The organism is Azospirillum canadense (assembly GCF_025961225.1).
GTDB lineage: Bacteria > Pseudomonadota > Alphaproteobacteria > Azospirillales > Azospirillaceae > Azospirillum > Azospirillum canadense.
Map to the genome: position 1 here is coordinate 388,832 of NZ_JAOQNG010000003.1, position 113,540 is coordinate 502,371.

The following is a 113,540-nucleotide window of genomic DNA, read 5'->3' on the forward strand; positions in this document are numbered from 1 at the left end:
CGGCCCGTTCAATGGCTTTTTGAAGGACGATCAGCGCCGCGGCCGACGAGGCGTGGACATAGTCCGGCTCTTCCCCAGTCTTCTTGAGCACCGCATCGTAGAAGGCCTTTGTCGTGCCGAAGACATCGTCGCCTTGATAGTTGGCCGAGTAGTGCCACCAGGTGGCGCTGGTCACATTCTCTGCCAGGGGACCCAGGTTGTCGACGAACTCCTTGTAGGCCGGCCCCGTGATCATGGTGACGATGGGGGCACTGACTCCCAGGTCGGCCATCTGCTTGCGGAAGAGAACCAAATCCTGGGTGTAGCCGGACACGAAGATCCAATCAGGCTTCAGTGGTTTGATGCTGGAAACTACAGAGGAATGGTCGAGCGTGCCAACGGGATAGGTGCCGCTGTAGACAACGTTGATGTTGTATTTTGGCGCGTTCTCGACCATCGCGGTGGCCATCAGCTTCGGAAAGACGTCGTCACGCCCCACCACGGCGATGGTCTTCAAGTCTGGTTTCGAGTTTTTGAACTGCGTGTACATAGTGTCGACCAGGCTGACGCTGGGCGCCAGCGTGCCGAACAGGTTCTTGAAGCCCTGATCGTGCACCGGCTCGGACGAGGCTACGGCGATGATCGGTACGCCGTACCGCTCGGCCACCGCGGCCACGATCTTCGTGTGGCCGGAGCCGAAGGGCGCCGTCATGAAATCCACCTTGTCGTCGGTGATCAGCTTTTCCGCAAGTTGCTGCGCGCGCTTGCCGTCGGTCTGGTAATCGTAGGTGACCAGATCGACCTTCATCTTCTTGCCGCCCACGTCAATGCCGCCGGCGGCGTTGATCCGCTCCAGCCACAGGTCGTAGGCGGCGGCCTGCTTCTTGCCCTCGTCGGCAAGCGCGCCGGTTAGGGCCAGCGGCGCGCCGATACGCACCGTCCGATCCTGTGCCGTCGCGGGACTCCAAGACAGCACGCCGCACGCCAACGCGGCGGCCGCCGCGATGGCCGTACCTGTTCCAACTCGCCTGTCCATGTCCGTCCTCCCTCTGCCTGTGCGCTGTGGGGCGGCGGGTGCGCTTTATCCGGCGGCGGCCGGAGCCGTTGACGCCCACACCCGTCTGGTGGGGCCATTCGTGACCGAAGGCGGACGACAGGGCCGGCGCTGCGGGGAACCGGCCGGTTGCTCCAGGCCTCCTGCCCGAAAGAGCGAATGGACCGCGGGAATATTGTGTGGGTACACTAATCATTGCACAAGCGGATCAATGGTGGTGTTCCCTGTCCTCGGCCGGTGCGAAGGTGGAGGGGCGATGTCCGAGCTGCAGATCCTCGTTAACGGCCTGGTCCTGGGTTCGCTCTACGCCTGCATGGCGGTGGGCTTCTCGCTCGTCTGGGGCGTGTTGAACGTCATCAACATGCTGCACGGTTCCTTCATCGTGCTCGGCGCCTACATCTCCTTCTTCCTCTACCGCCACGCCGGGGTGCACCCGTTCATCAGCGTGCCGATCGCGGCGGCGGCGCTGTTCGCGCTGGGCTACGCGTTGCAGCGCGGCGCCATCAACCGCGTGGTGGCGCGTCCGGTGCTGACCACGCTGACGCTCACCTTCGGGCTCGACATGCTGGCCTACAACCTGATGATCCTCGCCTTCTCGGCGACGCCGGTGCGGATCATCCTCGACCTCGGGCGGGTGGAGGCGGCGGGCGTGGTCGTCCCGGTGGACCGATTGGCGGCGATGCTTCTGGCACTGCTGTTGACCGCCGTCCTCTACGCGGTGATGCGCGGCTCGAAAATCGGGCGGGCCATCGTGGCCGTGCGCATGGACCGCGACGCCGCGACGCTCATGGGCATTCGGGTGGAGCGCATCTACGCCACCACCTTCGCGCTCGGCGCGCTGATGGCCGGGGCGGCGGGCGCCATGCTGGCGCTGATCTTCCCGATCAGCCCGACCATGTCCGGCCAGTACCTAGGCAAGGTCTTCATCGTCTGCGTGCTGGGCGGCCTCGGCAACGTGCCGGGGGCGCTCGCCGGTGGGTTCGTGCTGGGCCTTGTCGAGGCGTTCGCCGGCGTCTACCTCGGCCCGCAGAACGCGATGACCATGGGTTACCTGCTGATGCTCTTGCTGCTGCTCGTCCGTCCAACCGGCCTGATGGGCCGAAAGGGGTACGAATGAGGACGCGTTACGTACTGCTCGCGGTGGGGGTGGCGGTGCTGGTGCTGCTGCCTGCCTATGGCGGCAACTATCTGGTCCGCTTCGGCACCTTCCTGTGCATGTACGCGGCGCTGGCGCTCGGGTGGAACGTCATCGGCGGTGTCACCGGCTATCCCTCCTTCGCAACCGCGGCCTTCTTCGGGGCGGGGGCCTACGCCGGCGCACTCCTTCAGGTCGCCCACACGCCGATGCCGTTGGCCTGGGCCGGGGCGGTCGTGTTCGTGGCCGCGGCGTCCGCCGTTGTCGGCATCATGATCCTGCGGCTGCGCGGCCACTATTTTGCAGTCGGCTCCATCGCGCTGGTCGAGGTGGCTCGGTTGGTGGCAAGTTCGTGGAGCGACCTCACCGGTGGAGGCATGGGTCTCAACGTGCCGATTCTGCCAGGTGGTCCGGAGTATGCCGGCATGGTTTTCCTGTATTCCATGTTCGCGGTAGCCGCCGCAGCCTTCGCAGCGGGGCTGTGGATTGAGCACGGCAAATTGGGCTTCGCGCTGCGCTGCATCCAGCAAAACGAGGACGCTGCCGATATGGTCGGCGTCAACACCACCGCTTGCAAGATCGCGGCGTTCGTGCTGTCGGCCGTGTTCGCCGGGGCGACCGGGGCCGTCTACGCGAGCTGGACCGCCTATCTCGATCCCTCCGACGCCTTCAGCATCCTTCTCACCCTCAAGGTGCCGGTGATGGCGATGCTGGGCGGGGCGGGGACGGTGCTGGGACCGATCGTCGGTGTCGTGGTCTTCCAGGCCATGGAGGAGCTGCTGTGGTCGAACTTTTTGGAGATGCACCACGCGATCCTCGGTCTGATGATCGTCGGCCTGATCTTCTTCCTGCCGGGCGGGCTGCTCAGCCTGGGAGCGCACCGCCGCCGGGCGCCGGCCCGGGCCACGAGCCGGGAGGTCCCCGCGGAATGAGCAAAGCTCCCCTGCTGCGTGTCAGCGGCCTTGAGAAGTCGTTTGGCGGCGTGCGCGCGGTGCGCCAAGTGTCGTTCGAGGTCGGCCGGGGCGAGATCGTTGGTCTGATCGGCCCCAATGGTGCTGGCAAGACGACGCTGGTCAACCTGATCACCGGGGTGGTGCGCCCCGACGGGGGCCGCATTCTGTTCGACGGCGCCGACGTGACCACCCAGCGCCCGTTCCAGGCGGCGCGGCGCGGACTCGCCCGCACGTTCCAGATCGTGCAACCCTTTCCGCAGATGACGGTGCTGGAGAATGTGGCGGCGGGCGCACTGTTCGCTGGCAAGGCGACCAGCCGCCGCGAGGCGGAGCGGGTGGCCGCCGAGCAGATCGCCTTCGTCGGCCTCCAGCCCTTTGCCGACGCGCCGGCCGTCTCGCTGACGCTGCCGAACCGCAAGAGGTTGGAGTTCGCCAAGAGCCTCGCCATGGGGCCGCGGCTCCTCATGCTGGACGAGGTGAATGCCGGCCTCAACAGCGCCGAGCTGGACAACGCGCTCGACCTGATCCGCCGCATCGCAGCGCGCGGCATCACCATCATTCTGATCGAGCACCTGATGAAGGTGGTTCTCGGCCTCAGCACGCGGATCATGGTGCTGCATCATGGCGAGCTGATCCGCGCTGGCGCGCCGCGCGACGTCATCGCCGACCCACGGGTGGTCGAGGCTTATCTCGGCCAGAAATTTGCTAAGCGTTACGGGAGACTGGCGGATGCCTGAGCCGCTTCTGGAAGTCCGCGACCTGGCCGGTGGCTATGGTGATGTCCAGGTGCTCTGGGGGATTGACCTCGTGGTGGAGGAGAGAGAAATTGCCTGCGTCGTGGGCTCCAACGGGGCTGGCAAGACGACGTTGCTTCGCACGATCTCGGGCATGCTGCGGCCGACCGCGGGGATGATCCGCTTCGCCGGCCGCGACCTCGCCGGTGCCGCTCCCGACGCGGTGCTGGGCGCTGGCATCGCGCATGTGCCGGAAGGGCGGCGGCTGTTCCGTGGGCTCAGTGTTCGCGACAACCTCCTGCTGGGTGCTTACACGCGCTCCGACGGCCGGGCCGCCGTCGAACGGGATCTCGCCTTCGTCTACGACGTTTTCCCCATCCTGAAGGAACGGCGCAATCAGGACGCCACCACCCTGTCAGGCGGCGAGCAGCAGATGTGCGCCATCGGACGCGGGATCATGGCGCAGCCGAAGCTGCTGATGATCGACGAGATGTCACTCGGCTTGGCGCCGCGGGCCGTCGAAGTCCTCGGCGAGGCGTTGGCCGGCATCAACCGCCGGGGCTTGACCATCCTCCTGGTCGAACAGGACGTGATCACCGCATTCGACCTCGCCCGGCACGGCTTCGTGGTCGACATGGGCCGCATCACCATAAGCGGCAACACCGCCACGCTCTCCACCAGCGACGCCATGCGCGGCGCTTATCTCGGTTCTGTTGCAAAGTCGGAGGTTGGGTGAAAGTCGTTCCAGTTTGAGCAACTTCAGGCAGCAACCCCGAACAGGGTGGCGATGAGGGAAGCCTGGCGGCTCATGTCATCGGCGGGAATGGTGGCAATCTGTCCTTTGCGAACCATGGCCATGATCTCGTAGCCGGCAATCGTTCGGCGCGCGCTATGGAAGCTTTTGAAGCCGAGACCGGGACGGATCAACCGCTTGATCCGTCGGTGATCTTGTTCAACGATATTGTTGAGAGACTTGACTTGCCGCAGCTTGGCGAAGCGCCAGAGCTCGCCGTCCGTCTTCATCGCCGTGGTTGCGCTCGGATAGGCGGCATTCTTGTCCACGGTGAGGGTGCGCGGGTTCACGGTGTGCGCTTGTTTCAGCGCCTTGCGGAAGAAGCGCCGGGCAGCCGCGGCATCACGCTTGGCGCTGAGCAGGAAGTCGATGGTCTGGCCACGCGCATCGACGGCGCGGTGCAGATACATCCACCGCCCCTTCACCTTGACATACGTCTCGTCGACCCGCCAGGAGCCGGTCGTCATGCGCAGGTGCGGACGCAGACGCTTGTCGAGCTCCGGGGCGTCAGCCTGGATCCAGCGGTAGAGCGTGGTGTGGTCGACCGAAACGCCGCGGTCGGCCAGCATGTGCTCGAGATTACGATAGCTGATCGGAAACGGCAGGGACCAACGCACCGCCCACAGGATCACCTCGGCCGTGAACTGTCGACCCTTGAACGGGTTCTTCCCGCTGCGCATTACCCAGCAACCCCACCTGCCAAAGCGGCCCCGATCCTACACGATCCCGGATACGACCCCAAACTTGCAACGGAACCTCTATGCCCGGCGTCTGCTGGTGAGCGCAACCGGCAGCCGTGCGACATGAGTCCGCGCGCAGTTCCGGGTAGTGAATGCGCAGAGCAAGAAGAAATTTCTCGAATGCCTCCAGTACCTCACGATCGTGCCTCCAAACGCCTTGTATTCATCGCAAAATAAACTGCATGACCTCACGTGGATTTGTCTTCGAGACCACTGGGTGCAAACCGGGACAGAGCGCGGTCCAGCCAAGCCGGTGTCTGGTTGTGGGCTTCGGCGACTTCCTTGCGCCGCACGGCATTCCGCACCATGATCCCACCAAGATAGCGGGCCGGCTCCGGTGGGAAAGTCTTGATCTTACGGTTTACCAGACCGCAGCGGCTCCACTCATCATCCAACCCCAATGCCAGGCTTGCCAGGATGCGCCCGCCGAGGCGGCTGGGGCCAACCCCATTTCCACTCCAGCCAACGCCATAAAAAATATGCGGCGCGTTTGGCAAATGGCCGAAGACCGGCAAGCTGTCGTAGGACCGATCGACGGGACCGCTCCAACTGTGCTCGATGCGCACATCGGCGAGATGCGGATAGGTGGTGCGGAAGTCCGCCTCGGTCACCCGGTTCAGGGCGACGTCCTGATCGTAGCGCGGACCGATTTTGCTCGAAAAGCTGATCATCCCTGTGCCTTTTCCGAAGGCGATGCGGCCATCCCGGGTGGTCCGATAATAGTCCACCATGAGCTGCGAATCGGTGATCGCCTCGCCGCCGGTCCAGCCGATCGCCTGCAGGCGCTCCGGGATCGGCTCCGTGGCGACAATCGTGCTGGTGACGGGCAGGATGGTGCGCCGCAACTCGGGAATTTCCGCTGCCCACGCGTTGTGCGCCAGAACCACGCGTCGCGCTGTGACGCACCCTGCGGGTGCGCTGAGACGGGCGGGAACCCCGCGTTGGAACCGAATGACCGGTGTATTCTCGAAAATCTTAACGCCAGATTGGATGGCCACCCGACGCAACCCTCGGACCAAGCGCGCTGGTTGAACCGTGGCGTTGCTTGCTTCCATCACCCCTTCGAGATGTTTTGGCGAACCCGAGCGCCGCGCCAAGTCGTCCGTCGCGACAGTATTGAAGACGTCTTGGCCCATGCGGGCGCAGAGGGCTTTCACCCCTTTCCACGCGCCACGCTGGGCATCCGTCGTGGCGGTCCACAGCCAACCGCTTTGCCGGAAATGAGCGTCGATCCCATGTTCGGCACAGAAGGCTCCGAGCTCGGCAATGTTCGCTTGCGAGGCTTGAGCAAGACGGAGGGCTTCTGCGACGCCGCAGAGCGCGACCAGAGAGCTGATTTTCGGCCACCACGACATGACGAAGCCGCCGTTACGACCGGAGGCCCCGCCGCCGCAAACGTCCCGCTCCAAAATCACCACCGAGCAGCCCGGATCGAGTTCGCGAATGCGCAGCGCCGTCCAAAGTCCAACAAAGCCGCCGCCGACGATTGCGACGTCGCAGCTCACGTCACCGCTCAATGCAGTGATTTGCTTTAGATCATCCGAGACTTCCTTGAGCCACATCGAGCGATGCATGAAATCCGTCCGTTGAATTCGAGTTGCAGGCAGCGTGGTGCGTGAAAGGGAATGAGCTGGCCCTCTTCTCGATGGCCCTTCATGATGCGGCTACCGGTTGGGCGTGCCAAGCCGAACATTCAATTGAGCAGGTTGCTGGCCATCAAGACCTGGGCGCGGCGTGCTTCATCGTTGTGGGCGTGCAGACGATTGCTAATCATCGACTTGTAACGCGCGATCGTCACCTCCGTCATGGCGCGCGTTCAAGCCCGGTGTCCCTCGCCAGTCCATCCGCCCGAGACTATCGCTCGCCTGGATGTTACGGTCGCGAGCGCGTAGCCGACCTTTGAGTCGTCATCGACGTCGGGCGGAGCCAGCTCCGGCGCGACGAGCTCCTCGGTTCCGGCATTCACACCGATGTGGACCTTGCGCTGGTATCGGCGCTTCGTGGACCCACTCGTTTCATTCGACAGCTGTGGTGGCGGACATCGCCAAGGTCGCGTTCACGCCAACCCACAAGCCTCCGCCAATCCCACATCCCTGCATTACGGTGCCGATGCCGTCGATTGCTCGTCAACCGGCCTCAGGTGCCGCGACGCCTCCCGCCTTGGCCGAAACGATCGCGTCCCGGATCGGCCCCGCTGCTTCCAGGATATCGGCGCGAACCGCCGCGGATGCCTTTTCGGGATCGCCTTCCTTGATCGCTTCGATGACCTCCGCATGGCGGATGTGCCCCGTCCGGGATAGGACGCCGCTGAGGACGACGTTCATCAGCGGCCCGTAGCGCATCCAGAGCAGTTCAATCAGGTCAACCAGGTGGCTGTTCCCACAATTCTGATAGATGGTGAAATGGAACTGCTGGTTCAACCGCAAGTAGGACTTGATGTCCTCCGATGGCACCTTGGCGTACATCGCGTCATTGATCGCCGTGAGTTCGGCGGTCATGGATTGATTTCCCGACAGGACAGCGAGCCGCGTGGCCTCGCCCTCCAGCTGCAGGCGCAGGGGAAGAAGCGCGTCCAGCCGTTCCGTCGTCGCCTCAGGCACGCGGAGCGACCGGCGCGGCAGGGCCTCGATCGCGCGCGCCACGACGAGTCGGTTCGCCGCCTCGCGGATCGGCATCTGACTGGTCCCGAATGCCGCGGCCAAATCCGGCAGGGGTAAGCGCTGCCCCGGCGCGAATTCGCCGATCATGAAGGACTGTTTCAATTCGTTGTAGACATGTTCCAAATCCGACGTCGGACGCCGGGTTTGGAACTCTGGCAAATCGTTTCCGCGCGCTGCCACGTCGACTGTGCTCCCTCATGTTCCGTTTGCGCAGTTCCTGAGCGCGACATCTTGGTGACGGCGCCAGCCCGCCGCCTGATCTGACGCGAGACGCCGCACAGTGACCATGCGCCAGACCGCGCCACACCATTCATTAGTGACGTTCGGCGGTGAAATCAACGCTTGATCAGATATCAGATTGTTGGTAGCGTAAATGATCAGATATCGGTGATCAGGTTTTGGGAGTCGCAAGCCTTGTCCGACCACATCAACCCAGACGAAGACGTGAAGACGGTCGCGGTGATCGGTGCCGGCCTCATCGGCTGCAGTTGGGCAGCCTTGTTCGCCGCCTCCGACCGGACCGTTCATCTTTATGACAGCCGCGCCGACGCCGCTCAGGCAATGAGCGCGTTCTGGACCTCGGTGAAGCCAACGTTGATCGAACTGGGCTTGGCGCGGTCAGAAACGGTGCCAGACGTCCGGGTTTTCACTTCGCTCGCCGAAACCGTCGCCACGGCGGATTTCGTGCAGGAATGCATCCCGGAGCGGCTTGAGGCGAAGCTGGAGCTTTACCGGGCGATCGAGCCCAACCTGAAGCCGGGCGCCATCGTCGCCACCAGTTCCTCGGGGCTGAAGCTGTCGGACCTGCAGGCCGGATGGCGGGACCCGGGCCGGATCATCATCGCCCACCCGTTCAACCCGCCGCACCTGATCCCGTTGGTCGAACTCTATGCCGACGAGCGCGCCGCGCCCGGCGTGCTCAAGCGCGCGGCCGCGCTTTATGAAAGCTGCGGCAAGGTCACGATCACGCTCAAACGCGAAGTGCTGGCCCATGTCGCAAACCGTCTGCAGGCGGCGTTGTGGCGCGAAGCGATCCATTTGGTGGCCGAAGGTGTGGCAAGTCTTAAGGACATCGACACCGCGATCAGCGCCGGGCCGGGACTGCGTTGGGCTGTGATGGGCCCGCACCTGCTGCTCAACCTCGGCGGTGGCGAAGGAGGGCTGCGCGCCTACTGCGAACAGTTTCATGACAGCTATCATCTTTGGTGGGATGATCTCGGGAAGCCGCTGCTGACACCGGACACCGTCGACAAGCTTGTCGAGGGGCTGCGCGAAGAGATTGGCGCGAGGGAATACACCGCGCTTCGGCAGGAGCGTGACGCCAAGCTCGTCGCCATCTTGCGCGCCCTGAGAGACGTCGAGCCAGCCCACCGCATCGAGACGGCGGATGCCTGAACTCAATCATTCGAACGGCGCTTGATCCCTTCCATTCAGGTCACGCCAAGCACCCGGCAAGGCCGGATCGCCAGCAGAAGATTGGAATTGTTCAAGCGCCGCCGACAGCAAACTTTCATCCCGGAGGGAAAATGAAACGCAAAGTCGTGCTGACCTGCGCCGTGACCGGCGATGGGCCGATCCACCCGAAATACCCCGACTACCCGATCACACCCGCGCAAATCGCCCGCGCGTGCCTGGATGTCGCGGCGGCTGGCGCTTCGATCGTGCACATCCACGGACGTGACCCGGAAACGGGGCTGGGGAACCGATCACCCGCGATCTTCCGTGAAATCGTCGAACGCGTGCGGGCCGTGAACCGGGATGTCGTGATCAACCTGACCACCGGTATGGGCGGCACGTTCGTGCCCGACCCCGAGAACGAGGCGGTGGCGCACCCGACGACGGACGTGGCAAGCGCCGAAGACCGCGTTCGTCACGTGATCGAGAATCTGCCCGAGATCTGCACGCTCGACGCAACGACCATGAATCTTGAAGGCGGCATCGCCGGGGCGCCAGACTGCATCTTCATGAACACGCCCGGCACGCTGCGCCGCATGGCGGACCTGATTCGCACCGTCAAGTCCAAGCCGGAAATCGAGGTGTTCAACCCCGGCGACATCCTGCTGGCGCGCAAGCTGGTGGAGGATGGCCACATCGACGAACCGCCGCTGTTCCAGCTCTGCCTTGGCGTGAAATGGTCGGCGCCGGCCGACGTCAAGACGCTTGTCTACATGAAGGATCTCTTGCCGGAAAACGCGGTTTGGAGCGCCTTCGGCATCTCGCGCTTCCAAATGCAGATCGTAGCTTTGTCCACGATTCTGGGCGGCCATTGCCGCGTCGGGCTGGAGGACAACATCTACCTTGAACGCGGCGTGTTCGCAACCAACGCGCAGCTGGTCGAGCGTGCCGGTCGCATCATCACTGATCTCGGCTGTCAGGTGGCCACTCCGGACGAGGCGCGCGAAATCTTCGGGCTATCGACCGAAACCGTGTCACGGTCACTGGCATCCGGCGGTTGAGGGGGCGGATTCATCATGGCCGAGCCGCTTTTCCTCAATTCGATCGTCGCGCATCAATGGCATTGCGATCACTTCGGTCATCTGAACTCCCGCCACTACGCTGCCGCCTTCGACGATGCGCTTTTCCTCTTTTGGGGGCAGCTGGGTGCCATCATTCCGGGGCGTGACGAGGCCGGAACCATACCGGTCACCGCCGAGATGAGGACGACCTTCCAATCGGAAACATTGGTCGGGACGATTGCCAATCTCCGCGGTCGGGTTCTCCGCGTCGGCGGAAAGTCGGTGTCGCTGAGGCTGGAGATGGTCGAGGCACAATCGGATCGCCCGCTTGCGACCTGCGAGGTTGTCGAAGTCTTCTTCGACATGCAGGCCAGGGAAAGCCGGCCCATTCCGGACGCCCTGCGCGACCGCCTGCTGGCCGCGGTTGATGCAGCCCCCTGAACGGTGGGCTGGTCGTTCCCGGGTCTGGTTCGGTGTGGGCGACCACTGCGGTCTGCGCGACGTGAGGCCCAGCCCGGCCCCATGGTTCAAGATGCGGTCATGGGATCGGCACCTCCCTCGACCACCACTCCATGGCCTGGGAGCCGTTCGCCGGTCGTTTCAGCGATCGCCTTCCCGACACCGGGGGCGCCCCAGCCTCCCATACACCGTTGGCCACTGATTTGAACACTCAGCCGTGCTCGACCCGCTGGAACGAGAGGACACTATGGACGGCGGCATGGACATCAGAACGCAACGCCTGGTGCGGTTCGTCGGGGTTCAGAAGACCTACGACGGGGAACACCTTGTGGTGAAGAACCTCGACCTCGACATCCGCAAGGGTGAGTTCGTGACCCTGCTCGGCCCTTCGGGCTCGGGCAAGACGACGACGCTGATGATGCTGGCGGGGTTCGAGGTGCCGACGCACGGCGAGATCTTCATCGCCGACCGGCCGATTAAGAACATGCCGCCGCACAAGCGCGACATCGGCATGGTCTTCCAGAACTACGCCCTGTTCCCGCACCTGACCATCGAGGAGAACGTCGCCTTCCCGTTGACCGTCCGCGGCACCGCGAAGGCGGAGGTGACGGAGCGCGTGCGCAACGCCCTGCGCATGATCAAGCTGGAGAACTTGGCGCACCGCCGCCCCGGCCAGCTGTCCGGCGGCCAGCAGCAGCGCGTGGCGCTGGCCCGCGCCCTGGTCTTCAACCCGCAGATGGTCCTGATGGACGAACCGCTGGGTGCCTTGGACAAGCGCCTGCGCGAGCACATGCAGCTGGAGATCAAGCAGCTGCACGAGCAGATGGGCATCACCGTCGTCTACGTCACCCACGACCAGGGGGAGGCGCTGACCATGTCGGACCGCATCGCGGTGTTCAACGACGGCATCGTCCAGCAGATCGACAAGCCCGACGCGCTGTACGAGCGGCCGGTGAACAGCCTCGTTGCCAACTTCATCGGCGAGAACAACGTGCTGTCCGGCACCGTCGAGACTATTGAACAGGGCTTCTGCCGCGTGGCGCTGGCGTCGGGCGGCTCGGTCGTGGCCCAGGCGGTCAACGTGCAGGGGCCGGGGGCGGCCACCGCGCTGTCCGTCCGGCCGGAGCGCATCGTGATCGTGCCCGACGGCGCCGCGACCGACCTCGCCAACCGCCTGCCCGCCACGGTGCAGGACACCATCTATCTCGGCGACCACGCGCTGGCCGTGCTCAAGGTCGCCGGAAACGGGGAGTTCATGGTCAAGCTGCCGCCGGGCGCCCACGCGGGCCTCGGCCACGGCCAGGCCGTGTCCATCGCCTTCCGCCCGGAAGACTGCCGGGCGCTTGATCCCGTGTGATCGCGGTCCGTCAATTCGCGAATGTTTGATCGAGGTCGGGGCGCGCTTCTTCCACTCGCAACCATAGACATGAAGGAACGGGGATGATGTCGAAGCTTAAGGTGGCACTGGGACTCGCCGTGACGCTCACCGCCGGCGTTGCGCTGGCGACGTCCGTCCAAGCGCGTGAGTTGACCGTGGTGTCGTATGGCGGTGCGTATCAGGCCGCCCAGAAAATCGCCTTTTTCGAGCCTTTCAAGAAGGCGACTGGCGTGCCGATGAACGACGAGTCATGGGACGGCGGCATCGGCGTCCTGCGCGCCAAGGTCCAGGGTGGTGCGGCCACCTGGGACGTCGTCCAGATCGAGAGCGAGGAGCTCGCGCTCGGCTGCGAGGAAGGCCTGTTCGAGCACATCGACTTCTCGAGGATCGGCGGCGAGGAGCAGTACCTGCCGGCCACCGTCGATCCCTGTGGTGTCGGTGCCAACGTGTACGACTTCGTGCTCGGCTACGACAAGGACAAGATCAAGGACGCGCCGAAGAGCTGGGCGGACTTCTTCGACACCAAGAAGTATCCGGGCAAGCGCGGCCTGCGCCAGGGCGCCAAGACCACGCTGGAAATCGCCCTGATGGCCGACGGCGTCGCGCCGAAGGACGTCTACAAGGTGCTGGCGACCGAGGAAGGCATCGACCGCGCCTTCAAGAAGCTGGACACCATCAAGAACGACATCGTCTGGTGGAAAGCCGGCGCCCAGCCGCCGCAGCTGCTCGCCTCGGGCGAGGTGGCGATGACCTCGGTCTACAACGGCCGCATCGATGCCGCCAACAAGAACGAGAAGAAGAACTTCGGCCTGGTGTGGAACGGCGCGCTCTACACCATCGACAGCTGGGTCATCCTGAAGGGCAGCCCGAACAAGGACGCCGCCTACAAGTTCCTCGACTTCGCCGGCAAGCCGGAGAACCAGGCCAAGCTGTCGGAGAACATCGCCTACGGCACGTCCAACAAAAACGCCCCGGCCAAGCTGAGCCCAGCGGTCCTCCATGGCCTTCCGACCGCGCCGGAAAACATGAAGAACGCGGTGGAAATCAATGTTGCGTTCTGGCTGGAAAACCTGGATCGCCTGACTGAGCGCTTCAACAAGTGGGCGGCGAAGTAAGTCTCTGTTGCTGACCCTCTCCCGTCCCGGGAGAGAGGGACGCCGAAGGCGTCGGGTGAGGGTACGGCCAAGGATCAGCGCCTTGATCCTCGTCTGTACCCCCACCCCGACCCTCCCCCGGGGCGGGGGAGGGCGATTTGATCCAAGAGGTTTCGCCCATGACAGCCGCGTTCGTCGCCGGCGCCGACGCGCCGACCGAGGTGCCGCTCAAGCGCCGCCTGAAGCGGGCGGAACGGGCCCGCCAGTTCAAGGCGCTGGCCCTGGTCCTGCCGCTTCTCCTGTTCCTGCTCTTCACCTTTCTCGGCCCCATCGCCGGCATGCTCTGGCATTCGGTGGACGATTGGGAGGTTCCGAAGACCCTGCCCCACACCGTCGCGGCCCTGTCCGACTGGAACGGCAAGGATCTGCCGGACGAGAAGGCCTTTGCGGCGCTGGCCGGCGACCTCCAGGCCGCCCGCGCGGCCGGCACCGTCGCCATCGCGTCGAAGCGGCTGAACTACGTCATCAACGGCTTCCGCACCACGCTCGCCAGCACCGCGCGCAACCTGAAGACCGCGCCGGAGCCCGGCACGGCCAAGGACACGCTGATCGCCGTCAACCCGGCCTGGGGCGACCGCGCCACCTGGGCGGCGATCAAGAGCGCCAGCGGTCCGCTGACCAGCTTCTACATTCTAGGGGCGCTGGACCTGACGCGCAACGTGGACGGCGCCATCGTCGCCGCCCCGGCGGAGCAGGCCATCTACCGCGACGTCTTCGCCCGCACCTTCACCATCGGCTTCGGCGTCACGGCACTCTGCCTGATTCTGGGCTTCCCGGTCGCCTACCTGCTGGCGAACCTGCCCGCCGGCCGGTCGAACCTGCTGATGATCTTCGTGCTGCTGCCCTTCTGGACCTCGCTTCTGGTGCGCACCTGCGCCTGGATCGTGCTGTTGCAGAGCGAAGGCGTGGTCAACGACGGCTTGCGCTGGCTGGGCGTGATCGACGAGCCACTGCGGCTGATCTACAACCGCTTCGGCGTCTATGTGGCGATGACCCACGTGCTGCTGCCCTTCATGATCCTGCCGCTCTACAGCACCATGAAGGCGATCTCCCCGGCCTACATGCGCGCCGCCGCCTCGCTCGGCGCCTCGCCGGTCACCGCCTTCCGCCGCATCTACCTGCCGCAGACCCTGCCGGGCGTGGGTGCGGGCAGCCTGCTCGTCTTCATCCTGGCCATCGGCTACTACATCACGCCGGCCCTGGTGGGTGGTGCGGCCGACCAGATGATCAGCTACTTCATCGCCTTCTACACCACCGAAACGGTCAATTGGGGTCTGGCATCGGCGCTGGGCGCGGTCCTGCTGCTCGCCACGCTGCTGCTCGCCGTCGTCTATGGAAAGCTGGTCCATGGCCAGCAGGTCACGGGAGGGATGAAGAATTGAGCGCGAACCACGCCCCCCGCACCACCAGCCAGCGCGCCGCCTGGATCACCACGGTCGTCGCCTCCACGCTGGTCTTCATCTTCCTGATGGCGCCGATCCTGGCGATCATGCCGCTGTCCTTCAGCTCCGGCGCTTACCTGACCTACCCGTTGCCGGGCTTCAGCCTGCGCTGGTACCAGGACTTCCTCAACTCGCCGCGCTGGATGCTGTCGCTGAAGAACAGCATGATCATCGGCGTCGCCTCGACCATCCTGTCGATGGTCCTGGGCACGATGGCCTCGCTGGGGCTGGCGCAGTGGAAGAGCAAGTTCAAGCCGCTGGTGCTCGCGGTCGTGCTGTCGCCGGTCGTCGTGCCGGGCGTCATCACCGCGGTCGGCCTGTACTTCTTCTTCGCCCCCATCGGGCTGACCGGCAGCTACGCCGGCCTGATCCTGGCGCACACGGCGCTGGCGACCCCCTTCGTGGTGATCACGGTCAGCGCGACGCTGCAAAGCTTCGACATGAACCTTGCCCGCGCCGCGGCCTCGCTCGGCGCCTCGCCGCTCGTCGCCTTCCGCCGGGTGATCCTGCCGCTGATCCTGCCGGGCCTGGCGTCCGGCGCGCTGTTCGCCTTTGCGACCAGCTTCGACGAGGTGGTGGTCGTCCTGTTCATGGCCGGCCCGGAGCAGCGCACTCTGCCGCGTGAGATGTTCAGCGGCATCCGCGAGAACATCAGCCCGACCATCACGGCCGCGGCGGTGATCCTGACCACCGTGTCGGTCATCCTGCTCGCCACCATGGAGGCGCTGCGCCGCCGCAACGAGAAGCTGAAGGGCAACCTGCCGGGGTGATTTCCCCGGGTGTGCGTCTCGCGCTCCCCGGTCTTTTCGTCCCAGGCGGCCACCGCCGGCTTCGCGTCGGCGCGCAGGGCCGTCCCATACGCATCGCTCAAGCCCGTCGCGATGATCATGAGAACAGCGCGATAGGTGTCAGCTGGAGCAAATTCCTGTTGGGAACGAAGAACGGAAGTGAGGCTTGGCTGTTGGAGCGATTGCCTCTATTGTGGAGGGTGTCGCAACGAGCCGAGCCTATTCGAGAGATTTGCGGGAGCGCGTGCTGCGGGTGACGCGATCCTTTAAGAACTTCAATCACCCAACAGCGGCTTCAATTTTGACGTTGGTAACGGCACGAACTCCTCGTATTTCCATTCCATAACAATGGACTGCTGAATCGCGATGATCCTGTGGATCGGCGTGGGGTTTTGACGCCGATCGGCACGGGAACGCGTTGGAAATAACGGAAACTGTGGTGTCCCGACCGCGCCAGCAGTGGCCGAATTCGGGAATGAAGCCGTGTGGGGCTTCATGACGTACGGTCGGTGTGGATCGGCGTCCAAGACGGATGCCGGTCCACAATCGACAACGTCGACACATCCATACAGGCGTCAGATTTGTCCCACGCGGGCCACGAGCAGCTCGGCCGCATTTGAAAGCGGACGACGGAGGTGGATGCATACTCGTCGGCCGCTTCTTCAAGAGAAACCGTCTCAAACCTGGGGGGCCATCATGCCGCCCGCCAGAAAGGTCGGCGAGCGTGTGGCTCGTTGGCGGTGTGGTCCGAGGCGAGCGTGCCGTTCATCACGGCGGTGCGCACCGTCCGCATCCGATGGGCGCCACGGGGGGACCAGCGCATCTGTTGGTTGGCGCCCATGCGCCGGTGCAGCAGGCGCTGGACCGTGCTCTCGGTCGTCGCCGTGGAGATGGGCTCGCCCCGGCGCCGGGCGGCGGCGTAGTTGATGATCAGCTCGGCTCGTCCGGCGACATAGGTCTCCAGCGCGCGCAGCAGCGCCGCCACCTTCCGGGCCTGCCGATCATCGGCGGCTTCCAAGGCGGCGTCAAGGCTGGCCAGGGTGTCGCCAATAAGGGCCAGCGCCCGCTCGCTCTGGCCGTGCCAGAGCCGCCAGCGGATGCGGGACACGGCGTCGGCCAGCGGCCCGGTCCGTTCCGCGGCGGCCGGCACCGTGGTGGTCCAGCCCTGGACCGCTTGCGCCACGCGCTGGATCCGCATCGACAGATGGAACCAGTCCAATACGTTGTGGATCGGCCCGACACTGGCCGCTGCGCCCAAGGACCGTGGGCCTTCCGCGCCGTCGCTGAGGATGGTGACCGGCGTGCTCGCTGTCGCCCCCAGTCCGCGCAGGACGTGCTGGAGCTGCCGCACCTGCCGGTCGGCCTCAGCCGGCAGGCTGCTGAAGACGACCTCCTGGCCCTGATCGTTGCTCGCCCGCGCGATCATCACCGCGAACGAGCGCATCTGGTAGGTCCGCACCGATCGCACGTGGCCCCCGTCGATGGCCAGCGTGATCGCCTTCGCTGATGCCGGCGAAGTCTGGTCCGGCGGAACAAGCGCTGCCCGCTCAAGCCGGGCGCCGACCTGGAGCGTGCGCCGACGGATCGTTTCCACCTCCGGAACGGTGTCCACCGGCAGCAGGTCGGCCAACAACGCCCGCGCCCGCCGGTACGGCAGCGCGCTGCCCATCCCGGCCAGGACGCGTTCGTACTCCGGGGTGCAGCGGTCCGGCATGATCTCGGCGACCGGGGTCAGGCTGCGTCGGCTGGCCACACCGCAGCGGCAGGGGCCGAAGCGGGGCGCACGCACCGCCACCGTGCCGAACAGTGACACCAGCCGACGAGAGCGGTGGTCTTTGAGCGGGCGCGATGTCCCACAGTGGCTGCACCGGCGACGGCGGCGACAGTGCGCGTCGGCTTGGGCCGCGACCAGAACGCGCTGCAGGCCGGTCAGGGTCGCCTTGCTCTCGGCCAAGCTCAACCCGAGCGTCGCCGCCTGACCGGCCCCGGTGCGCTCACCCTCCGAGATCACGTGCTGCGTCACTGCGCCGTCCTCGCCCGTCACCTCCATCATGACCCGCCACTTCATCGCGCCCTCGGCTCGCTGACATCCGAGCGCGCCCTACCATCCTTGTATGTTGGAACAGCATTAGAGTGAAACCCGGCTGGCGCGCGGCCGCGCGCCAGCCGGGTTGACCGACCCCGTTACCAACCCGTCTTCAAAGCCGTGGGGGAGCTTGGGGCGGTCAACCTTCCTTGGAGACCGAACGGTTGCTTGGGGCGTGACCCCGCAGCACAAGGAAGGAGCGCAAGGATGACACACCTGATCCCGTCTGTCGGCCTCGATTGTGGCCGGGATTGGCTCGATGCCGCCCTGTTCCCCGGCCCGGCCCGCCTGCGCGTCGCCAACACCTCGGAGGGGCGGAGCGCGCTGGCGTCCTGGATCCGCGAGCGCGGTCTCGCCCGCGTCGGGGTCGAGGCCAGCGGCGGCTACGAGCGCCCGGTCCGCGACGACCTGGGCGCGGCCGGCTTGGCCGTTCACGTCCTCGATGCGGCCCGCGTGCGCCACTTTGCCAAGGCCAAGGGCCGGCGTGCCAAGTCGGACGCCATCGATGCTCCGCTGATCGCCGAGTTCACCGCCACCCTGATCGACGGCCCGCCCACGGCGCCCGACCACGGACGGGAGGCGTTGGCCGGCTTGCTGCGTCTGCGCCGGCGGTTGGTCGATCAGAGTGCCGATCTGCGCAAAGCGGCGGTCGGCCTGCCGAGGGAGGCCGAGGCCACCGTCGGCGGCGCGCTCGCGGCGTTGGACCAGGCGGTGGCCGCCGTGGAAGCGCTCATCACCCGGCGGGTGGCGGCCGACAGGGCGCTCGGAGAGCGCGTCGCCGCGCTTCAGAGCGCCCCGGGCATTGGGCCGGTGACGGCGACGACCCTGGCGGTTCGGCTGCCCGAATTGGGGGCACTGAGCGGCGCCAAAATCGCCGCGCTGGTGGGGGTGGCGCCCTATGCCGCCGACAGCGGCGAGCACCATGGCGAGCGCCACATCGCCGGCGGGCGCACCGATGTGCGCCGGGCGCTGTATATGGCGACGCTGACCAGCGCCGTCCGTGGCCGCGGCGTCCTGGCGCGGTTCTATGCTCGACTGATCGCCTGCGGCAAGAAGCCCAAGGTGGCGTTGGTCGCCTGCATGCGCAAACTGCTCGTCCGCCTCAACGCCATGCTCGCCCACCACCAAACTTGGCACGAGCAGACCGCCTAGAGGCCGACGGTCGGCGCTCGCCGCCGACCACATGCCCAGCCCAGCGAACCGGGGGCGCGGACCGGTCAAGGCCGCAGCCGCCCGCAGGGCGGGCGCGCGCCAGCGCGAGCCTTGACAGGGAGCACCCCCGGTTCACTCACCACCTCCCAGAAAACACGGTTGCTCCCCCCAGGTTTGCGACGGTATCGCCCTCATGCACGCTGTGGCGCGAGACCTGACGCAACCCCATGAGTTGCGCCAAGGCGGCACCGGTGCTGCCGTTATGACCACCGTCCCAGAACAGACGACGGTCCCAGATCGCGCAAAGCCGAGCCGAACGAACGTCGCGATGTCTTCCATCGAAGAACGGCGCCGTTGTTAGGCCTCCAGCCAGACGTGCTCCGCGAACGCGTAACCCTCCAGGTTGCCCAGCGGGCTTTTCCGCATGCCCTTCACCTTGTGAGAAAGGGCGTCGACATTGGAGATGTAGGCGGGAATGATCGTTCCGGCCTCGGTCGCAATCATGCCCTGCATCTCGGCATAGATCTGCTTTCGCCGCGCGTCGTCCAGACTGCCGCGCGCCTCGACCAGCATCCGGTCGAATTTCTCGGACCGGTAATGGCTTTCGTTCCAGGGCGCATCCGAGGCGTACAGCAGTGAGAACAGGATATCCGGTGTCGGGCGTGGATTGATGTTGCCGAAATGCACCGGCGCCTTGAGCCAGTAGTTCGCCCAATAGCCGTCCGATGGCACGCGGTTGATCTGGAAGTTCATGCCGACCTCGGCGCCGGCCTGCTGCACGATCGTCGCCATCTCGATCGAGCCGACCGCGGCGTCCGATGCAACAATCGGAATGACCTGCCCCAACATGCCCGCCTTCTTGAACAGGGCCTTCGCCTTCTCGGGGTCATAGACGGGGGCGGCCAGTTCCGCGTTGCGATACGGGCTGGACGGCGGCACGGGCTGATCGTTCCCCGGCTCGCAGATGCCGCGAAGGACGGACTTCTGGATCTGTGTGCGATTGACCAGCTGGCGCATGCCGGTGACGAAATCGGCACGATCGCCCGGTGCCATATCCAGCCGCATGTTCAGGTTGGTGTAGTTTCCGGCGATGCTGCGTTCCAGGACGACGCCCGGCTGGGTCTCCATCAGGCGAAGCTGCGCGGGTTTCATGTTCGCGGCGATGTGCACGTCCCCGCTCAGCAGCGCGTTGGCGCGGGCCGTGTCATCGGCCACCGCGAAGAATTCGAAGCTCTTCAGCGGCGCGGGCGCCCTGAAATACTCCTCGTTGCGCGACATGATCGAACGGGTGCCCGGCTCGAAGCGCTCCAGCCGGAACGCGCCGGTGCCGATGCCCTTGCTGAAATCGGTGGTGCCATCGGCTACGATCATGAAGTGATGCATGGCAAGGATCGTCGGCAGATCGGCGTTGGGCGCGGACAGCGTGATCTGGACGGTCGCCGGATCGAGCGCCTTGATCTCGGTCATCTGCTTGGCGATGGCCGCGACCTTCGAGGCCACCTGCGGATCGAGATGGCGCTTCAGCGAGAACACCACGTCGTCGGCGGTCAGCGTCTTGCCGTTGTGGAAGGTCACGCCGCGTTTCAGTTTGACGGTCCAGACCTTGGCATCGGCGGTTTCGATGCTGTCGGCCAGCTCCATCTGCACGGCACCCGCCTGATCCAGCACCGTCAGGCGGCTGTAGAGCGAACAGCAGCGGACGTAATCGGTCGACAGCGACGCCTTGGCCGGATCCAGCGTGTCGGCGGTCGAGGCGGACCAGCCCGCGGCGATCAGGTGGCCGCCCTTGACCGGCGTGTCCGCCAGCGCGGCGGCGGCCCGGCCGAGGATCGTGCCGCCCGCGGCAAGGCCGACCCCGCCCGCCATCACCATCTGCAAAAGCTCGCGGCGGCTTGCGCCGCGGCGCATGGCGTCTTCGACCCGGCGATCGTCGCGGGGGGTCCAGTTCGTGATCTTCGTCATTCTTGCGGCTCCCTGTTCTGTCGTGGCTAAAGCTGGCTGCACAGGCGGTAGGCATCGAAGATCGAGGCATGCAGATCGCGGCTGGCCACGGCATCGCCGATGCGATGCAGGGCGAAACGACCCGGCTGCAGATCCTGGGGCTGGCCTGCCAACAGGCGGTCGATGTCGGTGATCCCGTCGTTCAGAGATGCCGCGCGCAGATCGTGGAACAGCTCGTCCATCGGCAGCGTGCCGTGTTCGACGACGATCTGGGCGGTGACGATCACGCGCTCCTGGTCCGTCATTTCGTTGCGCAGGACGGCGGCGAGGCGGTTGTCCTCGCGGCGCACCCGGATCAGGCGGTGATCGACCAGGGGCGTGATGCCCTGCTGGTAAAGCCTTTTGCGGAAGCTGGAGGTGTCCTGATACGGCATCTCGACCGCCGCGGCGGCGTCGGGCGTGACGAAGGTCACCGTCTTTCCCGCCGCCGCCAGCGTCAGCGCGCATGAGGGTGCCGCCTGCCGGCCGGTGCCGTCATAGATCAGCACGTCGTCCTGCGCCGGGACGTGGCCGGACAGCACGTCCCAGACGTTGGTGCAGTGTTCGCCGCCGTCCAGCCAGTCCAGGTCGGGGACGCCGCCGGTGGCGAGGATGACGATGTCCGGGTTCTCGGCGGTGATCTCGGCGGATTCGGCAAAGACATTCAGGCGAACGTCCACCGCCAGCCGCTCAAGCTCGCTCCGGCGCCATTCGGTGATGCCCAGAAGGTCCTGCCGCCCTTCCGCGCTGGCCGCGATCAGGACCTGCCCGCCCAGCCGGCTCGCCGCCTCGAACAGGGTGACGCGATGGCCACGCTCGGCGAGAACGCGGGCGGCCTCCATCCCCGCGGGGCCGCCGCCGACCACCACCGCGCGGCGCGGCGCATCGGCGGGCGTGACGTCGTGGCCCAGCGTGGTTTCGCGGGTCGTGGCGGGGTTGTGGATGCAATGCGCCTTGCGATACAGGCAATAGGACGCCCCGACGCAGGGCCGGATGCGATCCTCCTCGCCGCGCTGGATCTTCGCGACCAGATGCGGGTCCGCGATGTGCGCGCGCGTCATGCCGACGAGATCGGCGATGCCTTCGCGCAGGACATGCCGCGCCGTCGCCACGTCCCGGATGCCCGCGGCGTGCATGACGGGCAGCGCAACCTCGGCCCGGAAGCGCCGCACCTCGGTCAGGAACGGCGCGCTGCGCTGGAACATGCCGGGCATGTTGTGTTCGGTCAGCAGCAGATCGCTGTCCATCCGGCCATAGATGCAGTTGAAGAAATCGATATGACCTTCGCGCTGCAGCATGTGAGCGATTTCAAGGCTTTCGTCCCTGCGCAGACCGTCCTCGCCCCCCTCGTCGATGACGTAGCGGATGCCGATGACGAAATCCGGTCCGACGGCCTTGCGCATCGCCTCATGCACCATCAGCACGAAGCGGGCGCGGTTTTCGGTCGAACCGCCGAAGGCGTCGGTGCGCCGATTGGTGCGGGGCGACAGGAACTGGCCCATCAGATGCCCGCCGGTCAGCGTTTCCACCCCGTCCAGCCCGGCCTGCCGGCAGCGCTTTGCGGCGGCGGCGTAATCGGCGATGACGCGGTCGATGTCGGCGCGGTCCATCTCCTTGGGAAAGCTGCGGGTCCGCGTCTCCCGCACGCGCGACGGCGCGATCGCCGGCAGCCAGCCGCTGCCGAGCGCGGTCGCCCGCCGTCCCAGATGCGACACTTGGCACATGATGGCGGCGCCATGGTCGTGGATGCGCCGCGCCATCGATTCCAGATGCGGCAGGATTGCGTCGCTCGACAGATTGAGCTGCCCGCCACCCCAGCTCGAGTCGCGCGAGGTCATGGCGGAGCCGCCGATCATCGTCATGGCGATGCCGCCCTTGGCCTTTTCCTCGTGGTACCGCTGGTACCGCTCGGTCGGCATGCCGCCGTCATCCAGCATCGAGGCATGGCTGGTGCTGATGATGCGGTTGCGCAGCAGCAGTCCGCCAAGCCGGAACGGTGACAGCAGGGGATCGGAGGTCCGGGAGCTGGGCAGGGCCGCGATGTGCATGGCTGGGAGGTCTCCTTGCGGGACGGGGCGTGGCAGGGCGGGCACCGGCCAAGGATGAGGCGGCACGGCACCGGCAGGAAGCTTGATAAAACGTGCAAGGGGTATACGCTGAGCGTATGACCCTGCGCAGCATCGCCCCCCTTGCCCGGACCCTGTTCATCTTCGAGGCCGCCGCCCGGACGGGCAGCTTTTCGGCGGCGGCGCGGGAATTCAACGTGACCCAGCCGTCCGTCAGCCGCAGCGTCGCGCAGTTGGAGGATCGGCTGGGCGTGCGGCTGTTCCAGCGCACCCCCACCGGCATCACCCTAACGCCGGAGGGGGACGAGATTTTCGCCGTCATGCGCGACAGTCTTGAGGCGATCGACCGCACGGTCGACGCCGTGCGTCAGCGCGCGGCAAAGACGCGGGTCACTCTGTCCTTTTCCAGCTCCTTCGCCACGCATTGGCTGGTGCCACGGCTGCGCACCTTCAAGGCGGCCTTTCCGACGGTCGAGTTGCGGCTGGATCTGGTGCAGGGGATGCTGGGCCAGCCCCCGTCCGATGTGGACATCGCCACCCGCGTCGTCGAGGCCGACGACCCGCGCTATCACATCTGGCCCTTCGCCCCGGAAATCATCATGCCGGTGTGCAGCCCCGCCTATCTGGTGGAGCGCGGCCCCTTGGACGCCGACCCGCACCGCCATGTCTTCCTGAACCTGAACGACGAACACAAGGGGCATTGGCACCGGCTTCTGAACCCAAGCGAGCGTCTGGAGGGCATCGGGACCTGGGATGTGTTCTCCGACTACTCAGTCGCGCTGCAGGCCGCGCAGAATGGCGAGGGGATCGCGCTTGGCTGGGTCAGCGTCGCCTCCCGCGCGCTTTGCGAAGGGCTTCTGGTTCGCGCCAGCGCCGGCGAGATCCGCACCGGGCGTTGGCATTCGCTCATCGCTCCGAAAGCCCGTCCGCTGCAACCCGTGGTGCCCGCGATCTGCGAATGGCTGGTCGCCGTGATGCGCGACGATCTCGACCGTCTCGATGTCGCCCGGCTCGCGTGAGCGTCGAACGATGAGACGATGCGCCCCGCCGTCGCTCACCCCTCCTCCAACCACGCGCGGACCGGCGTCGGTCGGACCGGGGCTTGCGCGCGCAGGCGCCCCACGTCCCCGGCCTGCGCAAGCCCGCCGCTGGCGGCGATGAGGTCGGCCGCCGCCAGCTGGCAATAGCGGCCCTGGCAGCGCCCCATCCCGGCACGGCCCAGGGACTTCACCCGGTTGGCCTCCGCCCCGCCGTAGGCCGCCGTCTCACGCACCGCGCCGGCGGTGATGCCCTCGCAGCGGCACAGGACGGTGTCGTCGGGCAGGGCCCGCACCTGATCGGCCGGCCAGGGGAAGGCGCGGGCGATGCCGCGCGCGAAACGTTCCAGCCGGTCGAGCCGCTTCAGGTCGGCCGCAACGTCCGGCCCCGGCAAGCCCAGGTCGGACAGGCAAGCGGCCGCGGCGAGGCGGCCGGCGACCTCCGCCCCGTCGGCCCCCAGCAGGCGCAGGCCGTCGCCGGCCAGATAGACACCGTCCCCGGCGCGGCCCATGCGGTCGGCGCAGGGCAACCATTGCGCCCAGGTCGCGTCATAGGCGAACCGGCAGCCGGCGAGATCGGCAAGCTGCGTTTCCGCCTTCAGATGCCAGCCCAGCCCGACCGCGTCGCAGTCCGTCCGCCGCTCTTGCCCGCCGGCATCCGTCCAGCGGACCGCCGTCACCCCGCTGTCCGTCGCCTCGATCCCCTCCAGAACGACCCCGGCATGGTAGCGCCGCCCCAGCCGCGCCCGCATCGCCAGCGCTTGCAGGGCGAAGGACGGGCGGACGGCAAGGTCGGCGAAGGCGGCGATCTGGCCGCGCAGGCCGGCGGTGTCGAGAACCGCCGCGATCTGCGCGCCCGCCTTCAGCAGCTGGGTCGCCAGCAGGGTCAGCAACGGCCCCGACCCGGCCAGCACGATCCGCCGCCCCATCGCGACGCCCTGGGCCTTGAGCGCGATCTGCATCGCGCCGAGGCTGTAGACGCCGGGCGCCTGCCAGTTCGGCACCGGGGCGAGGCGGTCGGTCGCCCCGGTCGCCAGGATCAGCCGGTCGTAGCCGATCCGGTGGCCGCCGCCGTCGCCGACGGCGTGCAGAACCCCATCGGCCAACGCGACGACCGAATGGCGCGGCACATGGACGATGCGGCCGGCCGCCACCAGCACGTCGAAGGCGGTGTGCAGCGCCACCGCCTTGCCGGCCTGCGACCCATAGAGCGTCGCGGGCGGGCGGGTGAAGCCGTCGGGCGGGCGGCGGTAGATCTGCCCGCCGGCCCTGGCACCCTCGTCGATCACCGTCGGGCGCAGCCCGGCCGTCACCAGCGTCTCCGCCGCACGGATCCCGGCGGGGCCGGCCCCGACGATCACGACACGAGGTTCGGTCATGGCCAATCCTCCCGCGTCCGGGTCAGCAGCCGCATGCCATCGGCCACCGGGGTGGAACAAGCGCGCAGGCGCGGACCCTGTTCCTGCCAGATCCAGCAATCCTGGCAGGCCCCCATCAGGCAGAAGCCGGCGCGCCGCTCCGGCCCGAATTCCGCCTGCCGCAGCGCCGGGGCGTTGGCGAGGATCGCCGTCAGCACCGTATCGCCCGCCAGGGCCATGCGCTCCACACCGTCCAGCACGAAGCGGACCGGCTCCCGCCCCGTCTCGACCAGCCGGACCAGCCGGCCGCTGGTTTCCGGCGGAGCGGCGAACACCGTCCCGCTCATTCCGCCGCCTCCCGGATCAGGGCCTTGGAGCGGGGCATCTCGGGGAAGCGGGTGTGGACCTCGGCCAGCGCGGCCTCCACCCCGTCGGCGCCGGTACGGCCGGCCATGCGGCTGAAGATCTCCGTCTTGGCGAAGAAGCGCCAATGGATCGGCAGCCCGTCGAGAACCCGCGTCAGGACATCATAGGCGGCCGGGGTCCACTGCCGCTCGTACCCCTCGCGTTCGGGTCCGAAATGGAAATGCGCGGTGGGCGATGGCCGGCCGGCCCGGAGCCGGTCGGTGGCCTCAGTGTCGAGCACGCCGTCGCGGATGACGACACCATACTCCCGCTCCGCAGCATCCGCGGAGACGTAGCCGCGCGCCACGTCCCGGGCCACCCGCCACGCCTCGCGCGCGAAGGGGTCGCCCCGGCCGCCGCCGCCGGCCGAGCGGATGTCCAGCACGTCGCCCGGCTGCAGCACCGCGGTGTCGATGTTGCCCAGCCGCCGTTCCCCCGGCGTGCCGGGATTGACCACCATGTCCGACAGCCCGGCCGCCTGGCCGCCCAGCACGCCCCAGGGGCGGAAGAAGCCGCGGTCGCGGTTGCGCGCGGTGATCCGGGTGTCGGGGGAGAAGACGCGGAAGGCCATGTGGGTGGCCAGCCCGCCGCGCCAGCGCCCGGCCCCGCCGCTGTCGGTCGCCAGGCCGTAGCGGACGAACTCCACCGGGGTTTCCATCTCGGTGATCTCGATCGGCGTGTTCTTCAGATAGGCCGCGTCGGCCCCCGACCCGTTGGTGCCGTCGCGGTGCGGCATGCCGCCGCCGCCGCCGACCACCGGGTTCACCGCGGCGATGATGCGGTTGCCCGTCCGCTCGTCGGTGGTCATCACGTTGACGATGCAATTGTTGCCGGCCGGGGCCGCCGGAAGACGCTCCGGCACCGCCTGGGAGAAGGCGCCGAAGATCACCGAGCGCAGCCGCGCGCAGGTCAGCGACCGCATCCCCACCGCCGCCGGGAAGGTCGGGTTCAGGACCGACCCTTCCGGCGTGATGCAGGTGAAGGGCCGGGTCAGGCCGGTGTTGAGCAGGATTTTCGGGTTGAGGGTGTAGAGGACGTAATAGACGCCGACCAGCAGCATGGTGTGTCGGGGATCGCCGCCCGACGGCACGTTGAGCGAGGAGGCGAGCTGCGGGTCCGACCCGGTGAAGTCCAGGATCGCCTCGTCACCCCTGATCGTCAGGGTCAGCTTCAGGCGGCAGGGGTTGGCGGCCACCGAATCCTCGTCGGCGTAGTCGGCGAACACCCACTGCCCGTCGGGCATGGCGCGCAGGATGTCGCGGGCCTGCGCCTCGGCATGGTCCAGCAGCGCCTCGACGCCGTCGAGGAAGGCGGTCTTACCGAACTTCTCGACCATGGCGAGGATCTTGCGTTCGCCGGTGTTGAGCGCGCCGACCAGCGCCTTGATGTCGCCGATGTTCAGGTCAGGCTTGCGGACGTTGGCGGTCATGATCCGCAGGATCTGCTCGTCGAACACCCCTTCGCGGACCAGCTTCATCGGCGGGAAGCGGATGCCTTCCTGGTGGATTTCGGTCAGCGCCCGCGACAGCGAGGCCGGCACCGCGCCGCCCATGTCGGTGTTGTGGATGTGCCCGCCGGTCCAGGCGATGATCTCGTCCTCAAAGAAGACCGGCTTCCACAGGTGGGTGTCGGGGGCGTGGGTCGCCACGAAGCCGGAATAGGGATCGTTGGTGAAGGCGACGTCGCCGGGCCGGTAATCCTCGATCATGTCGATGGCGCGGCCATAGGTCAGGCCCGGATACCAGGTCGCCCCCAGCTCCATCGGCACGCCGAAGGTCTCGCCCCGGCGGTTCAGCAGCATGACGGTGAAGTCCTCCGTCTCCTTGACGAAGGCGGAATGGGCGGTGCGCTGGAGCGTGTGGGCCATGTTCTCGGCCGCCGAACGCGCGTGGTTCGCCAGAACCTGAAGCTTCATCCTATCGAACACGGCGGTCACTCCGCAAAGGTCAGGTGGAGGTTGAGGTGCGCGTCGACGCGGGCGCCGGTCCCGGCCGGAATGGCGAAGGTGGTGTCCTCCTGGGCGACGATGGCCGGCCCCTGGAAACGCGCCCCGGCCTGCAAATCCGCGCGGCGGTACAGCCCGACCGGGGTCACGGCGCCGCCGGTGTAGACCGGTACCGTCCGCTCCGCCGAGGCGCCGCGGTCGTCCTCCTGCGCGGTGGGGAAGTGCAGCGCCGGGCCGTTGCCGATGGCCGACAGGCGCAGATTGACGATCTCGATCCGCCCATCCGGGTCGTCGAAATCGTAGAGCCGGGCGTGCGCCGCGTGGAAGGCGGCGGCGATGGCGCCGGGGTCGTCGCCGTCCAGCCAGGAGGGGTCCAGCGGCGTCTCGATTTCATAACTCTGGCCGGCGTAGCGCATGTCGGCGACGATCATCAGTTCGGCCGCACTGGAATGGCCCTGGGCGGTGAGCCAGTCGCGCCCTTCCGCGGCCATCGCGGCGAACGCCTCGCGCAGCGTCGGCATCAGGCCGGGGGACAGCTCCGCGAACAAGGTGCGGACGAAATCGCCGCGCAGGTCGGCGACCAATCCGCCCAGCGCCGACACCACGCCCGGCCAGCGCGGAGCGACGACGCGCGGCATTCCCAATTCGCGCGCCAGGAACACACCCAGCATCGGCCCGCCGCCGCCGAAGGGCATCAGCGCGAAGTCCCGCACGTCGACGCCGGCGCGCGCGGCCATCTTCTCGACCTCCGCGAACATCTCAGACACGGCGACGTCGAGGATGGCCTGGGCGGTGGCCTCCAGCGAACGGCCCAGCCGGTCGGCCAGCCGCTTAACGGCGGCGCGGGCGAGGTCGGCGTCCATCCGCAGCTGCCCGTAGGCCATCTGGCTGTGGCCGAGCCAGCCGCACACCACCATGGCGTCGGTCACCGTCGCCCATTCGCCGCCGCGGCCGTAGCAGGCCGGACCGGGCGTCGATCCGGCGGATTCCGGCCCGACGCGCAGCACCCCCTGCCCGTCGACGCTGGCGATCGACCCGCCGCCGATGCCGATGGAGCTGACCGACACCGACGGGATGTGCAGCGGAAACTCGCCGATCATCTCGCCGACGCCGAACTGGGCCTGACCGTCGATGATCAGGGCGAAATCGGCCGAGGTGCCGCCGATGTCGAGCGTCAGGATGCGGGGCTCCCCCGCCTGCCGGGCCAGCCACGCCGCCCCGTTCACGCCGGAGGCGGCGCCGGACAGCAGCATGTGGACGCAGGCCCGCTTGCCCTCCGCCGCGTTCATCACGCCGCCGTTGGATTTGGTCAGCAGCGGGCGGGCGGGCACGTCGCGGCCGGCCAGCCGCTCCTCCAGAGCCGACAGGTAGCCGGAGATCCGGGGATGGACATAGGCGTTCAGGATCGCGGTCGTCGTCCGCTCATACTCGCGGATCACCGGCCAGACCTCGGCGGAGGTGAAGACGAACAGGTCCGGGGCCAGCCGGGCAATCTCCTCCTTCACCACGGTCTCATGGCCGCCATCGCGCCAGGAATGGAGGAAGGAGACGACGACGCCCACCGCCCCCTTGGCCCGGAGGGCGGCGACGGCGTCGGCGACGGCCGTCATGTCGGGGGCCTGCCGCTCCGTCCCGTCCGACCGCAGGCGGGCGGGAATGCCGAAGACCATGTCGCGTGCCACGAGCTGGTCGGGACGCGAGCAGAACAGGGAATAGGTGTCCGGCATGCGCAGCCGGGCGAGTTCGATCACATCCTCGAACCCTGCGTTGGTCAGCAGCGCCAGCGGCGCGCCTTTGCGCTGGATGACCGTGTTCATCCCCACCGTCGTGCCGTGCACGAAGCGAGTGACGGCGCGCGGGTCCAGCCCCTCGCGCTCGGCCAGCAGGGTCAGGCCGGTCATCAGCTCCGCACCGGGATCGTCCGGCGTCGTCAGCACCTTCAGCGACGTCACCCGGCCCGACCGGGTGTCCAACGCGCAGAAGTCGATGAAGGTGCCGCCGATGTCGACGCCGACCTTCCAATCGGCCTCCGGAACCGCCGCGCCCCGGTCCATGCCCCCGTCCATCTCCGCTCCCTTTAGCAAGTCAGCCTGTGCTTGTTCCGGGCAAAAAGCTGACATGGCCGACCTAGGACGGTCTAAGACCCAATGCAAGCAAGCTCATAAGGCGGACTTATGCAATCTGACTCCTATAGCCCGGCCTTATGGGATTATGCCCAACCCGTCTTTGACCTGCCCGCCGGGTGTGGGCAGCCTGACCGATGGGGCGGAGCCGCGTCCGCCCGCATGTGGGAGAGGTCGATGAGGGTTATCGTTCTGGGCGGCGGGTTGATGGGATCGGCCGCCGCCTTCTTTCTGGCCCGGCGCGGCCAGCGCGTCACTCTGCTGGAACGCAACCGCGTCGGCTCGGGCGCCACGGTCGCGTCCTTCGGCAACATCCGCCGCACCGGGCGCTATCTGCCGCAACTGCCGCTCGCCCACCGGTCGCGGGCGCTCTGGAGCGAGGCGGAGCGGCTGCTGGGCCGGGACGTGGAGTTCCGCGCCACCGGGCATCTGCGGCTGGTGTTCGACGAGGATGGACTGGCCGACATGCGCCGCTACATCGTCGACGCGCGGCCCTGGGGGCTGGAGCTCGACGAACTGTCGCCACCGGAGATCCGCCGCCGCTTTCCGGGTCTGGGGCCGGCGGCCATCGCCGCCTCCTTCTCTCCGTTGGACGGCAGCGGCAACCCGCGCCTGATCGCACCCGCCTTCGCCGACGCCGCCCGCCGCTTGGGTGCCGAGATCGTCGAGGAGTGCGGGCCGGTGGAGGTGTCGGCGACCGGCTCAGGGTTTGAAGCCGTGACGCCGCGGGGCCGTTTCGCCGCGGACTGCCTGCTGAACGCCGCCGGCGCCTGGGGTGCGCGCGTCGCCGCCGGCTTCGGGGAGAGCGTGCCGATGTCGGCGCACGGGCCGCAGATGGGCGTCACCGAACCCCTGCCGCACCGGATCCTGCCGGTGGTGGGCATGTGGTCGCGAGCGGGCGGGGATGGCTATTTCCGTCAGGTGGAGCGCGGCAACATCGTCTTCGGTGGTGCGGCCGAGCGTGTCCCGGTGGCGCTCGATCCCGGCCACGCCAAGGCGGACCCGGCGCGGCTGCCCGGTCAATTGCGGGGCCTGGTCCGGCTGCTGCCCGCCATTGCCGATGTTACGGTGATCCGCACCTGGTCGGGCTGCGAGGGTTATGTCGCCGACAAGCTGCCGGTGATGGGGCCGTCGGCGACGACGCCGGGGCTGTTCCACGCCTTCGGCTTCAGCGGCCACGGCTTCCAGCTCGGCCCCGGCGTCGGCGACGTGATGGCGGAGATCATCGCCACCGGGCGCACCGACACGCCGCTGCATGATTTCCGCATCGACCGCTTCCAGACCGCCGGCCAGCCGGTCGGCCTGCAAGCCGGCCTGTCCTGACCGCGCCGCCGCGGCCCGCCGTTTAGCGGGCGGGCCGCAGGGCTTCGGACCGGGCGGTGAACCGGCCGGCCAGGGGGACCACCAACGCCGAGGCGGCGATCACGAAGGCGCCGGCCAGACTGACGGGGGACGGCAGCAGGCCGAAGATCAACGCGTCGAGGATCAGCGCCCATACCATGGCGGTGTAGTCGAACGGCGCCTGGGTCGAGACCGGCGCGCGGGCCATCGCCTCGGTCATAGCGATGTGCGCCAAGCCGCCGGAGATGCCGGCGCCGACGAGATAGGCCAGCGAAAGGCCCGTCGGGGTGATCCAGCCGAACGGCCAGCTCGCAAGGCCGCCGCACGCACCGAGGACGGCGAAGTAGAAGGCGATGGTCCCCGGCGCTTCGGTCGCGGTCAGCGTCTTGATCTGGACCCGTCCGGCGGCGGTCGCGACGGCCATGGCCAGCCCGGCCGCCACCCCGATGATGGTGTCGCGATCCAGCGTCGGCCCTTCGAAGGCGGGGGCGAGCATCAGGACAACCCCGACGAAGCCGCTCAGCGCCGCGCCGATCGCGACGCCGCCCGGCCGCTCCCGCAGGAACAGCATGGCGGCCGGCACCGCGAGCAGCGGAGCCAGGAAGCCCAGCGCCGTCGCCAGCGCCAGCGGCAGATAGGCCAGCGAAATGAAGGACAGCACCATCGCCACGCCGCCATACAGGTTGCGCTTCAGATGGCCGACCGGCTGCTGCGTCTTCAGAGCCGAGGGGAATTGCCGGCGCCACATCAAATAGGCGACGATCGGCGGCAGGGCGAAGGCGCTGCGGTAGAAGACAATCTGCCCGATCGGCGCCTCGACGGTCGCCAGCCGAACGAACAGCGACATCACCACGAACAGCCCGGCCGACACCAGCCGAAGCAGCATTCCACCGCGGCTGCCGGAGGGAGATGGAGGGGGAGATGGTTCGGGCACGCGTGCGGCGTGAGAGCCGGCGGAGGAGTCCGGCGTCTGTCCCGGCATGATCGGCGCATCCTTCTCAAGAAGCCGGCGACGGCTCAACCCAGAGCTTGGGTGGCGAGTGCGAAGGTGACGGGGCGGTCCGGCCCGCGCGTCGCCGGATCGGTCAGGGGCGCGCCCAGCGACATGGTCAGGACCGTGTCGTGGATCCGCAGGCCCGAGCGGGCGACGAACAGCGGGAAGATGCCCTCGTCCAAATGGGTGTCCAGACGCAGGAAGCGGCCGTCATGCTCGTCCACATGGGGCCGGAGCACGGCGACGGCGTCCTCGTCCAGCCCGGCGACCACAGGGCCGACGACATGGCCGCGGCCGAAGGGACGGCAGAGGGCGAAGGCGGCCAGCGTGCCGTCCCGCTCCAGGCCATAGCCGACCGATTGTTCGAACAGCCGCGCGATCAGCCCGGCGCGCGAGGTGCCGAAGGCGCGTTCGTCCAGCGCCGTCACCGCCGCAAGGTCCGCCGCCTCCAGCCGCCGCACCGGCTCCGCGGAGGGGGGCTGGTCGCTGCGCCGCGCCTCGCCCTGGAACTGGAACACGGTCCGATGGCCGATGAAGCCGAGCGAGCGGTACAGCGCCAACGCCGCACGGGTGGCGTTGAGCCGGTAGGTCCGCCCCGCCGACGCCAACAGCACCCGCTTCATCAGCCATTCGCCGACCCCCAGCGATTGCAGCCGGGGCGAGGTCATGACCATGCCGATGGTCGCGAAATCGTCGCCGTGGGGAAACCACATCGCCGACGCCAGGACGCGGTCGATTTCGTCGAGGGCGACGAAGCCGTGGCCGACCTCCCGCGCGAACTGCCAGTCCTCCGCCCGGTGCGGCCAGCCGACCGAGATCGACAGCGCCTGCAAGCGTTCCAGGTCGATGTCGGCAACGTCGGCCATCCGCACGTCGAAGGCGTCGACCGTCAGGGACGGCGGTAACGCACCGTCCGCCGATCCTCCTCCCCCCGATCCATCATCAAGACCGCGTTCGCTCAAAGCTTCCTCCTCCCCGGAGTTTCCATAGCGTAAGGCGATGCTCCTATGAGTCAACCGACACGCCTGAGCCACCAACCGCGCCCCCGAGACTACCGGGGCGACCACCGCACAAATCACCGCAAAGCGTCGGACTGGCACAACAATCATCCAAATCGCCCATGCATTCAGCATGGAATGGAGCGAGCACCGGCTAAGATCGTGACTGTGGTAGCCGCCGACGCCGCCGCCCCTCTTCGCACACAGCAGCGAACTCAAAACGACTCCCCGCGCCCATGGCGCGCAGCATGGGACAAGGTGAGGCTGTCATGACCGTGATCGACATCCTGAAGGATCTGATCGCCGTTCCGTCCGTCGTCGGAACCCCCAACGGCGCCATCGTCGATGGGATTCGCGGCATTCTGGAAGGTGCCGGGGTGCGCGTCCAGGTTCTGCCGGGGCCGGAGGGCGACCGGTTCAACCTGTTCGCCACCATCGGTCCGGCGATGGTTCCGGGGTATGTCCTGTCCGGCCACATGGACGTGGTGCCGGCCAGCGAACCCGAATGGACCAGCGACCCGTTCCGGCTGCGCGCCGACGGCAGCCGGCTTTACGGGCGCGGCACATCGGACATGAAGGGCTTCATCGCGGCGGCGCTGGCGGCGCTGCCCGCCCTGACCGCCGCACCGCTCGCCCGGCCGATCCATCTGGCCTTCACCTATGACGAGGAGGCCGGCTGCCAAGGCGCGCCACATCTTCTGCCGCATCTGCCCACCCTGTGCGCGCCGCCGCTGGGCGTCATCGTCGGGGAGCCGAGCGGCCTGCGCGCCATCCGCGCCCACAAGGGCAAGGCTGCGGCCCGGCTGACGGTGCGCGGCCGGTCCGGCCATTCCTCCCGCCCCGACCAGGGGCTGAACGCCATCCACGCTCTGGCCGACGCGCTGACCGCCGCCGTCGCCCAGTCCGACCGCCTGACCCAGGGGCCGCTGAATTCAGTCTTCGAGCCGCCCTATTCCTCGCTGCAGGTCGGCACCATCCAGGGCGGGCTGGCGGTGAACATCATCCCCGACGCCTGCACCGCCGAGTTCGAAGCCCGCGCCATCGCCGGGGTCGACCCCGTCACCCTGCTGGAGCCGGTGCGCGAGGCGGCGGAGCGGCTGGAGGAGCGCGGGTTCGCCGTGGAGTGGACGCAGACCGGCGCCTATCCGGCCCTGTCCCTGGCCGCTCGCTCGCCGCTGGCCCGCCTGCTGGAGGAGCTGACCGGACAGGAGCCGCTGGCCGCCGTGAGCTATGGCACGGAGGCCGGCCTGTACCAGACCGCCGGGATCGACGCGATCATCTGCGGCCCCGGCGACATCGCACGGGCGCACCGCCCCAACGAACACATCCTCGTCGAGGAGCTGCAGGCCTGCCAGTCGATGATCGAGGCGCTGGGCCAGCGCTGCCGCCTCTGACATCCGCCCCCTGCTCCCCCGCACCAGCCGCGCATCGCCAAAGGGACACCCATGACCTTTCTATTCAATTCGGACGCCGCGCGCGGCGCTGTCTTCGCCAAGGTTTTCGCCAGCGAGCTGCCCGACCTCCCCTTTTCGATGGACCCGGCCACCGTCGATCCCGACGCGGTCCGTTACCTGATCAGCTGGACCATCCCGGACAGCATTGCCCGCTACCACAATCTGGAGATCGTCTTTTCCATCGGGGCCGGGGTGGACCAGTTCACCATGGCCGCCCTGCCCCCGTCCGTGAAGGTGGTGCGCATGGTGGAGGACAGCATCATCCGCATGATGCAGGAATACGTCACGCTGGCCGTGCTGACCCTGCATCGCCAGATGCCGGCCTATCGCGCCCAGCAGGCGGCGCGCGTCTGGCGCGCCCTGCCCCAGCCGCAAGCGGCACAGCGGCGGGTCGGCGTGCTGGGGCTGGGCGTGGTGGGTCAGGCGGTGCTGGAGCGGCTGAAGCCCTTCGGCTTCCCGCTGTCGGCCTGGAGCCGCTCGCCCCGCCAGCTTGACGGCGTGACCTGTCACCATGGCGCGGACGGCCTCGACGCGATGCTGGCCGACACCGACATCCTGATCGTCCTGTTGCCGCTGACGCCTGACACCCGCGGAATCCTCGATGCCCGGTTGCTCGCCAAGCTGCCCCGGGGTGCCGGGCTGGTCCACACCGGGCGCGGGCCGCAGCTGGACCACGCCGCACTGCTGGACGCGCTCGACGGCGGCCAGTTGTCGGGAGCGGTGGTCGATGTGACCGATCCGGAGCCGCTGCCGGCCGACCATCCCTTCTGGACCCACCCGAGCATCGTGCTGACCCCGCACATCGGCAGCGTGGCCGAGCCGGATAGCGCGGCGCGGGTCGTCATCGCCAACCTTCGCCGGCATTTCGCCGGGCAGGACCCGGTCGGGCTGGTCGACCGGCAACGCGGCTACTGACGCCGACGCTCAACCTTTTCCCTGTGGCCTTCTCCCCGCGGCACAGCCGCTCACCAACAAGGGTTTCCCTCATGTCGCTGCTCAAGACCATCGATCGCGCCCCGACCTTCGCCCCGCGGGAATCGACTCCGACGCCGGACCGGCTGATCGCCGGGTCGCCCGCCTTCAAAACCTGGGCGCAGGATGCCGCCAAGGACGACACCGTCCGGACCGGCGTGTGGGAGGCCACGCCGGGCGAAACCCGCTCGATCAAGGGCGAGACCTTCGAGTTCTGCCACATCCTGTCCGGCGTCGTCGAAATCACCCCGGACGGCGGAGAACCGGTGGTCTACCGCGCGGGCGACAGCTTCATCATGAAGCCGGGCTTCACCGGCGTGTGGAAGACCATTGAGACGGTCCGCAAGATCTACCTCATCATCGACTGAGGGTGCGTCATGAGCCTGTCCTTCGACCCGGACCGCCTGCCGCTGCCGGTTGGCCATTTCATCGGCGACCGCCTGATTCCGGCAGAGGCCGGGCTGCCCATGCATCGCCCATCGGACGGCCGGGCCTATGCCGACTGCCCGGTGGCCTCGTCCGACCTCGTCGATGAAGCGGTCGCCACCGCGCAGGCCGCCCTGAAGTCCAGCAACTGGGGCGGCGTGCGCCCGCGGGAACGCACCGCCGTGCTGCAACGCTGGGCCGCCCTGATCGAGGAGGAGGCGGAAACCCTGGCGAAGGTGGAGGCACTGTCGTCCACCCGCCCGGTCGGCCAGTTGGTCGCCGGCGACGTCGCGGTGACGGCCGAGCAGATCCGCTTCTTCGCCGAATTCGCCGACAAGGAGGGTGGCGACCTCGCCCCCAGCGACGACGGCAGCCTGGGCATGGTGATGACGGAGCCGTACGGCGTCGTCGGAGCCATTACGCCGTGGAACTTCCCGCTGTCGATGGCGGGCTGGAAGCTCGGCCCGGCGCTGGCCGCCGGCAACGCGGTGGTGCTGAAGCCGTCGGAGATGACGCCCTTCTCCACCGTCCTGCTGGCGCAGCTGGCGGCGAAGGCCGGCGTTCCCGCCGGTCTGATCAACATCGTCCAGGGCGACGGCCCGACCACCGGCGCCGCCATCTCCCGCCATCCCGGCATCGCCAAGGTCAGCTTCACTGGGTCGACGGCGGCGGGATCGGCGATCATGGCCGACATCGCCCGCAGCGGCGTCAAGCCGATGACGCTGGAGCTGGGCGGCAAGAGCCCGCAGGTCGTCTTCGCCGACGCCGACCTGGAGAAGGCGGCCGCCGCCATCGCCACCAGCGTGCTGTCCAACGCCGGCCAGGCCTGCGTCGCCGGATCGCGCCTGCTGGTTGAATCACGGGTGGCCGAGCCGCTGATCGGCATGATCCTGGGGCACATGCGCGCCGTCCGTCCCGGCCCGACCTGGCGGGAGGAGACGCGCTATTCCCCCATCATCTCCGAACGGCAGCGCGCCCGCATCCACGCCATCGTCACGGCGTCGCTCGTCGGGTCGGTGGAGTGCCTGACCGGTGGGGCGCCGATGGACGGCGAGGGGTATTTCTACGCGCCGACCCTGCTGGCCGGGGTCGATCAAAGCTCCCCCGCCGTGGTGGAGGAGATCTTCGGCCCGGTCCTGACCGTGCAGAGCTTCGACACCGAGGAGGAGGCGATGGCGCTGGCCGACCATCCCACCTACGGCCTTGCCGCCGGCCTCTACACCCGCGACCTGTCGCGCGCCATCCGCCTGACCCGGCGCCTCCAGGCTGGAACGGTGTGGGTCAACCGCTATGGCCGCTCGCGCGACCACATCCTGCCGACCGGCGGCTACAAGCGCTCCGGCATCGGCAAGGATCTGGGGCGCGAGGCCTATCTCGCCAACCGCCGCAGCAAAAGCGTGCTGATCGGCCTGTAACTCGACGACAACCGGCAAGGGACGTTCGATGAAAACCCACTCCATTGCGATCATCAAGGGCGACGGCATCGGACATCCCGTGGTCGATGCCGCCTGGGAAGTCCTGCAGGCCGCGGCGAAGCCGTCCGGCTTCGCGCTGGAGGGCACGGAGATGCCCTGGTCCTGCGCCCACTACAAGGAAACCGGCGTCATGATGCCCGCCGACGGCATCGACACGCTGCGCAAGTACGACGCCATCCTGCTGGGTGCCGTCGGCTGGCCGGCGGAGGTGCCGGACGCGGTATCGCTGCACGGGCTGCTGCTGCCCATCCGCAAGGCGTTCGACCAGTACGCCAACGTCCGCCCGCACCGGCTGCTGCCGGGGGTGGACGGGCCGCTGCGCCGCGGCGGTTTCGACATCCTGTGCATCCGCGAGAACACCGAGGGCGAATATGCCGGCGCCGGCGGGCGCGTCCATCAGGGGACCGCGCAGGAAGTGGCGGTGGAGACCGGCATCTTCACCCGCATGGGGGTGGAGCGGATCCTGCGCTTCGCCTTCGCCCAGGCCCGCGCCCGGCGCGGCAAGCTGGCCTCCGTCACCAAGTCGAACGCGCAGAAGCATTCGATGGTGTTCTGGGACGAGATCACCCGCCAGCTGGCCGCCGAGCACCCGGACGTCGAAGTGACGAGCTATCACGTCGACGCCATGGCGGCGCGCATGGTGACGGCGCCGGAAAGCCTGGACGTCGTCGTCGCTTCCAACCTGTTCGGCGACATCCTCACCGATCTGGGGGCGGCGATCCAGGGCGGGCTGGGCTTCGCCGCCTCGGCCAACCTGAACCCCGAGCGCAAGACGCCGTCGATGTTCGAGCCGGTGCACGGATCGGCCCCCGACATCGCCCATCTCGGCATCGCCAACCCGATCGCCGCCATCTGGTCGGGCGCGATGATGCTGGAGCATCTGGGGGAGAAGGCCGCCGCTGACCGCGTCATGGCGGCGCTGGGCGACACCACCGGCCGGGGCATCGGCACGGTTCCCGGCAAGGACAAGACGGACGCGATCACCGCCGCCGTGCTGTCGGCCCTGTCCTGATGCCGGTCGCCTCGAAACCCTACGCAGCGGAAAACACACGACCATGACTCATTACCTGACGGACCCCTCCCTGTTCCGCGAACAGGGGCTGATCGGCGGGCGCTGGTGCGACGGGGCGGCCGGCCGGACCATCGACGTCCAGAATCCGGCGACCGGCCGTGCCCTCGGCAGCGTTCCCGACATGGACGGAACCGACGCCCGCGACGCCATCGCCGCCGCGGCCCAAGCGTACCCTGCGTGGCGCCGGCGCACCCATGCCGACCGTGCCGCGCTGCTGGAGCGCTGGCACGCGCTGATGATCGAGAACCTGGAGGATCTGGCCCGCATCCTGACGCTGGAGCAGGGAAAGCCGCTGGAGGAAGCGCGGGGCGAGATCCGCTATGGCGCCTCCTTCGTCAAATGGTTCGCGGAGGAGGCGCGGCGCATCGGCGGGACCACCATCCCCTCCCCCACCCCGGACCGCCGCATCGTCGTGCTGAAGGAGCCGGTCGGCGTCTGCGGCATCATCACGCCGTGGAACTTCCCCAACGCCATGATCACCCGCAAGGTGGCCCCGGCGCTGGCCGCCGGCTGCACCGTGGTGATCAAGCCGTCGGACTTCACCCCCTATTCGGCGCTGGCGCTCGGCGTGCTGGCGGAGCGGGCGGGCATCCCGGCCGGCGTGGTCAACATCCTGACCGGCCGTCCCGAAGCCATCGGCGAGGAAATCCTGGCGAACGAGACCGTCCGCAAGATCTCCTTCACCGGCTCCACCCGCGTCGGCTCCCTGCTGATGCGCGGGGCCGCCGCCGGCATCAAGCGGCTGAGCTTGGAGCTGGGCGGCAACGCGCCCTTCATCGTGTTCGACGACGCCGAATTGGATCAGGCGGTGGACGGGGTCATCCTGTCCAAGTTCCGCAACGGCGGGCAGACCTGCGTCTGCGCCAACCGCATCCTGGTGCAGTCCGGCGTCTATGACGCGTTCCGCGACCGGCTGGTCGCCCGCGTCAACGCCATGCAGGTGGGATCGGGGCTGGAGCCGGGGGTCGCCATCGGCCCGATGATCAACGCCGCCGCCGTCGCCAAGATCGAGCGCCACGTCGCCGACGCGGTCGCCAAGGGGGCGAGCGTCGCGTCCTCCGCCGTCGCGGCGCCGGGCCCGCAGTTCGTCGCCCCGGTGGTGCTGACCGACGCCACCACCGACATGCTGCTTGCCAACGAGGAGACCTTCGGCCCGGTGGCGCCGCTGTTCCGCTTCGAGACGGAGGGGGAGGCCATCGCGCTCGCCAACGCCACGCCCTTCGGGCTGGCCGCCTATTTCTACACGCAGAACCTCGCGCGGTCCTGGCGGGTGGGCGAAGCGCTGGAGGCCGGCATGATCGGGCTGAACACCGGCGCCATCTCCACCGAGGTCGCCCCCTTCGGCGGCGTCAAGCAGTCCGGCCTGGGCCGCGAAGGGGCGCAGGTGGGGATTGAGGAATATCTGGAGCTGAAGACCTTCCACATCGGCGGGCTGGGCTGACGCCCAGGGACCAAAATCCCGGCGGGAGCGCTCCAACGCTCCCGCCGGGATTTTTTATGCTTCCCGACCGTCACTGAATGCGGTCGAGCGCCTTGTAGTACAGGCCGACCAGCGGCAGGAACCAGGGCTTGCCGAAATGGCCGGGAACGGCGGGCCAGGACAGTCCCTTCAGCGGGTTCTTGTCCTCGCGACCCAGGATCGCGTCGGCCATGGTCATGCCGAGATGGGTGGACAGCTGCGCCCCGTGGCCGGAATAGCCCATGGCGTACCACAGGCCGTCCTGGTAGCCGGCGCGCGGGTAACGGTCGCTGGTCATGTCCACCAGACCGCCCCAGCAGTAATCGATGTCGATGGTGGCGATCTGCGGGAAGATCCGCGCGAGGCTCGCGCGCAGGATTTCCCCGCTCTTGGCGTCGGATCGCTGGTCGGAGGTGGCCGAGAAGCGCGCCCGTCCGCCGAAGATCAGCCGCCGGTCGGGCGACAGTCGGAAGTAGTTGCCGATGTTCATCGACGTGACGTAGGTGCGGTTGCCGGGCACCACCGACGCGATCTCGTCGTCGCTCAACGGGCGGGTGGCGATGATGAAGCTGCCGACCGAGATGATGCGGCGGCGGAAGTGGCTGAAGTTCGGCGTGGTGTAGGCGCCGGTGGCGACCAGCACCTGATTGGCGGTGATCGTGCCGCGCGGGGTGGACAGCGTGTGGCGGTCGCCCGAGCGGGTGATGGCGCCGACCGGCGCGTGTTCGACCAGGACCGCGCCATGCCGCTTGGCGGCGTCCGCCAGCCCGGTGGCGAAGCGGCCCATATGCATCATGGCGCTCTTGCGCGACAGCATCGCGCCGTAGAAGGGCGAGCCGACCTCCCCCTTCAGATCCTCGGCGGTCAGCAGCGCGGTGTCGGGATCGACCTCGCGGTGCACCGCCTCGAAGTTGCGGGCGATGGTTTCGAAATGCGCGGGCTTCGAGGCCAGCTTCAGCTTGCCGGCACGGCGGAAGTTGCAGTCGATCCCCTCCTCGGCGATCAGCGCCTCCAGCGTGTCGATGGACTGGTCGAAGGCGCGGTAGAGCGCGATGGCGCGCTCCGTCCCCAGGGCGGTCTTGGCGGCGACGAAGCTGTGGGCCAGACCGTTGTTGAGGTGCCCGCCGTTGCGTCCGGACGCGCCGCCGCCGACGCTGCCCGCTTCCAGCACGATCACCCGCGCGCCGGCCTTGGCCAGCTGGCGAGCGGCACCCAGGCCGGTGAACCCCCCTCCGACAATGGCGACGTCGTAATGGCCCTCGACGGCCCCCTCGGCTCCGCCCGCGAAGGCGGGAGCGGTGTCGTGCCAGTAGGAGACGAATTTCATGGCCTGGGTCCTTCTCATTGCAGCCTGAACCTAAAATTGTCCCTTACAGCCCGACCACGCCGGGCAGGCCGGAGATGTCGGAAATCTCGACATAGCCGTAGAAGGGGTTGGCCGGTTCGTGGCCGCGGTTGACCCACACCTTGTTGCGGATCCCCAGATCGTGCGCCGACATCAGGTCGTAGCGGAAGGAGGAGGAGCAGTGCAGGATGTCCTCCGGCCCGCAGCCGAGCATGTCGAACATGTATTCGAACGCCTGGAAGCGCGGCTTGTAGGCCTGCGCCTGTTCGGCGGTGTAGACGGCGTGGAACGGCGCGCCCAGCTTCGCCACGTTCGACGGGATCTGGTCGTTCATCGCGTTGGACAGGATGACCAGCGGGATCTCCTTGGCCACCTTGGCCAGCCCGGCCGGCACGTCGGCGTGCGGACCCCAGGTGGGGACCCGCTCGTAGACCATGCGCGCGTCCTCCTCGCGGAAGACGACGTTGTTGCGCTTGCAGGTGCGTTCCAGCGAATTGTGCACGACCTCGGCGTAGGGCTTCCAGTCGCCCAGGATCTCGTCGAGGCGGTAGGCGGCGAAATTCTTGATGAACTCCGTCATCCGCGCTTCGTCGAGGATCGATCCGTACAGATCGCGCGCGGCTTCGGCCATCTGAAAGTTGATCAGCGTGCCGTGGCAATCGAAGGTGACGTATTTCGGCCGAAACTGGCTCATGGCTGCTTCCTTGATGTGGAGCGCGATGGGAAAGGGCGCGATCGACCCTGCCCCACGATCCTAGCCCCGCCGCGACGCCGGGCCTGACCGAATTGCCCGGCGCGAAAGCACAAAGTTCCGTTTCCGTCTCGGCACTCAGCATTTGGTTGGGAGGGAAACGGCGCTCGCGCGTCCCGAACGGGGTACGGACGCCCCATCCGCGGGTTCGGCGGTGTCCGCCACGGCATAAGATGCGGCGGGCTGCCGAAGCAAAGGTGAAAGATGTCGCGGCGGGTGTCGCCTTCAGACAATCGTCCGGGGGCGGTGCGCCCACTCTTGGGGCAGAGGGTGAAAGGACTGCCGATGAGCAAGAACACAGTTCGCAACAAAGCGGTTCACTGTCTGGCGTTCGAGCCGAAGCATCTCACGGACGCGCTCGCCCTGTCGCGGCAGGCGCAATGGCCGCACCGTCTGGAAGACTGGTCCCTGACCCTTGCGCTGAGCGAGGGATTGGTCGCCGTGGACGCCGAGACGTCGCAAGTGGTCGGCACGGTGCTGATGACGCCCTATGGCGAGGACGCCGCCACCATCAACATGGTCATCGTCGATGACGGCTGGCGCGGGCAGGGCCTTGGCCGCCGCCTGATGGACGAGGCCATGACGCTGGCGGGAGACCGCCCCCTGCGCCTCGTCGCCACCAGCGACGGGCTGCCGCTGTACGAAAAGCTGGGCTTTCGCGAGGTCGGCACCGTCCTTCAGCACCAGGGGGAAGCCGGTCCGGTGCCGCTTGTTGCGGCGGGAGAGGTTGTCCCGGCCGGCGCCGGCGACCGCGCCGCCATCGCCGCCCTGGACCGGCAGGCCTTCGGCGCCGACCGCGGCCTTCTCCTGGAGCGTTTCGCCGAGCGTGGATCCTGCACGCTGCTGCGCCGGAACGGCGCTCCCGTCGGCTTCGCGGCGCTGCGCGACTTCGGCCGTGGGCGGGTCATCGGCCCGGTGGTGGCCCCCGACGCGGACGGCGCCAAGGCCCTGATCGGCCCGATCATCGCCGCGCATCCCGGAAAATTCCTGCGGGTGGACACCACCGCCGACACCGGCCTCGGCCCATGGCTGGCCGATTGCGGCCTGCGCCATGTCGGCGGCGGCATCGCCATGCGCCGCCCCGCGTCCACGGCAACCGGTATCTCGCCCGCCCCCGTTTCGACTTACGCGCTCGCCAGCCAGGCACTCGGCTGATTCGGAGAGGACCATGCTCAGCAATTCCCTGATCGAACTCGACCGTGCCCATCTGGTGCATCCCGTCGCCTCGTATCGCGGCCATGAGAAGGCCGGCGTGCGGGTGATCGCCTCCGGCTCCGGGGCGACGGTCACCGACACGTCCGGCCACCGGCTGGTCGACGGCTTCGCCGGCCTGTGGTGCGTCAACGCCGGCTATGGGCAGCAGAGCCTCGTCGAGGCCGCCACCCGCCAGATGCGGGAACTGCCCTACGCCACCGGCTATTTTGGGCTTGGCAGCGAACCGGCGATCCGGCTGGCGGCGGCGCTGGCCGAACGCGCGCCCGGCGACCTGAACCACGTCTTCTTCACGCTCGGCGGGTCGGACGCGGTGGACAGCACCATCCGCTTCATCCGCTATTACTGGCAGGCCAAGGGCCAGCCGCAGCGCGACCAGTTCATCTCGGTGGAGCAGGGCTATCACGGCTCCTCCACCGTCGGCGCCGGACTGACCGCCCTGCCCGCCTTCCATGCCGGCTTCGGCGTCCCGTTCGACTGGCAGCACAAGATTCCGTCGCACTACGCCTACCGCAACCCAGTGGGCGACAATGCAGAGGCGATCATCGCCGCTTCGCTCGCGGCACTCGACGCCAAGATCGCCGAGATCGGCGGGCCGGAGCGGGTCGCCGCCTTCTATGCCGAACCGATCCAGGGTTCGGGCGGCGTCCTGGTGCCGCCCGACGGATGGATGAAGGCGATGCGCGACCGCTGCGGCAGCCTGGGCATCCTGTTCGTCGCCGACGAGGTCATCACCGGCTTCGGCCGCACCGGCCCGCTGTTCGCCTGCACCGACGACGGCGTGGTCCCCGACCTGATGACCACGGCGAAGGGCCTGACCTCCGGCTATGTGCCGATGGGTGCCGTCTTCCTGTCCGACGCGGTGTACGCCACGATCGCCGATGCCGCCGGAACCGCCGCCGTCGGCCATGGCTACACCTACTCCGCCCATCCCGTGAGCGCCGCGGTGGGGCTGGAGGCGCTGCGCCTCTACGAGGACGGCTTGCTGGCCAACGGCGTGAAGGCCGGCGCCCGGCTGATGGCCGGGCTGCACGCGCTGCGCGACCATCCGCTGGTCGGCGACGTGCGCGGGCGCGGCATGCTGGCCGCCATCGAGCTGGTGGTGGACAAGGACCGCAAGACCCCCCTGCCCGCCGCCGCCGAACCGTCCCGCCGGATTTTCGACCGGGCCTGGGCCAACGGGCTGGTCATCCGCGCCTTCGCGAACGGCGTCCTGGGCTATGCCCCGCCGCTCTGCTGCACCGACGACGACATCGACGCGATCCTGGAGCGCACGGCCCGCTCGCTGGACCAGACGCTGGAGGATCCGGACGTCCACCGGGCGATGCGATAGACGGAATTGGGGGTATCCGCGGAAGAATCCGTGAATACCCCCGTATCCAGCATATTCTGCCGTCCGGCACCAATGATTCAGAGACCGGCGTCTAGCCCATGGACCACACTGGAGGGGACAGAAGACCGGAACTCCGGACCACCTCCACATACGCCAGGGCGGCACCCCGGCGTCGGCCCGACACCCCGGCGGACGATCCTGCCGGACCTGAAACGACCCGCCGGACCGGATCGGTCCCCACGCGGTCCTTGATGAGGAGTTGGTGCGTTGCCCAAGAGTCTGCAGAGCTTCAAATATCTGACCTTTGACGTCGTCGGCACCCTGATCGATTTCGAATCCGGCATCACCGGATGCCTGGCCGCGATTGCTGCGGAGGCCGGAACCACGGTGGACGGCGAGGCGGCGCTGACCCTCTATCGCGAAGCGCGCTACGCCGACGACGCCGACCTGTTCCCCGACGATCTGGCGCGCGTCTATTCGGTCATCGCGCCGAAGCTCGGCCTGCCCGCCGGAACGCGGTACGGTGAACGCCTGCGGGATTCCGCGGCGTCCTGGGCCGGCTTCCCCGACAGCCGAGAGGCCATGGCGCGGCTGGCGAAGCGGTACAAGCTGATCGCGATGACCAACGCGCGGCGCTGGGCCTTCACGCATTTCTCCCGCGAACTGGGCGACCCCTTCTACGCCGGCTTCACCGCCGACGACACCGGCGTGGAGAAGCCCGACCCGACCTTCTTCCAGCAGGTTTTCGACTTCGTCGAGCGCGACGGCGGCAGCAAGGACGACATCCTGCACGTCGCCCAGAGCCAGTATCACGACATCGGGGTTTCCCGGCGCCTTGGCCTGACGAATTGCTGGATCCAGCGGCGGCACGCGCAGAAGGGCTATGGCGGCACCATCGAGCCCGCCGAGTTCACCGAACCGGACTTCCATTTCCGCTCGATGGCGGACCTGGCCGACGCCGTGGACGCCGCGGCGGCAGGGCCGAAGACGGTCTCGGCGTAACCGGACCAAACCGGAGCGCGCTGAAAACGAACGAACAATATCCGAACAGAGTGAGGCAGACATGACCAAGACGCCTGAAACCTGGACCCGGGCCGACGACAGCATGGTCGAAAGCGCCATCCGGCGCGGTGCGAACCGCCGCGACCTGCTGAAGATGCTGCTGGCCGGCGGGGTGTCCCTTGCCGCCGCCGACCTCGTTCTGGGCCGCGCCAGCATGGCGCTGGCCGCCACGCCGGTGAAGGGCGGCGCGCTGAAGGCCGCCGGCTGGTCGGCCTCGACCGCCGACACGCTGGATCCGGCCAAGGCGTCGCTGTCGACCGACTATGTCCGCTGCTGTGCCTTCTACAACCGCCTGACCACCCTCGACCAGAGCGGCATCCCGCAGATGGAGCTGGCCGAGAGCGTGGAATCGGGCGACGCCAAGACCTGGACGGTCAAACTGCGCAAGGGCGTCACCTTCCACGACGGCAAGTCGCTGACCGCCGACGACGTGGTGTATTCGCTGAAACGCCACCTCGATCCCGCCGTCGGGTCGAAGGTCGCGAAGATCGCCGCGCAGATGACGGAGTTCAAGGCCGTCGACAAGAACACCGTCGAAATCACGCTGGCCAGCCCCAACGCCGATCTGCCGACCATCCTGGCCACCCACCACTTCATGATCGTGGCCGACGGCACCACCGACTTCTCCAAGGGCAACGGCACCGGCGCCTTCACCTGCAAAAGCTTCGAGCCGGGCGTGCGCTCCGTCGGCCTGCGCAACCCGAACTACTGGAAGGGCGGGCCGAACGTCGACTCCTTCGAATTCTTCGCGATCAGCGACGACAACGCCCGCGTCAATGCGCTGTTGTCCGGCGACATCCATCTCGCCGCATCAATCAACCCGCGTTCCACGCGGCTGGTCGACGGGCAGAAGGGCTTCGCCCTGTCGAAGACGACCTCGGGCAACTACACCGACCTAAACATCCGCCTGGATATGGAGCCCGGCAGCCGCAAAGACTTCGTCGATGGGATGAAGTACATCGTCAACCGCGAGCAGATCGTCAAATCGGCCCTGCGCGGCTACGGCGAGGTGGGCAACGACCAGCCGGTGTCGCCGGTCAACCCGTACCACAACGCCGCCCTGAAGCCGAAGGCCTACGACCCGGAAAAGGCGAAGGCCCTGTTCAAGAAGGCGGGCGTGCTGGGACAGTCCATCCCGGTGATCACATCGGATGCCGCGTCGTCGGCCATCGACATGGCGATGGTGATCCAAGCCTCCGCCGCCGAGATCGGCATGAAGCTCGACGTCCAGCGCGTGCCGTCTGACGGCTATTGGAGCAACTACTGGCTGAAGGCTCCGGTCCATTTCGGCAACATCAACCCGCGGCCGACGCCGGACATCCTGTTCTCCCTGCTCTACGCCTCCGAAGCGCCGTGGAACGAGAGCAAGTACAAGTCCGATAAGTTCGACAAGATGATGATCGAAGCGCGCGGCATGCTGGACCAGGCCAAGCGCAAGGAGATCTACAACGCGATGCAGGTGATGATCGCCGAAGAGGCGGGCACCATCATCCCGGCCTACATCTCCAACGTGGACGCCATCTCCGACAAGCTGAAGGGCCTGGACCCCAGCCCGCTCGGCGGTATGATGGGCTACGCGTTTGCCGAGTATGTCTGGCTGGCCACCTGATGCCGTGGACGGGCGGGACGGTTCGGGCGAAGGCCCGACCGGCCCACCGTGGCCCGTCCCGTCGTCGCTCGGTTCATCGTCACCCGGCTGGGCAACCCCTCCGGGGGCGACTCACCACGCGGAGGCCAGGCATGAAATCACGCGTTCCGTCTCTTATTCTCAGTCGGCTGCTCATCGCGCTGGTCACGTTGACGATCGTGTCCTTCGCGGTGTTCTTCGCCACCACCCTGCTGCCCGGCGACACGGCGACCATCCTGCTGGGGCAGGCGGCGACGCCGGAGGCGATCGCCGGCCTGCGCACGGCCATGCATCTGGACGAGCCGGCCCTGCTGCGCTTCGTCTACTGGATCGCCGGGCTGTTCCAGGGCGATCTCGGCACCTCCTACGCCAACCATGTGCCGGTGGCCACGCTGATCTCCGGCCGGCTGGCCAACACGCTGAAGCTGGCCGGGCTGACCACCCTGGTGTCGGTCCCCCTGGCGCTGACGCTGGGCATCACCGCCGCCATGTGGCGGCGCACGCTGTATGACCGCATCGTCACCGTCGCCACCATCGGCATCATCTCCGTCCCGGAATTCGTGGTGGCGACGCTGGCCGTGCTGGTGTTCGCCGTGTACCTGAAATGGCTGCCCGCCCTGTCCTTCACCTATCAGGTCGACAGCTTCGCCGGGCTGCTGCGGGCCTACGCCATGCCGGTCGTCACCCTGACCTTCGTGGTGTCGGCGCAGATGATCCGCATGAGCCGGGCCGCCGTGATCGAGACGCTGAACACGCCCTATGTCGAAATGGCGCTGCTGAAAGGGGCGTCGCGGCCCCGGCTGGTGCTGCGCCACGCCCTGCCCAACGCGCTCAGCCCGATCGCCAACGCGGTGGCGCTGTCGCTCTCCTATCTGCTGGGCGGCGTCATCATCGTCGAGACGATCTTCAACTATCCGGGCATCGCCAAGCTGATGGTGGATGCGGTGTCCACCCGTGACCTGCCGCTGATCCAGTCCTGCGCGATGATCTTCTGCTTCGGGTATCTGCTTCTGATCACCGCCGCCGACATCGTCGCCATCCTGTCGAACCCGAGGCTCCGATGAAGACACACTCCTCCATTGGCACCTTCGCGGCGTGGTCCGGCTACCGGATCAATCCGGTCGGGTTGGTCAGCGTCTCCGTGGTCCTGTTCTGGGCGCTGGTCGCCCTGTTCGCCCCCCACATCACCCCCCATTCGGTGGGGGAGATGATCGACGCCGACTATTTCGGCCCGATGCGGCCCGGCCTGTGGCTGGGGTCGGACTATCTCGGCCGCGACATGCTGTCCCGGCTGATCCTCGGCGCCCGCTACACCGTCGGGATCTCGCTGGCCGCGGTGTTCATCGCCTGCTTCACCGGGGTGGTGCTGGGCATGACCTCGGCGGTGCTGCGCGGGCCGGTGGACATGGTGGTCAGCCGCCTGCTCGACGCCCTGAACTCCATCCCCAGCAAGCTGTTCGGCCTGATGGTGGTGGCGGCGGTCGGGTCGTCCATTCCCGTGCTGATCCTGACCCTGTCGATCATCTACGTCCCCGGCGCCTACCGCTTCAGCCGGGCGCTGGCCGTCAACATCGACACGATGGACTTCATCATGGTTGCCCGCATCCGCGGGGAAAAGCTGCCCTATCTGATCGCGTCGGAGATCCTGCCCAACATCATCGGCCCGGTGCTGGCCGACCTGGGCCTGCGCTTCGTCTTCATCGTCCTGCTGCTGTCGGGCCTGTCCTTCCTGGGGCTGGGCGTTCAGCCGCCCTACGCCGACTGGGGCGCGCTGGTGCGCGAGAACATCGGCGGCCTGCCCTTCGCCGCGCCGGCGGTGATCGTGCCGTCGCTGGCCATCGCCACCCTGACCATCAGCGTCAATCTGCTGATCGACAATCTTCCGCAGAAGATCCGGGACCGGAGTGCCTCCTGATGACGAACCTCGTCGAAATCCGCGGCCTGACGGTCGAGGCCACCACCGATTCCGGCCGCTGGATCCAGATCCTGAAGGGCATCGACCTGGACATCGCCGCCGGCGAGACCGTCGCCTTCATCGGCGAAAGCGGGTCCGGCAAGACCACCGCGGCCATGACCCTGCTGGGCTACGCCCGTCCGGGCTGCCGGATTTCCGGCGGCACGGTGCGGGTCGACGGCCGTGACATGGCGAGCCTGTCGGAAAAGGAACGGGCGGCCTTGCGCGGCACCACCGTGGCCTATGTGCCGCAGAGCGCCGCCGCCGCCTTCAACCCGGCGGCGACGATCATGGACCAGGTCATCGAGGTGACGCGGATTCACCGCCTGATGCCGCCGGACGAGGCCCGCCGCCGGGCGGTCGCCCTGTTCCACGCCCTGTCCCTGCCCGATCCCGACGGCATCGGCGACCGCTACCCGCATCAGGTGTCGGGCGGTCAGCTGCAGCGGCTGGCGGCGGCGATGGCGCTCATCGGCGATCCCAAGGTGGTGATCTTCGACGAGCCGACCACGGCGCTCGACGTCACCACCCAGGTGGAGGTGCTGCGCGCCTTCAAGGCGGTGACCGCCAAGCGCCGGATCGCCTGTGTCTACGTGTCCCACGACCTGGCCGTGGTCGCCCAGATCGCCGACCGCATCATGGTGCTGCGCAACGGCGCGGTGCAGGAAACCGGAAGTGTCGACGACATCCTGACGCGCCCAACCCACCCCTACACCAAGGAGCTGCTGCACGCCTTCCACCCCGACACCGGCGGCCGGTCGGCGCCGCCCGTCGGCGATGCCGCCCCGCTGCTGGAGATCAAGACGCTGAGCGCCGGTTACGGCCCACCGCAACCGAACGGGCAGCCGCTGGTCCTTGCGGTCCAGGGGGTAAGCCTGCAGGTGAAGCGGGGCACCAACCTCGGCATCATCGGGGAGTCCGGCTGCGGGAAGTCGACCCTGGCGCGCGCCATTGCCGGCATTCTGCCGGCCTGCAAGGGGGACATCCAGTTCGACGGACGGGAGCTGTGGCACAGCGCGGGTCAGCGCAGCCGCGAGCAGCTGCGCGATTTGCAGATCGTCTTCCAGCACGCCGACACGGCGCTCAACCCGGCCAAGTCGATCGAGGACATTCTCGGCCGCCCTCTGACCTTCTATCACGGCCTGCGCGGCAAGGCCCGCGACGCGCGCGTCGACGCGCTGCTGGACATGGTCCACCTGCCGCGCGCCCTGCGCCACCGCCGCCCGGCCGAGCTGTCGGGCGGCCAGAAGCAGCGGGTGAATTTCGCCCGCGCGCTCGCCGCCGAACCGAAACTGATCCTGTGCGACGAGATCACCTCGGCCCTCGACACCGTCGTGGCGGCGGCGATCATCGATCTGCTGAAGGAACTGCAGCGCGAGCTTGGGCTGTCCTACATCTTCATCAGCCACGACCTGTCGGTGATCGAGGCGATCTGCGACGAGATCATCGTGATGTACCGCGGACAGACGGTGGAGACCATCATCCCCTCGGCCCGGCAGCAGCCGCAGCACCCCTATTCGCAGCTGCTCTTCTCGTCGGTTCCGAAGCTGGACCCGACCTGGCTCGACACGCTGAACAGCGACGCCGACCGGATGCGGGTGGCGTGACCGGCAGACCCCCGCACGGCCCGGTGCCGCGCGGGGGCGACGGTCCCGCCGCGGCGGTCCTCACATTTGAAACAGCGTGGTCAGCGGCATGTGCGTGCGCACGATCGGCGACTTCAGCACGACGTAGCTGAAATATTTGTCGATCCCAATGTCCATGTCGGTCAGTTTTTCCATGATCTCCTGATACTCGCCGATCCCGGACGTGACGAACTTCAGCATGTAATCATAGCCGCCGGACACCAAATGGCATTCCAGAAGCTGTTCGATCTTCTTGACGGCGGCCAGGAAACGGGCGAAATCGACCTGCCGGTGGTTCTTCAACGTCACCTCGGTGAAGACGGTCAAGGCCTGGCCGAGCTTGCTGACGTTGATCTGGGCTGTGTAGCCTTCGATGTAGCCTTCCGCCTGAAGCTTTTTGACCCGCATCAGGCAGGGGCTGGGCGACAGATTCACCAACTCGGCCAATTCCACGTTGGTGATCCGCCCGTTCTTCTGGAGCTGATGCAGAATCTTGATGTCGATGCGGTCCAGCTTCATGGGGAACCCATCCGGTTCGAGGGCGGGGAACGGTCAATGACAGCAGAAAATTCTGCCGATCGGACGACGGCAGCTTAACACGCGCGGCCCGCCTGTCGATGGCGAAGACGTATTCCTTCGGCAGAACAATGCACCATGTCCTCGGGCATCGACAGAAGATAATGCTGTCGAATCGCGCAAAGCAGCGCCCGCCGATCCGCGCGGCATGGCTAGATGGCGCAACGCCGAAACCGGAGACCCGCCCAATGCCAGCCCCTTTGCAAACCATCGCGTCCTCGCAGCAGCTGCCCGACCAGGCGGACGTCGTCGTGATCGGCGGCGGGATCGTCGGCGTCTGGGCAGCCTACAGCCTGGCCCAGCGCGGCGTGTCGGTGGCGCTGGTGGAGAAGGGACAGGTCGGGGCGGAACAGTCCAGCCGCAACTGGGGCTGGTGCCGCCAGCAGAACCGCGACGCGCGCGAACTGCCGATGGCCACCAAGAGCCTGGACCTGTGGGAACGCTTCGCCGCCGAGAGCGGCGAGGACACCGGCTTCACCCGCTGCGGTTTGCTCTATCTCAGCAACGACGACCAGGAGTTGGCAGGCTGGGCGCGCTGGCGGGATTTCGCCCGGACGGTCGGCGTCACCACCCACATGCTGAGCAGCGCCGAAGCGGCCGAACGCGGGCAGCCGACCGGACGGTCCTGGAAGGGCGGTGTCTTCTCGCCGTCGGACGGCATCGCCGATCCGGCCCGCGCGGCGCCCGCCGTGGCGCGGGCGATCATGACGCGGGGCGGCACGGTGCATCAGGGCTGCGCCGCGCGCGGGCTGGAAACCAGCGGCGGGCGGGTCAGCGGCGTCGTCACCGAACAGGGCACGATCCGAACGAAGGTGGTGGTCCTGGCGGGCGGGGCCTGGGCCTCCTCCTTCTGCCACCAGGTCGGCGTGCGCTTCCCGCTCGCCTCGATCCGGTCGTCGATCCTGTCGGTCGGCCCCAGCCCGGCCGGCCTTCCCGACGCCCTGCACACCGCCGCCGTGTCGATCACCCGGCGCGGCGACGGCGGACACACCCTGGCCATCAGCGGACGCGGGCGCGTCGATCCGACCCTTCAGCAGATTCGCTTCGCGCCGCAATTTCTGCCGATGTTCTCCCGGCGCTGGCGCAGCCTGCTGCCCGGCGGACTGGAGGGTGTGCGCTCCGGCCACGAGACGCTGCGGCGCTGGCGGCTCGACCGCCCGACCCCGATGGAACGGGTGCGGGTGCTGGACCCCACCCCGGACCGCGGCACCATCCGCCTCACCCACGAACGGGCCACCGCGCTGCTGCCCGGCCTGAAGAGTGCGCCAATCACCGCCGCCTGGGGCGGTTACATCGACAGCACGCCCGATGGCGTTCCGGCCATCGGCGAGGTCGGCAGCCTACCGGGCCTGATCCTGGCCGCCGGGTTCAGCGGCCACGGCTTCGGCATCGGCCCCGGCGCCGGACATCTGATCGCCGACCTGATCACCGACCAAGCGCCGATTGTCGATCCCAAACCCTATCATCCCGACCGCTTCGCCGGCTTCTCCGCCGGAAAGGTCGCCGATTTCTGACCTGGACGCCGGCCCATCCGGTCAGGACCGCCCAATCAAAGCCGTTCGACGCCACCCGGCTCAAGAGCACGGGCGGCCCGGCGCAGACACTCGCGCATCAGGTCATGGCTGCCGGACAGCGGGCGCTCCTTGTTGGTCAGGATGGCGATGGGCACACGGATGCTGGGACGGAAGGGCCGCTGGACGATGCCGGAAAACTGGTTCCACGGCAAAAGCCCATCGACGACCGCGATGCCGATCCCCTCCCGCACGAAAGGGAGAGCGGTGATCGACAGGTCGATCTCCACCGCCGGGGCGTAGGCCCCCCCCTCCGCCTCGACCGCCCCGGCCAGGAGCCGGCCAGGCAGCGTGTCCACGCGGTAGGAAATCAGCGTCTCCTCCGCCAGATCGGCAAAACCGACATGGGCGTGTTCGGCCAGCCGATGCCCTTCAGGCATGAGGCAGACCAGTTCGGCGTGGCCCACGGTTTCGACATGAAGGTCATGATGGGGCATGTCGTTCATCGCCACCCCCAGCAGAACGTCACCGCTGCGCAGCATGTCCAGGATGCTCGCGATCGGGGCGACCAGCGACCGCACGACGATGTCGGGGTGCGCGTCGCGGAAGGCGGTCAGCGCCTTGGGAACGATCGACATGGATGGCGGGGCCGAGGCGGCGAGACGGACCAGACCTGTGCGGCCATGGCGCATGTCGACCGTACGCCGGCGCAGCGCGCCGAGTTCGGAAAAGATGCGCTCAGCCTCCGGATACAGTTCATTGGCCTCCTGCGTCGGCACCAAACGCCCGCGCACCCGATTGAACAGCTTGAATCCGAGCTGATCTTCGGTGTGCAACAGAATCTGGCTCAACGCCGGCTGTGAAGTGTTCAGCATCGCCGCTGCCCCCGTAACCGTTCCACAGCGCATCAGCATGCAGAAAACTTCCAATTGGCGGGCTTGCATTCACAATCCTGGTGCGAGCGGACAGAGGCGGAACCGGCACAGCCGGGCCACGACTATAGCGACCTTCGGGCGAGGGGGTCGAGCAGCAACGAAAAGCGGTGATGCGGCTTGTCCCTCGGAGGCCGCGTTGTTGCACGGCTGTGGTGGGTGTCGCAGGCGAAGGCCTTGTTGCACAAATCCGGCCGTTGCCCCTCTGTTGGACTTTGGTGCACAACTCGGCGTTCTGACGGATTCGGCCCTGCTACGCTGCTGATCAAGCGACCTTGCGGGAGATCGGCATGCCAAGGCTGGTCATAATGTTGAGGACCGTGCAGCCGACAGCGGCCTCGACCTTCTGCGCGGGCAGACTCCGTGCGCGCAGGCTGCGGCCGATCAGCGTCTTGTACCGCATCATGGCCACCTCGCCCAAGGACCGCCTTCCGTACTGAACCGCCCGTTGCCAGCCGAGCCGTCCGCGTTCCGCGATCATTTGGATGTGCCGGTCACGCTGTGTGGGAGCGCGCTGGGCGGTGTCGCTCGGCACCGCGGTCGCGCGCGGCGGGATGATGACCTCTGCCTCCGGCGCCCGTGCCGCGACGGTGCGGTAGATGGGCTCGCCGTCGTACGCGCCATCCGCCAGGACCGTACCAATCGGGCCGGCGATCTGGTCCAGCAGCGGGCCGACCAGCGAGGCATCGCCGTCGTCCGTGGTGGTCAACGCGGAGGCGAGGATCGCGCCGGTGTCGGGAGCGACGGCCAAGTGCAGTTTCCGCCATGCCCGACGCGCTGTGCCGCCGTGCTTTTCCAGGTGCCACTCGCCCGTTCCGAACACTTTCAGCCCGGTGGAGTCGATGACCACGGTGACCGGGCCGTCCGCCTTCGCCAACGCCCTCGCCACCTCCAGGTTGGCGCGACGGCGCGAGAAGGTCGTGTGATCCGGGACCGGCAGGTCCAGGCCGAGCAGGCGCATGAGCGAGTCCAGCAAGCCCTCGGTCTGGCGCCACGGCCGACCGAACGCCAAGCGCAGCATCAACCCGGCCTCAATGGCAATATCGGAGTAGCGGGAAGGCCGGCCGCGCCGCCCCGTGGCGGGCGGCGTCCAGGCGGCGATCGCTTCCGGCGACACCCAGATCGTCAGGTCTCCCCGCCGGCGAAGCGCCGCATCGTAAGCCGCCCAATTCTCCACCCGATAGCGGGCCTTCGGGATCTTGTGGCGGCGGGACTCATTGGCCTTGTACGGCATCGGAGGCTCGGCTTCAGCGGGGCTGACTTCCTTACCCGGCAAGCCATTCCCCGCCAACTGCCAACCGATTTTCGCACCAACGTCTTCCATCATGCCTTCCCTCGTTCGTATGCTGGACGTTCACGCGCTGGGGAGGTTGCCGGTCGCAGTCCTTGTCCTTGCGTCCTGCAAGTCGATGCCGATGCCATGGTCTGGCTGCGTTCTCCCCATGGCCCCTTCAAGGCGCCTTACATCTGCGCCTGAATTCGGACGCCGCCGACATACGTGTCCGGCGGCGACATCGGCATTCCGCCTGTTAAGCCGTGTAGGCGAAGGCGACATTTCAGCCCTCGGATGCGGTTTAACCGGTTCGTGTTCCTCAACCTTCCAGCACTTCAGCCTCGGGAACCATCTTGGCGTAACGGCTTCGCCTCAATTCCCTTTTCCCGCGGGCTACGTCACCCTGCCAGTTGACGGCAGGTCACCGCCGCTTGGGCTCATGCCCCCTTGTATCTCTCAGTTGCCGACCGGTGCGAGGCCGGCGAGGCTATCAGTGGACGGGAGCCCGCAGCCCCCTGGGGTGATCGAGCCCGCGTGTGAGCACGGCGCCCCGTCCGCTGGTTCCAACCGGAACCCGAACAGTCGCTTGGGCCGCACGGCGAGCCCGCATTCGCAAGGACGGGTCATGGAACAGCCTTCCGTTTCGCCAAGCTTTGTTGGCATTGACGTCTCGAAGGACCGCCTGGATGTGCATGTCCTACCCACCGGGCAGGCCTTCGCCGTGGCGCGCCACGGCGAAGGCCTGGATCGCCTCGCCAGTGAGCTGCGCGCGCTCGCCCCAGCGCTGGTGGTGCTGGAAGCCACCGGCGGCTTCGAACTCACCGTGGCCGCCGCTCTGGCCGGCGCCGGGCTTCCCTTGGCCGTGGTCAATCCGCGCCAGATCCGCGATTTCGCCCGCGCCATCGGGCGGCTCGCCAAGACCGACGCGCTGGACGCCCAAGTCATCGCGCTGTTTGCCGAGCGCATCCGCCCCGAACCGCGCCCGGTCGCCGACACCGACAGCCAGGCTCTGGCCGAACTGGTCGCCCGCCGCCGCCAGATCGTCGAGATGATCGGCATGGAAAGCAACCGACGCCGCCAAGCCAAAAGCCCACGCGTGCGCCGGACCATCGAGGTCACGCTGAAGACCCTGGAGGCCCAGCTCGCTGAACTCGACAAGGACATCAACGACACCGTGCGCGGCTCGCCCGTTTGGCGGGCCGCCGACGACCTCCTCACCTCGGTCCCCGGCATCGGCGACGTCACCGCCCGGACCCTGATCGCCGACCTCCCTGAACTCGGCCGGCTCGACCGCCGGCGCATCGCCGCCTTGGTCGGCGTCGCTCCGATCAACCGCGACTCCGGCCAGATGCGCGGCCACAGGGCCATCGCCGGGGGGCGAACCGCCGTCCGCAATGTCCTGTACATGGCCACACTGACCGCCATCCGCTGGAATCCCGTCATCAAGGCCCACTACGCCCGCATCGTCGCGGCCGGACGACCGAAGAAGCTCGCCATCGTCGCCTGCATGCGACACCTGCTCACCATCCTCAACGCCATCGTCCGAACCGCCTCGCCATGGAAAGCCGCTTGACCGACAACACAGTCGCTTACAGCAGAGAGCAAGGCGTTCGTTCAGTTCCTCCTTTCTCTTCAGCATTCCAGACATACGCACCCCGGTCCATCCGGGTCGAGGCGCACCGTAGGTAAAGTCCGCGACCCACAAGGCATTCGGGCGGGGCGCCTGGAATTGGCGGTTCACCCGGTCGAGCGGACAGGGTGCCGCCCGGTCGCTGATCGTGGTCCGCACCGCCTTGCCGCGCGTCGCTCCCTTCAGGCCCATCTGGCGCATTAGCCGGGCCACCGTGCAGCGCGCCACGTCGTGGCCCTCCCGCCGCAACTGCCGCCACACTTTCCTCACCCCATAGACCTGGAAGTTGTCATTCCAGACCCGTCGGATAGCCAAACTCAGCTCCGCGTCACTTCGGGAGCGGGCCGGCACCTTGGCCGGATCGGCCGTCCGGGCAGCATGGGGGTAGTAGGTGGACGGGGCGATCGGCTGCACTCTGCAGATCGGCTCGACCCCGTGGACGGCGCAGTGTGCGTCGATGAAGGCGATCATTTCTTGAACGGGCGGTCGAGCTCCGCCTGGGCGAAATACGCCGAAGCCTTGCGCAGGATCTCGTTCGCCTGACGCAGTTCCCGGACCTCGCGCTCCAGCGCCTTGATCCGCTCCTGCTCGTCCGTCGTCGGGCCGGGCCGCTTGCCCTGGTCGCGCTCGGCCTGCCGGACCCAGCCCCGCAGCGTCTCCGCCGTGCAGCCGATCTTCGCCGCGATCGAGCCGATCGCCGCCCACTGCGAGGCGTGATCCCCCTCGTGCTCGAACACCATCCGAACCGCGCGCTCGCGGACTTCAGGGGCGTATTTGGGTGATGCCGGTTTCGTCATGATGACCCCAGTCTCTCAGAGGATGGGGCCTCCGGGAAACCCGGCGCGGTTCAAAGTGATTTGGCGTCGGCTCCAGCCGCCGTGACCCACGTGGTCCGATCCAGGCTCGGTGCAAGCCGCCGCCAGATTGCGATCGCACCATCCGCCGGCGGTTGGGGGCCCGCGTGCAGACGCAGGGCGACCGCCGCCCAAACGAGACCATCCGCGCCCGGCCTGCGAGCCTCTGCCATGAGACGCTCCACCACGGGCGACACCGGTCCAGCACGCCCGTCCGCACCGAACCCGAACCCGTCCGCAAGCCGCCCGATTGGATCGTTGTCGATCGATCCGACATCCCACACATTCATGATCATGCCATGCTCAACAAGCCGCCACCGGCCTTGTTCATCGATGGTGCCAGATCACCCGAGCCAAGCGACGGAAGTGAGCCTTGGTGCTTCGTGAGGATACGAACCATCTAGGCTCGACCAGTGTCAGCAACCAAAGGTCACTCCGTGTCTTATATGGCGGAGTGTCAATCGATAACTCCGCGAAAAATCTCATGAAAGCGCAATAACTTAAGAGACAGCTGGTTCTGGCTCGGGCTCCAAAATGGGCGCATTTGCAATCGAAAATTTTCATTGAGGCTTGCCAATAAAAAACTGCAGTATGGTTGTGCGGCGCTTGACGCTGCCCCTCGCCGCGCTTCCATCATGGTCGCCGCCCCATAGAGGCGCCGGCAAACCATAAGACGGCGGCGGCGAGCACGGCCCCGGACATCCACCATGGATCACCGTGCGACAGGATCGACGCGAGGATGACGACCGCAAAACTCATGATTATGATCATTGCGCTCATCACGCTATCCTCCGGCCATGGTCGTTGTCGCATCGACGTTGAGCAAGGCGCTGCACCGAACCTCCTGCGCAAAAAATGCCGAAGCGGGCATCGCGTTCGATAGCCTCGGCGACAACGAAGCCCCATCTCAGGGCTTCAATAACGCCGGATCGGTGGTGAGGTGACAACGCCTTTGCCGGCACGCGCAGCCGGACGAATGTTGCACAGGCCGAAAGCCAGCAACGTGCGTAACCGACCCGCCCCTTCTCCCAATGCGCGCTACCGGGCGGCCAGCACGATGAGGCCAACCAGTGCCGCCAAGGGGAGCATATACAATGGGTTGATCCCGTGCGCCTCTAGACGCTCCCAAAGATGCGGTTTCGTAGAACACCCCCTCTGTATGGGGCAATGGTACCGACCAAGTCACCTAAGGCGCTCCGGAGGCGCCAAGACCGGATACTTGCCGACACAATGAATATGGGATGAGCATGCTCGCCACGCGATGCGCAGAAGAGGGCTCTGTTGCAAAGTCGGAAATTGGGTGAAAGTCGTTCCAGCTTGAGCAACTTCAGGCAGCAACCCCGAACAGGATGGTGATGAAGGAGGCTTGGCTGCTCATGTCGTCGGCGGGAATGGCGGCAATCTGCCCTTTGCGGACCATGGCCATGATCTCGTGGCCGGCGATCGGTCGGCGCGTGGTATGGAAGCTTTTGAAGCCGAGACCAGGACGGACCAACCGTTTGATCCGCCGATGATCTTGTTCAACGATATTGTTGAGAGACTTGATTTGCCGCAGCTTGGCGAAGCGCCACAGCTCGCCGTCCGTCTTCATCGCCGTGGTTGCGCTCGGATAGGCGGCGTTCTTGTCCACGGTGAGGGTGCGCGGGTTGACCGTATGGGCTTGTTTGAGCGCTTTGCGGAAGAAGCGGTGCGCGCTCGCGCCATCACGCTTGGCGCTGAGCAGGAAGTCGATCGTCTGCCCGTGCCCATCGACGGTGCGGTACAGATACACCCAGCGCCCCTTCACCTTGATGTAGGTCTCATCGACCCGCCAGGAGCCGGTGGTCATGCGCAGGAGCGGGCGCAGGCGCTTGTCCAACTCCGGGGCCTGGGCCTGGATCCAGCGGTAGAGCGTGGTGTGGTCGACCGAAACGCCGCGGTCGGCCAGCATGTGCTCGAGATTACGATAGCTGATCGGAAACGGCAGGGACCAGCGCACCGCCCACAGGATCACCGCCGCCGTGAACTGCCGGCCCTTGAACGGCTTCTGCCCGCTGCCCATGACCCCGTTCACCCCAGCTGCCGAAAGGGGCTGGGTTCTACCCGATCTCCGCGCCGCCGAAAACGCTGCAGCAGAACCGATGGAGAGGCGAAAACGCCGGAATTTGGGCGGCATGGATTGCGTGGCAGGAGCCTGTTGAACCGAGGAGCAATGCGGCCTTCTTCGGCATTTGCTGGAAGCTCTCGCACGGCAAGGCCGAGCGGGCGCCGGCCGTGACCAGTGAGATCCTGGCCAACCTTGACGCCCTCTAAGGAGCCGCCGACGGCCCGCAGGCCCGGACGGTGGCCACGCAGCTGCGCGGGTTGCAGACCGACGTTGCCGGACGGGCCAATTTGACCATCGACTACGGCGACGACCGGAAGCATCATCCAGCGACGGCGGCACCGGCGCGTGGGGTGCCAACCAGGCCGTGCGCTGGTTCCCGCGCATTGCCCGCTGGATGCTGAAGGTGCGCACCGCGACGACGAATGGTCGCCGGCCTCGGATTTCGTGGACGCCAAACCCTACGCCCACCGGCTTTTCCGTTGGGCGGCATGGAATCAAGGTTTGCGGCGGTTTCGTTTCGAGATCAACGCCCACCAACGGCACGGAAGACACCCGCTCAGCCGAGGCCCGCTTGACGGCGCCTCGGCTTGGGCATAGCTAAATGATGTCCGAAAAGGAGGTCACGATGGGCCACGTCAGCATGAAGGATTTCCAGGCCAACCTTGACGCGCATCTGGACGATGCGGCGCGGACGCCCCTCACCGTGGAGCGCCCTGGGGCCGACGCGGTGGTGGTGATGTCGGAGCGGGACTACGCGGGCCTGATGGAAACCTTCCACCTGCTCAAGAGCCCGGCCAACGCCGAGCGCCTGATGCGCTCGATCGCCGCGCTTGACGCCGGGAAGGGTGTTGAGCACGACCCGACCGCATGAAGCTCGTTTGGTCGGAGGATTCCTGGGCCGAGTACCTGCACTGGCAGGAGCACGACCCGAAGATGGTGGAACGCATCAACGAACTGCTCAAAGATTCCAAGCGCAATCCGTTCAAGGGGCTCGGCAAACCGGAGCCATTGAAGGAAAACCTGAAAGGCTGGTGGTCGCGGCGCATCACCGGAGAGCACCGCTTGGTGTACCGGGTGACCGGCACGGGCGAGTCGCAGGCGCTGGAGATCGCCAGTTGTCGCTATCATTATTGAGACCGGTTCGTCAGCATTCGCGCTAACCGCCATGTTGCACGATTGGGTTGATGGGCCCTGTGACGTGACTTGACCCGACGCGCGAAATCGCGGCATTCCCCGACCGGTTCGCGCGGTCGCAGCCTGCCAGTCGGCCATAGCTCCGTCCGTAGAAGCTGTTTGCAGCGGGCAAGCCCCAGCTGACGCTAAGCTGGATGCTACTTTAAGCTGAACAGGGATAGTGCGGCAGGGGCATAGTCTGGTAGCTGTGTGGGCTTCGCTCTCACCGCTTGGATCGCAGTCTATGGGCACCGCCCTTCGTCCCGCAAGCACCACACCGGCATCCTGGGACGCGGTCTCGGACGTTGATGCCTTCGTGGATGAGGTGCTGACCGAGCTGACGGCAATGGCGGCGGACGGCGCGCGGGCGACCCGCTCGGGACCGAAGCCGGCGCTGACCGGCGCGCCCTTGCGCAAAGCGATCATGGCCATTTGGTGCGCCTGTCACTGTGGCATGCGGTGGCGGGCCATTGGCCAGCTCTCCGGCATCCCCTTTGGCACGCCATTGACCCAGCAACAACAGCCAGCCTCCGAACTGTCCGGATGCGATAGGTCCTTGGCGGCATACACCCTGAGCTGAGCGGCAACCTTGATTTTGGTGAGGTCGCACGGACTGGGAGGTCGGTAAGCGGGGTTGATCAGTTCGGGTTTTGCCTTCAGGCGCTCGCGGACGACCTCGTCGGGCGAGTGGCCCTTGAGGACGCGCTGTCGGCGGGCGTTGTCGGCGAGCCGGTAGCCGTGAAGCAGGCGCTCCAGGGCGTCGTGCGTGCCGATGCACAGGACCAACACCTCGCGCCCGATGCGCCCGTTGAAGCGTTCGACCATGCCATTGGTCTGCGGCGTATAGGGCTTGGTCTTGCGGTGCTGCACGCCCAAGGCGCGGCAGGCGGCCTCGAAGCCGTCGGCGGTGAAGCAACGGCCGCGGTCGGTCAGCACGTGGGTGATGGTGAAGGGAAAGGCGGTGACCGCCTCGTTCAGGAAGGCGGTGGCGGCAGCTTCCGTCTCCTCGTCCTTGACCGCCAGGTGGACCATCCGCGAGGCGCGGTCGATGGCGACATTAGAGGTAGCGTTTGCGCGCGCCGGCGCCGATCACGTGCAGCTTCGGCAGGTGCTTGATGGCGATGTGCAGGAAACCGAGGTCGTATGCCTTGAACGTCTTAGTGCCCTTCTTGGGCGTGGTGGTCGGGGGTGTCGGCAGGCGCCCCAGCCCTTCGGCCTTCAGGATCCGGTCGATGGCGTCGCGGTTCAGGTGAGGGAGGAAGTGGCGCAGCGTGAACGTGAGGTCATCGAGGGGGAACCCGGTGCTCCGGCGCAGCTCACAGACGATGGCGCGTTCTTCCTCGGTGGCCCGCCAGCGCAGGTGCTGGGGGAGCGACGAGTGATCCTGAACGTCCTCGGGACCACGCTTGCGCCATGTGCGGATGGTTTCGGTGCTGACACCGTAGCGCTTGGCCAGCACGCTCGAGGGCTCCGTGGAGGCGGCGATGGCGGCGCGCACCACTGGGGTGGTGCGGGCGTTGGGATGGATTTGGTCCATGGCGGCTCCTTCCGGCTGGGGCCGAACAGGCTCAGCGTCGCCGCCACAAGGGATGATGCCCGCCGCGGCCGGCCCGTCAACCCTGGCCCTGACGGGCCACCGCCGAAGGCGGCTGTGGGGTTGACCGGCCGTCACGCGGCGGGCGCTTTTGGCTCGTCATGGCGACGACGGAGGGGACTGCGCCGAAAGCTGGCCTACTGAGGCGCAGGGCCCAGACGCCTTTCGATCCACCAGCCATGCTCTTGGATGGCCCAACAGACCGGGTCCCAACAACGTTCCGCCATCACACAGCCCCTAGACCCCATGTCCCTGCTGAGCTGAAGGTGGCTCGTCTCACGTTATGTCGCGAACGAGGATTGCGCCGGGTGGGCCGGCGCCTTGCCTCAGACACAGGAGACGAGCCATGGAGCAGAAGAGCGGGGTGTTTGTCGCCATGGACACGCACAAAGAGACGATCGCCGTCGCGGTGGCCGAGCCCGGGCGCTCGGGCGAGGTGCGCTTTCTGGGCGAGATCCCCAACCGAGCTGACGCCGTGCGCCGGCTCATCGAGACGCTGGCCAGCAAGTATGGAAAGCTGAGCGTGTGCTACGAGGCCGGGCCGTGCGGCGATAGTCTGCACCGGCAAATTACCGAGCTCGGGCAGGAGTGCCTGGTGGTGGCGCCCTCGCTCATTCCGGTGCGCAGCGGCGATCGCGTCAAGACCGATCGGCGTGACGCCCTGACCCTGGCGCGGCTGCATCGCGCCGGCGAGCTCACCGCGGTCTGGGTGCCCGACGCGGCCCACGAGGCGATGCGCGACCTGGTGCGGGCGCGGACCGCGGCGATGGAGACGGTGCGCCGGGCGCGTCAGCAGCTGCAAAGCTTTCTGCTGCGCCACAACCGCATTTTCACCGGGCGCTCTCCATGGACGGCGGCGCATCGCCGCTGGCTGGCCAATCAGCGTTTCGAGCATCCGGCTCAGCAGATCGTTCTGCAGGAGCTGATCGACACCGTCGCCGATGCCGAGACGCGGCGCGATCGGCTGAACGGGCAAATCGAGGAGCTGGCCCGGAGCTGGGCGCTGCGGCCAGTGGTCGAGGCTCTGCAGGCGATGCGCGGCGTTGCGTTTCTCTCGGCCGTGGTGCTGGTGGCGGAAATCGGTGACTTCCGCCGCTTCGCCAATCCCCGCCAACTGATGGCGTATCTCGGCCTGGTGCCCTCCGAGCAGTCCAGCGGCCGCAAGGTGCCGCGCGAGGGCATCACCAAAGCCGGCAACACGCGGGCCCGGCGGGTGCTCGTCGAAGGTGCCTGGAGTTATCGCTGGCCGGCGCGGGTCACGAACGAAATCCGCGCCCGCCTGGAGGGTTTACCGCAGGCGGTGCGGGCCATCGCGTGGAAGGCTCAGACACGGTTGTGCGCGCGGTATCGCCGGCTCGCCGCGACGGGCAAGAACCGCAACGTGGTGATCACAGCGATCGCGCGGGAGATGGCGGCCTTTGCCTGGGCGATCGCCCGCGACGTGCAGCCGGCCGGGGCCGCCTAAACCCCGGGAGGGACGGAGGAGACGCGCAGAGGAGGACCGATCGGTTCCGCGACATTGACTGTCGCGCATGGCTGGAGGCGGAGCTCGCCAGGGGAGCCCTCGTGTGCACTATGTGGCCGCTTTGCGACGCCCGCTCCTAGACCGAGGCAGCCCCGAGACGGAACACGGTCCTGCGGTCGCCAACCCGCGCATCAGAGTTTGATCAGCCGTCGTCTCGACCGCTCCGCCTCCTGCCATGCGCGCCAGCCTCACCGCTTGCCGAGCCGGCCGCAAACCGGAGACGACCACTCACGCCCACAGCCCTTGAAACGGGACATGAGAGTGCACTGACTCATTCAGAAGGTGCAGGCAAACGGCTGAGTTTATCGAGGATATCCTCGGCCGACTTGGTCCAGATGAAGGGCTTGGATGCCCTGTTGTGCTCGCGGATGTAGCGGGCGATGGCGTCCTGGAGATCGGCCACGGACTTGAACACGCCGCGCCGGATGCTCCGGCGGGTGATGATGGAGAAGAAGCCCTCGACGGCGTTGATCCAGGACGCCGAGGTCGGCGTGAAATGGAAGACCCATCGCGGATGATTGGCCAACCATTCCAGCACCTTGGGATGCTTGTGGGTGGCGTAGTTGTCGACGATGGCGTGGATCACCTTGCCGACCGGCACGACGCGCTCGACGGCGTTGAGGAACTTGATGAACTCCTTGTGGGTGTGCTTGGGCAGGCAGCGGCCGACCACGGTGCCGTCCAGGGTGGTCAGCGCGGCGAACAGCGTGGTGGTGCCGTTGCGCTTATAATCGTGCGTCATCGTCCCGCACTTGCCGGGCTTCAGCGGCAAACCCGGCTGAGTGCGGTCGAGCGCCTGGATCTGGCTCTTCTCGTCGATGGACAGCACCACCGCGTGGCAGGGCGGGTCCATATAGAGGCCGACGATGTCCTCCACCTTGGCGGCGAAAGCCGGGTCGTTGGAGCGCTTGAAGGTGCGCAACCGATGCGGCTGGAGCCGGTTGGCTTCCCAGATGCGCTGCACGGCGCGCAGGCTGATGCCGACGGCCTTGGCCACCGCCCGGCCGGTCCAGTGTGTCACGGCGCCGGGTGGTTCCGAACACGTCAGCGCCAGCACCTTGGCCACGGTGGCGGTCGGCAGCGGCGCCCGGCCGGGCTTGCGCGTCTTGTCGCGCAACAGCCCATCGACGCCTTGTTCGGCGTAGCGCACTTGCCAACGCCAAACCGCCGGGCGGCTGACGCCGGCCCGACGGGCCACCTCCAGGACCGGCAGCCGTGCGGCCGAGAGCAGAATGATGTTCACCCGCTGCACATGTTTCTGCGGGCGGTTCCGGTCACCGAGGACCGCAGCCAAACGCGCGCGGTCCTCCGGTCCAACAATGATGCTGACGGTCTGGGCCATGCCGACAGAATCGCACGTCGGCGGCCCGTTGTGAATCCTATGTCTGCGTCAAAGCACTAACATCTACCCATCTACAAACGATACGTTCCGTCTGGTTCAAACCACTAGGGCATCGAGTGACGCGACAACGATGTGACGGCCCAACCCTTGTTACGTTTCCGGTTGTGGCAGGCAGCGCCGCCGAGGCTTGGCGGAGCCTCGGAGCCTTAACAAGGTAGTATCACTGATGAACGGGAAACCCTTTTAAGTTGTGCGTCCCAGGAAGGCCCGCCTACTGCGGCGGGCCTTCTCGCATTTGGTATGCCGCCTTTTGTACGGGGAGCGCCGCACGCCCGTGTGATTGAAAATTCTCCCACATCGCAAGTATCCGCATAGCCTTTCTAAGCGTTGCAGTGCTCCCTCTGCGGTTAGGACGGGAGGTTCGCCGATGGGCTAGAACTGCGCGGATTAGTTCTGCGATGCATTGGGCAAGGCGATCCTTCTGGCCCTCAACACGGCCTCGCTTATCGCGGAGTCTGCTCGGTAACATTCCCACTTAGAGCGACCAGCAATACCTCTTCTTCGCGGCCATTATCTTCATAATTGAGGTCTGTGCTACTGATCACACAGTCTCTTTAGGACCAGTTGGCTTCACAATTCGTTGGGCTCATGCTCGACGGACAGGATCCTGGCTACGGAGGGAGAAATGCGCTCCACAACTCAAGCTCTCTGTCTGTCATTGTTGCTGATGACGCCCGCCGTCGCGGTTGTCGGGCCAGCGGAGGAAGCCAACGCTTTGGTTGACCGCTGGTCAGCAGCCTACAACTCCAATGACCCGGATGCTGTGGTGCAACTGTACGCACCAGATGCGATCCTCCTTGGAACCGTTAGCCCCGTTATCTCCAAGGGATCGGAGGAAATCCGAAAATACTTCTCGATGATCAAGGGTAGCGGGAACAAGAACATCATTGGTGAGAGGTACACGATACCGGTCAGCGAGGCCGCTGTGGTTGTTACGGGCTTCTATGACTTCACCAGGATGAAAGATGGGCAGGCGATGCCATCGCCCTCGCGCTTTACGATGCTCCTGACGAAACGCGACGGTGAATGGCGCATTGCACACCACCATTCGTCGCCACACGTCCAACCCAAGTAGTGGAAATGCCCGAGATGGCGCCCATGACGTGCCGTCACCGGGGTCTGTTGGGTGAACCCTCAAGGGAGGACCCTGATGAGCCGACCCAACCCTATCACACAGTGTTCGGTGGCACTGCTGTTTCTCGGTATTGCCCTGGCTTCAGGCGAGGCGGTCAGCCAAGGAAAGACACTGCAAGAGCAATTCGTCGGAACCTGGGCGTATGTCTCGGTCGACACCGTTCGCCCTGACGGCAGCCGGGTGCCGATGTTTGGCACCAGTCCGCACGGCCTTGCCATGTTCGATAGCAACGGTCGCTACATACTGTTGACCGCGCGCGCTGACCAGCCCAAGTTCGCGTCGAACAACCGCATAGAGGGAACCCCGGAGGAGTATAAAGCCGTCGTGCAAGGATCGATTGCTCACTTCGGCCGGTACACCGTTGATGAGGCGGACAAGACCATCTCCTTCGACATTGACACCAGCACCTTCCCGAACTGGAACGGGGTCGAGCAGAAACGACCGTTCACGCTCACGGGCGACGAATTACGGTGGCGAACCGCCGCATCGAGCGGTGGTACGGCTGAGGTGGTCTTGAGGCGAGCCAAGTAGATCTGATGCGGCGTGGTCACCGCCGCGTTGGCGGTGAGGTGGCGGGGCCGCACACCAGGACCCAAGCCAATCGACCCCATTTTCAAAGAATGGGCTCACATGCGTCCGATGATGCGGGACCGAAAGCCGGATTGACGGCGTAGACGCCCGACCCAAGGATCAAGCCGACCAGAAAAGCGAACACGGTGATCGGCACCAGTGAGGGTTGTGCCGATGGTGAATCATGAAGCCCGACATACGATCGTGTCCCGGGAGGTGGTGTAGCAGCGAGCGGTTGGTCATCGCTCTCCGGCGGGTTGGGGCCGGGTCAGGCGGCGACTGCCGCAATCCTGATAGCGTCAGTATGCCCGAGCGGCATCATGGTCTCCAAGCTGAGATAGCGCCGCCCGACCGCCCACTCATCATTCTGCTTCAGCAGAATGATGAGTGGGCGGTCGCCGCGTCGTTCGGGAATATGGCCACCACATCGGTGCGGCGCTTGATCTCGCCCTTCAGCCGCTCCAGCGGGTTGGTTGCGCTGATCTTGGTCCAGTGGTCGGGATGAAAGTCCATGTAGAGGACAGCGCGATAGGTGTCAGCCTCCACTTTGCGCATCCTGGGACCGCGGTCCTTCTCATGCCCGGATCCAGATGGCCGGTTCATCGGCGATGAAGGCGAGAGCGTCATCAAGTTCGAACACCGCTCCGAAGGGGCCAGCCGGCCCCCAGGCTTCGCGCCACCACCACAGAACTTCGACGCGGTTGCTCTCGGCCAAGAGGCGCAGGCGGGCGACTGGCGCGCCGGGGGCGCTGAACAGTGAGTAGCCGCGATTGACGCGGCGGGCCATAATGCCGCCGCGTGGCCAGGGATAATCGGCAATCCGCGCCAGGACGGGGTCGCTCGTGGCCATCGTGATCGCGTTGGCGGAAGACTGTTGAGGGGGCAACAGTCGATGACGCCAGAGGGCATTGTCACACGAACGAAACTGACGCGCAGATCGCCTGGTGTCCCCCGACTGGCTCACGCCGTGGCGGTGGCGGCGTGCCACTCGGCCATCGCCTGCACCCGGAAGGTGCGCAGGGTGGGGCGTGAGATCAGATGGCGCTGAAGGTTGAAGGTGTTGTAGGTGGCGGAATGCACGGAGACGAAGCGCTGGGCGGAGCCAGGTGATTTGAAGCGCCGCATCTTCCTTTCGCGTCGCCGGACCGGCTGGTGCGAGACCTCGGCCCGGTTGTTCTGTCGCCGGCCTTGCTCATGGCGGGCCGTCAAACCAATCTCACGGAAGGCAGCCCCGTAGGAACGCAGTTTGTCGGTGGTCACCTGGGTGGGCGCGACGCCGTGCTTCTTGAGGAGTTTGCGCATCAGCTTCAGGGCCGCCGCTTTGTCGCGCCGACGCTGGACCAGCACCTCCAGCACCTCGCCTTCGTCGTCGACGGCCCGCCACAGGTACATCAGCGTTCCGCCAATCCGCACCACCATTTCGTCCAAGTGCCAGCGCGGGCTGGGCTTGGGACGCCGCCGTCGCAGGTTGGCGGCGATGGCCGGCCCGAATGTCACGACCCATCGGCGCACCGTCTCGTAGGACACGTCGATGCCGCGCTCGGCCAGCAGTTCCTCGACATCCCGGTCGCTCAAGGTGAACCGCAGATAAAGCCTGATCGCGTGCTGGATGACCGCGGGCGGGAATTGGTGACGGGCATACGAGAGCGGCATCATCCGAGCAGCGTAACCTCACCGCCGGGCCGCCGCCAAGCTTGGCGTGACAATGCCCTCTTTGCCATGGTCCGTTTGAACCAAGTACGCCGCCCCGCGTCAGGTCACCAACGTCGCCGTGGAGTCGCCATTCCCACCGATGCGCAAAATCTTGTCGGCTCCGCTCGTGATTTCCGGCCGATGCGCCACACTGATGCGCGTCATGTTGAGGCGCTTGAGGCTCCGGTTGATGTGCCGCTCGTTGTCGGTATCGAGGTGCGCGGTCCCCTCATCCAGAAACAGTATCCTCGGGCGCTTGTAGAGCGCGCGCGCAAGAAGCACACGCTGCTTTTGGCCTCCGGAAAGGGAGCTTCCCATGTCCCCGATCAAGCTGTTGTAAGCCATCGGCATCGTCATGATCTCATCGTGGATGCCGGCCAGCCGCGCGCATTCCATCATCCACGCTTCGTCGAAGTCGGCACCGAAAAAGCAGATGTTGTCGGCGATTGAGCCGGACAGAAGCTGATCCTCTTGCATCACAGCGGCCACCTGCTCTCGATACACGCGCGAACCAACGACCGAAAGGGGAACGCCGTCGATCAGCACCTCGCCGCTCGTCGGTTCGAGCAGCCCGAGCATGATCTTAACGAGCGTTGTCTTGCCGCCCCCGGACGGCCCCATAATCGTCACGAACTCGCCCGGGACAATGACCAGGTTGATGTTCACAATTGTAAAAGGCTCGGTTTCCGCGTAGCGGAACGAAACATTTCGGAGTTCAATCCGTCCTTCCAGTTCCTTTATGTAGGACAAATTGTGATCGTGGCCTGGTTCGATCGGGCTGAGGGCGATGTCGGCCAAACGCTCCAGATGAAGGTCGAGGATTTTCAGTTCGAGCATTTTCTCCACCAGCAGCGCGGCCTTGCCGGAGAACTGCTGCTTGTAGCTCATAAACGCGAAAATCATGCCGGTCGTCATCGCCCCACTCAGGGCCAGTTTAGCGGACAGGAAGACAACCAGAATGCCTTCAAGGCCAAATATCAAATCATTGGCCGATTTGAAGAACATGTTTGCCTTGCCGAGCCGCATGTTCGCATTCACGCAACTTGCGTAGCGGTTCATCCAATGCTCTTCTCTCTCACTTTCCCGATTGAAGAGCTTCAGGCTTTGTATCGCGCGCACGCTCTCAATGAATGTTGAATGCTCTTTGGCCTGCTCCTGAAGAGCCGCTTCGCTCCGCCGCCGGAGTTCCCGATAGAGCCCAAGCCGCAGGGCGGTATAGAGCCCGAGCGCCGTGAGCACGAGAAGGGCCAACTGAGCGTTATAAACAAAAATCATCACGAGGGTTGCTAGGGCCATCAGGCCGTCGATCACCACCGTGACAAGGCCCTCCCCCAGCAGATTGCGAATGGGAACCAACGACGAAAAGCGTGACAGTATATCGCCAATATGGCGCTTTTCAAAAAAAGAGATTGGTTGACGAATCAAGTGATGAAACAGGCGAGACGCCATTTGAAAGTCGAGAGTGTTCTGGACAATGAGCAAGATTAATGAGCGTAGGACGGACGTCGCCACCGATATCAGAGTCAACAAACCAAATCCGAGCGCAAGAACGACAAGAAGATCGGCGTCTCCTCGTGCAATGACCTCATCAACGACCGCTTGCATATAAAAAGGTGCGAGCAAGGCCAAAACTTGCAGCGCGATCGACAAGACGAGCACCTGCATCAGGGCACCAGTCGCTCCGTTCAGGCACTTCCAAAAAGCGGAAAGTGGCAGTCGCTCTCGCTCATCCTTCCGGGTGAAACCTTCCGTTGGCGTGACTTCCAGGGCGATCCCGGTCAAGTGTTTGGACGCTTCGCCGACAGAAAGGCGCCGCTCGCCTTCCGCTGGATCGTGCACGACAATTCCTTTGCGGGTGGCCGATTTCAGCACCACAAAGTGTTCCATGTCCCAGTGCACAATCGCGGGCAGGCGGAGCTGTGACAAATGCGAGATCTCGAACCGCAGAGCGCGGCAGGAGAGATGAAGATGGTTTGCGACCTGGACCAGGCTGCGCAGCGTGACACCCTTCAGCGACACCGGATGCTGGCGCCGCAGAGTGTTCAGGTCGATGTGATGCCCGTAATACGAAACGATCATAGCGAGACAGGCGAGCCCGCATTCCGCGGCTTCCGACTGCATGATCACTGGGAGATGCCGCCGACCGCTGAAATTCAACGATATCTGCATGGCATTCACATCCTGGCGCTGAAAAGGGGATCAAGAAGCCACGTCACCAGCGGGCGCTTGTCTAAAAGCATGTCCGCCCGCAGCGTCATGCCGGCTTGCAGCGGGAGCCTGCGCCCATAGGCATCGACATCCGGGCGGTCGAGGGTCACGGTCACCTTGTACATGGGTCCTTGAAGAGTGATCGGCGTGGCAATGTCCGCGCCCGTCAGGACCGTCTGCGAGACCTCGGCGATGCTACCGCCGTAGACGCCGAAACGCTGATACGGAAAGGCATCGAAGAGCAGTCTGACCCTCTGGGCCGTGCGGACGAAGCCGATCGCCCGGGTGGGCACGAACAATTCGGCCTGCAGGACGCTGTCGGTGGGGAGAAGCTCGAGTTGCAGGCGGTCGGCGCTGGTGACCTGTCCGACCTTTGCCTGCAGCGCCGACACGCGGCCAGCCCGCGGGGCCAGGATGACGTAGGCGTGTCGTCCATCAATCTCGGCGAGGCGCTGTTCGGTGCTTGAAAGCTCATTGCGCAGCGATTGGCTCTTGTCTTCCATCGCCGTTGGAAGCTGCTCCAGCGCGTAGCGTGCATCGACAAGTTCGTTCCGTTTGGTGGACAGGTCCCGATGGAGCGCGTACAGCATCTGTCTTTGCTCAAGAAACTCCTCCTGACGCCGACGATATTCGATCAGCGGCATATTCCCGCGTTCCTTCAGCTGACCAGCCGACGACAAGGAGTCTTTTGCCAATTTGATCCGTTCATTCTGGGTGTCGATCTGCTCCTCCAAATAGGAAATTTCCGTGGTGAGGTTCTCGATCGTAATCCTCAGATGCTCCTGTTCAGAGGCGGTCCGGACCATTTGGGCCTTGATTTGGTCGACCAGTTTCTGCCGTTGGGACGTCAGCGAGGACAGCATGGTGGCGTCCACATTTTGCCCGTCTGCCGTGGTGACCGAATTTTCTACGGTCAACAACGGTTGGCCTTGCTCAACTTGCTGTCCCTCGGCGACATGAACTGCTTTGATGATGCCGGGGCGTGGTGCGATCACCTTTGCCGTTCCGGAGGCGGGGGATAAATACCCGGTGACGGTTTCTTTCCGGGTATACTGAGCAAAGGCGACGAACAGAATCAGAATAGCGATGGATGCGGCGATGAGCCCGGTCGATATTTTGAGTGAAGGTGGCTGAAGTGTCGCGATTTCCCCGAACTTTCGCTGCTGCCGCTGGAAGTCAATCGCCGCCTGACGGAACAGAGTGCGTTCAGCGGGACGAAAAAGCGCTTGCTCGACCACGACGTTTCTCCGATGGAACGAGCCTGCAGGCTCCCCGCCCGGCATCCGTTTGCCAAAGACCGCGCCATCAAGCGGACGGAGCAAGCGGCAGCCGAGCGCTTTCCTCTCTGCCACGTCCTGGGCATCGACGGATGGGGGAAACGGCGATGAGGCTTTTCAGGTTGAGTGGTGGTGGCCGGAGCCGAACACCCCGCGGGTCCCTCGCGGATCGTCCGCCCGAGACGTGGCAAGAACGCCGGGAAAGCCGGCCGACACCGGAAGCCCCTTTCCTGGCGCGTGTGCCAGGAAAGGGGCTCCATGCGAACCATTGACGGAAAGGACCGTCGGACGGATCACCGGCTCAAAGCGTTCTTACGTGCTCGAGGTGGCGGTCGCCGTTCCGCTGGTGGAGGTGGCGGTGCCACCGTCGCCGCCAAAGGAACTGTAGAAGATCGCTCCCTTGTAGTTGCCGCCCTTGGCGTTCCAATCACCATTGACGGTGATGTCTCCACCATTGCCGCCATTCGCGGAGGCGTAGGCGACGGACGCCGCGACGGCGAGGGCAACTTCGCTGCGGTGGTGATGACCACGGTTCCCGCCGCTCACCGCGTCCATCTCAGCATCAGTCAGCTCGATAAGCATATCGGTCATCTTTTCCTCCTAAAATGTCAGAATTGACAGTACATCATTTGCGGCACGGCCGCAGTTTTCCGGGGAGCATTTGGGATTGCGCCGGAGTAGATGCCAGGAGCTTCTAGGGAGTGGGGATATTTGCGAAAGCGCCCGGCATGTGAATGCGTTGTTCTATGCGCATTCTGTCGTGCCGACCGACTCATACTGGCCCGAAGTCTGCTGGGATTACCAGCCGCACTTTGGGGCCTTCTGCCCATTGGACAGGACGATAAGCACATGCGGTAGAGAGATACCGGCGTTTGTGCGTGAGATCAGGCCAAAATAAGAGGTGTTTTGACGACTGAAGCACGCACGGCTAACTCGTTATCACCTTCTATTTCCATGCTGTAATGGCTCAAAATAATGTATACGATATCCTTCGAGGGCAATATTGCTGATCGTGGCGAGACAGCGTAGTCCTGTGCCGATCGGGCCTATCACGCGTGGAGGGCAGTACCGAAACGGTAGAGTACGTCAAGACAATCGTGGCTTTTCATCGCGACAGCTTGGTGCAGGGATGCGGGAATGGCGGCGGCTTGCGGATCGGCGTGACGTTGGCGCACAAATCGTCGGAAGCTGGCGGTGTTATGGTTTTGGCGGGTATAGAGGCGTCCCGCTGAAGCCGAGAGCCAGATGCCCTACAAGGCCAACGAGAGCCGCCGCCACAAGATCCCGCGCGCCCGCTACCGGGTCGAGAACTGAATCGCGGTAGGGAACGCCATTACTGGCGTCCCCCCGCACAGATCCGTACGTGCGGCATTCCCGCATACGGCTCCTACCTCGGGTGTTTGACGGCAAAGCGTTGCTGCGGCCAAGGGTGAAGGATCCGCGGTTTGGGGAGCCAGTCGTTGGCGATCTTGGCAATCCTCGCCCACGTCGAGGCATCCTTCTGGCTTCGTCGCCGGAGCGTGCGTCGCCAGAGGTCGATGACGTGATAGCGAAACGCCTCCAAGGCGCGACTGTTGGTCGGCACCGCGTGATAGTTGTAGTACCCGGTGGTGACCTGCCTCAGCCATTGCCCCTGTCGAGGAATAGGCTGGTGCATGCGCCGTCGCAGCTCCTCCTTGATCTCTGTGAGCTTGACCTGCATGCGGTCGCGACGGGTCTTCCGATGGATTTGGAAGTCACCCCGGCGCGTCTTGCCGCAGATGAAAGTGAAGCCCAGGAACGTGAAGGTCTCCGGTTTGCCGAGCCCGCGCCGCTTTCGATTGGCCGCGGCGAAGCGGCCGAACTCCAGCAGGCGGGTCTTGTCCGGATGGAGCGACAACGCGAACTCCCGTAACCGCTCGCGCATGGCCTCCCAGAAGCGCCGGGCATCCGCCTCGTGCTCGAAGCCGACGACGATAGCGTCGGCATAGCGCACGATGATCATAGCGCCCGTGGCCTCGCGCCGTCGCCAGCGCTCGGCCCAGAGGTCGAAGACGTAGTGCAGGTAAACGTTGGCGAGCAGTGGTGAGGCCACCGAGCCTTGCCCCGTCCCCGTGTCACTGGTCGTCACGACCTCATCCTCCAAGACACCCGCCTTGAGCCATTTCTGGATCAGGCGGATGATGCGCGGGTCGCCGATCCGGTGGTTCAGGAAGCGGACGAGCCAGCTTTGGTCCACCGCGTCGAAGAACGACTGGATGTCGGCATCGAGGATGAAGTTCACCTTGGTGCTGGAGATGCCGACCACCAGGGCGTCCAGCGCATCGTGCTGGCCGCGCTTGGGCCGGAACCCGTACGAGAACCCGAGGAAGTCCTCCTCGTAGATCGCGTTCAGCACCGCGACGACCGCTCTCTGGACGATCTTGTCCTCCAGAGCGGCGATCGCCAGCGGCCGCTGTCGCCCGTCCGCCTTCGGGATGTACCGTCGGCGCGACGGCAGGGCTTTGTACGCTCCCCGGTGGACCCGGTCGTGCAGGTCCTGGAGCCGAAGCTCCAGGTCCGCCTCGTAGTCCTGCCACGTCAGCCCATCCACTCCCGGCGCGGCGTTCCGCTTGAGGGCGAAGAACGCCAGCCGGAGCAGGTCGGGGTTGAGATGATGGAAGAGCGCGGTGAACCGTTCCTTCTTCCTGTGTCTTGCGGCCTGCCGTACGCGGTCCAGCGCCTGGGACACGCTTTCCCGGTTCTGCGCCCGGCGCGTGCTTTGCTGGCCCGCGTTCCCCTTGGTCCCCGCCCTTCGCTCCCCCGGCTCCGCGGCCGGTCGCCCGGCCTTGTTCGTCGGCTTCATCGCTACTATGGCGGGGTCTGACTTCTCCCGTCCGTGCATCATCGGCTACGGCTCCTCACCTTCCCGATGCGGACCCGGGGCAAACCTCGGGTCGGGCGGGAGATCTCCCGGTTCCCGTACAAGGAGCGTCCGTGCATGCTGGGGTCTCTGACCACGCCGGGCCGGCGGGGGCTCGCGCTGGCGCCCCCACTCGTATGGCCTTCCGTTACAGTAACAACGTCGGCACCCGGGACTGTCGCCCTTTCGCGGCTCAATGGCCAGCCTGCACGCTCCCCTGCCGACGCTTCGCCGGCCCCCTCGCGAGGGCCGACGCACGGCTCGGGGCCAGTGTGGGTCGCTACTCCTTCACTGCAATGGACTTGCACCATCTACTCCTTGCCGGTCTCCCGGCGCACTACCGTTGGCGAACTTGGCAGCGTCGGTCCGCCGTTCCTGAGCCGATCGGACCTCTGCTCCGGCTGTTAGGGGAGGTGATGCCGTTGGGGAGAACTGCCATGTCACTGCCAAAACAGCGCATTGAGTCTATTCCGGCGGAGACGGCCCGGGTGGCCCGCGCGGCGTTTCCCAAGGGCACTCTTTGCATGCGCTTACGGGATGAGTTTGGCCCAATCTTCCAAGATACGCTGTTCAGCACCCTATAGTCGCACACCGGCCAGCCGGCCGTCTCGCCATGGCGCCTGGCCCTCATCTGCGTTCTGCAGTTTGCTGAGGGGCTGTCTGACCGCCAAGCCGCGGAGGCCGTGCGCAGCCGGATTGACTGGAAATACGCCTTGGCTCTTGAGTTGACCGACCCGGGCTTCGACTTTTCCGTCCTGTGTGAGTTTCGCGCCCGCTTGGTTGCGGATCATGGTGAGCATTTGGTGTTTGACGCGCTTGTCCGACGGCTCATCGAATGTGGTCTGTTGAAGCCGCATGGCCGGTACCGGACGGATTCCACCGATGTCTTGGCGGCGGTACGGACCATCAACCGCTTGGAAGGCGTCGGCGAGATGCTCCGAGCAGCGCTCAACGATTTGGCCACTGTGGCCCCGGCATGGCTGCGCACGCAGGTCCGGGAAGACTGGAGCGACCGCTACAGTCGGCGCGTGGAGGATCATCGCCTTCCCAAAACCGAAGCCGCTCGGCGCACCTTAGCCGAGCAAATTGGCAGCGATGGGCATCAGCTGCTCGCCGCTCTTTATGAGCCGACAACGCCGCCGTGGCTGCGAGAGCGCCCAGCCGTCCAGTGCCTGCGCCAATACTGGGTTCAGCAGTTCTACGTGGCCGACGACAAGGTGACGTGGCGGACACCGGCTGATCTGCCGCCAGCGGGCCTGCGCGCGCACACGCCTTATGATCCAGATTCGCGCTACGCCAACCGGCGGACGACCGGCTGGCACGGCGACAAGGTTCACCTGACGGAAACGTGTGATGAGGGCGCTCCTCATTTCATCACCCACGTGGTGACGACGTCAGCAACGGTCCCGGACCTGAGTATGACCGTGCCGATCCACGAGGCGCTCGCAACTCGGGGCCTCCTGCCGCATCGCCATTATCTGGATGCGGGGTATATCGATGCCGGCATTCGGGTCTGCTCGACACGGGATTTCCACGTCGCGCCCGTCAGTCCGGTTCGGCCCAACAGCAACTGGCAAAGCAAAGTGCCGGGCGGCTACACCATTGATGCCTTCACCATTGACTGGGAGAACCGCAAGGTGCGCTGCCCGCAAGGGCAGCTCAATACGACCTGGAAACCCGGCAAAGACATGCAGGGAAACGACGTTCTTGAAATTACCTTTGGCCATGCGATCTGCCGACGCTGCCCAAGCCGGGCTCTGTGTACTCATGCGCCCTCGGCGTCGCGCCGCATCACGGTACGCCCGCAGCCCGAACACGAGGCCACCCAGAAGGCGCGCCGCGAGCAGCAAAACGAGGGCTGGCAGGCCGACTACGCGCGGCGCGCGGGCATCGAAGGTACCCTTTCGCAGGGGACCCGAGCCTTTGAACTCCGAAAATGCCGCTACTTTGGTTTGGCAAAGATCTCTCTAGGAAGTCCTTGCGGCCACGGCCATGAACTTGGTCCGGGCCTACGCTTGGCTTTCCGACCAGCCACTTGCAAAAACGCGCCGCTCACGCTTCGCAACCGTGTGTAGCCCCGCTGTGACCTGAGCCACCGGGTTCGCCAACAGTGTCGAGAACTGGGCGGCCTATGATGCGGCGCTGCGTCGGCGTGGTGTTGTCAGGTTGCTGGTCGTTGGTTCGGCATGGCAGGGTGCCGGGCATGAGCACGACGCCCAGTCCGTACCGCGGTTTCCGCTTTCCAGCGGCGATCATCAACGAAGCGGTGTGGCTTTACCACGGATTCAGCTTGAGCCTGCGCGAGGTCGAACTGATGCTGGCGGCGCGCGGCATCGAGGTCAGCTACGAGACCATCCGGGAGTGGAGGCTGCGCTTCGGCCGGGAGTTCGCCAACGCGCTCAAGCGCCGTCGGCCCCAGCCGGGCGACAAATGGTTCCTCGACGAGGTGTTCATCCGCATCCGCGGCAAGCAGCACTACCTGTGGCGCGCGATCGACCAGAACGGCATGGTGCTGGACATTCTGGTCCAGAGCCGGCGCAACACGAAGGCGGCCAAGCGCTTCTTTCGCAAGCTGCTGAAAGGGGTGCGTTACGCCCCACGCGTCCTCGTCACCGACAAGCTGAAGTCCTACGCGGCAGCGAAGACGGATCTGAAGCTCGGTGGCGAACACCGACAAAGCCGATACCTGAACAACGCCGGCGAAGTGTCGCATCAACCAACCCGACGGCGCGAACGGCACATGAAGAGGTTCAAGTCCGCCAGGCATGCCCAACAGTTTCTCTCCACCAACAGCCCGATCCACAACCACTTCCAACTGCGCCGCCACTTGATTTCCGCTACCGAGTATCGCGCCGCCCGCGCTCGCGCTTTCACTACGTGGCGCGAGGCGACCGGCCTTGCCCGGACCGCCTGAACCAGTGAACAAGCAGGTTGTCCAAACCCTCAGTGCATCAACCGACCGCCAAGTTGATGGTGTGGACGACCGCTGCTCCCGGCATCGAGGTGCCATAGATTGGTGGTTGCTGAACTCCACCTATGAGAGGGCCGTCCACATGAGCATTGTCACCGTCGGTCTCGATCTTGCCAAGCACGTCTTCCAGGTTCATGGCGTTGATGAAGCCGGAAAGGTGGTCGTGCGCCGGCAGCTTCGCCGGGAGCAGGTGGAGGCGTTCTTTCGTGGCTTGACGCCTTGCCTGGTCGGTCTGGAGGCGTGCGCGACGGCTCATCACTGGGCGCGTCTCATCCGGGCTCTCGGCCATGAGGTCCGGCTGATCCCGCCGACCCGGGTCAGGGCCTACGTGCAGCGCGGCAAGAAGAACGACGCCGCCGATGCCGCGGCCATCGCTGAGGCGGTGACGCGGCCGCACATGGCCTTCGTTCCGATCAAGAGCGAGGACCAGCAAGGCGTTCTGGTGCTTCATCGCTCCCGTGACCTGCTGGTGCGGCAGCGCACCATGCTGCTCAATGCCCTGCGCGCCCATCTGGCGGAATTCGGCATCGTGGGGGCGCAAGGCCCTCGTAAGCTGGCCGAGTTGATCGATCGGCTGAACGATCTGACGCTCCCCGAGCTGGTTCGCTTGGCGCTGGTGGAATTGGCCGAACAGATCGCGAGCTGCCGTGCGCGGATTGCGGCCCTGGAGAAGGCCATCCTGGCGTGGCATCGCACCACCGAGGCCAGTCGCAATCTGGCCACCATTCCCGGCATCGGGCCGATCACCGCCTCGGTGCTCGCCGCCACCGTCAGCGATCCGAGCGCGTTCAAGAACGGCCGCCAGCTGGCCGCGTGGCTGGGGCTGGTGCCGCGGCAGAATTCCAGCGGCGGCAAGGATCGGCTCGGCGGCATCACCAAGGCTGGCGACCGCTCGCTCCGTCGTCTTCTGGTCATGGGCGCCACCACGGTGATCCGCTATGCCCGCCGCAAAGCGCCCGGCGAGGGCGAGTGGCTGAAGGGCCTGCTGGCCCGCAAACCGCCCCGGCTGGTCAGCATCGCGCTGGCCAACAAGATGGCCCGCATCGCCTGGGCGGTGCTCAGCCGCGGCGACGTCTACCGCAAGACTGTCCCGGTTCCGGCGGTTCCCTGAGCCGTCAGCGCCAGGAGCATCCGGAGCGGATTGTCCGCCCGTCCGCGGAACCTTCTCAAGCCTGGCCCTGCGGGCCACCGCCTGCGGCGGCGCTGGGCTTGACAAGGCCCTGCCGACGAGCGGTCTGTTCCACCATCGGATGCAAGCCACCGTGTCGCTGGACCGTCCGGTTTGGTAACGCTGAAGAACAGGACCATGCTGTGTGAGGGTGCCGAGAGAGGTGATGGCGAAACGGTTCGAGCCGGGGATCGGGAAGACCCACGTACTGTCATGCGCCTCGAGCGCGGCACGTTGATCGGGACCCAATCCCGCGGAGTTCATCATGGCCCGCGGTCATCAGCACCGCATCCTTCGAGGCCGGACACAGGACCGCACCCGACCTTTTCGCCAAGCCAGATCTCTTTTCCCTTGCGCCGCAGCGGTCGTCCACACATGACAATACCCCTGGAACCTTGTCTACATGAGGCCGTAGACCCGATCTGAGTTCCTCTGGGCCAGGTGGCACACCACATGGAACGGTGGATGGGTGACATGGGAACCCGGCGGCTATTCTCGCTCCTGGTCGCGCTGTCCTTCCGCCATGTGAACTCTCTCGAACGCGCCCCCTAGGTCGTTCGGTGTCACCGGTTTGTGGACGAGGCCAAGCCCGTGCAGGTCGGCTTGGCGGTGAGACTCCGCCGTCATCTCGCCGGTCAGAATGATGCCTGGAATGCGGACGCCGCACAGGTCGCGGATCCGTTGCACGGCCTCAATCCCCGTCCGCCCGTCGCGCAGCCGGTAATCCGCAACGATGACGGCGGGTTTCCGTGCCGTGTGGCCCAGGGCGTCGCACGCCTCGTCGGCGGAGCCGGCCGCCAGCACGTCGAATCCCCAGTCCTGCAATATCGCTCGCAGGCTCTCCAGCACCAAGCCATCGTCATCCACCGCGACCGCCAGGCGGCCGTTCCCGGTGATCCGCACCGTCGGTCGCACCGGATGGTGCAGTTCCTCCTGCGCAAGCGGCACCGTCACGCTGAACACGGAGCCCTTCTTCGGTGTCGAGCGGACGGCGACCGCGTGGCCGAGCAAGTTGGATAGGCGCTGCACGATGGCCAAGCCCAGGCCGAGCCCCTGGGCACGGTCGCGTTCCAGGTTGCCGACCTGGTGAAACTCCTCCCAGATCCGGTTGGTGTGCTCGCGCGGAATGCCGACGCCGGTGTCCCGAACGTCGATGCGCAGAAGGCCATCGGCTCTGCGGCAGGTGACGCTAACCCGGCCCGTGTCGGTGTAACGAACCGCGTTCTCAACCAAGTTGGACAGCATCCGGCCCAAGAGCACCGGATCGCTGCGCACGACCGCCGAACACGGACCGATGTGAAAGTCCAGGCCCTTGGCCCGGGCCACCGCGCCGAAAGTCGTCGCCGCCTGCAGAAGCAGCTGCTGAACGGCGAATGGCTCGATCTTCGGCGTGACGATGCCGGCGTCGAGCCGGGAGACGTCGAGCAGGCTGTCGAGCAGCGATTTGAGCGCGTCCAGCCCTCGCCCGAGCGCGGTCAATGCTTCCTGACCGGCGCTGCCATGGACGTGTCGCCCCAACACGTGAGCGAACAAGAAGAGCGACTGCAAGGGCTGGCGCAGGTCATGCGAGGCGGCGGCGAGGAACCTGGATTTGGCCCGATTGGCCCGTTCGGCCTCCTCCTTGGCGGCGCGCAACGCCTCCTCCATGCGCTTGCGCCCGGTGATGTCCAGGCTGATGCCGAGCAGGCGCAGCGGCTGGCCGTCGGCGTCGTAGACGGCCCGCCCGAGGCCGAAAATCCACCGCACGCCGGTGTCGGTCTGCACGGAACGCGCCTCCATCGCGTAGGCCTCCCGGCGGGCGGCGAAGGTGTCGCACACCACCTGCACGACCCGCGGGCGGTCCTCGGGATGAATGCGGGCAAGCCACGTGTCGTGCGTCGGCGTGTCGTGGGCCGGGTCGAGCCCCCAGTGCCGATACACCTCGTCCGACCAGGTGAGCGCCCCGGTCACCACGTCCCACTCCCAGGTCCCGGCCTGGGCCGCGGCGAGGGCAAAGCGCAGGTGTTCTTCCTTCAGCCGCAACGCCTGCCGGGTGGCGACGTGGGCGGTGATGTCGGTGGCGGCGCCGATGACGCCGATCACGGCACCGCCGGCGTCCCGGTCGGGTTCCACGATCAGGTCGTAATGGTGCTCCGCGCCATCCTGACGCACGCGGATCTCATGGCGCTCACCCTGGCCGCTCTCCAGAACGCGGCGCTTGATGGCGGTGAGCGCGGCGGCGTCCTCCGCGCGCTCGAACAGGTCCGCGTCGGCGGTCCCCAGCACCGCTTCTGCCTGGTAACCGAGCGCGGGATTGAGAATCCAGGTGTAGCGGAGATCGCGATCTTGGTTGAACACCACCGTCCCGGCGGTCCGGATGGCGATCCGCAGGCGTTCCAGCAGGCGCTGGCGCTCCTCCTCGGCCCGCTTGCGCGGCGTGATGTCCCGGTAGAAGATGCCGATGCCCTCCGGGGTCGGCTCGACCTGCACCTCCAGCCAGAGGTCATGGACGTCGTCTTGGTAGTGATCCTCCAGGGTGACCGGCACCCGCTCGGTCATCGCCCGCTGGTAGGCGATCTCCTGCGGGCCGCCGAGCAGGGCCGGCCAGACCTCCCAGACCGTCTTCCCGCTGATCTCCTCGCGAGGGCGCCGGTTGAGCCGCTCGCCGGCACGGTTCTGGAAGAGAATGCGGTACGTGCGGTCGAGCGCCAGGAAGGCATCGCTGATGCACTCCAGGATGTCCGTGGCGCGCCGGTTGGCAACCGCGACCGCCTGAGCCGCCTCATGCTCCGCGGTGCGGTCGTGCACGACCAGTAGAAACCCCTGCGCCCCACCGGGACCAAGCGGCATCAGCTGGTCCTTGGTCCAGAACCGGTGGCCGTCCTTGCGCACGTGCCAACGTTCGGTCTGCGCCCGGCCCGCGGCCAAAGCCATGGAGATGTCTTGCTCCAGAACGTCCGCCCGACGGTCTTCAGGGGTGAAGATGAGGCGGAGGTCCTGGCCGACGATCTCGCCTGGCTCCCAGCCCAGAAGGATGCGCGCACCGGGGTTCCAGCCGGTGATCCGCCCTTCCGGGTCTGTGGTCACGATGCCATGATCGGTTGCGTTGTCGTAAAGGAGATGCAGAAACGAGGCGCTGTTCGGGGGCGCGGCTTGCGACGGTGCGGGAGCAGCCTCGCCGCCACGACCACACTGTCCGTGCTCACCCTGCCCCTCAACACCCCGGTCCAGGTCAGCGAGCCTGCGTTTCAATGCCGCGATCTGCCGGACGAGCGCGTCGCGTTCCGTGTTCCTTTCGATGCGCTGTTCGTCCATGACTGACCGAACTTTCCGGTTTACGTTGAGCAGTGCGCCGCACATTTCCAGGCTTGCGGCAAGTCTAAACACGTCACCGAGTGGATCGTTCGCGCCGCCCGCACGGATAGCCTGCTACACGATCACGCAGGTCGCCGCCGTGGCCGGCATCGGTGTGCGGGCCGTATTCGCGATGGACGATACACTCGGGTTTTATGAAAGGGAATGGTCACAACGTGCCGCTCGGCGGCACGACCGCTCCGTCGGCCTGCCGTCCGCGTCGCGCCCGCGGTCAAGTTTCCGCACGTCTTCAAGCAACCAAGGTCCCCTTCCGGAACGACCGAGGCCACAGGTTGGCCAAGTCATGCTCTGCAGCCGGCCCGGCACCCACGCCAACGCCACTATCGGAAGGTGGCCCTCTCCGCGCGGCTTGCCGGTTATTCGCGCGTTGGGCACAGTGTTGGACCAGACAACAATGCCGCAGCCGGAAGGCCCCCGCCCTGTGAGACAGACGTCGGCCAACGTCGAACCCGATTTCCGCATGCTTTTCGGTGCGGCCCCGGGCAATTGCCTGGTGTTGACGCCAGATCTGACGATCGTTGCTGTCACCGATGCGTATCTGCGGGCCACGCGCACGCAGCGCGAGGACATTCTTGGCCGCCCCTTGTTTGAGGTGTTTCCCGACAATCCTGCCGATCCCGACGCGACCGGCGCGCGAAACCTGCGCGCCTCCCTGGAGCGCGTGCGGCGGAACCGGTGCCCGGATGCCATGCCGGTGCAGCGGTACGACCTGCCCCGACCGGCCGCCGAGGGGGGCGGCTACGAGGACCGGTATTGGAGCCCGGTCAACACGCCGGTGCCGGATGCCAGCGGTGAGGTCGCTTGGGTCATCCATCAGGTCACGGATGTCACCGACGTCGTCCGGCATCGGACCGCCGAGATCAGCCCCGATCAGTTCGCCACCAAGCAACAACAAATCATCGATGGCTTGCGAGCCGCGAACGCCGCGCTCGCGCAGGAAACGGACGAGCGCCGCCGGGTCGAGGAGGCGCTGCGCGCGAGCGAGAAGCGCTTCCGGCACATGGCCGACCATGCGCCGGTGATGGTGTGGGTTACTGATCCCGATGGAACCTGCATCTACCTCAGCCAAGCCTGGTACGCCTTCACCGGCCAGACGCCCGAAACCGGGTTGGGGTTTGGCTGGCTTGATCCGATACATCCGGAGGACCGGGCGTCCGCCGAGCACGTGTTTCGCGAGGCCAACGCACGGCGGGAGGCGTTCCGCCTCGAATACCGGGTGCGCCGGGCGGATGGAGCGTGGCGCTGGGTGATCGACGCCGCCGCGCCGCATTTCGCCGATGACGGAACCTACCTCGGCTACGTCGGCTCGGTCATCGACATCACCGCCCGCAAGGAGGCGGAAGAGGCCTTGCGCCAGGCCAAGGAGGACGCCGAGCAGGCCAACCTGGCCAGATCAAAGTTCCTGGCCGCGGCGTCGCACGATCTGCGCCAGCCCATGCAGTCGCTCCTGCTGTTCCTGGACGTTTTGAGGCCGCATGTCGCCGCCAAGGGGCAGCAGGCGTTGCAACACCTTGGCCATGGGCTGGACGTTCTCCGCGACCTGCTGAACAGTCTGCTGGACATCTCGCGCCTGGATGCCGGTGTCGTTCAGCCGAACGTCGAGGACGTCGCGCTTCGCCGGGTGCTGGATGAGATTGCCGCAGCCTACGCTCCCATCGCTGCAGCCAAGCGCTTGGACCTGCAGGTCGCGCCATGCCGCGCGGTGGTGCGCAGTGATCGCACGCTTCTCGGCCGCATGCTGCGGAACCTGGTCGAGAATGCGTTGCGCTACACTCCAGCGGGACAGATCAGCATCGAGTGCCGTAAAACCGGGGATCGCCTCCGGATCGAGGTGTCCGACACCGGGATCGGCATTCCTCCGGAGCACCTGGACCAAATCTGGGAGGAGTTCCATCAGGTCGGCAATCCGGAACGCGATCGCAACCAGGGCCTCGGCCTGGGGTTGGCCATCGTGCAGCGCCTGTCGGCCCTCCTCGATCACCCCGTCCACGTCCGCTCGATCAAGGGACAAGGGTCGGTGTTCAGCGTCGAAGTGCCGCTCGGCCAAACGCAACCACGCTGCGCTCCGGCGCCGGTCACCGAGGTGAAGGGAAACGGCCGGTTCGCCGTTCTGGTGGACGATGACACCATCGTGCTGCTCGGCCTGAAGGCCATGTTCGAAACCTGGGGGTATGAGGTGCTGGCGGCGGGCTCCGCTGACCAGGCCCTTGCCCATCTTCGGGTCTCTGGCCGGCGCCCGAGTGTTGTTGTGGCGGATTACCGGTTGCGCGACGGACGAAGTGGCGTGGACGCGATCTTGCGCATGCGGGAGGTGTGCGGCACCGCCGTGCCGAGCATTCTCCTGACCGGAGAAACCGGGGCTGAAGTCCAGCACCATGCGAGGGCGCACAACCTCGGTATTATCCACAAGCCGGTGACGTCGCGTCAGTTGGCAACCGCCCTGAACGCCCTTCTTTGAGCGGAAATGTCCAGGCAAATGTCCAGGCAGTCCCAGGATGTCGCCGACAGTCGGATATCCGCTGCCGACAACATCCGGTGCAAGCAGACGGAACGACCACCGGACAAGCGGGTCATGAGGGTGCTGCCCTCGTGACCCATGGGAACCGATAACGGTTTCCAGGAACGTCATACCGAGCGCGATGCTGTGCTGCTGGACCAGATCGAGCGAGCGCTCCCACACCCCCAAGCGGGACCAGTGGATAACCGTCCGCGCCGCCATCCACCACGACCCCAAATCGGCGGGCTGGCGCGCCACTTGGCTCCATGCGTGTGCCGTCAGAGGTTCGCCGTGACCGTGCGACGCAGGTTCTGGAGTGGTGTTTTGCCGCGCGAGCGGCAGTCCTCGATCAGCGGATGCAGAATCCCCCATTCCGCATCCGTCAGCCCCTTGGTTCCACGCCCATTTGGCATCCCGTTCAGACGGGCACAGATCTCAAGCGCTTCTGTATCGCGCCCTAACAGACCCTAGCCGGGATTATGCACCGGGGTTGGCGGGTGTAGCGGCATCCGTTGAGCGGCCGTAGGATTTGGGTGCTGACGCCAACTCCTGCCGTTTTCGGAGCGCCCACCCGCCATGGTTGATCCTACGCTGCCGCTGCCCGGTCTGTCACCCCTGGCTGGAAAGCCGGTGATCGGGCGCTTTGATGGTGGCCGCTTGTCCTCCGATGGCGGGCTGCTGGTCCTGCGCGAGGTCGAACAGCGGCTGCGCGTGGCCGAACGGCTGGCCGCCTGCCTCAAGGATCCGCGCGATCCCACGCGCACCGTGCATCCGTTGGCCGACATCATCGGATTCCGCCTGCTGGCCATCGCGGCGGGCTACGAGGACGGCAACGATGCCGACAGTCTGCGCTCCGATCCGCTGTTCAAAATGGCCCTGGAGCGGCTGCCGTCCGAGCGCGACCTGTGCTCGCAAGCCACCATCTCGCGCCTGGAGAACCTGCCGGATACCCGTGCCTTGCTGCGCATGGGCCGGGCCATGGTCGATCTCTACTGCGCGTCGTTCCGCCACGTGCCCAAGCGCATCGTGCTGGATGTGGACGACACCTTCGACACGGTGCATGGCGGCCAGCAGTTGCGCCTGTTCAACGCCCATTACGACGAGTACGGCTTCCAGCCCATCGTCGTCTTTGACGGCGATGGGCGCTTCGTCACCGCCGTGCTGCGCCCGGCCAAGCGGCCCAAGGGCACCGAGATCCGCGCCTTCCTGCGCCGCCTGCTCCGTGCCCTTCGGGCGAATTGGCCGCACACCGAGATCCTGCTCCGTGGTGACGGTCATTACGCCTGCCCGGAGGTGCTGGACTGGTGTGAGGGCGAGAGGATCGACTACGTGCTGGGCTTACCGACCAGCCGCACCTTGCGCCGTCACGTCACCACGCTGGAGGCCAGCACCGCCGCCCGCTTCCAGGCCACGCCCGGAGCCGACAAGGTGCGCCGCTTCAAGGAGTTCTACGACGGCGCCAGCACCTGGAGCCGGGTGAGGCGCATCGTCGCGCGCGTCGAGGCCGGAGGCCAGGGCACCGACACCCGCTTCATCGTCACCAACCTGCGCCATGGCACGGGACGCTGGCTGTACGAGGTTTTGTACTGCGCGAGGGGACAGGCGGAAAATCATATAAAAGCGTGGAAAGCCCATCTCGCTGCTGACCGCACCTCCTGCACCAAGGCGATGGCCAACCAGTTCCGCCTCTTTCTGCACGCCGGGGCGTACTGGCTGCTGTGGAGCCTGCGCTCACTGATGCCCAAACGCTCCCGCTGGCGCACGGTGCAGTTCGACACCTTGCGTCTGCGTTTGGTGAAGATCGCCGCGCGGATCGTGGAGATGAAGACGCAGATCAAGGTCCACCTGCCGACCAGCGCCCCCGATCAGGCGATCATCCATCTCGCCCTCGGCCGTCTGCCGCGGCTGATCACTTGAACACCGGGGCAGCGTGCCCCAGCCGTCACCCACTCCCGTCCACCGCCAACTCCACCGACCTCACGCCGCCAGCAGCGCGGCGACTGAGGGCGCATGCCCCTGCAACCCCACGCTGAACATCTCCGCTCGGTGGCCAGCCCGCGCCTCACTCCGGTGAATAAAGGCGGCTAGCTGGCGTGTCCGGGTGTGCCACCATGCGGTCGGGAAGGGCGGTCGCTACGCGCCGTGACGTTGGCGTTCCCATTCCGCTGATGGGCGCTGTACCGCTTGAGCAGCACGTTGATCTCCGAGCCGACAAGGATCACCAGTCCGGCAATGTACAGCCACAACATCAGGACGACCACGGCGCCGATGCTGCCGAGGTCGCGTCGTAGTCGGCGAAACTGCGGGTGTAGAGCGAGAAACCCAGCGAAGCGACAATCCGCAGGCTCACGCCGACCACGCTGCCGGGGGTGATGAACAGAAACCGCAGCTCGACGTTCGGCGCGTAGCGGTGGATCATCGCAAAGCCAAGCAGCAGCGCCAGCACGATGATCACCCACCGGAGCAGGGCGAAGGACGTGAGCAGAAGGCCGGAGAAGCCGAACCGGCTGCCGATCCAATCTTGGATGATGCCGCCCAGCACCACCAGCGAGAACGCGCCGATCACCAGCACACCGAAGCGCACGCTCAACACCAGCGCGGTCACCCGACCAGCGCGGTCACCCGCGCCCGCACGACGCTGCGGGCCTCCTTGACGTCGTCGGTGATGTTGAGTTGCTGCATGATCGCGTACATGCCGGTGGACGCGGCCCACAGCGTTGCCGCCACGCTGAAGGACAGCAGGCCGCCGCGGTGGTGGCTGGTGACCTGATGCACGACCTGCGACACCAGATTGGAAGCCTCATTCGGCCGCGCCTCTTTCAGCAGGTCCTTGATCGCCTGATCCACCCGCGGGATTGGCAGGTAGGGCAGGATGGTCATGGTCACGACCAGCGCCGGGAAGATCGCCAGCGTCAGGTAGAAGCCAAGCGCAGCGGCGCCGTTGAACACGTTGTCGTCGCTGATCGACCGATAGAGGTCGCGGATGAACCGCTTTGCGGAAACGCCATAGCACTACTTTGGCAGTTCTACTCCCGCCTGTATGGAGCGAGCCAGCACCGACAACACGGACATCGGATCGGTGCCGTCTGAAGGATGTGCGCGAGAATGGCTCGGCGCACGGCGGGCAGCGTCGGTTGCGGCGGCGGTCCGCTGTTGCGCTTTGGCCTTTTTCCCCCACTCCGGGGCGGCAGCGAGCCGGAGGTGCTGGAGGAATGCCAAGGCGATCATCACCAGAAGCGCATGATGGGGTGTTGGTGCAGCGAGGTCCGCACAGACGCAGTGAAGCCTGACACGACCTTTGATCAGGCGATGCGGACGGAGTTCGGGCGTGCTTGATCGATCATCCGGTTCAGGATGATGACGCCGGTGGCGGCTTCAGTTCGTTGGCCGGGCAACGTGCGTGCACGCAGCTGGTCGCCGAGGATGCGCTTGTAACGCGCCATCGCGGTTTCCGCCTTCGCCCGCTCGCCATAGTCGGTCTGCTTTTGCCAGCCTGAGCGCCCGTGCTCGGCCAGGCTCTGGATGTGGCGGTCCCGCTGGGTCGGGGCGGTTGTGGCGGCCTCGCTCACGACCGCCGTGGCGCGCGGGGGGATGATCACCCGAGCCCCGGCATCCCGGGCGGCGATGGTCTGGTAAATCGGTTCGCCGTCGTACGCGCCGTCAGCCATGACGGTGTCGATGGGGCCACTGATCTGGTCGAGCAGCGGTCCGACCTGGGAGGCGTCCCCGTCGCTGGTGGTGGTCAGCGTGGCCGCGACGATGGCGCTGCTGGCGGCATCCACCGCGAGATGGAGTTTGCGCCAGGTCCGCGGCCCGCGCACGCCATGCTTGTCGCGGTGCCACTCGCCGGCCCCGTAGACCTTCAAGCCGGTGCTGTCGATCACCAGCGTGACCGGGCCCGTCGGCAGGGCCGTGGCCAACACCGGCGTCAAGCGCGCCGCCCGGCGACTGATCGTCGTGTGGTCGGGAACCGGCAGGTCCACGCCCAGGAGATCCAGCAACGAGCCGAGCAGCCCCTCGGTCTGGCGCAGCGGCTGATGAAACACCAAGCGGACCATGAGGGCTGTTTCGATAGCCGTCTGCGAGTAGCGCGCTTGCCCACCGGGCGTCGTCCGCGGCGCCGCTCGCCAGGCGGCGATCGCCGTGTCGCTGACCCACAGCGTCAGACTGCCGCGCCGGCGCAGTCCGGCTTCGTACGACGCCCAATTCGTTACTTTGAACCGCATCTTCGGGATGTGATGGCGCCGCGCGTCGTTGTGTTTGTTCGGCATGCCGAGGCTGACCAATCCGGTAATCAAGAGACGCGCCCTTCTACACGATGACCCAGGACCGGCAATCCCGAACCTCGCTGCACCAACGCCATTCATTGCATGATCGTCGTTCACGCAGCCGCCCGGACCGGAATGCCGTCCAGGAACCGCGAAGGAGCTTTGGTGCACGGAGTCGGGGGCCGGTCTGTTCGCCCTTTCTGCCGCCGGTTACGCGCTGCGGACGGAGGTGGGGCGCCCTGCGTCGAGCATGCGGTTGAGCGCCGTTACGCCGATGATGGCTTCGGCTTGCTGCGCGGGCAGACTCCGGGCGTGCAGGCGGTCACCGAGAATGCCCTTATAGCGCGCCATGGCCGTTTCTCCTTTGGAGCGGCGGCCGTATTTGGTCTCGGCCTGCCAGCTCATCCGGCCGGTATCGACGATCCGCTGGATGTGGCGGTCGCGCCGGGTCGGAGCCGTGTCTGCCGTGTTGCTTGGCACCAGGGTGGCGCGCGGCGGGATGATCACCTCCAGCCACACGGCTTCGATGATGATTTCGGCCGGAAAATGGAAACCGCGGTAGGGGGCGGGGGCGTGCTCATGCCCACCTACCTGCCATGACGAACCGGCCGCCGGCAACCTGACAGCACCATTGTGACAGCGCGGATGTCACGCATGGCGAGGCCTCCAGCCGCCATTACCGGCCGATGGAGGCGCATTGCTCATCGATGTCGCAGCCGCTTCCTCCCTCACAAGGCCGGAGGACGTGCTTGACGGCCCGCGCAATCTCCTGAGACAGGATCCGTGCCTTGGCTGCCGCGGCACCTTCGCCGAGAGTGTCGCAGTCAGCTTTCAGCAAAATCATCGTATCGGCGTGCAGGCGGATCACCGCTTTGGCCTGAGTGGCGGTATAGCCTGGCGCTTCAAGGAACGTGCACAGCGAGTCCGCGATGCAGCCGACGCAGGTGTAGCCGAAGTGCCGCCCCTCTCCACGGATGCGATGGGCAACGGCAAAGATGGCCGATTCCCCAAGTTCGGGAGAGGTCGTGTCCACCAGCGTGCGCAGATCGTTCAGCTCCCGAGCCAAGTGCTCACTGTACTGTCGCTTGAGTTTGCTGATCGCGTCCTGGAACAGGAGGGCGGCGCTCTCTGGCAGTTCGGGAGCGCCGTCACCGATCTTGCGCTTGAGTCGGTTGGGTGGCATGACAATCCGCACCAAGCCGTCTTTGCTCATCCGCACACCTCCTGCGGTGTCCGCGTACAACTCATGATGTCCGAGATGTCTTCCTGCGTGAGCGGGACATCGGGAAGCCGACGGCCCCCGTCCGCAACCGGGCCCTGGTCGGACTGGCGCCGCTTCCGTCCCAGGTACCCCTCCGCGCCTTGGCGGCGGCGATCCGGGCCGATGTAGTTGGGCGCCTCGATGAAGGGACGCGGCCGCTCGATGACCGCGGCAAGGCGATGATAGAGCGCCTGTGGCGAGAGTGGCTTGACCAGGAACTCGCTCACTCCGGCGTTGCGCGCGGCCAGGACATTGCTCAGCCGGCTGTAGGCCGAGATCATGATGATCGGCGTGAAACGTTCCTGACCCGGCAGACGACGGATGCGGCGCGTCAGGTCCAAACCGTTCAGCGGCTGCATGTCCCAGTCGGTGAGAATCACATCCGGCTGCAGCGCCTCCAGTTTGTTCAGGGCGGCGACGCCGCTGTCGGCTTCGGTCACTCGGGTAAACCCCAACGCTTTGAGCATTTGGCGCAGAACCGCGCGCATCCACACGCTGTCATCGACGAGCAGCACGCTCGCGCGATCGAACGCATAGCCTTTCATGCCGTCCCCCGGGTAAACCGCGCCGGTCCGGACAGGGTGCAGGCGGCGCCTTTGAAACTTTCGAATGCATCATAATTTCGGAAGCGCCGTTTGTTAATAAACAAATTGCATCAATTCTAAACCATCTCACGGAGTGTGCCTTTCTGGTGCCGCCAGGTGTAAACGGCCTCTCGCAAAGGATGGCGTGAAGGCGTGCGCGCCGCGCCACTTGGGCTCTGCGCACGGGCGGGAACCGCGTGCTGAACGTTGATCTGCTGGTGAGCGTGCGCGACACGGGCATCGGCAGCGCGCCTGAGCACCTTGGCACGGTTCTGCAGCCGTTCGGGCAGGTGGATAGCCCGAAGGTGCGTCAGGATCGAGGAACCGGACTTGGCCTGCCGATCTGCAGGTCCTGAGGGGAGGCCCATGGCGGCTCGCTTGCCCTGGAGAGTCAGCCCGGCGTGGGTACGGCCGCGATCCTCCGGGTCCCGCACGCTCGCGTCCTCGGCGGACCGGCGTGACGCCATACGCATCTCGTCGCCTGATATTAAGCCCGCCAGAACCCGCTCGTGATCGTCGTGCAGCCACTTCCGCGCGATTTACACGACGGGCAGAACACACCGTAGAGTTCGGTGCCAAGCTCACGGTGCTCGGCTTCCGGGCGCGCTTGCCAGCAGGCGACGGGCATAGAGGGCGTCGGGATGCGTCAGCATCTGTCCCGGATCGTCCATGGCCCAACAGTCCAGCCCCGCCAGCGTCTGGACGCAGGCCATTGCGGCGTCGCGTGACAGGAACTCGCGCGGCAGCCGATGCCCGGTCGGCAGGTGGGTGATGATCCAGACCGGCGTGCCGTCCTCGGCGGTGCGCATGTCGATGCCGAAGGCCCCGCGGACCTCCCCGGTGATCGGGATGACGATGACTTGGCTCGGCGCGGTGCGCTCTGCGGCGACGGTCTCGTAGGTCGCGGGTGTCCAGTCCGATTTGCCGATCAGATCGCGGTTGCGCATGTCTGGCCTGGAGTGAGGTCGTTGCCCTGCTTGGAGATTCCACCGAGCCCCCGTCGTGAGGACATCGCTCTTGGTTCCATGTTGATCAGGCGTATCTTACCGCGAGGTTTCGTTCGGCGAGCGGCGCGGCGGTGGGGAGCCGGGAGCCGCCCGCCACCGCACGATGCTGCGCACCGCGAACAGGGCGTTGTCGTTGTCCTCGATGGCAAAGTAGCGACGCAGTTCGACCACGGCTGCCCACTCGCCGCCGTCCTCGTAGGCGCGACTGATCGCCGCGCGTTCCTCCTCGCTCACCGTGAACATACCAAACCCTTCTTCGCAACTTTGGAATTGGCCGTTGTAAGGGCCTCCACCATAGGCCGGTCGCCTTCGCTCTTCGGCACAGGCAACTCACGCGCGCATCTGGTCGGCCCGCTCACCGGGCACGTCGAGATCGCCGCACAGGACCGTCATAACTGGACTTCATCTCTTTGTCGCGGTCATCGGCGTCATTGGCGTGTCGGTGTGGGCGACACGTCCGGATCACCCCCGCCGTGGGCAAAGCCGGGGGCCCGCGGGTCCCGCCCCGCGGGCCCGCCTTGAGATAGCCAAGGCGGGCTGAGTCGCTTGGGAGGAACCACCCCACAAGGGAGTGTCATCTTGCGGGCATTTGGCTCCCAACAGGGGTAAGCTGAAAACGTTGCGAGGGAAAAATGAACCCGCCTCGGTGTGGATCAGGCGGGTCAGGGTTCGGTTTCACCAATGCATGCGTTGCCCAAACGTGCTCGGGCCTGGATGGTTCCCCGGTGGGATTGGACGAGGTCACACTTGGCGGTGAGCCAGCTTTAGGAGCTGCTTGCGCCATGCCAGCCAAGCTGGTGGTGGACGCAGCAGCATTTGAACCTGCAACCAGACTGTTATGAGCGGCCCGCTCTTACCGTTGAGCTATGGGTCCGTGGTGCGCCTGAAGGGACTTGAACCCCCACGACTGTCGTCACCGGAACCTCAATCCGGCGTGTCCTGCCAATTCCGCGACAGGCGCTATGGTCGGAGCGACTGGATTCGAACCAGCGACCCTCTGCTCCCAAAGCAGATGCGCTACCAGACTGCGCTACGCTCCGTCAACTGGTGCGGGCAGCGGGGTTCGAACCCGCACGCTGATGGCGAGGGATTTTAAGTCCCTTGCGTCTACCAATTTCGCCATGCCCGCCCTGTGTCGTACTGATATAGCGCTTCAGCTAGGAAATTGTCATGGCGATTGGGGCTTTATGCCGAAGCGGCTGTAGAGCTGCATGCGTAGTTCGGGCCTAGCCACGTCCCAGCTGTACGGCCCGGCCGCCGCCCGATAGCTGCTCTCCGCAGTGGCCACTGTCACTTCTGGCGCCTGCGCATCCTGAACACGCACCAGCCAAGCAGCGCCGTGACGATGAGCGATAGCGTGAAGGGTATGCTGTCGGGTCTGAGCCCATACCCGATCGAGCCACCGAACAGTGTCACCGAGCGGTCCCACAGGTAGGCGAGCAGCAGGATGATCGTGTTGATCGCGGATAGGCCGTTCGCGACGTAGAGAACAAAACGCATCAGCGTTCCCCTGTGGCTGCGGGTCCCGGCGCCACCATGCCAGCTAATGCCACCCCGCGCACCAGCCGAAGGGGCCTTTGCGGTACTGGCAGCGCATGCAGTTCTAAGGAGAGGTCCGAGAGGCGAGGGGAGGTGCGCGATTCCGTGAGCTCCGATCCCCCTCCTGATAGCTTGATCTACCCGGCCTATTGGCGCTACTGCGCCCCTGTGCGAAGGGCGTTCAGGTCCGAAGGAGCGCCTGGCAAAGGACCAGGGCAGCAATGGAAATCAAGCTCGACGTCAACTCGGAAAATATCCTTTCGGCGGAGGAAACGCGGTCTCTCGCGGCCTCTATCAAGGCCTTACAGGAGCGCGTCGAAGAGGCTGAAGAGGAGGTCGCCCGGCTAAGAGAAGCGGTGCGTCAGGAATCCGCTCGAGCTGACAAGGCTGAGGCATCCTTGGCCGAAGTTCGAGCAGCGGTCCAGCAAGCGATTACCGATATCTCCGCCAGCGATTAACGCCTTGGCGGTCTGGATGACCGAAGCCACAGTGCCTTCTTCAGGAACTGCTTGCGGCGGTCGGGCAATGAAGGCGGCGGGCCAGGACCAGAACCCGCCCCTCATTAATGGATGGCGCCTATTTGCCCCGAATGCGAAAGACGCCACATGGTAACCGCCCAAGCCAATCGCAGATCGCGCACACTCTCATCCATGCGCTTGGCGTGTTTGCGCATTCTGGAGAACATTATGGCGTCGTCAAGAAAACTGGCGCAATCCTCCATGCCGAATGCCAGCATGTTGCGAATTTCGTGAGTGAGAAATTCGATCGCGCATAAATCAATTTCGTCTCCGTTGCCACTCTCCAATGCATCAAGCATCATTGATATTGCGGCAAGACGGTGCTGTATCCCCAAAATAGTCTTGGTGTCCATCCTCACCTCCAAATCTAACCCTACGGAGGCACTCGCGGTGTGCTGAGTCGGATTTTATGGATTGGACGATCGGTGCACTGAGCGCAATCCGGATCAGCGAAGGGCCTAGATGTATGCGTGAGGTAGGCCAGCATACGGCAGGCCTCAATGCCGTGCGTTATAGGCAAGGGATCTGAGTAGCCCCGGTATTCCTGGCCCCAGCGGTCGCGAAAGGGATCGTGGTAAAAGTTGCGCCGGATCTCGCGGTGGATGGTCGAGCGGTGCCGGCCCAACTCCGCCGCGATCACCGCCACCGGCACCTTAGCGTCACGCATCTTCTGAATGCGCCGCCGTTCCGCCAGATCGATGTGGGAATACTGCGTGCCCATCCTGACCCCCTGAAGCCGCTAAGCTCTTGTACTGACACAAAAGTTGCACTTCAGGATAGAACCTGCCCCGGCGCCAACCTCAAGTCCTATAAGATGGATTATGAAAAATACAAGCCATACACCGAGAGATGTCGTTACCAGAAAGGTAACAATTGGCTTGCGCGGAGCTGCCGGTTCTGTTACCTATCTGGTAACGCGCCGGGGCTTGCAATGGCAATTATCAAAATCAAACATAAGGGGTTGCGCGAGCTGTTCGAGGACGGCCGCTCGGCCAAGGTGAGCAAGGCTCTGCAAGCCAACGCCATCCTTATCATGGACCACCTCGATGGCATCACAGCGTTGGATGACTGTCAGGGGGTCAAGGACTTTCATGAATTGTCCGGTAATCGCAAAGGCGAGTACAGCATGCACGTTTCCGGAAACTGGTGCATCACCTTCATCTTTGACGGCCATGACGTCACCATCCTGGATCTGGAGGACTATCACTGATGTCCGAGCTTCGCCGCAACCGCCGCCCGACGCATCCTGGGATGATCCTGCGGGCGCATTACATGGAACCGCGCGGGATCTCCGTCACCGACCTGGCCGATGCACTCGACATAAGCCGCAAGCACGCCAGCCAGATCATCAATGGGCACACGCGCATCGAGCCGATGATGGCGGTGCGGCTGTCGCGCGTGCTCGGGACGACGCCGCGCTTCTGGCTCAATCTGCAGGCTTCTGTCGACGAATGGGATGCCAACGTCGAACTCGCCGATTGGCAACCTCGCACGACCTTTGCTGCACCTGGCCCGACCAATCATCCCGTGTAGATGAACCCTCCCGCCCCTGCTTGAGCTGGCGCTCAGGGAAGCCTCCTCAACCGAGTTACGGACTCCCGGAGAATCCGAGAATCCGAACGGGTCAGGCTCCGGGTCCTCCGCCGGGTTGGTCAGGTCCGTGCAGCCGACGCCGATGAGCCGGAAGGCACGACCATCGGCCTCAGACTTCAGGATTTCGTCGGTGACCCGAAGAATGTCAGCGGCCGAACGGGTCGGCTCGACGCGGCGGGAGCGGGTGAACTGGGTGAAGTCAGCGGCTTTGAACTTGACCACGACACTGCGGCCGAGCGCCCCTTCCCGCGCCATGCGGCGCTCCACCTTGTTCGCCAACGGCCGCAACTCTTCCCGCGGCGCCGCGGCCGCCGACACGTCCCAGTCGAAGGTCGTTTCCGCGGAAATCGATTTGCTGGGACCTTCCGGCTCGACCTTCCGGTTGTCCTCGCCGCATGTTGTCCTCGCTGCGTGCAAAGCGGTGCAGCGTTGGGCCGAAACTTCCGGACCGCCTTGGCCAGCCAAAGCTCGTCCTTGCTCTGCAGTTCGCCGACGGTGGTGATGCGGTCGGCCCACAGCTTCCGCTCCAACGCCGGGCCGACACCCCCCAGAATGATGACTCGCTTCGGCGCTCGCAGGGCGGCGGCCTCGGCCCGGCCGACCATCAAGAAGCCGCGCGGCTTGTCAGCCCACCTCGCGGCCTGGGCCGGGGTGTGCCCCGACAACTACGCCAGCGCCGGCCGTAAGCGTGGCGCCGGATTCCGGCGCGGCAATCTCCACCTCAAGACCGCCCTGGTCGGCGCCGCCAAGACCGCGGTGCGCACCAAGGGCAGGAACTGGAAGGCCAAGCACCACACGCTCAAAGCGCGCCGCGGCGCCCTGCGCGCGACCCTGGCGATCGCCCACAAGGTCTTGATCGCCGCCTATCACATGCTCGCCGCGCATCAAACGTATAAGGACCTGGACGAAGATCACCTAAACCACGTCGATCAGAAACGCGCAGCCCGCCGGCCCGTCCAGCACCTCGAAAGCCTCGGCTTCGAGGTCGTCGCGACGCCCAAGGCCGCTTGAACCGGGAGCGCCCCATGCATCGCGGCCCACCCGACCGAGGGATTTTCATGGCAGTGTCCGTTGCTACTCGCCTCCCAGGTGGCACCAAATCGCCCACAGATGCCGGGAGTCGGCCAACGCTCGGTGCTGCCGGGGTGCCATTTGGCTGGCTGCGGTGATGGCCGCCTGCACGGCAGTCGCGTCGGCGCCGACTAGGCGCAGGAGATCCGTAAAGGGCCGCACGTTTAGTGACGCCGGCGGGCTGGCCCATTCCAGAAGGCGGGCCAGCCATTGGCTGTCGATCACAGCGGCGTCGGTGTAAAGCAACACGTCGGCGAGCTGTGCGGCGGCCCGATCAGCGACATAAGCTGCCGACCACCCTTCATGTTCCAGCCACGCGTGGGAGAGACCGTGAAGCGCTTCCGCAGCAGCATCCCACCCCGCGGCCGTCCACTCGTCGGGTGGACAGATCAGCCACGCTTCGCCGGTTCCATTGGCAAAGGTCCATCCGACTTCCACAGGATAGGAGCCAGGGCCGAAACCAGAGGCCTCGATGTCGAGAAAGGCAAGCCGCGTCATGGTGGGACTATAACATCAGGGCAACCTTCTGGATTCGCGCCAAAGTGAGTACACGCCTGAGACGGCGACGCGCTGCGCATACCGGCAGGCAGACGATGGCCAGACCCACTGGAAATAGGGAGCGCAAACGATCACGCATGATCGAGCGGGTTTGCCGTTTGCTCATTTCCGATCCCCTCTGAAGCCGGTGGGCGTTATGACGCCGCCGGACCATTGTAGCGCGAACTCCTAAACCATTCGAACCATGCGCCCCGCCCTACCGCCGAGGCTCGCCGAACCGTCGGCCGCTGCCTGGCCCGAATGGCGGCGGCCCCGCCGGCACGCTTATCACCACGGCGCCGGAGGGAGACGGCCTTACGGGCTTCGGGCCGCCGGGCGGCCAAGTTACCGGCAAACGCGTGACGTCGAGGTCGTCGGCGGTGCTGGTCCGCAGAGACTGCGCGAAGGCTGCAATCTCCTTGGGCGGCATGGCCGCAAGCGTCGCGAGCAGCAACGAGCGGGCGGGAAGCTCCCGGCCGATCTGCCGCTCCAAGGCCTGGATCTCGCGCCCGATCGCGTGCATATAGGCGACATCATCCGGGCCGACCGGCCGCGACGGCGGCAGCACCTCGGGGGCTGGATGAAACGCGCCGGCTGGCGTCGCCGTCCCGAGATGGGTCGTGCCGTCCTCGGTGTGACGGCGGAGGTGGACAACGGCGGCGCGGTCCTGAGCGGCCTCCACCGCGGCGGCGATGGCCTCGGCGTCAGTGCGGGTGTCGGGGAGGTTGCGCACGTCCGGCGGCGGCAAGGCGAAGGTGAGGAAATAGCCGTATGTGGGATCGGGAATGGCGCTGTCGTCCATGATGTCCTTACCGGTCGGGGCAAATGCCATGGGCATGCTCGCTCACGCTGAAACCGACGTCGAGGGGCGAGGTCCGGGGGCGGAATGCGCCCGGTGCATGACGCACGTTTGCATCATTTGGTGTAGGCGCCACCGCGCCGCGCCGGTCGCGCTGCGCGCGACAGTAAAACCGAAAGAAAATGGCGGGCGCTTCGAAGCAAGTACTCGCGAACCGTTAAAAGCTTTCCGCATTATACTGTTGCGTACCACATCAAATCAGAATACAATTAAAGCAGTTAAAGGCCACACTGCAACAGTCCGCTAATCGCGTGCGGGAGGATCGCGCGCTACTGACGGGAGGATACGATGCGCGAGATTATGGCGATCTTGATTGCCCTATCGGTCCTGAACGGCGGCGCCGGTGGGCAAATGGATGCTGGGCGCATGCTGGGGAGCGCGGCGCAGGCCGGCGGCGCATGGACGATATCAGCGATATCATCGATGCGCACCATTGGCTCGTTCGGTGACGGGCGCACCACGGGCGCGGGCGCGGCGCGCGCAGGTAAGTTTGGATGGTGACCAGCACCACACGAACCGTTCAGATCAGGCTGGAGCCTGCAAGAGGGCGCGGGCGTCCTCGTAACCGAATGCTGACGGTCTGAACACTGGCGGTGCAGCCTTGCTCCTTCAGTTCCCGATGAAGCTGGACGGCGTTGCGGCAGCCCTCCCGCCAGCGGCGCTCCAAATACGCCTGAAAGCCATCGAGCACCGTTGGCCCGTGGGGACGGGCATGCTCCGGAGCTCCCCCAGCGGCGAGCCAGCGTTCGACGGAGCGGCGGCTCATCCCCTGGTCAGATCAACACGCTTCATGGCCCGTCCATCTCCCACTCTTCGTCCAGCTTGGAAGCGGTGTTCTGCGTCGACTGCGGCTGCGCTATAGCGATGATCTCCGGCAGAATGCCGGCGGCGTGCGCAGCCTCGCGAGCGGCCGGAACCATCAGCACTCGTTTGGCCGCACGGACGCGAAGCTCATCCAGAACAAGAATGATCTCGGCGGAATAGCCGGCGGCAGCGTCGTCGCCGCGCAACACCTCAACGGTCTGCGCGGCCGCACTGTCGCCCCACTGCTCGACGGCCGCCAGGTAGACCGGCAGGGGGGCGCGTTGGGCGGCGGGGGTGAGCGCATAGCGGTAAAGCTCGAACGCGCGGTCCTCGCGCGCCTGGAGCGACAGGTCGCGCGGCGGGGCTGGTGGCTCGGCAACAGGCGTGGCCAGCGGTTGCTCCGGCAGGGGCGGTGTGGTCGGCTGCGCGGCCGGTCCCGGCTCGGCGAGGACGGAGCGCATGTGCGCCCGCTCCCAAGCCGTAAGCTGAGACTCGATACTGGCACAGTCGGGATGGCTGCGGATCTCATGAGCCAAGACAAGCACGACGGCACGCGTCCGCCACGCGACTGTGTAGGCGTCGTCGGGAACGGGTATCTCGTGTTCGCCGTGGTCCTCCAGCACCTCCGCACAGCGGACGGCCTCGGCAACAGCGGCGCGGAACTCGACCACCATCTGCTCCGCTGTCCGCTCCTGCGGTTCGGTCGCGGTGACCGGCGCCGACGGCACGATGTCCTGCGGCGCCGCTGGTGCGGTCGGAGCGGGCGTCGGGTGTGCGGCGGTGGCGGTGCATTCGTGGACGGTGCCGGCGGATACTGAAATGGATGGGACTGGCTGTAGCAGCGCAGCCGGGTCGGCAAGGTCGGCGATGGCGCGGCGGGTGCGCGCGGTGGACCATTGCACTTCGAGTGCGTCAAGGTCGGGCGCGTCCACGTCGGCGCTGTATGTGTGCGTTCCGTCCTTCGACCGGCTTTTCGCCACGTATGCGAGGTGGCGGTCAAGCCGCGCATGGTTGAGTTCCCACGTGCCGCCCGCGATGCTGCATCCTTGAGTTTTTTCCACGGTTGCCCCATAGCCAAGGGCAAAGTCGGCCCATTCGCCGGTGTCCACGGTCACAGTGCGCTTGCTGTCCAGCAGAACCCGCAACACGGGCGCCTGCCCGTCCGGCTGCTCGATGCCGACGATGCGGCCAATGCTGCCGTTTTGCACGCCGATCTGCCGGTTGTTACGCAGGAACAGGAGGCGGTCGCCAATGGCTACCTGCACTTCTTCGACCTCGGGTTCTCCTTCCCATGGAACATGAACGGTCGTAACCGTCACGTCCGCCCCCAGCATGCCGCGCGAGCGGACATGGGCGCGAATGGCGGCATTGACCGCGCGAGCGTCGGCGTTCGTCCCGGTCAGCACCAGGCGCGACAGGTCCAGGCCGCGCGCTTCCATGTCGGCCACGACAGCGGCTGTCAACTCTTCGCGGGCGGCGGCGCGTAGGTCAATGCTGAGCGCGTAGTCTGGTGGGGAATCGGAAAGTAGGCCAAGCTCGGCCGCAACCTCGGGCGCCTGGTCGTCGGCCTCAGCGCGTGTCGGAATGCCATCGGCCATCACCATGTCGCTGGCCAGCCGTAGGCCGTCGATGCCGCACCTGGCCAGCCACGGGCGCACGTGCTCGATGTCGCGCCGGATCGTCCGTGCGGCCTCCTGGGCGCGTTCGCGGGCCTCCAGGAACGCTGGGTCGGCACCCTTGGCCCGGAAGTGCGCGGCGGCCATGGCGCGGGCGTGCCGATACTCCACCAGGACCGCTAACCGGGCGCGGTCGGCGTCCGACAGTGGGCCGATAGCGGCGACGGCTTGCTCGGCCAACAGCTCCAGGGCGCGGGCGCGGCCGTCGATGCCGAGACGAATACCGCCGTGGGCGGCATGGGCGCGCACGGCCTCGCGGGCGCGGGCCGGATCGCCGCTGCCGAACGCTTCGGTCGCTCGGTTGATCCAGTCGTGCCGGTTGCGGACCACTTTGGTGATTTCGAGCGGAGCCGCTACGTCGTGCGTGCTTGCCCACGCCGCGCCGCTCCCGATGGGCTGTGCCTGTTGACGGTCGCCGAGGTTCACGAGCTTCGCGCCTGCGCTGCCGGCGCGCGTCGCGATGGCGTGATACAGCGCATGGTCCATGACCGCGACCTCATCGACGATCAGCACCGTGGTGGAATCAGTGCGGTTCGTGAGCTGCTGTTCGCTCCACTGCCGAAGCCAACGCGCGGCGGCGGCGGGGAGAGTGGAAAGGCGGTCGGTCTGCGCCAGCGCTCGACGCACAGCCTCAAGCTCGCCCTGGCGAGCCTGGCTGCGCGCGTGGGCGATGCGCCGCTCCAAGGACTCCAGCGCGGCCGGGCGGATCGCTGTCAAGTCGCCAGAGGCTAGCGCCTCGGCGATGGCCTTCTGCCGATCGAACCGAGCTATCCAGCCGACCGCGATTTCCGCATTAAGGCCGAGATCGGCGAGGTTCGCCGTGGCAATGCCGCTGTGTGCGATGGCCTGCACGCGCATACCATGGGCCGCCAACACCGGGGCCGCGCCGGCAACCGCCGTCGATTTGCCCGAACCGGCAAGGCCGGTCGCGGATACCCAATCGGCGCCGGACAGGATCGCCCGCATGAACGCGCGTTGCTGGGTGGACGGTGAATAGTCCTCGTCCGCCTCCACCTGGGCACAGAACGCGGCAATCGCCGCTTCGGCCTCCGCCAGCGGTATAGCGTGCCGGCTGGTCGCAGCCATGCTGCGCGCCGCGGCGCGAATCTCCGCCTCCAGCGTGGCAAGGTGCCGCGTGGTGAACCACGATCGGCCATCGTCGGATGGAACTGGCAACAGGTCCTGGTCCTCCAGCACCGCCGCCAGCACCGCCGTCCGCAGGCTCTCGGCATCGGTCGCCGAAAGAATGGCGGCCTCGATTTCGAGGTCGGTGAACCGGGCCTCCCGGCGCGCAAGGTCGTCCAGGACGGCGCGGGCGATGCCGGCAGGGTCGGGCGGCGCGTCGGCCGGCGCCGGCGCCGTGGGAACCTCGCCAGCGGTTGGGACGGCGGCGCGAAGTCTCTGCGCCTCTTCGACGGTCGGCCTCGACAGGTCGCTCAACCGGGCCACGACATCGGGCCGGACGTCGCGCGTGCGAACCGCTTCCCCGTTGGTCTTCCGCGCTGCGATCAGCAAGCGCACGAGGTCGTGCTCCTTGCCGTCCTCGGCGATGACCAACCAATGCCCGGCCTTGTCTCCCCGGGCCAGCACCAGGCCGACGTCCTGAAGGGCCGTCGCGAAGGCAGGCCCGGTGTTGCTGCTCTGCCAGGCCGAAAGAATGGCGGCGTCGATCTGCGGCCCTATACGCCAGGCGGGCTGGGGTGCCGCCTCGGTGGCCTGCGCCGCACGGCTGTGCTCGCGCGCTTCAGCGGTGTTCGGCAAGTCCGGCACAAGGTCGACGATGCAGTCAAGCACCTCGTCCCGCTGCGCCTGCCACGTCGCCTCCCGCTCGGCGCCGGCATCGGACAGTCCTTGCCACACGGCGCGGCCGACTTCATGCACGCCCCCGGCTGCGTCCACCAGAACAACGGTGTTCGGCTTGTCGCCGGTCGCCAGCCATAGGCCGGCGCCGCGGAGGGCATCGCGGAACGCCTCGCCGTCCTGGCTCACCGTCCAGGTGTGCGCCGCCGCGGCGCGTACGGCCGCGACTGGAACGCGCGTGCGCTTTTGCTGCTGCTCTTGCCACGATTCCCGTTTCGGGGGAGCGGGCGGCGGCTTGTCCAGCCCGTTCGCCCGCATGAACGCGGCGGCGGCACGCTGGGCGGGGTCGTTGCTCTTTTCGAGCCACCGCAGCACGGTCGCGTGGTTCTTCCCTGGAACAACCCGGTGCCCGAACTCGCATTCCAGGATCCGGCCAACCTTCTCGTTGACGATCTTCGACCACGACAGCTTAGCGGCGGTGCCGTTCCCATCAACGAGCTGGTAGACGCGGTGTTGATGCTCCCGGCCCTTTTTGACGTGGGTCACCTCCACGAAGGAGTGCCCAACGATTCCGTGTTCCCGCTCGAAGACCTCCCATGCCCGCCGCCACTGCTCGGCCGTCCATTTCGGGTCGATCGGCGCGGGATTGAGCGAGGTATGGAACAACGACTTTTGGCAGCGCGTCCCGGCGGCCTGGGCCTCAAGCTCGGCTAAGAGTTTGTGCAGGTCGTCGGACTTCACTACACCGGTAACGCTGCTGATCGCCACCTGTTCGTTCTCGTCTTTTAATAAGTGGTCGGCCAATTGCGCCGAACCGGCGCGCTGCACGCCTCGAACAGTCGTCATGGTCCAACCTCGTCGTCGGCTTGCCAGCGGGTCGAAAGCAGCGCCATCAGAAGGTCGCGCAAGCGGCGGATGTCCTGCGCCGCCTCGACCAGGTCGCGCGGAGGCGTTGCGTAATGTCGCACCAATTGATCGACGTTTGAATCCTGTTTGCCAAGCTCATGCAGGATCCGCCCCAGCACGAACGCGACGGAGCGCGCCAAGCGGGCGCGGCGCAACGGCGCGAAGTTGAGGAGCTTGGCGCGGAAGTAATCGGCCGGGTCGACGCCGGCATACCGAGCGGCGGCTTCGAACGCGGCAAGCTCCCTGGCATCGAGCCGTGTCGCGACCACCGTTTGCCGCTGGCGCCGCCCCTGGTGCTGCTGGCGCGGTGTGGGGGCGGCCGACAACACGGCGGCGGGAGGTGTGGCCTGCACTGGCACAGGAAGAGCGACGGGCGCCGGTTTCGGAACTTCCAGGGCTGCGGTCAACGAGGCGCACAAGGCCGGCCAGCGGGCGAACAGCCGTTGGAGTGTGTCGAGGCGGGGAGCGCGGCGGGAGGCGTTCGCGGCGACCGCCAGCCAGTTCAGGGTGCGGCCATGCGTCACCAGTCCGCGCCGGAGATCGGCAAGGGGGCGCGGGTCCAGCGTGACCGCGGCCGCTCGGAACGCCGGGCCGCCGTCCCGCAGCAGCGCCCACCGGGCGAACTGCGCCGGGACGTACCAGCCGCCGGGTGCCCGCAGCTGCCGCGCAAGCTCGGCGCGCTCAGCCTCGCTGAGCCGCGTCGAGATGGTATGCGGGCGGGTGCGCATGACGGGCGCCTCGGCGGCCGGAAGGGGGTCCACGGGGGGGCGACGCCCCCCTGGCAAGTTGGAGCGGTTTACCGCTCCCGACTTGCTAAGCTCAAGCTAATACGCCACGCCTCAGCTTGCCACAGTCACGTTACGGCGCCTCCCGCCTCGCAGTGCCACTGCGCTGTCACGGAGACTGCTGCGTTCCATCAGATTTTGCCACGTTATGCCATGCGCCGTCGCGGTCGAGCCACGTTTTGCCACGTTACAACTCGTACAGTCACGTACTGCCGCAAAATGTGTTGACGCGATGAATTGCCAAGCTCAAGGTATCCGCATAAGACGAGGACACGATGAACGAACACGACCTGCCCTCCCTGACCGAGGCCGTCGCAAAAGCCGTCGCGCATCGCCACCGAACTGAAGCGGTCCCGCTCCAGCGCGCCGTCAACGCTGTTGTCGATTTGCTGTCTTGGCTGCGCCTGCAGGGCGTCCCGTACGAAACTTTGACGGTCGCTCTCGCACGCCACGATGTGATGATAAAGCCCGCAACATTGCGGAGCCTGCTGCGCCGCTCCACCCAACGTCGCGCCAGCGGACGCCCAATGCCAGATCCGCTCGTGGCGCTACCGGGAGCATCGCGCCCATCGCCGTCTATATGTGTCGCCCCTGCTGCAGCCACCCAGCCGTCCAGCACGACGACAGACCACGCGACGCAAAACGCCGCTGGCGCGCCCGAGGCGCGCGAGAAGACCGAGAATGGAGTGGATGAGGTTTTTGAGCGCGTGAAACAGCGCGAAGCCGCAGACCGTCAGCGCCTCGAAGGCGGTCCTGATTTCGACATGTTCGCAGATTTCAAAATCAGAGGACCGAAAAAATGAACGTGATAATGGTCGTGAATGACAAAGGTGGCGTTGGCAAAAGCTTCACAGCGCAGGGGATTTACCTCGCCGCATTGAAGCGAAAGCTCAAGCTGACGGTCACAGAAGTCGAAATGGGCCGTCGACTGGGGGCGATAATTCCGGAAGCGAGGACGGTCAAGCCGCCGGTCCTGACGCCGGAGGAGCTTTATCGAAACCCCGACGCGCTGTTCCAAGTTTGGGATCAAGAAGCGGACCGCTGGGCCAGTGGCGAACACCTGGTGGATTTTGGCGCCAACGTTTTCAACTCCTTCGCCACATGGGCCAGCCGCGTCGGCCGCGAGTACCTGGGAACCGGCGTCAGACTGACCCTCGTCGCGGTCCTGAGCATGGAACAGCACGGCTTGAACAGCGGCCTCAAGCACCTCTACGACATGTCCACCCTGTTTCCTGAAGCGCGGCGGGTCGCGGTCCTCAACCCGGTGATCGCGGACTTCATTGAAGGCGATAAGCGCCTTGCGTCGTTGCTGGAAAAAGCACGAGGAACGGGCGCGCCGATTGAACAGGTTCGCGTGGAGCGCATGAGTGCACCGGCTTGGGGTTACATGCTCAACATGGGCAGGGTCGATCAGGTGTTGGTGGACGAAGCTGGGAAGGAAGCCCTCATGGAGTTCCTACCCAAGGGCGCGGTTTTAAGGTCGTACCCCGTGCTGGAAGCGTGGCTGACGGGCTGGGTGTCGGCACTGGATCAAGTCCTGCCGGTACCCGTGTCGTGACCGTGCACCGGCAGGAATGGGAGGCGCACAGTGCGCAAACGCTGGCGCGCCTCCAGGCGCTCTCCCCTCTCCATTTGCCAGCAGCTATCAAAGAGGCGGAAGCAAAAAACGATCTGTCAGACGATGACAAAAGGAAGCTTCTGGAATACCTTTGCAGGCTAATAAGTAATTATCGAGACATATTTGAGGAAAACGGACATGTGATCGCCGAGCTTAGGCGCGAACTCGACTCGGCAAAGGAAGAGCACGGCCGGCTGACGACGCAGTTAACGGTGCGAATCGAGGACATACGAACCGAGCACTTTTGTGAAGTCGCCGCGTTACGAAGGCGCGTGGACAAGGCTGAGGCTGAAGCGTCGAGCAACAATGCCGCTGCGAACGTCTTCAAAATCGCAAGCGACAGATTTGGGGCTGAGGCCAAGCGCGAACGGGCGAAGTGCCTGGCATTACTCCATGCACTGTGCGCCACAGCCTACGCGAATCCGCCGCAAGCCCGCGACGCTTTGATCAGCGGCGCCACGCCGGCCGACGCCGGACGTCTGGCAGGGTCCTGGTTCGCGCCGCGCGCTTTGCTGAGAGCACGTTGGGCACTCGCCATTCTGTCGACTGCCCTGAGGCCCTCTCCCAGGAAGGTCGCACAGCGAGCTTTTGGGGGACCGGTAGCGGAGGCCCCGCCAGCCGCGAAGGGTCAGCATCCAGCACGATAAGCACACTCCAGTCAATCTTGGCGATCTCCCGCGCGAAGTGCGGTCACCGCCCCATATTTGACACCCATCGGCGCCATTCTGGTGCATGCTTGGCATCTTGCTCGGTATGCTTCCCGGCATTCTGATCTGCCGGCTGCGTCGGGGGATAAAACCGAAATGGAATGAGTGCATATTTCGGCGGAAAGCGCCCGGGCGGTTTGGGCAAACCGCCCACCCATTTCGGTGATTTTGCCCACCCGTTGGCGTGGTGGAGCCGGCGTTCGAACCTGAAAGAGTTCGATGGCGGCCATGACCTCGCCGGGGCATGACAGGCAATCAGCGAGATCGCGCCCAACGACGCGTTCGGCGATAAGGTTGTCAGCTACCTGCACGCGCTGGCCAAGGACGTCACAAACCCCGCGCGGCCTGCCGTTCGTCGGTTGGGACAAGGCAACTTTCGACCAGACCGCCGACTTCCTGCACGACAACATCGGCGTCAATAAAACGTGGCTCGCCGACTTCTGCTCATACACGGCGTCCGAACTCATCGGCTCCACGGTCGGCGCCCTGGCCGTCATCATGTGTTGGGACCAGGCGCAGATCGCCCGCTTTGCCGGGCTGTCCTCCAGCCTGGGCATCTCCTCCATGGCCGCGGTGAACCCCACGCTGTTCGTGGTCTCGGCGGTGTCTCTGGCACTGGCCTTCCACCAGGCCCAGTCGGAAGGGCGTCCGGGGCTGGCGAAGATCGCCGACGGGGTGGCGCGCGGCGCCATCGGCTCGGTGGCGATGTTGACGGTGTCGGCTCTGGTCCCCGGTCCGGTCCTGGTCGGCTTCCTCGTCGGCGTCGTCGCGGCGATGCTGGCGCGCCGCGCCTACGACATGGGCCGGGAGAAGGCCGCGGCGACGTCGATCAGCGCCTCGGACCTGATCGCGTTCCTGATGCGGGCGCTGGGGTGGAAGGCTGACCTGATCCGTACGCTGCCTGTCCGGTAAAGCAGAGAGGGCAGGGGAGGCGTTCTCCCCTGCCCTCTTCGTCCCGCTGGGCGTGTAACGGCTTGCGGTCCGCCCTCCCCTGCTCTACTTGACGATGTCCAGCAGAGGCATCTGCCCGTCGTCACCTTTCGGCAGCGCCGCCCGGCGGCGGCGGCGGCTCTGGTTGGCGACTTCGGAGGTGACGGAGACGAACCGCTTGGGGCGCCCCGTTTCGTCGAGGTCATCGTTGTCGACCACCAGGGTGAGTTCGCGCTCGTTGACAGCGCGTTCCGCCACCGCGCGACGGATCTGGTCGAGGAAGGACTGCGACGGGTAGAGGCTGTACTCGACGTCGACGTACTTCCGCCCCTCTTTGACCTCCTCGATCTCGATGCGGTCGAGGGCGCCGATCTGCGTGTCGGCCAGCGCCTTGACGACGTCGTGAATGCGCAGGCGCATGTCGCGGAACCGCGACCACTCCGACATCCCGGAGTCACGGATGATGTCGCGGGCGGTGATGTGCACGACCGACTGCGACGGGTCTTGCCGCAATGTTTCCGCAATGCGCTTGAACAGCCAGCGCGAGAACGGGTTACGGATTTTCATCAAGGCTTCGTAGGAAATCGAGTGCCAGTCGACCCGGCGGATCGCCTCGCGAAGCATCATGTTGAATTGCACGAAGGTCTCGGCATCGCCGCTCTCGTCATCCAGGATGGAGGCTTCATCGGCATCGTCCGCTTCGCTGGGACGCTGCCGCAGCCCGAGCCCGGCGAAGATACCGGAGTCCATCATGACCTTGCGGCGTCCGCGGCGCTCGATCTGGATCGTGCATCGCCGCATGACCATCAGCGCTTCCTTGATTTCCGGGATGCTCAGGGTGTGCCGGACGGAGCGAAGTTCCTGCCAGACCTCGTACAACGAGAACCGCAGGATCGCCTCGCCGTTGTCCACCAACAGGCGCGCCGGGTCCGACGCCAACTTCCGGATCACGTCCTCGATGATCTGTTCGCGCTCGCCCGGATACGCGTCGATTTCCTCCACCACCGGAGACCCATCGGCGTCGCGGACGAACCGGCCGTCCTTGCTCTTGACCCGGCGCTGGATGCGCGCCGGCACGACCGTGAGATGGTAGATCTGGTCGGCGAAGGAGAATTGCCGGTGGATCATCGGGAGTCGGTCGTCCTGTGCGGCAGCGTCTCTGGGCTCCAGGGTGTGAGCGGCCTGTCCGTTGGCCTTCGACTCCGGGCTGTCGAAAACGTATTTTGGGGCCAGATCGTACAGAGAGACCATGTTGACGCTGTGCCGCCGGCCCGTGGCGGCGTCGATGTGCTCGAACAGCGTGCCCTGAAGGGTCTGCCCCTGCGTCTCCGTACGGCGCTGCTTGACGACGATCTGCCCCGACATCTGGTGCCTCTCCGCAATCCCGAACACCAAGCCTATGCCGCTTCCGTCGTCCGACGCAACGACGTCAAGTGCAGGTACGTAGGTGACAGGCGCGGAAGCGGTAGGTGGCAGGCGCGTTTCCTGGAGGACACAGGCGCGCAATCAGTAGGCGGCAGGCGCGCTTCCCGGATTCGCGGCCGGCGCAACGCCGAATCGGACGTTGCTTCCCTTTCGTCGGCCGGTCTAGCGCCGTGCCGTCGCCTCCGAGGCGCGAGCGCGCCTGCGGCCTACTGACTTCTTCCGCACCCCGCAACCCGAAAATCCCGTCCCGCAGCGAAACGCGCCTGTGGCCTACTGCACCGTTCCACCCACCAAACGCGCCTGCGACCTAGAGAATCCAACGAGTCGAAGCGCGCCTGCGACCTTCATAATGAACGGAGACCCAAGCGCGCCTCTCGCCTACCGAAGGAAAGGCGAAACGCGCCTGTCACCTACAAGATGACGCGACGCGAACGACGGCGTCGGCACGGCTGTAGGACACAGGCGCGTTTCGGTCCTTCCCGAGTCGCGGCGGTATCCGCGCCTGTGACCATCATGACCGCGCCTGTGTCCTTCATGAAACGCGCCTGTCGCCTCCCCAAGCGCGCCTGTTACCTACGGCTTCCGCGCCCGCCACCTACCGGTAGGAGACAGGCGCGCTTTGGAGTCACAGGCGCATCCGAGGAATCCTGCCCGCAAGACCGCCGGCCCATGCCGGCTCCATGCCTTCGCAGGAGCGCCCGATGACCACCATGCCGACCGACACCACCAGCCGCTGGGGCAAAATCCCCGCCTGGTGGCTCGACCACCCCGATCTCGACGCCGACGGCTTCGCCGTCCTGGCGGCGCTCGCCACCTTCGCCGACGAGCAGGGCGTCTGCTGGCCGTCGCAGTCGACGCTGGCGGCCAAACTCAAGCGGTCGCGCCCCACGATCAACCGCATTCTGCAGCGCCTGGACGACATCGGCCTGGTCACCATCGTGCACCGCCGCGGCCGTGACGGCTCCCGGCTGTCCTGCCTGTACCGGCTGCGCGTCGAGCGGGACGGGGAGGTGCTCACCGAGGCCGTCGCGCGCCCCGTTCCGGCCGACGACAGGGATGACTCGACCACGGACTCCCCCTGTCCGCCGGCGAGTCAGGAACACCTCCATTCCGAACAGATTCCAGACTCGCTCGCCTCGAGCGGGCGCGGGCTGGCGCATGACGTGCCCGCGGATTGGATGCCGTCCGCTGACGATCTCGCCTGGGCCCGCAGCCGCTTCGGCACCGTCGATCTCGGCCAACATGTCGAGGGCTTCGTCCTGCGCTGCCAAGCGCACGGCTACCGCTACCGTGACGTCTCCGCCGCCTGGCGGGCCTGGTTGGTCCAGGATGCGGCCGCCGGCAAGGCGCCGGCGGTAAAGACCGCGGCGACCGCCGGGACAGCGGCTCCGGCCGGTGGCCGGGCACGCGAGAGCGCCGCCGAGCAGCGCGTCAACGCCTGGATGACCGTCGCCGCGCGGCTCAAGGGCACGCAGCCCACCACCCGTTCCTGGTCCTGAGGAGGCCCGCCATGTCCGCCGCCGCGATGCCGTTGCCGGAGCGCTCTCCGCTGCCGTTCGACCCCACGATGCCGTCCGCTGACCGATGCCGGTTGCTCGTTGCCGCCTTCCCGGAAGCGTTGCGCGAAGTCCTGGCCGCCGGTCACCTGGACCACCGCCCGCGCTTCGGCGAGGACGGCTTCGAAGGGCTCCAGGAGACCTGGGCGCCGCCGGCGAACGTCACGGCCCGTCAGGCGGCCATGGCGCAGCGCGTGCTGGCCGATCTGGAAGGCTCGATCCTGGCGCCGGCGGAGCCCGACCGCTTGCTCGGTCGTGTGCTGGCGCTGCTGTCGCATTACCCGGCCAAGGGGCTAACGACCGACGTCGAGCAGTTGATCGCGATGGACTGGGTCGAAGACCTCGGCGAGTTCCCGGCCTGGGCCATCGATTCGGCGGCGCGCACCTGGCGTCGGACGAAGAAGTGGCGGCCGAGCATCGCGGAGATGCGGGCGCTCTGCGGGGAGGCGTGTGTGAAAGAGCGCCAGTTGGTCGAGTGTCTCCGCAAGGTGTTGACCCCGAATCCGCATGGTTGCTCGGCTCCGAGTTTCGGTCGAATGGCTGAAGCCCGGTGTGTCCGCCGCTTTCCCTAATCCTGGGCTTGGCCGGTGTAGCCGAAAACACACCGCCGCCGAAGAGACGCTATCGTGAGCACGTTGAGCCCATCCAATCGTTGTTGACAGGGTGAGTGTCTCACTCTATGCGTGGAATCGTTGAATTCGACTGATTGGGGAGGGGGCATGCTCGGCGAACAGTTGAAAGCGTACCGCGAGGCTCGTGGACAATCGAGGGAAGATTTCGCGGCGTTTCTGAACGAGGGCCTGGACCGCTCCTACGATCGCCAGCGGGTCTCGCGCTGGGAGAATGGGGGCGAGCGTATCCCACAGGCCGTCGTCGCCTTCATCCGCAAGCACCCGGTGCTTCCCGTCGAGAAGCCTGGCCCGGCGCTCGTTGTGTCGCTGGCGAACCAGAAGGGCGGAGTGGGCAAGACCACTGGATGCGTGAACGTCGGCCGCATGCTGGCTGACCGCGGTTACTCCGTCGTGCTGGTGGACTCCGACCCCCAGGCCAACGCCGGGATCCATCTCAGCGTGGACGTCGTCGCCTGCGAGGAAGCCGAGAAGACGCTCTACTATGTCCTCAAAGGGGCCGCGAAGGCTGAAGAGTGTCTCGTGGAGACGCGCAACCCGCGCCTACGGGTCCTGCCCTCCTCCCTCAAACTGGCCGAGAGCGAGACCGAACTCGCCGCCCAGCAGTTTTCCCACAACACGTTGCGCAGCCGGCTCGCCGATCTGCGCCGCAGCGTCGATTTCATTCTCATCGACTGCCCGCCCACCCTGGGGCATTTGGTGACTAACGCCCTGGTGGCCAGCGACACGGTCCTGATCCCCTGCCAGACGCAGCCTCTCGCCTTCATGGGAATGGGCACGCTGCGCAAGCAGATCGACTTCGTGCGCGAACGCGGCAATCCCGCCCTCTCCCTGCTCGGCATAGTGCCGACGTTCTACTCCGGCCGCACCACCCAGGACCAAGCCACCCTGAAGGACATGCACGAGACCTACGGGCAGGAGGTCCACATCTTCCCGCCAATTCCCAACACCACGCTCTACCCGCAATCGTCCGCCGGCGGCGACGCTCTGGTCGCCTTCAACGCCAAGGCGCCCGGCGTCGGCACCTTCGACATGGTGGTGCAGACCCTGATCGAGGAGCGCGACCGTCGCGTCGCCCCGGCTGGTCACGGAGTGGCGGCGCATGGCTAAGGGCATTCCGCGCTCCAACATGGGGCTCATCACCAAGAGCAGCGACAAGACCAGCACCAACCCGGTGCGGTTCAACAGCAACGCGCTGACCGGCAAGGCGGTGCCCTTCGAGCGGCCCTTCGCCTGCGACATCGGGCTGGTCGTCACCAATCCCGATCAGCCACGCAAGATCTTTCGGGAAGAAGACTTGGCGTCCTTGGCCGCCTCGCTTGACAAGCATGGCCTGAAGCAACCGATTGGGGTGCAGCAGCAGGACAACGGCGAATATCTTCTGGTGTGGGGCGAGCGGCGCTGGAGGGCGGCAAAGTCGCTTGGGTGGCCGACCATCACAGCGGTCCTGACCGTCGGTGATCCGCTTGAGGTGGCGCTGGTCGAGAACGTGCAGCGCGTCGATCTGTCGCCGTTCGAGCAGTCTGATGCGCTGCACGGGCTGAAAGAGCGTCACGGGTACACGGACGAGGCGCTTGCCGGTATCGTCGGCAAGGACCGCAGCATGATCTCCAAACTGCTCCGTCTGCAGTCCCTGCCTGAGGTGATCCGCGAGGAATACGCGGAGCACGAGCCGACGCTCCGCTTTCTCCTCACGCTCACCCGCGCCGCATCGGAAGCCTCTGCCCTCGCCATGTGGGACCAGTGGAAGAGCAGCAGTGCGGCCGGAGAACCCGACGTTAGTGGCGAGCCGTCACGCTCGGAAAAAGTAGGAGCGGACGGCGAGCGTCCCTCGCGCAAGCCGGCCGACAATTCGCCGGAGATGGCGCTGAGTGCCCTGCCGCAGCGGGTGTTCCGCGTTCTCAGTCGGGCTCAGGAGACCATTGGCGCGATGGTTGAGAAGCCTCGGCCTTTGACCGACAGCGACTGGGAGCGTCTGACAAAGATGCGTTCGACGATCGACACGCTGCTCGAACAGCGAAAGGCAGAGCGGACGTAACGTCCGATGGGAACCGTTCCCCTTCGTGTCCACCGCACCCGGTAATTCTCGAACATTCGTGTTCACGGTGGGGCGATTATCGTGGTGAGGACGTTCGATGGGAACGGTTCCCATCGAACGTCCTCACCACGGAGCGTTCCCAT

Annotated in this window: 98 protein-coding genes, 4 tRNA genes, 7 pseudogenes and 1 other annotated feature (2 of these 110 running past the window's edge); of the genes and pseudogenes, 54 read left to right on the top strand and 55 right to left on the bottom strand. The window is 66.2% G+C overall.

Annotation, left to right across the window (positions count from 1 at the left end; genetic code table 11):
• Positions 1-1,015 carry the 5' portion of an amino acid ABC transporter substrate-binding protein gene (locus M2351_RS19975; protein WP_264657828.1) on the bottom strand. It extends 191 nt beyond the left edge of the window, so the window shows 1,015 of its 1,206 coding nt (coding positions 1-1,015); it begins with the start codon at positions 1,013-1,015; its stop codon lies beyond the left edge, outside the window.
• 274 nt (positions 1,016-1,289) lie between these two features.
• Between M2351_RS19975 and M2351_RS19980 the strand changes: the two genes are divergently transcribed.
• From M2351_RS19980 to M2351_RS19995, 4 genes are read left to right on the top strand one after another with little or no spacing between them, the layout of a single operon-like run.
• Entirely contained in the window at positions 1,290-2,150 is an 861-nt protein-coding gene (locus M2351_RS19980) for a branched-chain amino acid ABC transporter permease (RefSeq protein WP_264657829.1), read from the top strand.
• Positions 2,147-3,100: a branched-chain amino acid ABC transporter permease gene (locus M2351_RS19985; RefSeq protein ID WP_264657830.1), complete on the top strand. Its 954-nt coding sequence runs from the start codon at positions 2,147-2,149 to the stop codon at positions 3,098-3,100. The genes M2351_RS19980 and M2351_RS19985 overlap by 4 nt, the downstream gene beginning before the upstream one ends.
• Positions 3,097-3,858 (top strand): ABC transporter ATP-binding protein, encoded by a 762-nt coding sequence (locus M2351_RS19990; protein ID WP_264657831.1) that lies wholly within the window; start codon positions 3,097-3,099, stop codon positions 3,856-3,858. The genes M2351_RS19985 and M2351_RS19990 overlap by 4 nt, the downstream gene beginning before the upstream one ends.
• A complete protein-coding gene (locus tag M2351_RS19995; protein ID WP_264657832.1) occupies positions 3,851-4,591 on the top strand; it encodes an ABC transporter ATP-binding protein in 741 nt (246 codons plus the stop codon). Before M2351_RS19990 ends, M2351_RS19995 begins: the two co-directional genes overlap by 8 nt.
• A gap of 23 nt (positions 4,592-4,614) precedes the next feature.
• Here M2351_RS19995 and M2351_RS20000 read toward each other — a convergent pair whose 3' ends face one another.
• From M2351_RS20000 to M2351_RS20010, 3 genes are all read right to left on the bottom strand, one after another.
• Positions 4,615-5,328, bottom strand: coding sequence for an IS6 family transposase (locus M2351_RS20000; RefSeq protein ID WP_264657833.1), 714 nt, complete (start codon positions 5,326-5,328; stop codon positions 4,615-4,617).
• A 248-nt stretch (positions 5,329-5,576) separates the two neighbouring features.
• Complete coding sequence (locus M2351_RS20005) at positions 5,577-6,962, bottom strand: NAD(P)/FAD-dependent oxidoreductase (RefSeq protein WP_264657834.1); 1,386 nt, start codon at positions 6,960-6,962, stop codon at positions 5,577-5,579.
• 552 nt (positions 6,963-7,514) lie between these two features.
• Entirely contained in the window at positions 7,515-8,228 is a 714-nt protein-coding gene (locus tag M2351_RS20010) for a GntR family transcriptional regulator (protein ID WP_264657835.1), read from the bottom strand.
• A 234-nt stretch (positions 8,229-8,462) separates the two neighbouring features.
• Between M2351_RS20010 and M2351_RS20015 the strand changes: the two genes are divergently transcribed.
• From M2351_RS20015 to M2351_RS20045, 7 genes are all read left to right on the top strand, one after another.
• The gene (locus M2351_RS20015) at positions 8,463-9,443 is read left to right on the top strand and encodes a 3-hydroxyacyl-CoA dehydrogenase NAD-binding domain-containing protein (RefSeq protein WP_264657836.1); all 981 of its coding nucleotides are present in this window, start codon (positions 8,463-8,465) and stop codon (positions 9,441-9,443) included.
• 131 nt (positions 9,444-9,574) lie between these two features.
• Complete coding sequence (locus M2351_RS20020) at positions 9,575-10,504, top strand: BKACE family enzyme (protein ID WP_264657837.1); 930 nt, start codon at positions 9,575-9,577, stop codon at positions 10,502-10,504.
• A 15-nt stretch (positions 10,505-10,519) separates the two neighbouring features.
• Positions 10,520-10,945, top strand: coding sequence for an acyl-CoA thioesterase (locus M2351_RS20025; protein WP_264657838.1), 426 nt, complete (start codon positions 10,520-10,522; stop codon positions 10,943-10,945).
• A gap of 265 nt (positions 10,946-11,210) precedes the next feature.
• Positions 11,211-12,320 (top strand): ABC transporter ATP-binding protein, encoded by a 1,110-nt coding sequence (locus M2351_RS20030; RefSeq protein WP_264658094.1) that lies wholly within the window; start codon positions 11,211-11,213, stop codon positions 12,318-12,320.
• Between the two features lie 86 nt (positions 12,321-12,406).
• Positions 12,407-13,456, top strand: a complete 1,050-nt coding sequence (locus M2351_RS20035; protein WP_264658095.1) for an ABC transporter substrate-binding protein — start codon at positions 12,407-12,409, stop codon at positions 13,454-13,456.
• Between the two features lie 158 nt (positions 13,457-13,614).
• Positions 13,615-14,877 carry an ABC transporter permease gene (locus tag M2351_RS20040; RefSeq protein WP_264657839.1) on the top strand — a complete coding sequence of 421 codons (1,263 nt, stop codon included), beginning with the start codon at positions 13,615-13,617 and terminating at the stop codon, positions 14,875-14,877.
• Entirely contained in the window at positions 14,874-15,707 is an 834-nt protein-coding gene (locus tag M2351_RS20045; RefSeq protein ID WP_264657840.1) for an ABC transporter permease, read from the top strand. Before M2351_RS20040 ends, M2351_RS20045 begins: the two co-directional genes overlap by 4 nt.
• Positions 15,708-16,000: 293 nt before the next feature.
• Here the strand turns inward: M2351_RS20045 and M2351_RS20050 are convergent, their stop codons facing one another.
• Complete coding sequence (locus M2351_RS20050) at positions 16,001-16,222, bottom strand: hypothetical protein (protein WP_264657841.1); 222 nt, start codon at positions 16,220-16,222, stop codon at positions 16,001-16,003.
• A 197-nt stretch (positions 16,223-16,419) separates the two neighbouring features.
• Positions 16,420-17,793: an ISKra4 family transposase gene (locus tag M2351_RS20055; protein WP_264657842.1), complete on the bottom strand. Its 1,374-nt coding sequence runs from the start codon at positions 17,791-17,793 to the stop codon at positions 16,420-16,422.
• A 225-nt stretch (positions 17,794-18,018) separates the two neighbouring features.
• On the opposite strand from M2351_RS20055, the gene M2351_RS20060 reads away from it, so the two are divergent.
• Entirely contained in the window at positions 18,019-18,963 is a 945-nt protein-coding gene (locus tag M2351_RS20060) for an IS110 family RNA-guided transposase (protein WP_264655227.1), read from the top strand.
• A 357-nt stretch (positions 18,964-19,320) separates the two neighbouring features.
• Here M2351_RS20060 and M2351_RS20065 read toward each other — a convergent pair whose 3' ends face one another.
• Both M2351_RS20065 and M2351_RS45175 read right to left on the bottom strand, forming a co-directional pair.
• Positions 19,321-20,925 (bottom strand): ABC transporter substrate-binding protein, encoded by a 1,605-nt coding sequence (locus tag M2351_RS20065; RefSeq protein ID WP_264657843.1) that lies wholly within the window; start codon positions 20,923-20,925, stop codon positions 19,321-19,323.
• A gap of 26 nt (positions 20,926-20,951) precedes the next feature.
• The gene (locus M2351_RS45175; protein ID WP_406567413.1) at positions 20,952-22,991 is read right to left on the bottom strand and encodes an oxidoreductase; all 2,040 of its coding nucleotides are present in this window, start codon (positions 22,989-22,991) and stop codon (positions 20,952-20,954) included.
• A 116-nt stretch (positions 22,992-23,107) separates the two neighbouring features.
• On the opposite strand from M2351_RS45175, the gene M2351_RS20080 reads away from it, so the two are divergent.
• Positions 23,108-24,028, top strand: coding sequence for a LysR family transcriptional regulator (locus tag M2351_RS20080; protein WP_264657844.1), 921 nt, complete (start codon positions 23,108-23,110; stop codon positions 24,026-24,028).
• Positions 24,029-24,063: 35 nt separating this feature from the next.
• Here M2351_RS20080 and M2351_RS20085 read toward each other — a convergent pair whose 3' ends face one another.
• From M2351_RS20085 to M2351_RS20100, 4 genes are read right to left on the bottom strand one after another with little or no spacing between them, the layout of a single operon-like run.
• Positions 24,064-25,425 (bottom strand): FAD/NAD(P)-dependent oxidoreductase, encoded by a 1,362-nt coding sequence (locus M2351_RS20085; protein WP_264657845.1) that lies wholly within the window; start codon positions 25,423-25,425, stop codon positions 24,064-24,066.
• The gene (locus tag M2351_RS20090) at positions 25,422-25,751 is read right to left on the bottom strand and encodes a (2Fe-2S)-binding protein (protein ID WP_264657846.1); all 330 of its coding nucleotides are present in this window, start codon (positions 25,749-25,751) and stop codon (positions 25,422-25,424) included. Before M2351_RS20090 ends, M2351_RS20085 begins: the two co-directional genes overlap by 4 nt.
• Positions 25,748-27,736 carry a hydantoinase B/oxoprolinase family protein gene (locus M2351_RS20095; RefSeq protein WP_264657847.1) on the bottom strand — a complete coding sequence of 663 codons (1,989 nt, stop codon included), beginning with the start codon at positions 27,734-27,736 and terminating at the stop codon, positions 25,748-25,750. Before M2351_RS20095 ends, M2351_RS20090 begins: the two co-directional genes overlap by 4 nt.
• 5 nt (positions 27,737-27,741) lie before the next feature.
• Entirely contained in the window at positions 27,742-29,820 is a 2,079-nt protein-coding gene (locus M2351_RS20100; protein WP_264657848.1) for a hydantoinase/oxoprolinase family protein, read from the bottom strand.
• Between the two features lie 234 nt (positions 29,821-30,054).
• On the opposite strand from M2351_RS20100, the gene M2351_RS20105 reads away from it, so the two are divergent.
• Positions 30,055-31,200 (top strand): NAD(P)/FAD-dependent oxidoreductase, encoded by a 1,146-nt coding sequence (locus tag M2351_RS20105; RefSeq protein WP_264657849.1) that lies wholly within the window; start codon positions 30,055-30,057, stop codon positions 31,198-31,200.
• A 22-nt stretch (positions 31,201-31,222) separates the two neighbouring features.
• Here M2351_RS20105 and M2351_RS20110 read toward each other — a convergent pair whose 3' ends face one another.
• Both M2351_RS20110 and M2351_RS20115 read right to left on the bottom strand, forming a co-directional pair.
• Positions 31,223-32,104, bottom strand: coding sequence for a DMT family transporter (locus tag M2351_RS20110; RefSeq protein WP_264657850.1), 882 nt, complete (start codon positions 32,102-32,104; stop codon positions 31,223-31,225).
• Positions 32,105-32,235: 131 nt separating this feature from the next.
• Positions 32,236-33,174: a GNAT family N-acetyltransferase gene (locus M2351_RS20115; protein WP_264657851.1), complete on the bottom strand. Its 939-nt coding sequence runs from the start codon at positions 33,172-33,174 to the stop codon at positions 32,236-32,238.
• Between the two features lie 305 nt (positions 33,175-33,479).
• Here M2351_RS20115 and argE point away from each other — a divergent pair, with 305 nt between their 5' ends.
• The 6 genes from argE (at position 33,480) to M2351_RS20145 (ending at position 40,050) form a co-directional block, all read left to right on the top strand.
• Positions 33,480-34,604, top strand: a complete 1,125-nt coding sequence (gene argE / locus M2351_RS20120; protein WP_264657852.1) for an acetylornithine deacetylase — start codon at positions 33,480-33,482, stop codon at positions 34,602-34,604.
• A gap of 51 nt (positions 34,605-34,655) precedes the next feature.
• Positions 34,656-35,579 carry a 2-hydroxyacid dehydrogenase gene (locus tag M2351_RS20125; protein WP_264657853.1) on the top strand — a complete coding sequence of 308 codons (924 nt, stop codon included), beginning with the start codon at positions 34,656-34,658 and terminating at the stop codon, positions 35,577-35,579.
• 71 nt (positions 35,580-35,650) lie between these two features.
• Positions 35,651-36,004 carry a cupin domain-containing protein gene (locus tag M2351_RS20130; protein WP_264657854.1) on the top strand — a complete coding sequence of 118 codons (354 nt, stop codon included), beginning with the start codon at positions 35,651-35,653 and terminating at the stop codon, positions 36,002-36,004.
• 9 nt (positions 36,005-36,013) lie between these two features.
• Positions 36,014-37,477 (top strand): aldehyde dehydrogenase family protein, encoded by a 1,464-nt coding sequence (locus tag M2351_RS20135; protein WP_264657855.1) that lies wholly within the window; start codon positions 36,014-36,016, stop codon positions 37,475-37,477.
• 28 nt (positions 37,478-37,505) lie between these two features.
• Positions 37,506-38,549 (top strand): tartrate dehydrogenase, encoded by a 1,044-nt coding sequence (locus M2351_RS20140; protein WP_264657856.1) that lies wholly within the window; start codon positions 37,506-37,508, stop codon positions 38,547-38,549.
• A gap of 43 nt (positions 38,550-38,592) precedes the next feature.
• Positions 38,593-40,050 carry an NAD-dependent succinate-semialdehyde dehydrogenase gene (locus M2351_RS20145; RefSeq protein ID WP_264657857.1) on the top strand — a complete coding sequence of 486 codons (1,458 nt, stop codon included), beginning with the start codon at positions 38,593-38,595 and terminating at the stop codon, positions 40,048-40,050.
• Positions 40,051-40,120: 70 nt separating this feature from the next.
• On the opposite strand, the gene M2351_RS20150 is transcribed toward M2351_RS20145, so the two are convergent.
• Both M2351_RS20150 and M2351_RS20155 read right to left on the bottom strand, forming a co-directional pair.
• Complete coding sequence (locus M2351_RS20150) at positions 40,121-41,395, bottom strand: NAD(P)/FAD-dependent oxidoreductase (protein ID WP_264657858.1); 1,275 nt, start codon at positions 41,393-41,395, stop codon at positions 40,121-40,123.
• A gap of 43 nt (positions 41,396-41,438) precedes the next feature.
• The gene (locus M2351_RS20155) at positions 41,439-42,107 is read right to left on the bottom strand and encodes a haloacid dehalogenase type II (RefSeq protein WP_264657859.1); all 669 of its coding nucleotides are present in this window, start codon (positions 42,105-42,107) and stop codon (positions 41,439-41,441) included.
• A 342-nt stretch (positions 42,108-42,449) separates the two neighbouring features.
• Here M2351_RS20155 and M2351_RS20160 point away from each other — a divergent pair, with 342 nt between their 5' ends.
• From M2351_RS20160 to M2351_RS20190, 7 genes are all read left to right on the top strand, one after another.
• Positions 42,450-43,319: a GNAT family N-acetyltransferase gene (locus M2351_RS20160; RefSeq protein WP_264657860.1), complete on the top strand. Its 870-nt coding sequence runs from the start codon at positions 42,450-42,452 to the stop codon at positions 43,317-43,319.
• 13 nt (positions 43,320-43,332) lie between these two features.
• Positions 43,333-44,709 (top strand): aspartate aminotransferase family protein, encoded by a 1,377-nt coding sequence (locus tag M2351_RS20165; RefSeq protein WP_264657861.1) that lies wholly within the window; start codon positions 43,333-43,335, stop codon positions 44,707-44,709.
• 267 nt (positions 44,710-44,976) lie between these two features.
• Positions 44,977-45,711, top strand: a complete 735-nt coding sequence (locus M2351_RS20170; RefSeq protein WP_264657862.1) for an HAD-IA family hydrolase — start codon at positions 44,977-44,979, stop codon at positions 45,709-45,711.
• Positions 45,712-45,772: 61 nt separating this feature from the next.
• Positions 45,773-47,380, top strand: a complete 1,608-nt coding sequence (locus M2351_RS20175) for an ABC transporter substrate-binding protein (protein WP_264657863.1) — start codon at positions 45,773-45,775, stop codon at positions 47,378-47,380.
• A 131-nt stretch (positions 47,381-47,511) separates the two neighbouring features.
• Entirely contained in the window at positions 47,512-48,462 is a 951-nt protein-coding gene (locus M2351_RS20180) for an ABC transporter permease (protein ID WP_264657864.1), read from the top strand.
• Complete coding sequence (locus M2351_RS20185) at positions 48,459-49,313, top strand: ABC transporter permease (protein ID WP_264657865.1); 855 nt, start codon at positions 48,459-48,461, stop codon at positions 49,311-49,313. Before M2351_RS20180 ends, M2351_RS20185 begins: the two co-directional genes overlap by 4 nt.
• The gene (locus M2351_RS20190) at positions 49,313-50,959 is read left to right on the top strand and encodes an ABC transporter ATP-binding protein (RefSeq protein WP_264657866.1); all 1,647 of its coding nucleotides are present in this window, start codon (positions 49,313-49,315) and stop codon (positions 50,957-50,959) included. Before M2351_RS20185 ends, M2351_RS20190 begins: the two co-directional genes overlap by 1 nt.
• A gap of 60 nt (positions 50,960-51,019) precedes the next feature.
• Here M2351_RS20190 and M2351_RS20195 read toward each other — a convergent pair whose 3' ends face one another.
• Positions 51,020-51,496 carry an Lrp/AsnC family transcriptional regulator gene (locus tag M2351_RS20195; RefSeq protein WP_264657867.1) on the bottom strand — a complete coding sequence of 159 codons (477 nt, stop codon included), beginning with the start codon at positions 51,494-51,496 and terminating at the stop codon, positions 51,020-51,022.
• A 245-nt stretch (positions 51,497-51,741) separates the two neighbouring features.
• Here M2351_RS20195 and M2351_RS20200 point away from each other — a divergent pair, with 245 nt between their 5' ends.
• Positions 51,742-53,067, top strand: a complete 1,326-nt coding sequence (locus tag M2351_RS20200; protein WP_264657868.1) for an NAD(P)/FAD-dependent oxidoreductase — start codon at positions 51,742-51,744, stop codon at positions 53,065-53,067.
• Positions 53,068-53,102: 35 nt separating this feature from the next.
• Here the strand turns inward: M2351_RS20200 and M2351_RS20205 are convergent, their stop codons facing one another.
• The gene (locus M2351_RS20205) at positions 53,103-54,008 is read right to left on the bottom strand and encodes a LysR family transcriptional regulator (RefSeq protein WP_264657869.1); all 906 of its coding nucleotides are present in this window, start codon (positions 54,006-54,008) and stop codon (positions 53,103-53,105) included.
• A gap of 253 nt (positions 54,009-54,261) precedes the next feature.
• A complete protein-coding gene (locus M2351_RS20210) occupies positions 54,262-55,230 on the bottom strand; it encodes an IS5 family transposase (protein WP_264658097.1) in 969 nt (322 codons plus the stop codon).
• Positions 55,231-55,894: 664 nt separating this feature from the next.
• On the opposite strand from M2351_RS20210, the gene M2351_RS20215 reads away from it, so the two are divergent.
• On the top strand, positions 55,895-56,842 hold the full coding sequence (locus M2351_RS20215; protein ID WP_264657870.1) for an IS110 family RNA-guided transposase: 948 nt from the start codon (positions 55,895-55,897) through the stop codon (positions 56,840-56,842).
• Between the two features lie 78 nt (positions 56,843-56,920).
• Here the strand turns inward: M2351_RS20215 and M2351_RS20220 are convergent.
• The 3 genes and pseudogenes from M2351_RS20220 to M2351_RS20230 all read right to left on the bottom strand — a co-directional run.
• Positions 56,921-57,696 (bottom strand): annotated as a pseudogene (locus tag M2351_RS20220) (IS3 family transposase); the annotation flags it as partial.
• Positions 57,296-57,412: a sequence feature (AL1L pseudoknot), on the bottom strand. (Overlaps the previous pseudogene by 117 nt.)
• Before the next feature lie 690 nt (positions 57,697-58,386).
• On the bottom strand, positions 58,387-58,533 hold the full coding sequence (locus M2351_RS20225; RefSeq protein WP_264657871.1) for a hypothetical protein: 147 nt from the start codon (positions 58,531-58,533) through the stop codon (positions 58,387-58,389).
• A gap of 547 nt (positions 58,534-59,080) precedes the next feature.
• Positions 59,081-59,794, bottom strand: coding sequence for an IS6 family transposase (locus M2351_RS20230; RefSeq protein WP_264657872.1), 714 nt, complete (start codon positions 59,792-59,794; stop codon positions 59,081-59,083).
• A 670-nt stretch (positions 59,795-60,464) separates the two neighbouring features.
• Here M2351_RS20230 and M2351_RS20235 point away from each other — a divergent pair.
• On the top strand, positions 60,465-60,710 hold the full coding sequence (locus M2351_RS20235) for a type II toxin-antitoxin system Phd/YefM family antitoxin (RefSeq protein ID WP_264657873.1): 246 nt from the start codon (positions 60,465-60,467) through the stop codon (positions 60,708-60,710).
• Positions 60,707-60,973 (top strand): Txe/YoeB family addiction module toxin, encoded by a 267-nt coding sequence (locus M2351_RS20240; protein ID WP_264657874.1) that lies wholly within the window; start codon positions 60,707-60,709, stop codon positions 60,971-60,973. The genes M2351_RS20235 and M2351_RS20240 overlap by 4 nt, the downstream gene beginning before the upstream one ends.
• A 576-nt stretch (positions 60,974-61,549) precedes the next feature.
• Here the strand turns inward: M2351_RS20240 and M2351_RS20245 are convergent.
• Positions 61,550-62,549 (bottom strand): annotated as a pseudogene (locus tag M2351_RS20245) (DDE-type integrase/transposase/recombinase); the annotation flags it as partial.
• A 403-nt stretch (positions 62,550-62,952) separates the two neighbouring features.
• On the opposite strand from M2351_RS20245, the gene M2351_RS20250 reads away from it, so the two are divergent.
• The gene (locus M2351_RS20250; RefSeq protein ID WP_264657875.1) at positions 62,953-64,071 is read left to right on the top strand and encodes an IS110 family RNA-guided transposase; all 1,119 of its coding nucleotides are present in this window, start codon (positions 62,953-62,955) and stop codon (positions 64,069-64,071) included.
• A gap of 331 nt (positions 64,072-64,402) precedes the next feature.
• On the opposite strand, the gene M2351_RS20255 is transcribed toward M2351_RS20250, so the two are convergent.
• On the bottom strand, positions 64,403-65,473 hold the full coding sequence (locus tag M2351_RS20255) for an IS630 family transposase (RefSeq protein WP_264657876.1): 1,071 nt from the start codon (positions 65,471-65,473) through the stop codon (positions 64,403-64,405).
• A gap of 685 nt (positions 65,474-66,158) precedes the next feature.
• Between M2351_RS20255 and M2351_RS20260 the strand changes: the two genes are divergently transcribed.
• Positions 66,159-66,608: an SgcJ/EcaC family oxidoreductase gene (locus tag M2351_RS20260; RefSeq protein ID WP_264657877.1), complete on the top strand. Its 450-nt coding sequence runs from the start codon at positions 66,159-66,161 to the stop codon at positions 66,606-66,608.
• Positions 66,609-66,683: 75 nt separating this feature from the next.
• Entirely contained in the window at positions 66,684-67,199 is a 516-nt protein-coding gene (locus M2351_RS20265) for a lipocalin-like domain-containing protein (protein WP_264657878.1), read from the top strand.
• 307 nt (positions 67,200-67,506) lie between these two features.
• On the opposite strand, the pseudogene M2351_RS20270 reads toward M2351_RS20265, so the two are convergent.
• The 7 genes and pseudogenes from M2351_RS20270 to ltrA all read right to left on the bottom strand — a co-directional run.
• Positions 67,507-67,754: pseudogene (locus M2351_RS20270) on the bottom strand (transposase); the annotation flags it as partial.
• Between the two features lie 58 nt (positions 67,755-67,812).
• Positions 67,813-68,088 (bottom strand): hypothetical protein, encoded by a 276-nt coding sequence (locus M2351_RS20275; protein ID WP_264657879.1) that lies wholly within the window; start codon positions 68,086-68,088, stop codon positions 67,813-67,815.
• 110 nt (positions 68,089-68,198) lie between these two features.
• Entirely contained in the window at positions 68,199-68,894 is a 696-nt protein-coding gene (locus tag M2351_RS20280; protein WP_264657880.1) for an IS6 family transposase, read from the bottom strand.
• A 96-nt stretch (positions 68,895-68,990) separates the two neighbouring features.
• Positions 68,991-71,099 (bottom strand): peptidase domain-containing ABC transporter, encoded by a 2,109-nt coding sequence (locus M2351_RS20285; RefSeq protein WP_264657881.1) that lies wholly within the window; start codon positions 71,097-71,099, stop codon positions 68,991-68,993.
• Between the two features lie 5 nt (positions 71,100-71,104).
• Positions 71,105-72,376, bottom strand: coding sequence for an HlyD family efflux transporter periplasmic adaptor subunit (locus M2351_RS20290; protein ID WP_264657882.1), 1,272 nt, complete (start codon positions 72,374-72,376; stop codon positions 71,105-71,107).
• 351 nt (positions 72,377-72,727) lie between these two features.
• Positions 72,728-73,006: a hypothetical protein gene (locus M2351_RS20295; RefSeq protein WP_264657883.1), complete on the bottom strand. Its 279-nt coding sequence runs from the start codon at positions 73,004-73,006 to the stop codon at positions 72,728-72,730.
• Positions 73,007-73,802: 796 nt separating this feature from the next.
• Positions 73,803-75,281 carry a group II intron reverse transcriptase/maturase gene (gene ltrA / locus M2351_RS20300; RefSeq protein WP_264657884.1) on the bottom strand — a complete coding sequence of 493 codons (1,479 nt, stop codon included), beginning with the start codon at positions 75,279-75,281 and terminating at the stop codon, positions 73,803-73,805.
• Positions 75,282-75,892: 611 nt separating this feature from the next.
• Between ltrA and M2351_RS20305 the strand changes: the two are divergent.
• From M2351_RS20305 to M2351_RS20315, 3 genes and pseudogenes are all read left to right on the top strand, one after another.
• A pseudogene (locus tag M2351_RS20305) lies at positions 75,893-77,371 on the top strand (IS1182 family transposase); the annotation flags it as partial.
• Positions 77,372-77,499: 128 nt separating this feature from the next.
• A complete protein-coding gene (locus M2351_RS20310) occupies positions 77,500-78,210 on the top strand; it encodes an IS6 family transposase (protein WP_264657885.1) in 711 nt (236 codons plus the stop codon).
• Positions 78,211-78,349: 139 nt separating this feature from the next.
• Positions 78,350-79,378 carry an IS110 family RNA-guided transposase gene (locus M2351_RS20315; protein WP_264657886.1) on the top strand — a complete coding sequence of 343 codons (1,029 nt, stop codon included), beginning with the start codon at positions 78,350-78,352 and terminating at the stop codon, positions 79,376-79,378.
• A 546-nt stretch (positions 79,379-79,924) separates the two neighbouring features.
• Here M2351_RS20315 and M2351_RS20320 read toward each other — a convergent pair.
• Positions 79,925-82,666 (bottom strand): hybrid sensor histidine kinase/response regulator, encoded by a 2,742-nt coding sequence (locus M2351_RS20320; RefSeq protein ID WP_264658098.1) that lies wholly within the window; start codon positions 82,664-82,666, stop codon positions 79,925-79,927.
• Here M2351_RS20320 and M2351_RS20325 point away from each other — a divergent pair.
• The 3 genes from M2351_RS20325 (at position 82,613) to M2351_RS20335 (ending at position 87,203) form a co-directional block, all read left to right on the top strand.
• Complete coding sequence (locus tag M2351_RS20325; RefSeq protein WP_264658103.1) at positions 82,613-82,735, top strand: hypothetical protein; 123 nt, start codon at positions 82,613-82,615, stop codon at positions 82,733-82,735. The two genes, M2351_RS20320 and M2351_RS20325, sit on opposite strands and share 54 nt — an antisense overlap.
• Before the next feature lie 448 nt (positions 82,736-83,183).
• On the top strand, positions 83,184-85,247 hold the full coding sequence (locus M2351_RS20330; protein ID WP_264657887.1) for a PAS domain-containing hybrid sensor histidine kinase/response regulator: 2,064 nt from the start codon (positions 83,184-83,186) through the stop codon (positions 85,245-85,247).
• 615 nt (positions 85,248-85,862) lie between these two features.
• Positions 85,863-87,203 carry an IS1380 family transposase gene (locus M2351_RS20335; protein WP_264657888.1) on the top strand — a complete coding sequence of 447 codons (1,341 nt, stop codon included), beginning with the start codon at positions 85,863-85,865 and terminating at the stop codon, positions 87,201-87,203.
• 331 nt (positions 87,204-87,534) lie between these two features.
• Here M2351_RS20335 and M2351_RS20340 read toward each other — a convergent pair whose 3' ends face one another.
• From M2351_RS20340 to M2351_RS20370, 7 genes and pseudogenes are all read right to left on the bottom strand, one after another.
• Positions 87,535-87,891 (bottom strand): YihY/virulence factor BrkB family protein, encoded by a 357-nt coding sequence (locus M2351_RS20340; protein WP_264657889.1) that lies wholly within the window; start codon positions 87,889-87,891, stop codon positions 87,535-87,537.
• The gene (locus tag M2351_RS20345; protein WP_264657890.1) at positions 87,888-88,235 is read right to left on the bottom strand and encodes a YihY/virulence factor BrkB family protein; all 348 of its coding nucleotides are present in this window, start codon (positions 88,233-88,235) and stop codon (positions 87,888-87,890) included. Before M2351_RS20345 ends, M2351_RS20340 begins: the two co-directional genes overlap by 4 nt.
• A 63-nt stretch (positions 88,236-88,298) precedes the next feature.
• A pseudogene (locus tag M2351_RS45480) lies at positions 88,299-88,532 on the bottom strand (IS701 family transposase); the annotation flags it as partial.
• A 56-nt stretch (positions 88,533-88,588) separates the two neighbouring features.
• Positions 88,589-89,557 (bottom strand): IS5 family transposase, encoded by a 969-nt coding sequence (locus tag M2351_RS20355; RefSeq protein ID WP_264657785.1) that lies wholly within the window; start codon positions 89,555-89,557, stop codon positions 88,589-88,591.
• Between the two features lie 207 nt (positions 89,558-89,764).
• Positions 89,765-90,172 (bottom strand): hypothetical protein, encoded by a 408-nt coding sequence (locus tag M2351_RS20360; RefSeq protein WP_406567414.1) that lies wholly within the window; start codon positions 90,170-90,172, stop codon positions 89,765-89,767.
• A 58-nt stretch (positions 90,173-90,230) separates the two neighbouring features.
• Positions 90,231-90,767, bottom strand: a complete 537-nt coding sequence (locus M2351_RS20365) for a hypothetical protein (RefSeq protein WP_264657891.1) — start codon at positions 90,765-90,767, stop codon at positions 90,231-90,233.
• Complete coding sequence (locus tag M2351_RS20370; RefSeq protein WP_264657892.1) at positions 90,764-91,360, bottom strand: response regulator; 597 nt, start codon at positions 91,358-91,360, stop codon at positions 90,764-90,766. The genes M2351_RS20365 and M2351_RS20370 overlap by 4 nt, the downstream gene beginning before the upstream one ends.
• A 236-nt stretch (positions 91,361-91,596) precedes the next feature.
• On the opposite strand from M2351_RS20370, the gene M2351_RS20375 reads away from it, so the two are divergent.
• On the top strand, positions 91,597-91,755 hold the full coding sequence (locus M2351_RS20375; RefSeq protein ID WP_264657893.1) for an ATP-binding protein: 159 nt from the start codon (positions 91,597-91,599) through the stop codon (positions 91,753-91,755).
• Positions 91,756-91,980: 225 nt separating this feature from the next.
• Here the strand turns inward: M2351_RS20375 and M2351_RS20380 are convergent, their stop codons facing one another.
• From M2351_RS20380 to M2351_RS20410, 7 genes are all read right to left on the bottom strand, one after another.
• A complete protein-coding gene (locus M2351_RS20380) occupies positions 91,981-92,346 on the bottom strand; it encodes a hypothetical protein (RefSeq protein WP_264657894.1) in 366 nt (121 codons plus the stop codon).
• 96 nt (positions 92,347-92,442) lie between these two features.
• The gene (locus M2351_RS20385; RefSeq protein ID WP_264657895.1) at positions 92,443-92,649 is read right to left on the bottom strand and encodes a hypothetical protein; all 207 of its coding nucleotides are present in this window, start codon (positions 92,647-92,649) and stop codon (positions 92,443-92,445) included.
• Between the two features lie 555 nt (positions 92,650-93,204).
• Positions 93,205-93,280: transfer RNA gene (locus M2351_RS20390), tRNA-Met, on the bottom strand.
• A gap of 1 nt (position 93,281) precedes the next feature.
• Positions 93,282-93,367, bottom strand: a tRNA-Leu gene (locus M2351_RS20395).
• Positions 93,368-93,369: 2 nt separating this feature from the next.
• Positions 93,370-93,446: transfer RNA gene (locus M2351_RS20400), tRNA-Pro, on the bottom strand.
• Between the two features lie 5 nt (positions 93,447-93,451).
• Positions 93,452-93,535, bottom strand: a tRNA-Leu gene (locus tag M2351_RS20405).
• Positions 93,536-93,696: 161 nt separating this feature from the next.
• Complete coding sequence (locus M2351_RS20410; protein ID WP_264657896.1) at positions 93,697-93,906, bottom strand: hypothetical protein; 210 nt, start codon at positions 93,904-93,906, stop codon at positions 93,697-93,699.
• 260 nt (positions 93,907-94,166) lie between these two features.
• Between M2351_RS20410 and M2351_RS20415 the strand changes: the two genes are divergently transcribed.
• Positions 94,167-94,403 (top strand): hypothetical protein, encoded by a 237-nt coding sequence (locus M2351_RS20415; protein ID WP_264657897.1) that lies wholly within the window; start codon positions 94,167-94,169, stop codon positions 94,401-94,403.
• A 104-nt stretch (positions 94,404-94,507) separates the two neighbouring features.
• On the opposite strand, the gene M2351_RS20420 is transcribed toward M2351_RS20415, so the two are convergent.
• Both M2351_RS20420 and M2351_RS20425 read right to left on the bottom strand, forming a co-directional pair.
• On the bottom strand, positions 94,508-94,816 hold the full coding sequence (locus M2351_RS20420; protein WP_264657898.1) for a hypothetical protein: 309 nt from the start codon (positions 94,814-94,816) through the stop codon (positions 94,508-94,510).
• Between the two features lie 176 nt (positions 94,817-94,992).
• Positions 94,993-95,184, bottom strand: a pseudogene (locus M2351_RS20425) (helix-turn-helix domain-containing protein); the annotation flags it as partial.
• A 210-nt stretch (positions 95,185-95,394) separates the two neighbouring features.
• Between M2351_RS20425 and M2351_RS20430 the strand changes: the two are divergent.
• Together M2351_RS20430 and M2351_RS20435 are read left to right on the top strand one after the other, a co-directional pair.
• Positions 95,395-95,673, top strand: coding sequence for a type II toxin-antitoxin system RelE/ParE family toxin (locus M2351_RS20430; protein WP_264657899.1), 279 nt, complete (start codon positions 95,395-95,397; stop codon positions 95,671-95,673).
• On the top strand, positions 95,673-95,996 hold the full coding sequence (locus M2351_RS20435; protein ID WP_264657900.1) for a HigA family addiction module antitoxin: 324 nt from the start codon (positions 95,673-95,675) through the stop codon (positions 95,994-95,996). The genes M2351_RS20430 and M2351_RS20435 overlap by 1 nt, the downstream gene beginning before the upstream one ends.
• Positions 95,997-96,164: 168 nt before the next feature.
• Here M2351_RS20435 and M2351_RS44970 read toward each other — a convergent pair.
• Positions 96,165-96,572 (bottom strand): annotated as a pseudogene (locus M2351_RS44970) (DinB/UmuC family translesion DNA polymerase); the annotation flags it as partial.
• Between the two features lie 36 nt (positions 96,573-96,608).
• Here M2351_RS44970 and M2351_RS20445 point away from each other — a divergent pair.
• Positions 96,609-97,067, top strand: a complete 459-nt coding sequence (locus M2351_RS20445) for a transposase (protein WP_264657901.1) — start codon at positions 96,609-96,611, stop codon at positions 97,065-97,067.
• A 63-nt stretch (positions 97,068-97,130) separates the two neighbouring features.
• Here the strand turns inward: M2351_RS20445 and M2351_RS20450 are convergent, their stop codons facing one another.
• Together M2351_RS20450 and M2351_RS20455 are read right to left on the bottom strand one after the other, a co-directional pair.
• Complete coding sequence (locus M2351_RS20450) at positions 97,131-97,625, bottom strand: hypothetical protein (RefSeq protein ID WP_264657902.1); 495 nt, start codon at positions 97,623-97,625, stop codon at positions 97,131-97,133.
• Between the two features lie 256 nt (positions 97,626-97,881).
• Positions 97,882-98,496: a hypothetical protein gene (locus M2351_RS20455; RefSeq protein ID WP_264657903.1), complete on the bottom strand. Its 615-nt coding sequence runs from the start codon at positions 98,494-98,496 to the stop codon at positions 97,882-97,884.
• Between the two features lie 315 nt (positions 98,497-98,811).
• Here M2351_RS20455 and M2351_RS20460 point away from each other — a divergent pair, with 315 nt between their 5' ends.
• On the top strand, positions 98,812-99,024 hold the full coding sequence (locus M2351_RS20460) for a hypothetical protein (RefSeq protein WP_264657904.1): 213 nt from the start codon (positions 98,812-98,814) through the stop codon (positions 99,022-99,024).
• A gap of 287 nt (positions 99,025-99,311) precedes the next feature.
• On the opposite strand, the gene M2351_RS20465 is transcribed toward M2351_RS20460, so the two are convergent.
• Positions 99,312-103,649, bottom strand: a complete 4,338-nt coding sequence (locus tag M2351_RS20465; protein ID WP_264657905.1) for an AAA family ATPase — start codon at positions 103,647-103,649, stop codon at positions 99,312-99,314.
• A complete protein-coding gene (locus M2351_RS20470; RefSeq protein ID WP_264657906.1) occupies positions 103,646-104,437 on the bottom strand; it encodes a hypothetical protein in 792 nt (263 codons plus the stop codon). The genes M2351_RS20465 and M2351_RS20470 overlap by 4 nt, the downstream gene beginning before the upstream one ends.
• 332 nt (positions 104,438-104,769) lie before the next feature.
• On the opposite strand from M2351_RS20470, the gene M2351_RS20475 reads away from it, so the two are divergent.
• From M2351_RS20475 to M2351_RS20490, 4 genes are all read left to right on the top strand, one after another.
• Positions 104,770-105,297, top strand: a complete 528-nt coding sequence (locus M2351_RS20475; RefSeq protein WP_264657907.1) for a hypothetical protein — start codon at positions 104,770-104,772, stop codon at positions 105,295-105,297.
• Positions 105,294-106,052: a ParA family protein gene (locus M2351_RS20480; RefSeq protein WP_264657908.1), complete on the top strand. Its 759-nt coding sequence runs from the start codon at positions 105,294-105,296 to the stop codon at positions 106,050-106,052. Before M2351_RS20475 ends, M2351_RS20480 begins: the two co-directional genes overlap by 4 nt.
• Complete coding sequence (locus M2351_RS20485) at positions 106,049-106,759, top strand: hypothetical protein (protein ID WP_264657909.1); 711 nt, start codon at positions 106,049-106,051, stop codon at positions 106,757-106,759. Before M2351_RS20480 ends, M2351_RS20485 begins: the two co-directional genes overlap by 4 nt.
• A 354-nt stretch (positions 106,760-107,113) precedes the next feature.
• A complete protein-coding gene (locus M2351_RS20490; RefSeq protein WP_264657910.1) occupies positions 107,114-107,731 on the top strand; it encodes a hypothetical protein in 618 nt (205 codons plus the stop codon).
• A gap of 84 nt (positions 107,732-107,815) precedes the next feature.
• On the opposite strand, the gene M2351_RS20495 is transcribed toward M2351_RS20490, so the two are convergent.
• Positions 107,816-109,114: a plasmid replication protein gene (locus M2351_RS20495; RefSeq protein WP_264657911.1), complete on the bottom strand. Its 1,299-nt coding sequence runs from the start codon at positions 109,112-109,114 to the stop codon at positions 107,816-107,818.
• 740 nt (positions 109,115-109,854) lie between these two features.
• Between M2351_RS20495 and M2351_RS20500 the strand changes: the two genes are divergently transcribed.
• The 4 genes from M2351_RS20500 (at position 109,855) to M2351_RS20515 (ending at position 113,397) form a co-directional block, all read left to right on the top strand.
• A complete protein-coding gene (locus tag M2351_RS20500) occupies positions 109,855-110,673 on the top strand; it encodes a helix-turn-helix domain-containing protein (protein WP_264657912.1) in 819 nt (272 codons plus the stop codon).
• A gap of 11 nt (positions 110,674-110,684) precedes the next feature.
• Positions 110,685-111,302: a hypothetical protein gene (locus tag M2351_RS20505; protein WP_264657913.1), complete on the top strand. Its 618-nt coding sequence runs from the start codon at positions 110,685-110,687 to the stop codon at positions 111,300-111,302.
• Between the two features lie 147 nt (positions 111,303-111,449).
• On the top strand, positions 111,450-112,469 hold the full coding sequence (locus M2351_RS20510; RefSeq protein ID WP_264657914.1) for an AAA family ATPase: 1,020 nt from the start codon (positions 111,450-111,452) through the stop codon (positions 112,467-112,469).
• Positions 112,462-113,397 carry a ParB/RepB/Spo0J family partition protein gene (locus M2351_RS20515; RefSeq protein WP_264657915.1) on the top strand — a complete coding sequence of 312 codons (936 nt, stop codon included), beginning with the start codon at positions 112,462-112,464 and terminating at the stop codon, positions 113,395-113,397. The genes M2351_RS20510 and M2351_RS20515 overlap by 8 nt, the downstream gene beginning before the upstream one ends.
• A gap of 142 nt (positions 113,398-113,539) precedes the next feature.
• Here the strand turns inward: M2351_RS20515 and M2351_RS20520 are convergent, their stop codons facing one another.
• Position 113,540, bottom strand: partial view of a hypothetical protein gene (locus tag M2351_RS20520; RefSeq protein ID WP_264657916.1) — a 1-nt sliver only. It continues 431 nt past the right edge of the window; a 1-nt sliver of its 432-nt coding sequence is all that appears in the window; its start codon lies beyond the right edge, outside the window; its stop codon straddles the right edge of the window (only 1 of its three bases is visible, at position 113,540).

Bases quoted from the DNA above. Each gene is read 5' to 3' on its own strand.
- M2351_RS19980 (WP_264657829.1), top strand. From the start codon at position 1,290: ATGTCCGAGCTGCAGATCCTCGTTAACGGCCTGGTCCTGGGTTCGCTC.
- M2351_RS19985 (WP_264657830.1), top strand. From the start codon at position 2,147: ATGAGGACGCGTTACGTACTGCTCGCGGTGGGGGTGGCGGTGCTGGTG.
- M2351_RS19990 (WP_264657831.1), top strand. From the start codon at position 3,097: ATGAGCAAAGCTCCCCTGCTGCGTGTCAGCGGCCTTGAGAAGTCGTTT.
- M2351_RS19995 (WP_264657832.1), top strand. From the start codon at position 3,851: ATGCCTGAGCCGCTTCTGGAAGTCCGCGACCTGGCCGGTGGCTATGGT.
- M2351_RS20000 (WP_264657833.1), bottom strand. From the start codon at position 5,328: ATGCGCAGCGGGAAGAACCCGTTCAAGGGTCGACAGTTCACGGCCGAG.
- M2351_RS20005 (WP_264657834.1), bottom strand. From the start codon at position 6,962: ATGCATCGCTCGATGTGGCTCAAGGAAGTCTCGGATGATCTAAAGCAA.
- M2351_RS20020 (WP_264657837.1), top strand. From the start codon at position 9,575: ATGAAACGCAAAGTCGTGCTGACCTGCGCCGTGACCGGCGATGGGCCG.
- M2351_RS20025 (WP_264657838.1), top strand. From the start codon at position 10,520: ATGGCCGAGCCGCTTTTCCTCAATTCGATCGTCGCGCATCAATGGCAT.
- M2351_RS20030 (WP_264658094.1), top strand. From the start codon at position 11,211: ATGGACGGCGGCATGGACATCAGAACGCAACGCCTGGTGCGGTTCGTC.
- M2351_RS20035 (WP_264658095.1), top strand. From the start codon at position 12,407: ATGTCGAAGCTTAAGGTGGCACTGGGACTCGCCGTGACGCTCACCGCC.
- M2351_RS20040 (WP_264657839.1), top strand. From the start codon at position 13,615: ATGACAGCCGCGTTCGTCGCCGGCGCCGACGCGCCGACCGAGGTGCCG.
- M2351_RS20050 (WP_264657841.1), bottom strand. From the start codon at position 16,222: ATGAAGCCCCACACGGCTTCATTCCCGAATTCGGCCACTGCTGGCGCG.
- M2351_RS20055 (WP_264657842.1), bottom strand. From the start codon at position 17,793: ATGAAGTGGCGGGTCATGATGGAGGTGACGGGCGAGGACGGCGCAGTG.
- M2351_RS20060 (WP_264655227.1), top strand. From the start codon at position 18,019: ATGACACACCTGATCCCGTCTGTCGGCCTCGATTGTGGCCGGGATTGG.
- M2351_RS20065 (WP_264657843.1), bottom strand. From the start codon at position 20,925: ATGACGAAGATCACGAACTGGACCCCCCGCGACGATCGCCGGGTCGAA.
- M2351_RS45175 (WP_406567413.1), bottom strand. From the start codon at position 22,991: ATGCACATCGCGGCCCTGCCCAGCTCCCGGACCTCCGATCCCCTGCTG.
- M2351_RS20080 (WP_264657844.1), top strand. From the start codon at position 23,108: ATGACCCTGCGCAGCATCGCCCCCCTTGCCCGGACCCTGTTCATCTTC.
- M2351_RS20085 (WP_264657845.1), bottom strand. From the start codon at position 25,425: ATGACCGAACCTCGTGTCGTGATCGTCGGGGCCGGCCCCGCCGGGATC.
- M2351_RS20090 (WP_264657846.1), bottom strand. From the start codon at position 25,751: ATGAGCGGGACGGTGTTCGCCGCTCCGCCGGAAACCAGCGGCCGGCTG.
- M2351_RS20100 (WP_264657848.1), bottom strand. From the start codon at position 29,820: ATGGACGGGGGCATGGACCGGGGCGCGGCGGTTCCGGAGGCCGATTGG.
- M2351_RS20105 (WP_264657849.1), top strand. From the start codon at position 30,055: ATGAGGGTTATCGTTCTGGGCGGCGGGTTGATGGGATCGGCCGCCGCC.
- M2351_RS20110 (WP_264657850.1), bottom strand. From the start codon at position 32,104: ATGCTGCTTCGGCTGGTGTCGGCCGGGCTGTTCGTGGTGATGTCGCTG.
- argE (WP_264657852.1), top strand. From the start codon at position 33,480: ATGACCGTGATCGACATCCTGAAGGATCTGATCGCCGTTCCGTCCGTC.
- M2351_RS20125 (WP_264657853.1), top strand. From the start codon at position 34,656: ATGACCTTTCTATTCAATTCGGACGCCGCGCGCGGCGCTGTCTTCGCC.
- M2351_RS20130 (WP_264657854.1), top strand. From the start codon at position 35,651: ATGTCGCTGCTCAAGACCATCGATCGCGCCCCGACCTTCGCCCCGCGG.
- M2351_RS20135 (WP_264657855.1), top strand. From the start codon at position 36,014: ATGAGCCTGTCCTTCGACCCGGACCGCCTGCCGCTGCCGGTTGGCCAT.
- M2351_RS20140 (WP_264657856.1), top strand. From the start codon at position 37,506: ATGAAAACCCACTCCATTGCGATCATCAAGGGCGACGGCATCGGACAT.
- M2351_RS20145 (WP_264657857.1), top strand. From the start codon at position 38,593: ATGACTCATTACCTGACGGACCCCTCCCTGTTCCGCGAACAGGGGCTG.
- M2351_RS20150 (WP_264657858.1), bottom strand. From the start codon at position 41,395: ATGAAATTCGTCTCCTACTGGCACGACACCGCTCCCGCCTTCGCGGGC.
- M2351_RS20155 (WP_264657859.1), bottom strand. From the start codon at position 42,107: ATGAGCCAGTTTCGGCCGAAATACGTCACCTTCGATTGCCACGGCACG.
- M2351_RS20160 (WP_264657860.1), top strand. From the start codon at position 42,450: ATGAGCAAGAACACAGTTCGCAACAAAGCGGTTCACTGTCTGGCGTTC.
- M2351_RS20165 (WP_264657861.1), top strand. From the start codon at position 43,333: ATGCTCAGCAATTCCCTGATCGAACTCGACCGTGCCCATCTGGTGCAT.
- M2351_RS20175 (WP_264657863.1), top strand. From the start codon at position 45,773: ATGACCAAGACGCCTGAAACCTGGACCCGGGCCGACGACAGCATGGTC.
- M2351_RS20180 (WP_264657864.1), top strand. From the start codon at position 47,512: ATGAAATCACGCGTTCCGTCTCTTATTCTCAGTCGGCTGCTCATCGCG.
- M2351_RS20185 (WP_264657865.1), top strand. From the start codon at position 48,459: ATGAAGACACACTCCTCCATTGGCACCTTCGCGGCGTGGTCCGGCTAC.
- M2351_RS20190 (WP_264657866.1), top strand. From the start codon at position 49,313: ATGACGAACCTCGTCGAAATCCGCGGCCTGACGGTCGAGGCCACCACC.
- M2351_RS20195 (WP_264657867.1), bottom strand. From the start codon at position 51,496: ATGAAGCTGGACCGCATCGACATCAAGATTCTGCATCAGCTCCAGAAG.
- M2351_RS20200 (WP_264657868.1), top strand. From the start codon at position 51,742: ATGCCAGCCCCTTTGCAAACCATCGCGTCCTCGCAGCAGCTGCCCGAC.
- M2351_RS20205 (WP_264657869.1), bottom strand. From the start codon at position 54,008: ATGCAAGCCCGCCAATTGGAAGTTTTCTGCATGCTGATGCGCTGTGGA.
- M2351_RS20210 (WP_264658097.1), bottom strand. From the start codon at position 55,230: ATGCCGTACAAGGCCAATGAGTCCCGCCGCCACAAGATCCCGAAGGCC.
- M2351_RS20215 (WP_264657870.1), top strand. From the start codon at position 55,895: ATGGAACAGCCTTCCGTTTCGCCAAGCTTTGTTGGCATTGACGTCTCG.
- M2351_RS20225 (WP_264657871.1), bottom strand. From the start codon at position 58,533: ATGAGCGCAATGATCATAATCATGAGTTTTGCGGTCGTCATCCTCGCG.
- M2351_RS20230 (WP_264657872.1), bottom strand. From the start codon at position 59,794: ATGGGCAGCGGGCAGAAGCCGTTCAAGGGCCGGCAGTTCACGGCGGCG.
- M2351_RS20235 (WP_264657873.1), top strand. From the start codon at position 60,465: ATGGGCCACGTCAGCATGAAGGATTTCCAGGCCAACCTTGACGCGCAT.
- M2351_RS20240 (WP_264657874.1), top strand. From the start codon at position 60,707: ATGAAGCTCGTTTGGTCGGAGGATTCCTGGGCCGAGTACCTGCACTGG.
- M2351_RS20250 (WP_264657875.1), top strand. From the start codon at position 62,953: ATGGAGCAGAAGAGCGGGGTGTTTGTCGCCATGGACACGCACAAAGAG.
- M2351_RS20255 (WP_264657876.1), bottom strand. From the start codon at position 65,473: ATGGCCCAGACCGTCAGCATCATTGTTGGACCGGAGGACCGCGCGCGT.
- M2351_RS20260 (WP_264657877.1), top strand. From the start codon at position 66,159: ATGCGCTCCACAACTCAAGCTCTCTGTCTGTCATTGTTGCTGATGACG.
- M2351_RS20265 (WP_264657878.1), top strand. From the start codon at position 66,684: ATGAGCCGACCCAACCCTATCACACAGTGTTCGGTGGCACTGCTGTTT.
- M2351_RS20275 (WP_264657879.1), bottom strand. From the start codon at position 68,088: ATGGCCACGAGCGACCCCGTCCTGGCGCGGATTGCCGATTATCCCTGG.
- M2351_RS20280 (WP_264657880.1), bottom strand. From the start codon at position 68,894: ATGATGCCGCTCTCGTATGCCCGTCACCAATTCCCGCCCGCGGTCATC.
- M2351_RS20285 (WP_264657881.1), bottom strand. From the start codon at position 71,099: ATGCAGATATCGTTGAATTTCAGCGGTCGGCGGCATCTCCCAGTGATC.
- M2351_RS20295 (WP_264657883.1), bottom strand. From the start codon at position 73,006: ATGACCGATATGCTTATCGAGCTGACTGATGCTGAGATGGACGCGGTG.
- ltrA (WP_264657884.1), bottom strand. From the start codon at position 75,281: ATGATGCACGGACGGGAGAAGTCAGACCCCGCCATAGTAGCGATGAAG.
- M2351_RS20310 (WP_264657885.1), top strand. From the start codon at position 77,500: ATGAGCACGACGCCCAGTCCGTACCGCGGTTTCCGCTTTCCAGCGGCG.
- M2351_RS20315 (WP_264657886.1), top strand. From the start codon at position 78,350: ATGAGCATTGTCACCGTCGGTCTCGATCTTGCCAAGCACGTCTTCCAG.
- M2351_RS20330 (WP_264657887.1), top strand. From the start codon at position 83,184: ATGCCGCAGCCGGAAGGCCCCCGCCCTGTGAGACAGACGTCGGCCAAC.
- M2351_RS20335 (WP_264657888.1), top strand. From the start codon at position 85,863: ATGGTTGATCCTACGCTGCCGCTGCCCGGTCTGTCACCCCTGGCTGGA.
- M2351_RS20355 (WP_264657785.1), bottom strand. From the start codon at position 89,557: ATGCCGAACAAACACAACGACGCGCGGCGCCATCACATCCCGAAGATG.
- M2351_RS20365 (WP_264657891.1), bottom strand. From the start codon at position 90,767: ATGAGCAAAGACGGCTTGGTGCGGATTGTCATGCCACCCAACCGACTC.
- M2351_RS20370 (WP_264657892.1), bottom strand. From the start codon at position 91,360: ATGAAAGGCTATGCGTTCGATCGCGCGAGCGTGCTGCTCGTCGATGAC.
- M2351_RS20380 (WP_264657894.1), bottom strand. From the start codon at position 92,346: ATGCGCAACCGCGATCTGATCGGCAAATCGGACTGGACACCCGCGACC.
- M2351_RS20385 (WP_264657895.1), bottom strand. From the start codon at position 92,649: ATGTTCACGGTGAGCGAGGAGGAACGCGCGGCGATCAGTCGCGCCTAC.
- M2351_RS20410 (WP_264657896.1), bottom strand. From the start codon at position 93,906: ATGCGTTTTGTTCTCTACGTCGCGAACGGCCTATCCGCGATCAACACG.
- M2351_RS20415 (WP_264657897.1), top strand. From the start codon at position 94,167: ATGGAAATCAAGCTCGACGTCAACTCGGAAAATATCCTTTCGGCGGAG.
- M2351_RS20420 (WP_264657898.1), bottom strand. From the start codon at position 94,816: ATGGACACCAAGACTATTTTGGGGATACAGCACCGTCTTGCCGCAATA.
- M2351_RS20430 (WP_264657899.1), top strand. From the start codon at position 95,395: ATGGCAATTATCAAAATCAAACATAAGGGGTTGCGCGAGCTGTTCGAG.
- M2351_RS20435 (WP_264657900.1), top strand. From the start codon at position 95,673: ATGTCCGAGCTTCGCCGCAACCGCCGCCCGACGCATCCTGGGATGATC.
- M2351_RS20445 (WP_264657901.1), top strand. From the start codon at position 96,609: ATGATGACTCGCTTCGGCGCTCGCAGGGCGGCGGCCTCGGCCCGGCCG.
- M2351_RS20450 (WP_264657902.1), bottom strand. From the start codon at position 97,625: ATGACGCGGCTTGCCTTTCTCGACATCGAGGCCTCTGGTTTCGGCCCT.
- M2351_RS20455 (WP_264657903.1), bottom strand. From the start codon at position 98,496: ATGGCATTTGCCCCGACCGGTAAGGACATCATGGACGACAGCGCCATT.
- M2351_RS20460 (WP_264657904.1), top strand. From the start codon at position 98,812: ATGCGCGAGATTATGGCGATCTTGATTGCCCTATCGGTCCTGAACGGC.
- M2351_RS20465 (WP_264657905.1), bottom strand. From the start codon at position 103,649: ATGACGACTGTTCGAGGCGTGCAGCGCGCCGGTTCGGCGCAATTGGCC.
- M2351_RS20470 (WP_264657906.1), bottom strand. From the start codon at position 104,437: ATGCGCACCCGCCCGCATACCATCTCGACGCGGCTCAGCGAGGCTGAG.
- M2351_RS20475 (WP_264657907.1), top strand. From the start codon at position 104,770: ATGAACGAACACGACCTGCCCTCCCTGACCGAGGCCGTCGCAAAAGCC.
- M2351_RS20480 (WP_264657908.1), top strand. From the start codon at position 105,294: ATGAACGTGATAATGGTCGTGAATGACAAAGGTGGCGTTGGCAAAAGC.
- M2351_RS20495 (WP_264657911.1), bottom strand. From the start codon at position 109,114: ATGTCGGGGCAGATCGTCGTCAAGCAGCGCCGTACGGAGACGCAGGGG.
- M2351_RS20500 (WP_264657912.1), top strand. From the start codon at position 109,855: ATGCCTTCGCAGGAGCGCCCGATGACCACCATGCCGACCGACACCACC.
- M2351_RS20505 (WP_264657913.1), top strand. From the start codon at position 110,685: ATGTCCGCCGCCGCGATGCCGTTGCCGGAGCGCTCTCCGCTGCCGTTC.
- M2351_RS20510 (WP_264657914.1), top strand. From the start codon at position 111,450: ATGCTCGGCGAACAGTTGAAAGCGTACCGCGAGGCTCGTGGACAATCG.
- M2351_RS20515 (WP_264657915.1), top strand. From the start codon at position 112,462: ATGGCTAAGGGCATTCCGCGCTCCAACATGGGGCTCATCACCAAGAGC.